Genomic DNA, 91,712 nt, shown 5'->3' on the forward strand with positions numbered 1-91,712 from the left:
GCAGGTAGGCCGGTATTTCCTCTTTGGCCGAGCTGACCCAGCCGCCGGACCCGCGATCATTAAGAAAGAAGCGGCCAGGCTTGTCAATAAATAAATCGGATTGATTTAATTATCCAGAGCAGCCATTCTCTCCCACGGTTGTCACCTCAACCTGGAGGTCTGCATGTCTCAATCGCAGTTCGGGACGGAAGACGCGGCTCCTGTCCAGAGATCGTCTTGGGCGGGGGGAGCAAACCAGGTGCGTGTGCGCGCCTACAATGAGCGGCTTGTGCTGTCTCTTGTGCGATTGCATGGGGCACTTTCGAAGGCGGACCTCACGCGGCTAAGCGGCCTGTCCGCCCAGACGGTCTCCGTGATCATGCGCTCGTTGGAGAATGACGGGCTGTTGTTGAGGGGGGAGCCGGTTCGTGGCCGTGTGGGACAACCTTCGGTTCCAATGCGCCTCAATCCGGATTCGGTCTACTCCTTCGGGGTGAAGATAGGCCGCCGAAGTGCGGATGTGGTGCTGATGGATTTCGTCGGCCAGATCCGCCTGCAGCATCACCAGACGTACGCCTATCCGCAGCCTGACGAGATCATGGAGATCATCACGGCGGGCATTGCGAGGATCGAGGGACAGCTGCAGCCGCAGCAGCGGGAGCGGATAGCCGGCGTCGGGATTGCGGCACCGTTCGAGCTATGGAACTGGGCCGAGGAAGTGGGGGCGCCGGAAGGTGCGATGGAGGTGTGGCGTGGTACCGACCTGCAGTCGGAAGTGACACGGAGCGTGGCCTACCCCATTTATCTGCAGAACGACGCAACAAGCGCTTGCGGGGCAGAGCTCGTCTTCGGAGTTGGACCATCATATCCCGATTTCATCTACTTCTTCGTAGGCTCTTTCATCGGAGGCGGCGTTGTATTGAACTCGTCCTTGTATTCAGGCCGAACGGGAACCGCCGGTGCAGTTGGGCCACTGCCGGTGAGAGGCAGCAAGGGAGAGACCCGGCAGTTGCTGGATATAGCGTCAATCTTCGTGCTGGAGAACGGTCTGCGGGAACATGGCATCGATCCGCAGCCGCTCTGGTATTCGGCAGAGGATTGGGTCGATTTTGGCGCCCCGATGGAGCGTTGGATCCGCGAGAGCGCGGCGGCGTTGGCGCAGGCGATCGTGGCTGCGGCCTCGGTTATCGACTTTGGGGCTGCCGTCATTGACGGCGGTTTTCCCGGATGGGTGCGTCAGCGGCTGGTGGCAGCCACCATCACGGCCGTCGCCGAGCTCGATCTTCAGGGCGTCATCATTCCCGATATCATCGAAGGGAAGGTCGGGTCGCAGGCGCGCGCCATCGGCGGGGCCAGCTTGCCGCTCTTCGCGCGTTACCTGATCGACCAGAACGTTCTTTTCAAGAACCTCTCAAGCGCCTGAACGCTTCATCTCGGTAACCCGAAGGGAAGTCGCATGGATTCAACTCAGCTTCGGGTGGCAACAAGCCGATATGATGATCTTGCGGTAGCGCAGCCTTGGCACAAGATCAGTCATTGCCCTGCTTCTCACCCGGGCCGTGACCATCTGAGCTGCGAGAGCGCTCATCGACTCGTTCCGCCCCCTTGGACAGGTCAGATCCCTTCTGCGTCTCGATCCGCTGCTCTTCCGAAGACGTGCTCTGCTTCAGCCCGTGCGCGGACTCCTTGCCTTTCGGCGTGGGTGCCTGTTCGCTTCCCATTGCGTCCTCCCTTGGTTATCTTCGGCATCAACTCGGCGCAACGAGGCTTGTTCCGCCTCCGGAGGAACCAGAGGCTTCATCGCACATTCTCCTTTGTCGAACTCATCCACCGAACCCAGAGGCCAAGATGGCAAGAGGCGCTGAAGACGTTTCTGATCAAGTCGAACTGCTGCGGCGTCTACGACGGCTCAACAGCGCTGCGCGCCTGATGGATACGGCCGTCCGCATACCGGGCACCGGCATTCGCCTGGGTGCAGATTCCTTGATGGGCCTGCTGCCGGTGGTGGGCGATTTCGGCGGCGCAGCCGTGGGGCTGGCGATGATTTATGAAGCGAGACGTCTCGGGGTTCCGAGTCACAAGCTCGGCAAGATGCTCGGTAATCTCGCTGTGGATGCCGCCGTGGGTAGCGTGCCCATCTTGGGCGATGTCTTCGACGTCTACTTCAAGTCCCATCGCCGCAACATCGGCCTGATCCTCGATCACTTCGGCGTGGATGCAGCGCGGCTGGACGAGACGCGGGCGCGTTGACGCCTGCGCTCTTTCTCATTCTCTCACGGAAGGAAGTCAGCCCGGTGAGGAGTGAAGCTGTCGACGAGGCGGCCTGCTTCCAGTGCCTTCACCCCATGGACCACGTTGGACGGCACGATGAACGAGTCGCCGGCGGCCAGCTTATCCACCTTGTCTCCGACAGTGACCTCAAATCGCCCCTCGGCGACGTAGCTTGCCTGCACATGGGGATGATTATGCAAGGCGCCTATCCCGCCCTTCTCGAAGGCGAACTCGACCACCATCAGTTCGTCTGTGTGTAGCAGGACCCGTCTGCGGCTGCCTTCCCCGAGTACGGTCCAGCCATCGGTGCTGTTGTGGAAGAAGATCTGCTGATCGCTCATCTGCTGCTCCTTACCACCTTCAGCGCATGCTCTCGATCGGGACCGCATCGACGTCGGTGTAGTCCACGTTGTCGCCCGCCATTGCCCAGATGAAGGTGTAGTTGGCTGTGCCGCAGCCGGAATGGATAGACCAGGGCGGCGATACGACCGCCTCCTCGTTCGCCATCACAATATGCCGGGTCTCGTCCGGCTCTCCCATGAAGTGGAAGACACGCGCTGTGTCGGGCAGGTCGAAGTACAGGTAAGCCTCCATGCGGCGATCGTGCACATGGCACGGCATCGTATTCCAGACCGATCCCGGCGCCAGCTGCGTTATGCCGACGACGAGTTGGCAGGTCTGCGCGCCCTCGGCGTGGATGAACTGGAAGATCGAACGTTCGTTGGAGGTTGCCTGGCTGCCGAGATCGAGACGTTTTGCGTCGCCGATGCGGATGAGCTTCGTCGGATAGCGCTGGTGGGCAGGCGCGCTCAGGAGATAGAACTTTGCCGGCGCGGCCGCATCATCTGAGGCAAACGTCACCTTGCTGCCCATCCCTATGTAGAGCATGTCGCGCGTGTCCAGAGCATGGCGGTTGCCGTCGACCTCGATCGAACCCTTGCCGCCGATGTTGACCGCGATCATCTCGCGCCGGTCGAGGAAATTCGCCGTGCCCGTGGGCTTGATGGTCTCGAGCTCCAGGCCAGCCGCTGTGGGCACGGCGCCACCGATAACCATTCGATCGTAGTGCGTGTAGACCAGCTTCACGCGCCCCGGGGTGAAGAGGTTGCCGATGTGGAAGTTGTCGCGGAGCTCGCTGCTGCCCATGCGGGCACCCGTTGCGGGGTCAAAGGCTTGGCGGGTGGAATAGTCCGTGTGTGCAGTCATGGCATCCTCGCTTATGCTGTCTTGCCCATCAGGGCGTTGTGACGGAGCCGAAGCGGTATTCCGCCTGCTGGTCCGTCAGTCGATCGTGATAACGTTTCTGGCTTTCCGCCAGATGGGTGCGCATCGCCGCGCGGGCCCCATCGGCATCACCTGCCGAGATGGCCCTCAGGATGGCGAGATGCTCGCGCTGGAGCATCACCTGGTACTCGCGCGTGAGCAGACTGTCGGTGCCCCAGGGCGAGGTGATGTCGCAGGGAATAGCACGCATGCCGAGCGCATCGAGAACCTCGACATAGAACGGGTTGTTCGTCGCGGCCGCGATGGCGCGATGAAACATGAAGTCGCTGCGTCCGGTTGCCTCGCCAACGGAAAGCAAGCGGTCGAACTCGAAGAAGGCTTCCTGGATCGCGGCTTCCTGCGCAGCATTCCGCCGGACCGCTGCCAGTCCGGCGCTCTCGATCTCCAGACCCATCCGAACTTCGATGACATTGAGCGCATGGGATATCTTCATCCCAATATCGGCCGTCAGCGAGGCGAAGGCCATGGCGGGTCGTTCGCAGACGAAGATGCCTGCCCCTTGGCGCGATTCCACAAGACCATCGGCAGCAAGGCTTGCCACCGCCTCCCGCACTACCGTGCGGCTGACGCCGAAGGCTTCCGAAAGCTGGCTCTCGGTCGGCAGTTTCTCACCGGAGCGGATTTCTCCTGAGACGATCTGCGACCGCAGTGATCCCGCGACGTGTTCGGATAGCTTCGGTCTGCGCTCTACCTTGCTGGCAACGGTCAAATCCGCGGGCATGGCTCGTCCTTATCTGAAGACACTCGGCAACCACAGGGAGATCGCCGGAACATAGGTCACGAGGCCGAGTACCACGATTCCAGCCAGGTAGAACGGCCAGATCGACCGCATTGCCTGCCACACGCTGATCTTCCCGACCGCACAGGCGACGAACTGCACCGCACCTACCGGTGGCGTGTTCAAGCCGATGCCGAAGTTCAGGATCATGATCACGCCGAAATGCACCGGGTCTACCCCATATGCCTGGGCGACCGGCAGGAAGATGGGCGTCGCGATGATGATCGTCGGTCCCATGTCCATGAATGTGCCCAGAAAGAGCATCAGGATGTTGAGGAGCAGGAGAATGATCAGCGGATTGTCGGAGATCGTGTTCATCCACGCGATCAGAGCGGCCGGCACTCTAAGGAAAGCCATCAGCCAGGAGAAGGCAGCCGCCATGCCGATGATCAGCAGGACCATAGCTGTTGTGCGCACTGCGCCCATCGTGGCGTGGACGAAGCCTTCCCAGGTCATCTGTCGATACACGAAGACCGTGATCAGCAGAGCGTAGAGGACGGCGATGCAGGAGCTTTCGGTTGCGGTGAAGATGCCGGAGCGAACGCCACCGAAGATGATCGCGATGAGCAGGAGGCCGGGGACCGCCACCGCGCCCAAGTGCAGGACCATCTGGAAACCGGGGAAGGTTTCGACCGGATAGCCCCGGCTTCTTGCGACGAAATAGGCCGTCGTCATGAGAGCCAAAGCCAGCAAAATTCCCGGGATCACGCCTGCCGTGAACAGGTCAGCAATGGAAATTTGTCCGCCCGCGGAAATCGAATAGATGATCATGTTATGCGAGGGCGGCAGCAGCAGCGCGATCAGAGCAGCCATTGATGTCACGTTGACAGCATAGTCGGTGCCGTAGCCACGCTCTTTCATCTGTGGGATCATCAGTCCTCCGACGGCTGCGGCCTCAGCCACTGCCGAGCCTGAGATGCCGCCGAAGAGAGTGGCCGTAACGATATTTACCTGTCCCAGGCCGCCGCGCACATGTCCGACAAGCGAGGCGGCGAAGGCGACGATCTTCTGGGCAATCCCGCCACGCACCATCAGGTCGCCGGCGTAGATGAAAAAGGGAATGGCGAGCAAGGAAAACACGCTCATGCCGGAGTTCAGCCGTTGGAAGACGACCAGCGGCGGAAGCCCGATATAAGCCGCGGTCGCGAAACTTGCGACACCCAGGCAGAAGGCGATCGGCGTGCCGATCAGCATGAGCAGCGTGAAGACGCCGAAGAGAATCCAGTATTCCATTGCTTCAGACCTTCACATTCGCAGTGTCTATATCGGCCGCCACCTCTGCGGACGGCACTTCGTCGACGGCGTCATCGACCGGCGCGCCGGACAATCTCAAGACGATGCGCTCCAACGAAAACAGTACGATCAAAACCCCACCTGCCACGAGCGGCAGGTAGTCCCAAGCACCCGAAATGCCGAGAGAGGGCAAGATCGTGCTCCAGGTCAGCGCCATGAGCTGCCAGCCATACCAGATCATGCCGATGCCAAAGGCCATGGCTACGAAATCTGAAATCATCCGCAGCCACTTCTTGCCGGTGTCCGGAAGGACGTAGAGCAGCACGTCGAAGCCGAGATGGTAGTTCTCGCGTACGCCGACGGCGGCTCCCAGGAAGATGAACCAGCTCATCAGCATGACGGCGCCCGGCTCCGTCCAGCTCGGCGAGTCGTTGAGTACGTAGCGGCAGAACACCTGCCACGCCACGAAGGCCGTCATCAGGACCAGGCCTATCCCGGCGCTCCAGAGCGCGATCGTGTTCAGGCGGCCGAGAGATCTGGCGAGGGCCTTGAGAGGGTAAGACATGGTGCACACTTGTTTTTTGCTGGTCCCCAAAGCGTGAGGAAACGTCGCTTCGGTATCTGACGGATGCGAGGGGCAGCCGAGAACCTGCTGCCCCTCGAGAGTGCGTTACTGAACGGCCTTGACGTCTTCGACCATCTTCTTGAGGACAGGATCGGTCACGTGCTTCGCATAGACCGGCTCCATCGCATCAATGAAGCCCTGCTTGTCCGGGTTGGTGATCTCGGCACCGCCGGCTTCAACATTCTTTCGCGACTCTGCCACCTTGGCGGCCCAGAGTTCGCGCTGCTTCGCAACGCTCTCTTTGGCGGCCTGCTGGAAGATTTCCTGATCTTCAGGCGACAGCTGATCGTAGGCTGCCTTGTTCATCACGAAGACCTCGGGAAGAATGGTGTGCTCGTCGAGGGAGTAGTACTTGGCAACCTCGAAGTGCTTTGCCGTGTCGTAGCTCGGGAAGTTGTTTTCCGCACCGTCGATGACGCCAGTTTCCATCGAGGAATAAACCTCCCCGTATGGCATCGGCGTTGCGTTCGCGCCAAGAGCGGCCACCATGTCGACAAAGATGTCGGACTGGATGACGCGGAACTTCATGCCCTTCAGGTCTTCGACGGAGTTGATCGGCTTCTTGCTGTTGTAGAAGGAGCGCGAGCCTGCATCGTAATAGGCCAGCACGACAAGGCCGATATCCTCGAACGCAGCCTTGATCTGATCTCCGACGGCGCCATCCATGACCTTGTGCATGTGTTCTTCCGAGCGGAAGATGTAGGGTAGGGCGGGGACGATGGTTTCCTTCACCGTACCGTTGAAGGGCGCCATCGATATGCGGTTGAGCTCGATCACCCCGGTGCGAACCTGCTCAATGGTATCCTTTTCCTCGCCCAGCTGAGCCGAGTGATAGACCTCTACCTCGTAGCGTCCATCAGTGCGCTCCTTGACGAGTTCTCCGAAGTACTTTACGCCTTCAACGGTCGGATAACCGTCTGGATGTGTGTCCGACGAGCGAAGCACGGTCTGCGCCATCGCAGTGCTTGCCAACAGTGTCGCTGCGACCGTGAAAGCGGCAGCTACCTTCCCGAAATGCATCATGATCTTCTCCTCCCTTTTACCTCGGCGCCTCACGCGCCACTCAAAGCCGATACGCGCTCTTTGCCAGCGTATAGGCAAGCTCCTTGGCCAGATCGAAGGCTTCCTCCTCCCTCAACCGGTGTTCTGCGACGAGGCGCGCCAGGAAGGCACAATCCACTCTTCGTGCAATGTCGTGACGCGCCGGGATCGACGGAAAGGCGCGGGTGTCGTCGTTGAAGCCGACCGTGTTGTAGAAGCCAGCCGTTTCCGTCGTCATCTCGCGGAAGCGCCGCATGCCCTCGGGGCTGTCATGGAACCACCAGGCGGGGCCAAGCTTCAGCGCCGGATAGACGCCGGCAAGGGGCGCAAGCTCACGGGCATAGGAGGTCTCGTCGAGCGTAAAGAGCACCACCGTCAAGTTTCTCTCCAGCCCGACTGCATCGAGTAGCGGCTTGAGGGCGCCCACATAATCCGTCCGCGTCGGGATGTCGAAGCCCATGTCGCGTCCGTGACGCGCCAGCATAGAGGGCGAGTGGTTGCGCAATGAGCCAGGGTGGATCTGCAGGACGAGCCCGTCGTCGAGGCTCATCTTCGCCATTTCGGTCAGCATCTGACCGCGGAAAAACCGGCGCTCGTTGTTGTCTGCCTTGCCGCTTCGCACCTTGTCGAAAAGCGCTGCGGCCTCCGAAGGTGACAGGTTTGCCGTGTCGGCCGTGGCGTGGCCATGATCGGAGGAAGTTGCTCCGAAAGATTTGAAGTACTCGCGGCGCTTCCGGTGGGCTGCGAGATAGCCGGACCAGGTAGCGGTGTCCTCGCCGGTGATGTCGCCGAGTGTGTCCAGGTTCGCTGCGAAGCCCTCGAAGTCCGGATCGACCACGGCATCCGGCCGATAAGCGGTCACCACACGCCCGTCCCAGCCGCTGTCGCGGATCATCTTGTGCCAGCGCAGGTCATCAAGCGCGCCCTCGGTGGTGGCGATTACTTCAATGTTGAAGCGCTTGAAGAGAGCACGCGGCCGGTACTCCGGCTGGCGCAGCTTTTCCGCGATTCTGTCGTAGCTGCTGTCGGCCGTCCTGCTGTTTAAGGGCTCTTCGATGTTAAACAGCGAGGAGAGGACATAGTCCATCCACAGTCTGGTGGGGGTGCCCCGGAAGAGGTGGTAGTTTTCGGCGAACAGGCGCCAGATGCTGCGTCCGTCCGTTTCGACCGGCGAACCGTCCAGCCTCTTCACGCCCAGATCCTCCAGCGCAATGCCTTGGCTGAAGAGCATGCGGAAGATGTAGTGGTCCGGGACGATCAGGAGCTGCGCCGGGTCCGGGAACGGTTCGTCGAGCGCGTACCAGCGCGGATCCGTATGGCCATGCGGGCTGATGATCGGAAGGTTGGCGACGGTCTGGTAGAGGGCACGTGCTATCGAGCGTAGCTGACCGTCGGCCGGAAACAGGACGTTAGGGTGTACTAATCCGCTCATGCTGGTGCCGCTCCTCCTTCGGCTTCCTATGGCTAGCATGCGGGGGAGGTATGTCAACATACAAAAATTGGCTTCTTGTATGACAAGTGTTGCCGAGGCCCAGTGGTTGCGATAGGCCTGAACGGGGAGAAGGAGATCGCGATGCGGATTGGTCTGATCGGGCTAGGGATGGCTGCGGCGCCCCATGCGCAAAGTTTGCTCGAACTGAGAAACCGCGTCGAAGTGGCTGGCGCCTACAGCCCAACGGCTACGCGTCGACAAGCTTTCCGGGAGAAGTGGGATCTCCCCGTGGTGGACGACCTGGATGTCATCTTCAACGATCCCTCCATCGAGGCAGTCGTCATCCTCACGCCACCAAACAGCCACCTTGAACTGGTGCAGCGGGCGACAGGCAGCGGCAAGCACATCCTGCTTGAGAAACCGCTCGAGGTTTCGATGAAGCGCTCAACCGCTCTCGTAGAGGTCGCTGAAGCTGCCGGGGTAAAGCTCGGGATTGTCCTGCAACATCGATTTCGGCCGATCAGGCTGGCGCTTGCCAGTATAGTGTCGGAGGGGCGGCTCGGCGAGATCGTGAGTGCCTCGGCGAGACTCTACAACTGGCGACCGCAGAGCTATTACGACCAGCCTGGACGAGGGACCAAGGCCCGCGACGGCGGCGGCGTGCTGCTAACCCAAGGGATCCACACGCTCGACCTGCTGATCTCGGTTGCAGGGATGCCGGTGGAGGTGATGGCCTATACGGCGACCACGCCGGTGCATCGGATGGAAACGGAGGATCTGGCCGCCGGCACCATTCGCTTCGCCAAAGGGGCACTCGGCACGGTCATTGCCACAACCTGCGCCTATCCCGGATTGCCGGATGCCATCGAACTCATCGGCACGAAGGGCATGGCGCGGATCGAGGGTGCGACGCTCATTGCCAACTTCCACGACGGGACGACCGTCGAACTGGATGATGGAGCGCTAGGTGGCGGCGCTGGCGCTGATCCGATGGCCTTCTCTCATGCGCATCACCGGGCCGTGCTCGAAGACTTCATCGATGCGGTCGAAGGAGATCGGGAGCCGCGCGTGAGTGGCAGACAAGCGTTGAAGGTTCACCGTCTGATCGAGGCTTTGCTTCGCTCATCGCAGACCGGTGCGCGGGAGGTAGTGTGACGCCGGAGCCTAGCTGTCTGTCCCGCTATAGGCGCGGACAAACCTCTCTCTGAAGAGATCCATCCTTACTGCCGGCAATTGGGGAGCAGGGTGCATGCCCGCGCTCCAACCCCATCCGCCGATTTGCTCAAGAGAGTCTGAAGTGCCCATGATGTGCACCGGCACATCGCGTGAGGCATCATCGCCGGTGATCACGGAGGCCGGCTGATGATCGCCGACAATGATGAAAAGCTTGTCATCCCCGTAGTGCCGGATGTAAGAGCCAAGCGTTTGTAGCACGTAATCAATGGACGCCAGGTACTGTCGCCTGATGCGTTCCGGATCCGACCACAGCACCGAGGGCGGATCGCCGCTTGTGGCCTGATCATCGAAGATATGCCCATCGCCGATCCTGTCCCACTCGACGAGCGTCGGGATGGGGGTCCAGGGAGCGTGGCTGGAGATTAATGCGATCTCGGCCATGAGGGGCGCTTCTGACGTCTCCCGCTCCAGCCGCTCGAAAGCTGAGAGCGTGTATTGGTCCGGCATTGTCACCCAGTTGAAGGGCCTGCCTTCGTATCCAAGGCTGGCGGAATCGCGAATGCTGTCATAGCCGAAATAGCCGCTTTCAGGCCAAGCCATGGTGATGGCGGGCATGATGGCGGTGGTGCGCCATCCGGCACTCCGGAACAGCGCGTTCAACGTCTTGCGGTCGCTGGCGATCATTCGGTCATAGCGCGCCTGGCTGTCCGTCCACAGGCCGGAAAGCAGCGCTCCATGAGCAAGCCAGCTGAGGCCGCCGACGGTCGGCGACGTCAACCAGCCACTGCGCGCCTCAAGCCCCACGCCTCGAAGCTCCGCCTCGAACTCCCGAAGACGCGCTGCGACTGTTGGCGCGTAGCGTCCGTCTTCCAGCGCAGTGCGCCCGTAGGACTCGACGAAGATGACGATGACATCCGTGTTGCGAAGCGATGAGAAGAGCGTAGCTGGCGGGATGTCGCTGATGGGATCGGACGCCAGTTCCTCCTCGAAGGCGGAAAGATCCTGGACCGATTTGCGGATCATCGTGATCCTGTTGTTGAGGTAAGGCGCAAGATTGAGGGAAAGAGCCGAGGCCGCCGAAGAAGAGGATAGGAGGGCGATGCAGCCGGCTGCGAACAAGATGGCGGCTGATGCCGCTGAGACCGTCCTGGCGCGCCCTCTGATCCTCCGGAAGTCTCCCAGAGACCAGAAGAACAGCAGGCAGATGGCGACCAGTAGCAAAACAGCGAGCCCGATCCACACAGCCGCTTCGCCGCGGCCCACGGATCCACTGAGCAGGTTCCAGCCGTCAACTATGATCTTTATGTCGAGGTATGGGTTGAACGGCCTTTGGAACGCGGCCCCCGTGCCGATGTCTGCCAACTTCAAGAACAGGACGATGGCGATCAGCAGCATGGCGAAGATGCAGAAGGCGGAAAAGGCAAGCCCAGGCAGCAGGACGGCGCCGAATGCGAGCAGAAGGAGCTCAAGCGGGAACTGCAATTCCGCGATCGAGGAGAGGCTTGCTGGATTGGACGGAAGCGTCAGAACGATCCAGGCGATCAAAAGAGCCGTAACTATTCTGAGATGCGTCATCCGATTCGCTACCGCAAAGATCCCGGGAGTATTATTGTGAAGCGCATGCCGAACAACCCTTGCCTGGCTTCAGCAAAGAAACAGGCCATTCGCCGCTGCCACAGAAAGTGCTTCGATGTTTCGTATTCTTGGTGCCGTCTTGGGTATTGCAGCGTTGGTGACGGTCGTCGTCATCTCTGATCCCCCAGAAATCTGGCGCCGTCTTGCAGCCATCCCTTCTGTCTATGTCTTCATAGGACTCGGGCTGGTCCAGGTGCAGATCATCTTGTCGGCCGTCAGATGGCGCTTCACGGCGCAGCGCCTGCGGCAGGGTCTGAGTCTTCGTCAGGCTGTTCGCAACTATTATCTCAGCTCCTTCCTCAATCAGACCTTGCCGGGTGGCATGGCCGGTGATGCGGTTCGGGCGCTGCGCCATCGCGGGGAATTGCCTGGGGGCTGGAAAGTGCCTGCGCTTGTCGTCGTGTTGGAGCGGGCCGTGGGGCAGGGCGTTTTTCTGCTTATCGCGGGCGTGGGCTTGGTTGCGTGGCCGCTCCTCGTGGTACGGCGCTTGCCCGATTCCCTCGAAGGGGTGTTGAGCGCGGCCTATGTGCTCGTGGGCTTGATCTTCCTCGCCGCCATCGTGTTGTTCCGATTTCCACCAAGAGCTTTCGCGGCACGCATGGCCTCGTTCAAGCAGGCTCTTTATGAGGTGTTCGTCGAGGGCGGCGCCTGGAAGGTCCAGTCGATTCTCGGCCTTTTTATCGTCGGGAGCTATATCGGCATGTACATGCTGGCGTCGGTGGCAGTCGGCGCGCCATTGCCGGCTCTGGCCAGCGTAACGGTGGTTCCGCTGTGCATGCTCATGATGCTTGTTCCTGCAACCGTTGCGGGATGGGGCGCCAGAGAAGCGGCGGCCGCCGGGCTCTGGCCACTTTTCGGCTATGCCGGGGCCGATGGCGTGGCTGCCAGCATTTTCTACGGCGTGTTGTCGCTCGCGGGTGCTGCGCCGGGTCTGGTCGTCGCGGGGCTGGCTCCTCTGCCGGGAAGGAGAGCGACGCAGGAAGATCATGATCCCTCCAGCCGCGCATAAACGTCCCCGGACTTCGCCGTAGTCTTAAGTGCCGAAAGCTCCTTCCGGATTTCGATTGGTGTCAGCCAGCGCGAATGTGCGAAATCATGGTCTTCGCCTGCGGTGCGGTTGAACACGTAATTGCCCAGCCGTTCAAGCTCGTCCACCACCTGGAATGCGACATCCATGGCGGCGGGAACGTATTCAAACGCGATGATCGGTATCGGTTGGGTGAGGCCGCGCAGGATCTCTGCCTCTGCTCCTTCAACGTCGATCTTGCAGAACTTCGGACAGCCGTGGTCGGCAATCATCTGATCAATCGTGATCCGTTCGACCTTCTCTACCCGGTCCCACGACACCTGCTCAAACCCGCTGGTTTGCGTGACGGAAGAGATCCACGATGAGGAGGTTGTGGTGACGGTCGGATGCCGAGTAGAGATATGCAGGTCGACGGTGCCGGCGACCTTCCCTACTGCCTTTCGCACCAGGGTCAGATGTGGATGATCGATCCTTCGACTGATGAAGTCGGCAAAATCCCGCTGAGGCTCCACGGCGATAACCTTGGCTCCGAGCTTCAACAGCGTTCGTGAGCGGCTGCCGACATGCGCGCCGATATCGAAGGCCAGATCGCCTGGGGTAACGAATTGCCGATAGAACGTCTGCAGCTTATGCCGGCGCCAGGGCTGGCCATAGTAGATTACGATCGAGCGCCAGAGGCCGAACGCCCGCCAGAACTCAGGCGACATGGCTAGTCGTCCCGCCTGTCCGCCAGAGATAGACAATATCCACCGCAAAAGAGAAGAGTAGCGAGAGAAGCGCCAAAGCGAGTATTATACCTGCAAATGGGGGCGTGATCGCGGGAACGAGTGCAGCGCAAAGGGCCACGCCCTGCGAAACGCAGATGGCCTTGCGGCGCATAGACTCCGGCAAGTCGCCCGAAATTCGCGTCAGGGCCCATTGCGCACCGATGAAAGCGTAGCGCATCAGGCCGATTAGCAAGACCCAGGCTCCCGCCTTGCCGAGGAGCGCTGCTCCGGCCGCCAGAAGAAGGATCAGCAGCGCATCCGTTTCCATATCGAAGCGAGCGCCGAAGCGGGAAGACGTGCCGCTTCGGCGTGCGAGATAGCCGTCGATACCATCAAGGGCGAGCGCTACTGCCGCACAGCCGGCTACCGCCCAGTGCAGGTGTTCAGCAGCAGGATCACTAAACCCGCCGGATCCAAGGATCAGGCCGCCTATGGCCGCTGTCGCCGCTGCGCGGAACGTGGTGACGACGTTGGCGGGTCCATAACGAGGGTGGGCGTGAGTAGGCAGTTTGGCGAACGCAAAGATCGAGATGCCCGCATAGATGAAAAGCGCATACCAGATCGCGTTTCCGACGTTGCCGAGCATCGTCTCGAGAGCGTGGACCAGGACTGCGATGAGGGTTGCGCCAAACAGGAACGCTATCGCGGCCTGTGCATAGAGAGCCAAAGGCGCGCCGCCGTCGGAATGTGGTCGATCCCGCGGCAGATTGAGACGGGATAAGCCCAAATGCTCAGCCATCGGAGAGTTCCTTCGCCGCGCGCGACAGCACCTCGATGTCGAGCATGTGCCCTGCGCGCAGGGTCTTGGTCCGCAGGTATTCGACGTTGTCTGCCGTGATGCGGCCGGTTACCGGAACCCTGCCGTTTACGCTGATGCCGCCCGCAAGCAGAGCCGAGACCTTGGTCGGGTTGTTGGTGAGAAGCGCGACGCTGTAGACCTTGAGACCGCGCAGCATCGCAACTGCCGCGTCGTATTTGCGCTCATCGGCCCCGAAGCCGAGCTCCGCATCCGCGTCGATCGTATCAAGGCCATCATGCTGGTAGCCATAGGCGCGCATCTTGGCACCGATTCCGGTGCCTCTTCCCTCCTGGTCGAGGTAGAGCAGCACGCCTCCTCCAAGCTCCTTCAGGCTCGTCAGGCCGTTTCGCAACTGGTCGCCGCAGTCGCACTTCAGCGATCCGCAGAGATCCCCGGTGAGGCAGGAGGAGTGGATGCGGACCGGTACAGGGTTCAACGTATCGGGATTGCCGACGATGATGGCAACCTGATCCTTCTGGGCAAGCCCGCCGCGGAAGACCACGAATTTGCAATCGCCGAAGTCACGAAGGGGCACGGGTGTGCGCACAACCACCTGGAAGTTCTGCGCCAATCTTCGGCTCTTCGGCATGTCCATGTGGTGGAGCTTGGCGCAGGCATCGAAAGTGCGGGAGTGACGTGGGATTGCGACGCACATCATCGCGGGCAGCAGAAGCGCCAGTTGCGCCACTTCTCCCGCCATCTTCATCTGTGGGCTGGCTCGACGCCAAGCGGAGGGAGCCTTCGCATCTCGGTCATAAGCGAGCGCCGAGGCCGCGGCGAAATCCAGGCCTCGCCCTGCGAAGGCCACGCCATCAGTCGAATGGAGGCCAAGACGCGAGGCGCGATGACTCGAGAGGTAGAGAACCTCTTCACCCATCGCTGCTCGCGCGAAGCGTTGGTATTCCGCCGGCGAAACAGCATCGAGTGCCAGCGCTGCCACGGCGTCGTTGGTGGCTTCAAGAATGACCGGTCGGCCGTAGCGCAGCTCGGAGACTGCTCGTTCCAAACGAGTAGCAGAATCTTCGACCTCATAGCTGGCCTGGTCGGCCACCCAGATATTGTGTGAAACATTCATGACAGTCTCCTCGACGCTGTACATGGAGCGGATCACGACGAGGTGCAGATGCTGGATCTTTTGGAAATGCGTCAATTAAACGTGATAGTTGCCCTCATACTCTTCAAAAAATCCGGACCCTTGCCGTTGACGTTATTCCTCCTAACTCCGCAACGCAAACAGGTCGGGGAGGGCGTATTGTGACAGTCGAGCAACCGGCTCCTGTGAAGTCGAGCCGGGAAGGGGCGCGATCCTTGTGGATCGAACGGGCCGGACAGGCTGCGATCCGCACCGAGACTCTCATACCACTTCAGCCGAGCCAGGTGACGGTTGAAGCTCTGTTCAGCGGGATCAGCCGAGGAACGGAATCTCTGGTTTTCCACGGACGGGTTCCGGAGACGGAATTCGAGCGCATGCGCGGCCCCCATCAGGAGGGCGAGATGTCGTTCCCGGTGAAGTACGGCTATGCGATGGTCGGGACAGTGTTGGATGGCGCTGGCGACCTGGCCGGAAGACGCATCTTTTGTCTCCACCCGCATCAGGACAGGTTCCGGATCGGGCGACAAGAGGTTCACGTCCTGCCGGACGCTCTTCCGCCGGAGCGCGCCGTGCTGGCCGCCAACATGGAGACGGCGCTGAACATCGTCTGGGATGCGGGCGTGTTGCCCGGTGACCGTGTCGTTGTTTTCGGTGCCGGCATAGTCGGGCTTCTCACTGCCTACATTGTCTCGCGCATTGGCGGAGCGGAAATAACCTTATGCGACATCTCGCCTGATAGGCGGGACATCGCCCGGGCGCTGGGCCTGCCGTTCTGCGAACCTTCGGATGTTCCTGACGACTGCGATGTCTTGATCAACGCCTCGGCCTCGCCCGCAGCGCTAGCGAACGCCCTTGCGCATGCAGGTTTCGAAGCTCGGATCATCGAGGCGAGCTGGTATGGCGAGACCATGGTGGAGATACAATTGGGACGAGCCTTTCATTCGAAGCGGCTCTCGATCGTCAGCTCCCAAGTGGGCGCCATCGCTCCTCAACGCCGGGGCCGTTGGACCTTTGGACGCCGCTTGGCGAAGGCGCTGGAGTTTCTCCGGGATGAAAGGCTCGATACGCTGATTTCGGGCGAGACGCCCTTTGCAGCCATCGCTGCAGCTTATGGGCAGATCTTGGAAAGCCCCGAAACTCTTTGCCACCGAATTCGATATTGAAGAGGAAACTGTCATGTTCGCAGTAGAAGTTCGCGACCACATCATGATCGCGCACAGTCTCCCGAGGCCTGTCTTCGGCCCGGCCCAGGGCCTTCATGGGGCGACTTTCGTTGTGGATGCCGCATTCTTCACGGAGAACCTGGATGAAAATGGTCTGGCGGTCGACATCGGATTGGCCACTGAGGTTCTCCGCGAAGCTCTGAAGCCTCTGAACTATCAGAACCTCGACGACGTCGAAGAATTTACCGACAAGGTTACGACGACCGAGTTTCTCGCAAAGTACATCTTTGACCGCCTGCGTGACGCGATCGGGGCCGGGCGGCTCGGAGAAGGGAGTCAGCGTATCCGCCGGCTGAAGGTCATGCTGCATGAGTCCCACATTGCGCGTGGGTGGTATGAGGCCGAGCTTTGAGCTCGACGCTTTACTTCGCCTACCCGGGCGATCTGCAGACGCGGACCGGCGGCTATGGTTATGACCGGCGGATCATTGGCGCCCTACGAGACGCGGGTCGGGAGGTCCATCTTCTGCCGCTGGGGGATGGCTTTCCGGATGCGCCAGATCTCACCGCCGCAGAAGCGGTGCTCGCCGAGGTGCCCGAAGGAAGTCTGCTTCTGATAGACGGCCTGGCGTTCGGCGTGCTGGATCAATGGGCCGAGCAAAGAGCAGCAAAGTTTCGGCTGTTCGCGCTCGTGCATCATCCGCTTGCACTGGAGACGGGGCTGTCACGAGCGGCCCAGGCTGATCACGCTGCTCGGGAGCAGCGTGCACTGAGCTTTACGCGGGGTGTCATCGTCACCTCAGAGGCCACTGCAAAGGAGCTGGTGGAGAACTACGGAGTCGCTGTCGGAGATGTCGTCGTTGCTTTGCCAGGAACAGATCCTGTTCCACTCGCGGTTGGGCGAGGTGCCGAGCCGCTAATCCTGAGCGTGGGATCTCTGACCCAGCGGAAGGGGCACGACGTCCTCATTGCGGCACTTTCTTCGCTGAAGGACCTGCCCTGGACCTGCCGGATCGTCGGCAGTCGAGAGCTTGATCCAGCGGTTGCCGCGAAGCTGAAGGAGCAAATCGTGGCGGCCGACTTGTGGGAGCGCGTCACTCTCGCGGGCGAGGTGGAGGATGTACGCCCCGAGTTTGCTCGTGCCGATCTCTTTGCACTCGCGAGCCGATACGAGGGATATGGCATGGTCTTCGCGGAAGCCCTGGTGCATGGCCTGCCGGTGGTGGGGTGCGCAACGGGAGCGGTTCCGGACGTGGTGCCGGAAGCTGCCGGAATCCTCGTTGAGCCAGATGATCCTGAAGCCTTTGCAGCGGCACTGGCCCGATTGTTGACGAAGCCGGACGATCGCACCGCGATGGCCGATGCTGCAGCGGTTGCCGGTGCAGCGCTACCCTCGTGGGAAGACACCGCGGCCGTGATTGCCGAATTGTTGGAGAAACATCAATGAGCGGCTTCGGCAAGGATTGGCTGGCACTGCGGGAGCCGGTTGACCGACGGTCTCGGGATGCCGCGCTGCTCGATCGCGCAGTGCACGCAGTTCAACGTCAATCGCCGGCTTCGGTGTTAGATATCGGCTGCGGCACAGGCTCCACATTTCGCACGCTGGCGCCAAAGCTGCGAGGCGCGGTCTCCTGGACACTGTTCGATTACGACGAGGATCTTCTTGCGGAGGCGGAGCGGCGTCACGCTTCCGACGACATCACGTTCGTGAATGGCGATCTTACGCAGATCTCGGCATTGCCGCTGGACAGGGTGACGCTGGTGACTGCCTCTGCTCTCTTCGATCTCTGCTCTCATGCCTTCATGAAGCAGTTCGTGGAGACGCTCGCTTGGCAACGCGCCGCGATCTACGCAGCACTGAACTATGACGGCGAGATGCACTGGTCGATGGAGCACCCCGCGGACGAAGCCGTAACGAAGGCCTTTAATGCGCACCAGCTGACAGACAAGGGTTTCGGTCCCTCCGCCGGGGCCGACGCCTGGCGCGTTCTGAAGGAGACGCTGGAGATGTGTGGCTTCTCGGTTAGCATCGCCGAAAGCCCTTGGCTGATGGGCCGCGACGATGCAGACCTTCAGCGGCAGTTTCTGGATGGCGTCGCTCGCGCCGTGTCTGAAGAAGGCAGCGTTGACGCAGCCGAGCTTCGCGACTGGCATCAGTCCCGGCTGCAATCGATTTCGCAGACCGCAAGCTTATGCCGGGTGGGTCACCAGGACGTCCTGGCCTTGATCTGAGGTCTCAAGTGACGCTGCCGGACGCCGGAAATCGCAGTCGAAGACGATGTCCGTGCCGATGTTGTAGACATTCACGGTCGGACGGCGCGCTTCCGACAGTCGATCGACGGGGGCAAGGCTGATGCCCATTGGTCCCGACCCAATGATGATCGGCGCGATGGCGACGTGAAGGCGATCGACGAGGTCCGCATCGATGAAGCGGGCAATGGTCTTTGCACCGCCCTCGATAAGCACGCTTGTGAGGCCGCGCTCGGCAAGGCAATCGAGAATGTCTTTTGGATGCAGACCTTCGCCACAGCGGGGAAGCCTGACGACCTCGTGGCCCAGCCTGCGGGCCAGGATGTCATCGGCCTGAACCACCAGCACGGGTGCGCCACCATCCGTCAGCATCTTGGACTGCTGAGGCATGCGGCCATTGCAGTCGATGACGACGCGGACAGGATTTTCGCCAGGGACTGCACGTACCGAAAGACTCGGATTGTCGGCAACGACGGTGCCGACCCCAACGACTACGGCATCAACAAGGGCGCGACAGCGGTGGAGATGCGAGATGCCGTCGCAGCCGGATACATCCTGCGCATCTCCGGTTGTCGTGGCAACCCGCCCGTCCAGAGACTGCCCGACCTGCGCCAGCACCAACGGCCTGCCGCGCCGCGCAATCGGCTCGTAGAGCGATAGGCTTGCCTTGTCATCGTTCACCGGCCGCGTGATCTGCCGCTGACCCTGCTCGCGCATTGATCTAAGATAGTCCCACGTCGCGCCCGTCATCTTTGCCGATTGCATGTCCCGCCTCGCCTATGGGAGCAACACTAAAGTCCTGACAGGCAGATGATGTTCCAGAGCGTGCTGCTGTTTCAGCATCCAAATCTGCCAGGGTGCTACAAGTCCTACGGCTTGCTTAATCCAGTGGATCTCAAACCCGCGCGTTGCCTGGGCCAGAAGGCTAGCGCAGATCCAGCAGATAAGTGTTCTCGGAACGGGATTTGTCAAAGGCGGATGGTATTATTTCAGCGAACAGAAGCGCTTCACCCTCTGCCGGTGCCTTCGCAAGAAGATTGCCGTCCGGCGCGGCGATGCGTGACAGGCCGGCATAGGCGAAGTTCTCGTCCTTGCCGCAATGGTTGACGTAGGCAACGAAAACCTGGTTCTCGAATGCACGAACGCGGATCATGTGCTCGGCGATGAACCGGCCCGACCATCCGACCGGAAGTGCGGTTGGAACAACAATCAGATCGACGCCTGCCAGCGCCAGCCGCCGAACATTTTCTGGAAATTCAACATCATAGCAGATCAACATGCCGAGCTTCACGCCATCGACATTGGCTATGACCGCTTGCGGATCTTCCGGGCAGAACCACTGCCTCTCATAGGGGCCATAGAGATGGGACTTGCGGTAGACGGTCGTTTGACCCTGGCCATCGGTAAGCAACGCGCTGTTGTAGACGGTGCTGCCTACCGCCTCCGCGAACCCTGCGACAATCGTCAGGCCGTGACGGCGAGCAATCTGCGAGAGCCGTTCCGGCCCGGCGCCCTCTGCGGGCGAGGCGAGGGAAGGAAAGCGATCACTTGCGCCATAGCCTGTGAGCGCCAGTTCCGGCGTAATAAGGAGCTTTGCGCCTTCGGCCGCGGCCTTTTCGGCGGCTGCAGCGATCCTCTCGAGGTTCGCGCCGATGTCTCCGAGCACGCACTGCATCTGGAATGCCGCAATCTTCAACGGTCCTCTCCCATGGCGCCCAGGAGCTTCGGAAGATCGCCGAACCGGGCGATGAGGCCGAACACGAGGGCCGCGATGACCAGGAAGAGCACGGTCACCGATGCCATCGTCGGCGTATAGCCGTAGCGGAGAGCATTGAAGATCTTGATCGGCAGCGTTTCCATCGTGAAGCCGACCGTCATGTACGCGACGATGTATTCGTTGAGCGACAGAACGAAGGCGAAGGCATAACCGGAAACCATGTAAGGCAGGATCAGCGGCAACACGACGGTTCGGAAGATCGTCTGATCGTCGGCGCCCATTGTGGCGGCCGCTTCAACCAAAGAGCGGTCGATTGCGGAAAACCCGAGCGAGAGGGTGACCAGCGGAAGCGTCACGAAGAAGATCGCGTGGCTGATGACGGCCGTCCAGGGCTGCCCGTAAAAGCCGCTCGTTGCCCAGAAGGTCAGGAGGCCAAGTGCGGTGATGACCGGCGGCAGCGTGAACGGCGCAATCCCTAAAAGCTGGAAGATATTTGCCCAGGGCGCAATACGCCGCCACAGGAACCAGGCGAGCGGCAGTGCCACGAGCAAGGCAAGTGCTGCAGAAAGGGCCGCCAGCGTCAGCGATGCAAAGAGGGCGTTGCGCCAATCGTCGTTCAAGAAAATTTCGCCATACCACGCCAGCGAAAATCCCTGCGGGGGAAAGGCAAGCGTTTGTTTCTCGTTTATCGACACGCCCGCGACCACGATCAGCGGTAGCGCCAGGAACAGACCAACAGCGAAGAAGAAGAGGCGGCGCAAGAGGATCATGCTGCCTCCTTCTGACGTCCGGCGTAGACGGCGAGCCCCACCAACGAGAGCGAGACCAGGACTAGGAAGACCGCCATCGCCGCTGCGAATGGCATGTTGGACTGATAGATCGCCTGGTCGGTGATCAGCACCGAGAGTGTCCAGTGTTGCGGCCGGCCCAGAAGCTGCGGCAGGAGATAGGAGCCGAGCGCGAAGATGAAGACCATGATCAAGGTCGCCAGGATGGTGTTTCGCAACGCGGGGACGATCACGGTGAAGAAGGCGCGAACCGGTGATGCGCCCAGTGTCCGTGCTGCTTCGGTCAAGGTCGGGTCGAGCCGGACCAGCGCGGGATAAAGAACCAGCACGGTGTACGGCAATGCTTGGTAGGTCATCGCCGTCATCACTGCGCCAAAGCTCGGCGTCAGGGCCTGCGCATCCATCAAGCCGAGCATCGCGAACAGGTTCGTGATGCCGGCGGTGCGTGAGAGCAGCGTCGACCAGGCAAAGCCAATCATCACTTCCGACAGGGAGAGGATCGACAGCAGGACGACCAGCCAGCGGATCTGCGTTCCTCTCGACGAGCGGGACAGGAGATAGGTGAATGGCACACCGATCGTCACGCAGGCGGCAGCTACGGCCATAGCCAGGAAAAGGGAAAAAGCAAGTACCTTGCCAAAGAAGAGGCTGAGGAAGCGGCCGTAATTGTCGAACACGAATGCCGGCTCGTAGAAGCCGCCCTGCTGCCGCTCGAAGAACGATACAGCGATCATTGTGGCGAACGGGATGACGAAGAACACGACGAGCATGGCCGCTGGGAACATCAGCGGGCCGTAATCGGGGAAGCGCTGCGGTGGCTCCCGTCTCATCGGGCCAGTACCACGCTCGTCTCCGGATCGAACCGAAGCCCGACGGTCTGTCCGATTGTGACATCCGGTCTGGCGCGGGGGGAGGCGACCGCAATGATCTGCTGTCCGCCGGCCTCGATGAAGGTCTCCACCGTGCCACCCAGGTCGCGGATGAAGGCGACGGTGCCGGTGACACTGCTTGCGTCCTCCGTCACGATCTGCACGTCTTCGGGCCTAACGGAGATCGTACCGGCTTTTGCGCCGACCAGCGAAAAGCCTTCAATGGTCGATCCGAAGATCGAGGCCTGGCCGCGATCGTCCGCCTGGAAGGGGATAAGGTTTGTCGACCCGATGAAGTCGGCGACGAAGGAATCTGCCGGTCGCCTGTAGATATCGACTGGCGCGGCGGCCTGACGAATCTCGCCGCCGTTCATCACGACAACGGTATCGGCCATTGTCATCGCCTCGCGCTGATCGTGCGTCACAACGATCGTGGTAATGCCGAGCCGCTGCTGTAATTGACGCAGTTCGACCTGCATTGCTTCACGCAGCTTTGCATCGAGCGCCGAGAGCGGCTCGTCGAGGAGAAAGAGCTTTGGCGAGATCGCAAGCGCGCGGGCAATGGCGACACGCTGCCGCTGACCCCCGGAGAGCTTGCCGACTGACCTGTCGGCAAAGCCCGGCAGGTGGATCATCGCCAGCAGCTCGTCGACGCGCTTCTTCTGCTCGGCCTTGTCGATGCCGCGGATCCGCAGGGCATAGGCAATATTCTCGCCCACCGTCAGATGCGGGAAGAGCGCGAGCGACTGAAACACCATCCCTAGATTGCGTTTGTGCGTCGGGATCTGGGTGATGTCCTCTCCACCCAGCGCGACCGATCCGGTCGTCGGCAGATCAAGGCCGGCGATCATGCGCATCAAGGTCGTCTTGCCGCAGCCGGAAGGGCCGAGAAGACAGACGAAGGTGCCGTCCGGCACCGAAAGGCTGACATCTTTGACGGCTTTGAACGTGCCGAACTGCTTCGTCACATTGCTGAGGATAAGTCCGGACATTGCTTTACGCTCGGCTCTTAGAGGCCATGGGCTTGAGGATGCAAGAGAAGCCACTCCTCCGATGGGAGGAGTCGCTTGCGCAGGTCAGCCCGCGATCATTTCCGTCCACTTCTGGTTCAGGAAGTCTGACCGTTCCTGGTACATCTCGTAGCGGGGGATGATCGGCTCGATGTCGGAGGATACGGCGTTGAACTCCTCGGCCGTAAGGTCCAGCAGGTCTCGCTTGACGGTTGGCGAAGTGCCAACCTTGCGCGACAGCACCGCCTGGATCTCCGGCTGGCACATGTAGTTGATGAAGGTATGTGCTTCTTCGACCTTCTCTGAAGCGCGGGAAAGGGCCCAACTGCCGGAATCGCGAATTCCGCCTTCCTCCGGGAAGGTGGAGCGAACGGGATGGCCATCTGCGGCGGCAAGACCGGTTACGTCGTGGTAGTACTGGCCCATCGGGATTTCGCCCGACTTCAGAGCCTGCTCGAATTGCGCTTCGTCGCGGTACCAGAGGCGGACGTTCGGTTTCACTTCCGCGAGCTTGTCGAACACCTCCAGGATGCCTTCTTCGGTGTCAAGAATATCCGTTCCGCCGAAATAGGTCCTGGCCGTTACTTCCAACAGGAAGGAGTTCGAGACGAGGGCGAGCAGGCCCAGCTTGTCGGCATTCGCCGCATCCCAAAGGGCTGACCAGGAGGTCGGCGCTTCGGGATAGACGTCGGTGTTGGTGACGAGCGTGATATACCATGACACGGCGCCGATGCCCGCGAAGCGACCGTCCGGATACTTGTTGACGAAGGTATCGATCAGGCCGGAGACGTTGGGGATCTTCGACATGTCGAGCGGAGCCCAGAGGTCGGTGCTCATGCCCTTCAGCAGGGCCACCTGCGACATCATCGACACGTCGGCGGGCGCCTGGCCAGCACGGGCTGCCTGTTCTAGCTGTACGAGCCAAGCCTCGCCAGTCGGTTCTGCGACCGATTCAACGGCAATGCCCGTCGCCTTGGTGAATTCCGGGAAAATGTTCTTGTCGAACGAGTCCTTGAAATATCCGCCATAGACACCGACCTTCAGCGACCGGTCCTGCGCCCGCAGGATCGATGGCATTGCCAGCATGGAAGCGCCTGCCAGGCCGGCGCCCAGCACCGCGCGGCGGCTGGCCGCCTTGTTCAGGATCTCACGCATCACTTTCTCCTTTGTTTGGCGGCAGGTTCTGCGCCTGCGCGGCCGGTTCCCACTCTTGTCGTTACTTTACGTCAAGCCTTAGCCGTCACGGAAGGGCTGAACACCATCAGGCTGAGGATTTCAAACAGCATCTGTGCGCCGGCCTGGGCCGTGTTGGTCGTCGAGTCGTATTGGGGCGCAACCTCAACCACATCGCCACCGATCAGGTTGATGCCCTTCAGGCCGCGGATCAGCTCAAGCACTTCGCGCGTCGTCAGTCCGCCGATCTCGGGCGTGCCCGTACCGGGTGCGAAGCTGGGGTCGAGGCTGTCGATGTCGAAGGAGAGATAGGTCGGCCCGTCCCCGACGGTCGCCTTCGCCTTCTCGATGATCGCCGACATGCCCATGCCGGACACGTCTTCGGCGTGAATGACGGTCATGCCCGAGGCGTAGGAGAACTCCCAAATGTATTCCGCCGCCCCGCGAATGCCGATCTGGATTGTCCGCGTCGGATCGAGAACGCCATCCAGGACTGCATTGCGGAACGGTCCCGCATGGTGGAACTTGCTGTGGTCGAAGGGGCCGCTCGTGTCGCAATGGGCATCGATGTGGATCATCCCGACGGGCGCCTTCTTGCCAACCGCCTTCAGGATGGATTGGCTGATCGAATGGTCACCACCGACCGCCAGGGGGATCACGCCCGCGTCGACGATCTGATTGAAACGCTTCTCGATGTCCTCGTGGCACATTTGGAGATTGTAGCGGCTGCGCAGCGGAACATCGCCGATATCTGCGACGCGGATATCGAAGACAGGGGCGGTCTTCAGCACGTGGTTATAGGGGCCGATCCGCTCGATGGCGCGAAGGGCACGGGGACCGAAGCGCGAGCCCGGCCGATTGGTGACGCCGAGATCCATCGGCACGCCCGTGATGGCGACCTGCAGATTGCCGAAGTCCGGGTCTTCTGCTTCCACAGGCATGTAAGGCGCTGACATGAAGGTCGGAACGCCGGCATATGGCGCCAGGCGAGTGCCGCTCTTGGAGAAGATCTTGTCGGCTACTTTCCTGAATTCCGGATCGTAGAGGTCGCCGCCGTGACCTGATCCGTATTTGTCACGAAGTTCGCGCAGCTTCTCGTCGTCCAGGGCCATGATCTCGCCGACGCTCCCACAATGCTCTGTATCAGTTTCCGCGGTCTTGCCGCCTTGGTTTTGGGCATTATCGGCAAAGAGAGGGTGGAAATGCAATCAACAATGTTCTAGCAGATGCTGTGAGAAATATTCACATGCCGGATCTTGAATGACGAGCCGTCTGCCGCCCCTCAATCCCCTTCGTGCCTTCGAAGCGACCGCGCGTCTGGCCTCTGTCTCAGCCGCCGCACGGGAGTTGCGAGTGACTCATGGCGCGGTGAGCCATCAACTCCGCGCACTTGAGGAATCGCTCGATACCACCCTTTTCGAGCGCGGGGGAAGACGCCTGAAGCTCACGGCCGCGGGTGCGCTGCTCTTGCCAGCCGTGACGCAGGCCTTCAACGGGATTGCGGCCGCGACCGCCCAGATGAAACGGCCGGCAACGACGGGCAATCTCTCCATCACCTGCGTTCCGGCACTGTTGTCATTCTGGATCCTGCCCCGGGTATCTTCCTTCACGGATCAGTATCCAGACGTAACGCTGACATTGGCGGCGTCCAACGATGCGGGGCATCTTCATTCGACTGATGTGGATGTCTGCATCCTCTACGGAGCCGGGAACTGGCCGGATGCGTGGACGCGCCTGTGGAGCAACCTGCAGCTCTTCCCTGTCGCAAGTCCCAGCCTTCTCAACAGCCGGCCACTTCGGTCCATGCGCGATCTCGAGGATCACGTGCTTCTGCATGGGGACGGCGACGGAAGGGAATGGAGCACATGGCTTGCCGCCGCGGAAAACGAAGCGTTCCCGAGGCGAAGGCAGCACTTCATGGGCGATGCCCGTTTTTCCACGGAGGCAGCGTTGCAGGGGCAGGGCGTGGCTCTGGGGGATACGATCACGGCGGCAAAGCTCATCGCCGAGGGAGAGCTCATCGTGCCCTTCGATCTCAGCGTCCCGGCCAACGACGCGTTCTACGTCGCGTGCCGCCATGAGATGCGTGCCGCACCCATCGTCCGGGTGTTCATCGACTGGCTGTTCGCTTCGCTGCACGAAGATCGCCTGCCAGAACCTTCAAGCCTGGCGCGGACGATATTGAGGGGGCGTAGTGCGAGGTGAAACGGAAGAAGGCGGAGCCAGCGCCCCGCCCGGTTGCCGGTTTCTGCTCAGACCTTCGCAGATTCTCCCGCCTCACGCAGGTCGATGTAACGGGTCGTGACGCTGCGAAGGTTGTCGTCGATCCATTTGGCCATGTCCTCTTCTTGCTGCAGATTCATCTGCAGCGCGGACGTGGCGAAGGAGAAGCCACCAACTTGGGCCACGGTCAGAAGCGACTTGTAGGCAGCAATTTCGAAGTGCTCGAAGGCGTAGTTGGCAAAGGAGTTCTTCAGGATCTCGTCGCCGGCGACGGTATGTCCCATCGCGGCCATGCCACCGGTCAAGGAAAGCGCCATGTCCTTCACAGACGAATGGCTTTCCTCCAATTGCTGCAGAAGTTCCTCGATACGGCTCATCTGGCCTTCCGTTTCGTGGATGTGTTCTTCCAGCCGGCGAGCGACCTCCGGATAGTTCTCGATGCGGGAAAGCTGCGGCTTCATGATCGAGAGCGCCTGGTTTTCCATGGCGTGGGCATTCTTCAGACCGGAAACAAACACTTCGCGGGTCGCACTGGTATCAGCCATCGGGGATCTCCATTGGGATGTGATTTGCTGCTGCCCGAACCCGAGCCGGTCGGAATTGTTCCCAGAACCGAAACCACCCGCCCGGTAGCAATTCCGGCGGCTCCGCGTTATCCAGTGTCAGGGCCAGCGGGAGCGGATCATCCTGCGGCGACTATTGGCGAGGACGGATTTGGATTGGTTGACACTGAGCGACGAAGAGTGGGTGGCCATTCGGCTGAGCTTGAAGGTCGCGACCGTCGCCATGTTGTGCAGCCTTCCGCTTGGCATTCTTGTCGCTCATGCTCTGGCGCGGGGCCGGTTCTGGGGCAAGTCGATCCTTAACGGGATCGTGCACCTGCCGCTCATCCTGCCTCCGGTGGTGACCGGCTTCCTGCTCCTTGTGACGTTTGGCCGGCGTGGCGTTGTCGGTGCCTTCCTCTATGACTGGTTCGGCATCAGCTTTTCTTTCCGCTGGACCGGTGCTGCACTTGCCTGCGCGATCATGGGCTTCCCGCTCATGGTGCGGTCCATCCGGCTTTCCATCGAGGCCATAGATCAAAAATTGGAAGAGGCGGCGGGGACGCTTGGGGCAGGACCGGCCTGGGTGTTCCTGTCCGTCACTTTGCCGCTCGCGCTTCCGGGCATCATTGCGGGAATGATTCTCTCGTTCGCCAAGGCGATGGGGGAATTCGGCGCCACTATCACCTTTGTCTCCAACATCCCGGGAGAGACGCAGACGCTCGCGTCTGCCATCTACACGCTCACACAGGTTCCGGGCGGAGACGCCGGGGCGATGCGGCTGACCCTGGTCTCCGTCGCTATCTCGTTCGCGGCACTTCTTGCTTCGGAAGCCATCGGCAGGGTCCTGTCCCGCAACGGCCGCGTCTCATGACCTTAATCGTCGAGGCAGGGCACGGGTTTGGTGGCTTTCGTCTGCGTGCGGGATTTTCGGCCGAGGGCGGCGTGACCGCGCTTTTTGGGCGCTCTGGCTCTGGAAAAACGTCTCTTCTGCGGATCATCGCTGGTCTGGTACGGCCGGATGAAGGAAAGGTGGTCTTCAACGATCAGGTGCTTCTCGATACGTCCGCCACGATTTTTCTGAAGCCGCACCGCCGGCGCTTCGGATATGTCTTCCAGGAGGCGCGGCTTTTCCCCCATCTCAGCGTCCGCAGCAATCTCCTCTATGGGCGCCGATTTGCCGGAAATACACCCACTGGGGACGATCTTGCCAGGGTAGTCGAGCTGTTGGGGATCTCCCAGCTTCTTGATCGTGCGCCCGATGCTCTTTCCGGCGGAGAGCAGCAGCGGGTGGCGATCGGTCGGGCGCTCCTCAGCGCGCCTCGCCTCCTGCTGATGGACGAACCGTTGGCGGCGCTCGACGAAGAGCGGAAGGCCGAGATCCTTCCCTACCTTGAACGGTTGCGGGATGAGGCGGGCGTCCCGATCATCTATGTCAGCCATTCGATTACGGAGGTGGCGCGGCTCGCCGACCAGGTGGTGCTTCTGGAAGCTGGGAAAGTGGTCGCCACCGGCGATCCCAGCCATGTCCTGTCCGGCTGCGTCGCTTCTGCCCTGGGTCGCAGGGAGGCGGGGAGCGTGCTGAGTGGCGTCGTCGAGGGTTTGGACCTAGAGTCCGGCCTGGCGCGGGTAAAGATCAAGCAGAGGTCTCTTCTCGTGCCAGGCCATGGCTTGAGCGCGGGCAAAGCCGTGCGTGTTCACGTCCTCGAGCGGGACGTCATCATCGCTGTTTCCGAGCCGCAGGGGCTGAGCGCACTCAACATCCTCCCCGGTCGCATCACATCGCTGGAGCGGGACGACGACACTGTCCTCATCACCGCGAACTGCGGGGGCGACGAAATCTTTGCCCGCGTTACAAGCTTCTCGGCCGAAAGGCTGGGGCTTTCGCTCGGACAGGAGGTCTATGCGGTGATCAAGTCGGTGGCGCTGGAGCGGTGAGCGGTGAGCGCAATGGATGCACTGGCGCAAGCGAGGCGACTATGCCAAACCAGACGCATCTGATTGGAGGATCAGGAGCTTGCACCGCGTCCGAGGGGATCGATGTGAGGAATGGTAAGAGCAGGGCGTTTTCAGCCTGCTCAAGGGGAGGAAGAACATGGCGAGCAGCATCGCGTTCATCGGTCTCGGCAACATGGGCGGCCCCATGGCTGCCAATCTCGTTCAGGCAGGGCATCAGGTGAAAGGCTACGACCTGTCGTCCCAATCCTGCGACGCTGCGGCTGAAAAGGGCGTCACGATCGCTGAAACAACCTCGGCTGCGGTAAAGGATGCGGATGTTGTCGTGACCATGCTCCCGGCAGGCAAACACGTCCTTGCCGTTTGGAGCGAGATCTCGCAGGCGCTGAAGCCCGGGACGCTGTTGATCGACTGCTCGACCATCGATGTGGAAAGCGCCCGTGAAGCGCATGTTCTGGCCAAGGAGGCGAGCTGCCTATCGCTGGATGCCCCCGTGTCCGGCGGCACCGTTGGGGCAGCGGCCGGGACGCTGACCTTCATGGTCGGCGGTGAAGAGGCAGCGTACCAACGAGGCGACGCTATCCTGCAGGCTATGGCTAAGCGGATCGTCCGTTGCGGCGGTGCCGGCGCAGGTCAGGCCGCGAAGATTTGCAATAACATGATTCTCGGCATCACCATGGCGGGGGTCTGCGAAGCCTTCGTGCTTGGCGAAAAGCTCGGCCTGTCGCATCAGGCGCTCTTCGATGTGGCCTCCACCTCCTCCGGCCAATGTTGGTCGCTCACGACCTACTGCCCGGTGCCGGGTCCCGTGCCGACTTCTCCTGCCAACAACGGCTACAAGCCGGGCTTCGCCGCGGCGTTGATGCTGAAGGACCTGAAGCTATCTCAGGAAGCGGCCGCGGCGGCAGGGGCGACAACGGAAATGGGCGCTCGTGCAGCCGCCCTCTACGAAGACTTCAGCAAGCACGGCCAGGGCGACACTGATTTCTCCGGCCTGATCAACTTCCTCCGCGAAGCCTCCGGTCGTCAGTCGTCGGAGTAACGCTCCTCGGCCCAAGGATCGCCGCGCATGTGATAGCCGTTCTTCTCCCAGAAGCCGGCTCGGTCGGCATTGAGGAACTCGATGCGGTGCAGCCATTTGGCGCTCTTCCAGAAGTAGAGATGCGGAACAACCAGCCGCACCGGTCCGCCATGCTTCTCGGCGAGCGGCTCGCCCTTCCAGCTATGGACGATGATGGCATCCTCGGCTGCAAAATCGGAAAGCAGGAGGTTGGTCGTGTAGCCGTCATAGCTTGTCAGCATGACGGCAACGGCCTCGGGCTGTGGATCGACAGCATCCAGGAAGTCGCGGGTGGTGACGCCGGACCAGTCATTGTCGTAGCGCGACCACGTCGTCACGCAGTGGATGTCGGAATGCGTCTGGGTCTGCGGGAGCGAGAGGAGGGCATTCCAGTCGAAGGTGGTGGATTTATTCACGAGTCCGCGGACGTCAAGGCGCCACTGAGCCTTGGAAATCTGCGGTTGCTGGCCAAGGTCCAGCACAGGCCAGTTCTTGACCAGGTGCTGACCGGGCGGCAGGCGGTCCGCCTCGGGTCGCGATATGCGGCCGGTGAGGAAGCGACCTTCGTCGGCCCATTTCCGTTTGGTCCGGGTGAGCTTTGTATCTTCGGTCTGAATGGGCTCGTCGGCCATCCTTCAAGTCCTTCTCGTGCGATCTCGTCCCTTGCCACTGACGATATTCTGGTAAATGAGTGGGCAAATCAATCGATCCCTCGGCCCTCGCGGCCGCCACGCTTCGGAATGCCCATGCCTCCCTTCAATCCGCTCGTTCAGAAATTGGCTCCCCCGCCTGTTCCCTCCGTCTTTGCCTGGGGACGCTCCTATGACGGATCGCGCGGACCCTTGATCGATCTGTCACAGGCCGTGCCGGGTTACCCGCCGCATCCAAAGATGCTGGAGTTGCTAAAGGAAATGGCAGGGTCGACCGCCTATTGCGGGTATGGAGCGATCGAAGGCGAAAGCCATCTCCGGCGTGTTTACGCAGAGCATGTCCGCGACGTCTATGGCGCCGATATCGATAGCCAGAACATCCACGTGACGTCCGGCTGCAACGAGGCTTTCATCAGTGCCGCGACGGCGGTCGCCGGAGCCGGCGAGACCGTGCTGATGACAAATCCCTTCTACTTCAATCATGAGACGACGCTCGCGATGATGGGGGTGACGATCAAAACGGTCGATTGCGCGGCCGATGACGGGTTCCTGCCGCGCGTTGATGCCGTTGCGGCGGCCATCACACCTGATGTCCGGGCACTGGCGCTTGTTTCGCCGAACAACCCGACGGGTGCCGTTTACCCGGCGGATCTGTTGCGGGAGATTTTTGAGGTCTGCCGTGAAAAGGACATCTGGCTGATCCTCGACGAGACCTATCGTGATTTCCTGCCTGACCCGGGACGTTCGCCGCATGGTCTTTTTGACGAGGATGAGTGGGAAGACCGCCTGATATGCCTCTACAGCTTCTCAAAATCCTTCTGCATTCCCGGCCACCGGCTGGGCGCCATCACGGCGGGCGCCAAGGCTGTGGAGCAGATTGCCAAGATCATGGATAACATCCAGATTTGTGCACCCCGTGCCGCGCAGGCAGCCGTTGCGCAGGCTATGCCAATGCTGGCGGATTGGCGGGAGGGAAACCGGCAGGAAATCGTGCGCCGGGCGAAGGCTCTTAGAATGGTGATAGCCCAGGTGCCGGCCTGGCGGATCGATGCGGTGGGCGCCTACTTCGCCTTCGTCCGTCACCCCTTTCCGTCGCTGAATTCGGCTGAGGTTGCAGAGCGGATGGCCAAGCAGGCGGGAGTGATCTGCATTCCGGGCATGTATTTCGGTCCGGGCCAGGAACAGTATCTGCGCTTCGCCTTCGCCAATGCTGACGTTCCAACCATAGAACGTCTGGCCGAAAGGCTTGAGAATTTCGCGGCCGAGTAAAATGTAAGTCATGTTTTGTTCTGCCGGTGCTACTATATGCAAAGGATCTGAAGAAGCGGTGGAACATGGCACAGAGAGCAGGCAGCGCAGATCTTCCGCTACATGGCGGTCGTGTTCCGGCGTGGCTCGGCCAACGGATGACAAGATTAGGTGCGCTGATCAGCGAAGCCATCGTGCAGCACTACGGCCGGGACGAGTTCCTGCGCCGGCTCGCCCATCCGTTCTGGTTCCAGTCGTTCGGTGCCGTGATGGGGATGGACTGGCACTCCTCGGGCATTACGACCAGCGTCATCGGAGCGCTCAAGCGAGGGCTGACGCCGCTTTCAGGTGAACTTGGCATCCATGTCTGCGGCGGCCGTGGACAGCAGTCGCGCAGGACGCCGGAAGAGCTTCTGGCCATCGGCAACCGTGTCGGGCTCGATGGTGGCCAGCTGGGCGATACCAGCCGTCTTGTTGCCAAGGTCGATAGCGCCGCCGTCCAGGACGGCTTCGATCTCTATCTCCACGGTTTCATCGTGACGGATGATGGCAAGTGGGTGGTCGTGCAGCAGGGGATGGATGGCGACCGCCGGCAGGCACGGCGGTATCACTGGTTGTCCGAAGGGCTGGAGAGCTTTTTCGACTCTCCCCACGCGGCCATCGAGGGCAGGGGACAAGGGGAGATCGTCAACCTCGCCGACCGTCGGGCGGCGGACTCCCGTCACGGCCAGTTGGACCTTCTTGGTTCGCTGGGTCCGGACAAGCTCGTGGCAGAAGTGATCGCCCTGGAAGGGCGACAAGCGGCGCAACCAGCACAGCCTCTCCTGCCGCATCTCATCATGCCCGCTCATCACGACGTGCGCGAGAAGGACGTGAACATGCGGCGTCTTCATGCTGCATTCGCGGCTGCCGCCGATCGCGGCCCGGAAGACTTTCCACAGTTGCTCCTCACACCCGGCGTCGGCGCACGCACGGTGAAGGCTTTGGCCATGGTGGCAGAGGTCGTTCATGGCGCACCCTGTCGTTTCTCCGATCCCGCCCGATTTTCCCTTGCCCATGGCGGCAAGGACCGGCACCCGTTCCCCGTTCCGCTCAAGGTCTATGACGAGACGATCAGGGTCATGAAGTCAGCGGTTGGCAAGGGGCGGCTCGGGCGGGAGGAGGAACTGCAGGCGCTGAAGCGTCTCGACGACCAGGCACGTCAGTTGGAATGCTATGTCACCGGTCCCGACCTCAAGGAGATCGTCGCCGGCGAATTTCGTGATTCCGCAGCCTTCGCCGGCCGGAGCGTGTTCGGTCGGGAGGAGGAGCTTCAGGGTGCCGAGCGACAAAAAGCCCGCCAACCCAAGTCCTAGGACCGGTAGTCGTATCCTCTTTAGACGCTGTCTGCGCCTCAGGCAGAGGCTCGCCGCTCGGACGGAGAGACAAGCCGCGAAGCCAGCGAACCGATACGCTTCATCGCAGTGACAAGAACGTCGTCGGGCACGGTGAGCGAAATGCGCAGGAAGCCAGCTGCCTGTTCACCGAAGGATGCTCCAGGCATCACTGCGACGCCTTCCTGCCGCAAGAGTTCCCAAGCGAACTGGTCGCCGGTCAGGCCAGTTGCGGCAATGTCGATCAGGATGAACATGCCGCCTTCCGGAAGCATTGGCTTCACCAGATTGTTGCCGGCCAGTGCCTGTTCTGCGATCTGTGCGCGGCGGCTGTAGTTGCTCCGCATGGTCGGTGCCATCGGGAAATCTTCTGACAGGGCCATCGCCGTCATATCCGCGATGAAGGGCTGGACGCCGAAGAGCATGGTCTCGGACACCGGCAGCACCTTGCTGCAGAATTCTGCCGGACCTGCGGCCCAGCCGCTGCGGAAACCGGGTGCCGCGTGCGACTTTGAGATCGATGACACGACGATCGTGCGTTCGGCCAGCTCCGGCAGGTCGAAAGGAGATGCGAACTCGATGGTGTCGAATACCAACTGCTCGTAAACCTCGTCGCAGACGATCCAGAGATCGTGCTTGCGGCAAACCTCGCCAATGGCCTTGATCTCGTCGGCCGTCAGCACGGCACCGGTCGGGTTATGCGGGGTGTTCAGCAGGACGACGCGGCATTCCGGCGTCACCGCACGCTCGAGATCTTCCGCCTGTATGTGGAAACGATTTTCCGGCTTAAGTGGCACGTAAACCGGATGGGCACCGGTGGAGGAAATAACGCCTTCGTATGTGGCATAAAGCGGATTACCGACCAGCACGCCGTCAGCCGCCTCCACAAGGCCCGCCATGACCGTGTAAAGCGCCGTCTGCGTGCCGGGGAAGCAGAGGAAGTTGGCTTCCGTCACATCCGCCCGACGCTTCGAATACTTCTCGACCAGAGACTTAAGGACTGAAGGCTCGCCACGGCCATTGGAATAGCGGATCCGTCCGGCATACATGGAACGGACCGCCTCATCGAGAAGCGATTTTTCGGGCGCCACGTCCGGCTCGCCGATTGTCAGCTCGATGATATCGAAACCAGCGGCTTTCATGCGGCGTGCTTCGCTGTGAACGGCCCAGCGACCGGATCCGAGATCTGCGAGACGGTCGGTGATGGAGGCATAGCGCATGAGGATTCCTTCTTTGTGATCTGGTTTCAGCACAGCTCGCCCGGAGGAAGCCTCAGCATGGCTTCCACCGAGGCGATGGCGGTCTCGGAGAGTTCTTCGTTCTTGAACAAGTCCGGGGCGAGGGTTCCCTCAAGCCACAGACCGTCAATCAATCCGTTCACCGCGATTGCGTAGGCGCGGCATTCCTGCCGACTTACAATTCGTCCTCGCTCCGCAAAGAAGGCGATCAGCAGCGTTTCGAGTTCCGCCAGAAAGGAAACATAGCTCTCGCGGTGGATTGCAGCGAAGGCAGGATCAAGCGGGATGTGACTGATGAAGGCGGCCCAAAGGGAGAGCGTTCGGCTGTCCGTCACCGGCGGGGTGACGTTCGCCACGATGAAACGCCTCAACCGCGTCTTGGGATCGGCACCTTCGGCAGCGGTCTTGGTAATCTCCGTGATGCCGTCCATCAGCTGCCGGTATGCGGCCTGCAGCATCTGGTCCTTGGTCGCGAAATAATGGCGGATCAGTCCGCCTGTTACGCCGGCCCTGGCGGCAATCTGGCGTACTGTCGCGCCCTGAATGCCAGCTTCGGCGATGCAGTCCAGCGTGGCGGCGATGAGGTCCTCGCGCCTCTCTGTCTCGGTCGCCCGGCTATAGGATCTACGTGTTACAGCCAAGGCAAGTGGTCCCGCAGAGAAGGAAGGTTACGATGCAGTCGGCAGCCCGATGCAAGCCGGCGCTGCAAAGAATGAGCGTTTGTTATACGCTTGAATAATAGGATGGCAAGGGGCTAACGGCGTCCGTTGGCGAGCTTGGCGGCAGCAGGTCGTCGGCGCAAGGCCAGCATTGCGGCTGCGCCAATGAAGGGTCCGATCGCCAGGATGGAGAAGGTCCACTGCCAACCGCCAAGCCAGTTCGCAAGCTGCGGCATCAGCCAGATCATCCCGATGGTGAGGGCAAAGCCCATACCCATCTGCAGCGAGAGAGCTGTTCCCACGTAGGCTCGGTCGGCCAGCTCGGTCACGGCGGCCGAAAACTGGGCCGAGTCGCCGATGATGGTGATCCCCCAGATCACGACCACGAGAACGAGCAGCCATTCGGGCCCGTCGAAAACGAAGCCGATCAGCAAGGCGCAGCTTCCGGAGGCGAGCATCATTCCGGCAGTCGTCGCCGTGCGGCCGAAGCGGTCGGACAGCAGCCCGCCCGCAAAGCAACCCGCGACGCCGGACGAGACAGCGGTGAAGGTCAGGAGCGAGGGGTTGGGCAGGCTTGCACCCTCCATCGCCTGCAGCGCTGCCGAGAGATAGGCCAGCAGCCAGGCCCACATCGCGTAGAGCTCCCACATGTGACCGAGATATCCAAGGTTTACCAAGGCAACGTCGCGATCGCGCAGGACCTTACCGATCTGGCGAGGATCGAAGATGGCCTTTCCGAATGGATGGGGCCCTTCGCGGGCGAACACCAGGAACAGGACCATGCTGGCGAGGGAGGCGAGGCTGGCAAGCGCCACCACCGATTGCCAATGGACAGCTGTCATTGCCCCGCGAAAGAGGTGCGGCAGGGAGGAGCCGGCCGTGATTGCGCCGATGACGCCGGCGAACGCCAGGCCGCGGCAGGTGACGAACCACGTGGAGACAAGTTTCAGTGCAGGTGGATAAACGCCGGCGAGGGCAAAGCCTGTGGCGAGGCGTGAGACAATGGCAAGCGCCGGACCGGGCTCCGCAAGCAGGGCAGCATTGGCGACCGCAGCAAGGGCGGCCGACGCCGCCATCAGACGGTTCATCCGGATGATGTCGGGGAGGTTGAACAGGCTGGCTAGCAGCGCCCCGATCACGAAACCGAGTTGCACCCCGTTGGTCAGCCAGCCAGCGGCGGCGGGAGAAAGAGCCCATTCCCGGCTGATCTCCGGGGCGATAGCGGCGGCGGAAAACCAGGTGGAGAAGGAGAGAACGACGGCGCCGCACAAGATGGCGAGAACCCGCCAGCGTTCGCTACCGGCTCTCTCTTTTCCCGTCATAGCGACGCAACCGATGCAGGGTGCCCTACCCTATGGAAGGCACGATCGAAGTAGATGAGACCTTCTTCTGCCTCTCCTGCAGACGCTGCCGTTACCCGGCAGAAGAACACGGAGTGCGTTCCCACTTCGGAGATATCGGCGATATTGCATTCCAATGACCCGGCGGCGCCTGCCAGAACAGGGCTGCCGCTTTCTCCCGACCTCCAGCGGCCTTGGGCAAACCGTTCTTCTGCCGAAAGACCACCGTTCGAAAACGTCCGCGCCAGATCCTCGTGAGCGGCTGACAAAATATTGATGCAGAGCCGACCATTGCGACGGAAGGCCGTGTTGTTGCGGCTGGAGCGATTAAGGCAGACCAGAAGGGTCGGCGGCTGATCGGTGACGCTGCAGACGGCGGACACCGTGGTTTCGGCAATCCCGGCTTCACCATCGGAGGTGACGATGGTCACGGCAGAGCCCAGCCGCGCCATGGCATCACGAAATTGCTGCCTCTCCATCGCCCACCCTATTCCGCTGCCGGTGAAAATCGCCGGTGTCCGGCGCCGATATGCCTTGCCGGCAGTCGAGGCTGTCCGAACAGCTTCTGCCGCAGCGGTCCCTCGCTATAAGCCGTCTTGTACAGGCCTCGATCCTGCAGGATCGGTATCACCGATTCAATGATGTCGTCGAAGCATTCCGGCACCACGGTCCGCGAAAGGTTGAATCCGTCAACTCCGGCTTCATTGGCCCATTTGCCCAACTCATCGGCAATTTTTTCTGCCGATCCGATCATCGGCGGCTGGCGGCTGCCGAGCACCATCTGCTCCAGGAGCTTCCGCTTCGTCCATTGCGGACCGGCGGTTCGGGTCATCGCCTCGACGTTGGACACGATTGCGGCACTCTTGCCGGTCTCGATCGGCTCGTCCAAGTCGTACTTGGCAAAGTCGATCCCCATCGATGCTGCGGCGTGAACCAGGGCTGCCTCGGAGCTCACATAGGCGCGGTAGTCTTCGTACTTCTCCTGCGCCTCCTTGTCCGTCCGCCCGGTGACGATCGTTGCGCCCATGAAGACCTTGATGTCATCGGGCTTCCTGCCCCGATCGGTGGCACGCGTGCGAATGTCGTCGATGATCGCCTTGACCCCTTCGATCTTCTGGCCGTTAACGAATACGCATTCCGCATGGGTTGCGGCGAACTGACGGCCACGCGTGGACGAGCCTGCCTGATAGAGCACCGGCGCCCGCTGCGGCGATGGTTCGCAGAGGTGGATCGCATCGAGGCTGTACTGCGGCCCCTTGTGCCTGATCTTATGGACCTTCTGAGGATCGGCATAAAGATGGCGGCTGGGATCGTTGACGATGGCGTCATCCTGCCAGCTTTCCTCCCAAAGCCTGTAGACGACATTCATATATTCGTCGGCCAGGTCGTAACGGTCGTCGTGCGCTGCTTGCGCATCCAGCCCGATCGCCTTCGCTGCGCTGTCCAGATAGCCCGTGACGATGTTCCAGCCGATTCGGCCATTGGTCAGATGGTCCAGCGTCGACATCCGGCGCGCGAAGAGGAAGGGAGCCTCGTAGGTCAGGTTGGCGGTGATGCCGAAAGCAAGATGCTTCGTGACGGCGGCCATCGCCGGCACGAGCAACATGGGGTCGTTTACGGGCACCTGCACTGCCCCGCGAAGCGCGGCCGCATTGCTGCCGCCATAGACGTCGTTTACGCCGACGACGTCGGCCATGAAGATCCCGTCGAACAACCCCGCTTCCAGCCGGCGAGCATAGTCAATCCAGTAGGAGAGATCGGTGTAACGCCCCGACTGATCGCGCGGATGTGCCCAGAGGCCCTGCTGAATGTGGCCTACGCAGTTCATGTCGAATGCGTTGAACAGGATCTTCTTCGCCATGCCGCTCTCCCGCCTCGTTGCTTCCAGAGGCCGTCTCCTATAGGATCTAGTCGTCCACTATAGAAGACGATTGACGAAAGGCAAGCAGGTGCAGGAACAAGCGAAAGATCCGGTTCATGCCATTGCTGCGCGCCTGAAACGCGAGCGGGAGGTCAGGCACTGGTCGCTTTCCGACCTCGCTCATCGTTCCGGTGTCTCAAAGGCCATGATCAGCAAGGTCGAGCGGGGGGAGGCAAGCCCGACCGCGACAGTGCTCGGTCGTCTCTCAGGTGCATTCGGATTGCCACTCTCGGTCCTGCTGGCGTTGGCGGAGCAGGCGCCAGAGCGACTCAGACCGCATGTTGAGCAGCCGGTGTGGCACGATCCTGAAACAGGCTATATGCGGCGGGCGGTATCGCCCGCGGGCTCTGCGGTGGAACTGGTGGAGGTGTCCTTGCCGCCCAAAGTGCGTGTCCCCTATCCCGCCTCAGCATTTGCGTTTCAGCAGCAGCAAATCTGGATGATCTCGGGCGAGCTGGAGTTCTTTGAGGGAGAGGTAGTGCACCATCTCGCAAAGGGAGATTGTCTGCTTCTCGGCCCGCCGGCAGACTGTGTCTTCTTCAATGCGGGCAATGAACCTACGCATTATCTGATCACTCTCACGAGACGGTGAGGCAGGAATTCCTGGAACCGCGCAGTCGGGCAGCCGTTCCGATGGCAGCCTTATCTTTCCAGGAGTGAAAGATGTCTCTTACCGCGCTCGCCCTCAATGCCACGCTCAAGTCTAGCGGCGGAGAACCCTCTTCGACCGACCGCATGCTCCGCCTCATCGAGGCTTCGATGAAGCCGATGGGTGTCGAGACCACTATCCTTCGACTGGCAGACTACAACATCAAGTCCGGTGTGCTTTCGGATGAAGGCGAGGGTGACGAATGGCCGAAGATCCGGCAGATGGTGCTTGACGCGGATATCCTGATCCTCGGGACGCCGATCTGGATGGGACAGCCTTCCAGCGTTGCCAAGCGTGCGCTGGAGCGGATGGACGCCTTTCTCAGCGAAACAGACGATCAGGGGAGGATGGTATCGTACGGACGCGTGGCTGCGGTTGCGGTTGTCGGCAACGAGGACGGTGTGCACCACGTTTCGGCCGAGCTTTACCAGGCGCTGAGCGACGTCGGCTTCACCATCCCCGCCAACGCCGTGGCCTACTGGGTCGGGGAAGCAATGAACAGCACCAACTTTAGCGATCTCGAGAAGATCCCGGAGAAGGTCACCAGCACCGTTGGCATGCTCGCCCGCAACACGGTCCATCTCGCGAAGCTGTTGAAGGACAACCAGTATCCCGGCGAGAAGTAATCAGGCGCCAAGCCAGAGCTTGATCAGCAATCCCACGGTCGCGACGCAGACCACACCGGCAAGCCAAAGTCCGATGAACCAGAGGATCCGCTTGCCGGTACCAGGGCCGGGCATCAGTGGTAGCCCTCTTCCGGATCGACCTTGCCGCGGAAAACCCAGTAGGCATAGGTCGTGTAGGCGAGGATCAGCGGAACCAGCACCGCAGCACCGACCAGGAGGAAGGCCAGGCTCTCGTCGGGCGCGGCGGCATCCCAGATCGTCACCGATGTGGGGACGATGTAGGGGTAGAAGCTGATGCCGATGCCCGCGTAGCCGAGGACGAATAGGCCGAGCGAGGCAATGAACGGGCGCGTATCATGAAGCGTGCGAAGCCCGTGAACCAGCGTCAGGAAGCACCCCGCAACAAGCAGGGGAACGATAACGCTGAACGCCGCCGTCGGCCAGCTGAACCAGCGCTCGAGATAAAGAGGTTCAAGGAACGGCGTCCATAGGCTGACGGACCCCATGGCGAGAAGCGTGGCGACGCCCGACAGGTAAGCGTAGTGGCGGGCGCGATGCGCAAGGTCGCCGGTCGTTTTCATCACGAGCCACGTCGCGCCGAGCAGCGCATAGCCGACGAGGACCGCAAAGCCGGTTGCTACGGAGAACGGCGTTAGCCAGTCCCACCAGCCGCCGGCATAGGCGCGGTTCTCGACAGGAATGCCTTGCACCAGGGCGCCGAGCGCCACGCCCTGCGCGAAAGCTGCGACGGCTGACCCGCCGGTAAAGGCCCAGTTCCAGAGTCCTTCCGCGCGGCGCGAGCGCCATCGGTACTCAAAGGCGACGCCTCGAAAGATGAGGCCGAGCAGCATCGCGATGATCGGCGCATAGAGCGCCGGCAGGATGGTCGCATAGGCAAGCGGGAAGACCGCGAGAAGGCCTCCGCCGCCCAAGACGAGCCAGGTCTCGTTGCCGTCCCAGACAGGTGCAACGCTGTTCATCATCACGTCCTTGTCGCGCTTGTCGGGAAAAAGCGGGAAGAGGATCCCAACTCCAAGGTCGAACCCGTCAAGGATCACGTAGGCGAGGACGGCGAAGGCAATGATCGCCGCCCAGATGAACGCGAGATCAATTTCCATGATGATCGTACTCCTGCTTGCGGGCGAGGTGAGGTGCCGGGGTGATGCCGGCCGTACGGATCGGGCCCTCGTCGAGATCGCCGAGCGGGTCGCGCGGCAATCTGGATATCAGGCGGAGGATGTAGAACGTGCCCGCACCGAAGACCAGGAAGTAGACGATGATGAAGGCCACCAGCGACGAGCCCACAGCGGGAGCGGAAATGGGAGAGACCGAATCCGCCGTCAGCAGGTGCCCGTAGACGGTGAACGGCTGCCGGCCCACTTCCGTCGTGACCCACCCGGCCAGGACGGCGATGAAGCCGGCCGGGCCCATGACCAGGGCGGCGCGATGCAGCCCGTCACTCTGGTAGAACGTGCCACGCCGGCGGCACCACAGGCTCCAGAGGCCGAGGCCAAGCATCGAGAAGCCGAGCAGGATCATGATGCGGAAAGACCAGAAGACAATCGGCACCGGCGGATGCAGTTCCTCGGGAACTGTGTCGAGTCCCGGAAGCGGCGCGTTGAGGTCGTGCTTCAGGATGAGGCTGGAGAGCTTAGGGATCTCGATCGCATAGTCGACACGGTTTTCGTCCGGATTGGGTATGCCGAACAGGATGAGGGGGCCCCCATCTGGATGACTTTCGTAGTGACCTTCCATCGCCATCACCTTGGTCGGCTGATGCTCGAGCGTGTTGAGGCCATGCATGTCTCCAGCCAGGATCTGCAGCGGCGCTACGATCGTCAGCATCCACATCGCCATCGAGAACATAGTGCCGGCGCGCAGCGGCGAAGTGTGGCGAAGAAGATGAAGCGCACCAACTGCCCCGACGACCAGAGCGGTCGTCAAATAGGCCGCGAGCACCATGTGCACGAGGCGGTAGGGGAAGGACGGGTTGAAGATGATCGCCCACCAGTCCTCAGGCACGAACTGGCCGGCCTCGTTCATGCCGAAGCCCTGGGGGGTCTGCATCCAAGAGTTCACGGCCAGGATCCAGGTTGCCGACATCAGCGTGCCGAAGGCGACCATCAAGGTTGCGAAGAAGTGGAGCCGCGGACCTACGCGATGCCGCCCGAACAGCATCACCCCAAGGAAGCCCGCCTCCAGAAAAAAGGCAGAAAGGACCTCGTATCCCATTAGCGGACCGATGACTGGACCTGCCTTGTCGGAGAACACGCTCCAGTTCGTGCCGAACTGGTAGGACATGACGATACCGGAGACGACGCCCATGCCGAAGGCCAAGGCGAAGATCGTCTTCCAGAAGTCAAAGAGCTCTATGTAGACTTCTTTCTTGGTCCAGAGCCACAGGCCCTGCAGCACGGCGAGGTAGCTTGCGAGGCCGATGGAGAAGGCGGGGAAGATGATGTGGAACGAGACCGTGAAAGCGAACTGGAAGCGAGCCAGAACGAGGGCATCCAGATTTTCGAACATGAGCTCCGCACCTCGGCCGTTGGACGCCGGCAGTTCCGGCTTCGCTCCCTAAGATGTTTTAATGCTCCCGAAGGTCAATACGGGCGCATCGCCGCAGCGGGGCAGTATGCCGCATCAGCCGCGATGAGGTATTTCGCCGCAGATTTCTCGGGCGGCGGATGCTTGAGCTGCCCGAGAGACCAAAGCTTACAGTTCCTTGGGCGATCCGATCGAGCGACGCCTTGCCTGGATCGCTCATAATCCTCAGGAACATAAGTCTCCGCGCATTGGTTCTGAGATTACCAACTCAAGAAGGAGGCACAGATGAGCAAATCCGTGGAGACGACCGATCACAAGGAAATCCGTGGTTGGGTTGAAGAGCGTGGAGGCCATCCGGCACGCGTCAAGACGTCCGGCGAAGGCGGGATCCTACGGGTAGACTTCGGCGAACCCGAGGACTCTCTTGAGCAGATCAGCTGGGACGACTTCTTCTCGATCTTCGATGAAAACGAGCTCTGCTTCCTCTACCAGGAAGAAACGTCAGGTGGAAAAACCAGCCGCTTCAACAAGTTCGTCTCCCGCAGCAAGCACTGACACGAGAAACAGGAGGCCAAAATGGCAACCTCAAAGCACTTCCGGCAGGACCGCCCGAGCGACGCGGATCTGCAAGGCAATCCCGGGATAGGCACATCGAAAGGCCGGCACGGGCATCTGGTCGAAGGTGACATCCAGGGCGAGAACACCGAGGAAGGCGACGTGCTGAATGACACGCTTCCGTCCGGTGGCATTGATCCGGAGCAGCGCGGCCGCGACAACAAGTAGCGAAAGCGAGACGTGACATGCAAGGCAACAAGACACATCAACAACAACGCGACATCATCGAGAAGCGCGTCAATACCTCCAATGCCGGCGAGGACTTCGATGCGCGCGCTGACCTCGAGCGCAACGAGGCTGCGCGAGAAGCCTACCGCAAAGGCGACACTCTCAGCATGAAGGCGGCGGAGCTTTCCATGAATGAAAACGATCCGGCGATCGTGCGGGGCGTCAACCAGGAAAGCGAGCACAACAAGCATTCTGGTTCCGAGTAACAAGGCGGGGGAGGGCTAATCGCCTCCTCCCCCGCAAATGCTAGATTCGGATCGTTGCCAGCAGTGGCAGATGGTCGGATGCACGGCGGGTCAGGCGCGTCGAGACAACCTGCGTTTCCACAACCTGGATCTCCTGGGAAACGAAGATGTGATCGAGGCGCATGAATGGGTAACGTGATGGAAACGTCCTGCGCAAACCGGATCCCGATGCGCGTTGCGCGTCCTTCAGATGACTGGCGAACTGCTTGTAGGCTGCCGAGCGCCCGACGGAGTTCAGGTCGCCGATCAGTATCCGCGAGGTTTCCCGGCAGGATGGATGTCCGAGCCAGGTTGGGCCGAGAAGGGACGACGCCTGTTGCATCCGGTCTCGCGCACGGAGACCGAGATGCGTGTTAAAGATCTGAAATTGCTTGTCTCCGGCTGTCACTTCCACCCAGACCGCACCGCGCTGCTCACCGGTAGACGGCAACATTCCCCCCTTTACGAACCTCATCGGAAGCGCAGTCAGGATGGCGTCGCCGTAGCGCTCTTCAGCGACATGCAGTGCAGCGTGGAAGTGAAACTCCATCTTCAGAAGCGAGGCAATGATATGAGCCTGATCTGTGCCGCCTGTGCGCCGGCGGCCGACGTCCAGTTCCTGCAGGCCAATGATATCGGGTGATAGTTCGGCTATAACTTCGGCAATACGCGCCGGATCAAGCTTTCCGTCTGTGCCGATGCAGCTGTGAACGTTATAGCTCAGGATTTTGAGGAGGCGCCCAAACAGGGGCTCGGTCTGCGGTTCTTGGGATGCCATGCAGCAGGGAACCCGTTCGTCTTGCTTTCGTTCCCTGCTAGCAGATAACGAAGGGGGAGAAATGATCACCAGGCAGCGTCTGTTAAAGTTGGCCGTTCTCGCTGCCATCATCTTCGCCGCGATAATGGTCTATCGAAGTCTCGGACGCTATACCTGGTCTGAATTCACCGCTTCCGTGCAGGCCATTCCGGCGGGTCATTTGTTGACCTCGTTCGGGTTCGTAATCGCTTCCTATTGCTGTCTCACCGGATTTGATTGGCTTGCGGTAAGATATGCAGGTCACCCTCTCCGTTATCCTCGGACGGCGGTTGCCTCTTTCACGAGCTTGTCGATCGGTCACAATGTCGGGCTGGCGGCGTTAAGCAGCGGGGCCGTCCGCTATCGTTTTTACTCGCGCTGGGGCCTGTCCCCTGAGCAGGTGGCGAAGGTAATCGTCTTCTGCGGCTTCACGGTCGCCGTAGGGCTTCAAACTCTCGCGGCAATCGCCCTCCTGTCCTCGCCCAACGGGCGAGGAGACATGCTGGGGCTTTCTTCCGAGGCATCGGTTGTTCTCGGGATCGCCATCCTTTCATTGCCGGCCGCCTACCTCCTCCTCTGCTGGCGCGTGAGGCGGTCGCTGGTCCTCGGCCGCTGGCGTTTGGAGCCACCTTCGCTTCGGCTGGCGGTGGGGCAAGTCGTCGTCGGTACCCTCAATTTCGCCTGCGTCGCCGGCGCAATCCACCAACTCCTGCTCGCTGTCGCGCAGGTGAGGTATCTGGAGGTTGCGACAGCCTATGTGACCTCGAACATCGCAGCCCTCATCAGCCATGTTCCCGGCGGACTAGGTGTGTTGGAGGCGACCATGCTTGGCCTGCTTCCGCATGCCGGTGCGATCGGAGCACTTGTTGTCTTCCGCGTGCTCTATTTCTTCGTTCCATTGATGATCGGCGTGCCTACGCTGATCATCAGCGAGGCCTATTTCCGCCGCCAGCCGCCCAGGCTACCCGAGCAGGCGACGGGATAGGCGCATCACCGATCGCTTGACAAGAACTGCCATCGGGCGGATCGGCCAGAAAGGTTGTTTGGGATCGAGAATGCCGGTGCCAACGAGCGATTCCGTATCGCCTTCGCCGGAACTGACGTCGAACGGCCTCAGGCATCGGGCATTGCCGTTCATGCGGTCGATGGCGGCAATCAACGAACCCGTATCTTCTACCGCGCGCGAGAACTCTTCAGGCGAGCAGCCGAGATGTTCAGCAAGTAGATCGTCCCTGGCAGCCGTGACGGCACGGCGTCCCTCCGGCGAACGGGTCTCGACGGCAATGTCGCATTCCGTATCCAGCCCTTCGGAACGGTTGTTGAGGTTGGAGGACCCCACCCGAACGAACCGATCATCGACAATGATCACCTTGGAGTGGATGATGATCTCTTTTTCGCCGCCTTTGCCATCGGGCGTGACTGCATAATAGACCCGCAGCCTCCCATACCGATCCGCACGCTTCAGGCGGCGGATCAACCGGGTGCGGTTCCGTCCCATCATCGCCTGCTCGATAAACCCATGGGATTCGCGTGTGACGACAACGACCACTTCCGGTCCGTTGCGCGCCTTCAGGCGCTTTGCGAGCGTGCGCGCGACGCCGAAGGAAGCGAGATACTGCGTCTCGATGTAAAGGTGGCGCTCGGCCGCACGCAACGCTTCATGGGTCAGCTTGATCGCTTCCCTGTGGCCCCTGCGCCCTTTCCAGTTCCAGGCCTCTGTCAAGGCGAGGGCAGTGTTGCAATCGGTCACTGCGGGAAGCAGGTCCTCGGGCCACGGATTGCCAGAGGTTGTCGCCTTCGTCGGCTCCAGCGCCTCACCCGTCAGCCTGCGCCACCGCTCCCGCGCCAGGTCGGCAACGAAGAGTGCCGGTGGGCCACTGACAATCATCTGGACGTCGTGGACGGGCCCATAAAGCGTTCCATCGGGCGATACACGGCGTGGATTGTCGATCCTGTGATCTCTTTCGTCCCACCGCCGCGCGGTCAGATCGATGCCACCGAGAAAGGCGGTACGATCGTCGACCGCCACGATCTTCTGGTGGTGGCTGGCGCGCAGCGGATGATCGAAATCGAACTTCAACGTGATGCGGGGATGGTCGCTCCAGTCCATGCGGCCAAAGAGCTTTAGGCTCTTGCTGGAGTAGAGGGGGCCCATGCCCCAAACCAGCAGCCGAACTTCCAGATCGGGCTGCGTCTCGACGAGATGCCGCAGAAGCTCGCCCAGTGTCTGTTCCGAAGTCTCAGGGCGAAGGCGGATATCCGGATTGAAGTCCCAGCCGATGATGAAGATCGATCGCTGCGCCTGGCGAAGAACCTGATCAAGGCGCCGGTAATAGTCGGCCCCGTCAATGAGAAACGCGACTTTCTCTGCGCGCGCGCTACGCCACGCATTGCGTCCTGGCTTGATGATGGGATTGTGCTGCGCCTGTTGCTGCGTCTTATCTACCGTTGCCGTCACGTCCACCTATGCGCCCCGATCTGCGATCGCAGGAGAACGCATTTTGTTCCAGCTTGTTCCCAGCCAGGCGGAGAAGATCAGCAACTGCGGCAACAATCCTCAGGCGTAGGCCGGAGGATTGTTCTCGTCAGGATTAGGAGTGGGCGTTTCGTCGGGCAGACGATCTGGCTCAGGCTCGTCGATAGGGGGGTCCGGTTTCCAATCGGGTGCGGGCACCGGCGGCGTTTCATAAGGTTCGCGCGGATCAGCCATCACGTTCTCCTGTCAGCTTCGAGGGTCCAACCCAAGCTGACTGGGATTGTTCCTCATCTGGGCCTTTTTGCTGTCAGACCGGCGATGCACGGAACGGCTTCCCACCTCGGTCGTTGGCGCTCATGTTCGGCAACGACAGTGGGAGGTGACGATGGCTCATATGCAGGATCACTATGCGCACTGGCTGCGTGATGCTCATGCGATGGAAGAACAGGCAATCTCCATGCTAAGCGCGCAGGCAAAGCGGATAGAAAACTATCCGCTGCTCGAGGCACGCATCGAGCAGCATCTGACGGAGACACGAGGGCAGGAACAGGCCCTTCGCACGCTGCTGGACAAGCTTCCCTCAGGGCGATCATCCGCGCTGAAAGATGCCACGGGCCGTCTAGCCGCGATGCTCCAGGGGATGACAGGCGCTCTTACTCAGGACGAAGTCGTGAAAGGTGCGATGACGAGCTATGCCTTCGAGCATTTCGAGATTGCCACCTATCGGGTTCTGATCGCGGCCGCCGATGAACTCGCAGAAACGGAAGCAAAGGCCGTTTTCGAGCAGATATTGCAGGAGGAGACAGCGATGGCGGCCTGGCTTCAGGACAATCTCGATGACACCACTCGGCTTTTTCTAATGCGCGACGAGCGGGATCTCCAGGCGAAGCGATGAGAAACCCGCCTAACCAATCTGTTTATCAGGTGTAGCTTCCTAGGGTGCCCAGCCGCGCCTGCAGATCCTTTGGATCTCGCACGCCGTGCTGATAAAGATCGAACATTTCTATCGCCAGTATCGTGGCGGCACCTGCGCTCGGCTGCAGGCCTCTTTGGGTGCAGACTTCGGCAAGGCAGCGCTCCAGAAGCGCCAGCTCGTCAGGCTCGTAGATGGTAGGTGATATCTGCGTCATATCGGTCTCCGTCAATCCGGAGCAAAGGCGCCCTGCATGATCCAGGACCCGACGCTCATCCGTTCATTGGAGAGCTGAGCCTACGCCTTCCGTCGCCCGACGCAAGGGCGACAGACAGTAATTGGCGATGCATGGTGATTGCCTCACGCCGTCTTTATCCGATCACTCGTCGTCAAGGTGATTTGCCTCGTGGTCCTGATACTGCTCCGTCTGGACCGCCTTGCTGTCGAGGCCGCGGCCGCCGGAGTGCTGGGATTTGTCGCGGTTGGACAGAACCATGTTGTCCGGCAGGATTGACTTGTCGACGTCGGTCATGGCGCCCGTCCCGCTCTGCTTGCCTTCGGTGCCTCCGGCGCCGAAATGTTTCGAGTTCGCATTGGCCATCTCTGCCTCCTTGCACTTGCTTTGCCATCGCGTCGATCGATCGACGCGTGCTACATGGACCAAACGATGCCGCAGCGAATTTGATCCAGGAAGGACAGTGTTTCTCGATTGGCGATGGGATCAGGCCGGGAGCGTATCTCCAGCCACCGTGAGTTCGCGATCGGCATCGACGCGTCCTGCGGACGTGTTTCTGGAGAAGCTCTCCAACCACAGCTGCGTGGACAAGATGCCGATAAAAGCTGCATTGTCCCGAAAACCCGTGAACGGGCGAGAACGGCACTTCTGATGAAGCCGTTCTACAGCGAGGGGATTGAACAATCCTGCCTTTGCCACCGACGAGCGAGCGAGATGTTTGCCGACATAGGCGGGTTCCGGAGCGGTGAACGCGCTGCTATCAGGTGCACGGTAAGGCTGTTTCGGACGGTGGACGATATTCTCTGGCAGAACGTCCTTCGCAATCCGGCGCAGGATGTGCTTCTCCCGAAGGCCTCTGAGCTTTGTTTCGGGATGGAGCCGGGCGGCGAACTTGACGAGCCGGTGGTCGAGGAAGGGGAAGCGTCCCTCCACCCCATGCGCCATGGCCATCCGATCGCCTTGGCTTGAGAGAATGTAGCCCGGCAACAGGTAGCGTGTTTCCAGGAACTGTGCCTGGTGCAGTGGGTGCCACCGACCAAATTCCGCCGGCAGGCGAGAGGCGAGATCTTCCGCCGCATCGTAACTCGAAAGCTGCTCCTTGAGATCATCGGAGTAAAAAATCTTCGCCGCTGCGGTGCTGCGCATGCGAGGTCGGTGGGAGAAAAGCGGATCGCCGCTATCGCCACCGCCGACGCCGAAGAACGATGCCAGATACTCCGCCGATTGTTGCTTCAGGCTTGGCAGGTACGGGTAAAGCTTGCGAAACAGGTGCGGTCGCAGCCGCGAGGCGGGTTGGCGAGCGCAGAAGCGGCGGACACGGGCTTCCCGGAATATGTCGTAACCGGCGAAAAGCTCGTCCGCGCCTTCGCCCGTGAGGACGACCTTCATTCCCGACCGGCGTACGAGCCCCGAGAGGAGGAAGAGTGGTGCGGGAGCGGTGCGCAGAACAGGCCGTTCTGCACAGCGGACAACGGCGGGAAAGGCGTCGGCGATTTCGGCAGATCCGCAAGCAATCGAGCGATGGCTGGTCCCGAATTCCTCCGCCACCTGTCGCTGATATTGGCTCTCGTCGTGTTCGGCGCTGTTGAAGCCGATGGAGAAGGTGTTTAGCCCTTGCGGCGCCATGCCCGCGGCCATCGCAACGATGAGTGACGAATCCAGACCACCAGAAAGATAGGAGCCGACCGGCACGTCGGCACGCATCCGCAGCCGGATCGCGTCTAGCAACAGCGAGCGGAGTTCTTCCTCCAACGCAGCTTGCTCCTCGCGGGGGCGCAGGTCACTGGCGTCAGGGTAAGTCGGCATCCAGTAGTGCCGGGTGCGGGCTTGACCATGCTCTATCGTCAGTGCTGTACCGGGTTCCAGCTCAAGAATGCCCTTGAACATCGTTCGCGGTGCGATCGGCGCCCAGAGGGTAAAGATCTGATCAAGCGCAATCGGATCGAGCTCCGCCTCAATTCCAGGCATTGCGAGCAGGGACTTTGCTTCGGATGCGAAGAAGATCGAGCCCCGGTGCTCCGTGTAGAACAGCGGTCTGACGCCCATGCGGTCGCGCGCGATCAGCATGCGCCGGCGTCGGCTGTCCCAGATTGCAAAGGCAAAGTCGCCGTTCAGTCGCGCCAGACATTCATCGCCATACTGCTCGTATAGCTTGAGAAGCACTTCCGTATCGCCGCCGGTGCGAAACCGGCAGCCGCGCGACTTCAGCTCTTCGCGCAATTCCACAAAATTGAAGATCTCGCCGTTAAAGGCGATGACGAAGTTGCCGTCCTCGGTCGCCATCGGCTGATGGCTGTCGCTGACGCCGACGATGGAAAGGCGCACGTGAGCGAGGCCTACCCCAGTCGCGGAGTAGATTCCTTGACCGTCCGGCCCCCGGTGCGCGATTGCCTGCGCCATCGAAGACAGCAACGATGCCGGCCCCTCCGGGACCTGGAATTCTCCGACGAAGCCTGCAAATCCGCACATTTTTGAACAACCCGATCCCGCTCCCAAGACGGTTTAATCGGGTCGCGTTCAGGAGCGGTTAAACGACACGCCATGGGGACTGCCAACGCCGAATCCAGTAAACCATCGATTAAACTGGCTCAGCGCTCTGGATGACGGTCGGCCACAGCTCAGACACCGTCGGGTGGATGGGCAATGCCCAGCGAAGGCTGTCGGCGGTGGCGCCGGCATTCATCATGTCGAGCACGCCATGGATCGCCTCATCCCCGCCGGCTCCAAGAATGGCAGCGCCGAGGATCTGTCGGCTCTCAGCGTCGATGATGATCTTCATCAGACCCTGCGTCTCGCCTTTTTCGATGGCGCGCCCGACGCGCGACATGGGGCGGGTCCCGATCAGGATCTTTCTTCCCGCCTTGGCCGCCTGCGCCTCCGTCCTGCCGACCCTGCCGAGCGGCGGGTCGATGTAGAGTGCGTAGCCGAGGAGGCGTTGCGACACCTTCCGATCCTCCCCGTCGAGCAGATTGGCCGCGACGATCTCAAAGTCGTTGTAAGCGGTATGCGTGAAGGCGCCCTTGCCGTTGCAGTCCCCGAGCGCATAGATCCCCGGGACATTGGTGGAGAGGTCGTCGTTCACCTTGATGTAGCCGCGCTCGTCCACCTCCACACCAGCGGCCTTCAGGCCTAGATCGTCCGTATTGGGACGCCGGCCGGTGGCGAGGAGGACATCTGAACCGATCACCTCCGGTGCGCCTTCGCTGCAGGACAGGCCGACAGCTATGCCCTGCGGATGACGGCTGAAGCGGATGCACTCTGCGCCTGTCCGGACCTGAACCCCCTCCTTCTCCAGGATTCCCCTGATGGCGTCGGAAATCTCGGGATCTTCGCGGCTGATCAGACGATCGCCTTTCTCGACCACCGTCACCTCCGCGCCGAACCGGCGGTACATCTGCGCGAATTCAAGCCCGATATAGCTTCCGCCGATGACCACAAGATGCTCGGGAGCGCGATGCAGCATTACGATGCTGCTGTTGGTCAGGTAGTCGATGTCGTCGATGCCAGGGAGGTCAGGGACAGCGGCCCGTCCGCCGACATTGATGAAGATCTGCGGCGCCTCCAGGACCTCCTCAACCACGCGAACCCGCGTCGGCCCCTCGAAACGGGCATGTCCGCGGATCAAGGTGCAGCCTTTCATGCCGCTCAGCCATTTTTCGTTGTTGCCACGCGCATTGAGCGTCACCTGGTGGGAACGCTGCATGACCTTGGGCATGTCGATCTGGACATGCCCATCGAGCATCACGCCGAAGTCGGCTGCGCGACGTGCAAGATGCGCGGCGTAGGCGCTGGCAACCAGCGCCTTGGTCGGCATGCAGCCGGTATTGACGCAGGTTCCGCCGACATGCTTGCGTTCGATGATCGCAACCGACTTGCCGGCTGCGGCGAGACGCCCGGCAAGCGGCGGGCCAGCTTGGCCGGTGCCGATGATGATCGCGTCGAAGCTTCTCATGATACTGCCACCAAGGTGACCGCGTTGATGATCAGCCATGCGCCAATCACCGCGACTGCATCCTCGAGAAGCGCGGCTGGGGTGTCTTTTCGAAATGCTGTGGCGAGGTTGGCGCGGATGGCTGCCCCGCCCACAGTTCCGGCGACTGCCCCGACGGTACCTGCTACCAGCGCTCCGAGCCAAATGCCGAAGCCTGCTCCCAAGGCAGCCCCTGCAAGCGCGCCGATCACAACGCGACCGGCAAACTGAACGGGTACCTTGCGACTGGGCGTTTTCGGAAGCTTGTCGGTCACCAGTTCGCCGGCGGCAAGGATCGTCAGGATGACAACCGCCCAGATGGAGGTGAGGAAGGAGAGCCATGTCCCCGTCAGCGCGAGAAAACCGAGATAGGCGCCCCAGGCGACCGCCGCGGCGGCGACCATGGTGCGAAGACCTACAATGACGCCGATCAGCAATGCGAGGAGGTAGATCATGGGATGCCTTTCCGAATGGAGCGACAGGACTGGGTGATCCAAGCATGCCGCCGCCAGGAGTCAAGCAGGTCTTCGGGAGGCTCTCTTTCGCGTCCGCACAACAAGCTATGGCAATGGCAGCAGGCTCGGCTTATGATCACGGGCAGTTTGGTGGAGGAGCCAGATCTCATTGCGTCATAGAGTCGTAATTGCGTCGATCGCCTGCCTGGTCGTCGTCGCGGCCGTCATCTTTGGCGGTGGGAGCATCGTATCCCGCAGCTACATGGAGGAGACCGCCGCTCAGGCGCAGACGACGCTGCGCCTCGCGGTTGCGGCGCTGGAGGGGCATCTGAAGCGGTACGAGGCGTTACCGGCCTTGATTGCGGATCAGGAAAACGTGAAAAACCTGGTGCAGCGGCCAGATGACAAGCGACTGCAGGCGGTCACAAACACCTACCTCAAGGAGATCAACGCACTTCTGACCTCATCGGACATCTACGTGATGACGATGGACGGCAACACCGTCGCGGCAAGCAACTACGACGAGCCGCTGAGCTTCGTCGGCGAGAACTTCAGCTACCGCCCCTATTTCCAGGAGGCGGCAAGTGGCGCGCAATCGCGGTTCTACGCGCTCGGCACCACCTCGCAGAAGCGTGGATACTACTTCGGTTCTCCCATCCGCGTCGCTGGCGAGATCCGCGGCGTGATCGTCTTCAAGGTCGACATCGACGCGATCGAGCGGTCCTGGAACGGCGGCGATAGTCGCATTTTTGTCTCGGATCCCGAGGGCATCATCTTCATGACCGGGTCGCCGGAATGGCTTTACGCAGCAATCGAGCCGCTTACGGCGGAGCGGCTGGCGCGGACGGAGACCTCCCGCCGCTACGCAGACGCCAAGCTGCGCGAATTGCCGGTCAAGCGCGGCACCTATGTTGGGCAGGCGACCATGACCATCTCCGGTGGATCGTCGGAGCGCGAATATCTCGTTGCTTCGGCGCAGATGGAAGATGCAGGGTGGAGCGTCAACGTGCTGGTCGACACAGGGACCGTGCGTGCGCAGACGAAGACCACCATTGTCGCAGTTCTGCTCTTCCTCGGTCTCGCCGGGCTTTTCCTTGCCGTCATCCTGCAACGTCGGAGCCGATCGAACGAGCGGATGCAGATGCAGGCACATGCGAAGGAGGAATTGGAGCGGAGGGTGGCTGAGCGGACGGACGACCTCGCGCGGGTCAACAGCATGATCGAGAAGGAGATCGCCGAGCGTCGCCTGACGGAGCAGCGCCTTCGTCAGACACAGGCCGATCTCATCCAGGCGGGAAAGTTGGCCGGCCTCGGCCGGATGTCTGCAGCGCTATCTCACGAGTTCAACCAGCCGCTTGCAGCCGCCAAGACCTACGCAGAAAGTGCTGCCATGTTGATCGGTCTTGGGCGGATCGACGAAGCGACCGACAATGTCCGGCGGATCTCGGCCTTGATCGACCGAATGGCGTCGATCAGCCGTCACCTCCGCAATTTTGCGCGCAAGCCGAAGGAGAAGCCCGGCACCGTTTCGCTGGAAGAGGTGATCGGCGATACGCTCGAAATCGTCGCTGCTCGTGTGGGAGCAGCAAAAGCAGAGTTGCAGGTTACGATCGAGAAGGATCTGCCGCCGGTGCAGGCGGGTGCGGTTCGACTGCAGCAGGTGCTGGTGAACGTCATCACCAATGCGGCCGATGCTGTAGAAGGTCTTGCCGATCGAACCATCGAAGTGTCGGCCTTCGTGGAGGATGAGGGTAAGGTTTCTATCGCTGTGCGAGACCGTGGTGCCGGCGTCCCCGCCGCAATACAGGAGCGCATTTTCGATCCCTTCTTCACGACGAAGGGCGTCGGCAAGGGGCTCGGGCTTGGCCTTTCAATCTCCTACAACATCGTGAAGGATTTTGGTGGCCGTCTCATCGTGCGCAATCACTCCGAAGGTGGGGCAGTCTTCAAGGTCGAACTGGACGTCGCGTCGGAGACGGCGCTTGAGGCTGCGGAATGAGCGAGCAACGAGTTCTTCTCGTCGATGACGAAGAAGAGTTGCGGCGGTCGACTGCCCAGGCTCTCGAGCTCTTTGGCCTTTCCGTCCAGGCATTCGCCACAGCGGACGACGTCATGGAACTGGCGGGCTTCAGCTTCGACGGCGTGATTGTGACGGACATCCGGATGCCCGGGACAGACGGGATGACGCTGCTGCATCGCATTCGGGAGCTTGATCCGGAGATCCCTGTCATCCTCGTCACTGGTCATGGCGATGTCCAACTCGCGGTGAAGGCGATGCGCGAGGGCGCTTACGACTTCCTCGAGAAACCCTTCACGCCACAGCACCTGGCAGACGTGATCCGGCGTGCGCTGGACCGGCGGGCGCTTGTGCTCGAGAACCGCAGGCTGAAGGCGGTCGCCGGAAAGCGGGACGATCTCGAGGCGCGGCTTCCGGGACGCACGCAGGTCATGGTCGACCTTCGCTACAGAATCCGCGCGATCGGTTCGGCGGAAGCCGATACGCTCATCATCGGAGACACGGGGGCGGGCAAGGAGGTGGTCGCCCGCGCCCTGCACGACATCAGCCCGCGCGCCAACCGGCCGTTCATCGCCATCAACTGCGCCGCGCTTCCCGACAACCTTATCGAGAGCGAGCTCTTCGGCCATGAGGCCGGCGCGTTTCCCGGGGCGCTTCGGGCCCGATACGGTAAGTTCGAGCATGGGCGGGGCGGCACCATCCTGCTCGACGAGATCGGGTCCTTACCGTTCGATCTGCAGGCGAAGTTCCTGCGGGTTCTGCAGGAGCGGGTCATCAGCCGCCTGGGATCCAATGAACTCGTGCCGCTCGATGTCCGCTTCATCGCAACCAGCAAGGTCGACCTTGAGGCGGAGGTTGCGGCCGGGCGGTTTCGCGCCGACCTGCTCTACCGCTTGAACGTTGCCACCATCCGGGTGCCGTCGCTGCAGCAGCGGCGCGCAGATATTCCGCTCCTGTTCCTGCACCTCGTCAGAGAAGCTGCTGCGCGCTATGGACGCGACGATCTGGAAGTTCCTCCTGATATCCTCTCGGCCGTTGGACAGAAGGACTGGCCAGGCAATGTCCGCGAGCTACGCAATGCCGCCGATCGGCTGGTGCTCGGGTTGGAGATTGATCCCGGCGAACATAACTCGAATGGCGCTGAAGGCGGCAGCCGGCTGGCGGAGAAGGTGGCGACCTTCGAGAAGACGATCATCGCTGGTGCCATTGCGGCCCATGGTGGAGCGCTTCGACCCGTCTACGAAGCGCTCGGCATCTCTCGCAAGACCCTTTACGACAAGATGCAGAAGTACGGGCTGGACAAGAAAATGCTTGGTCCCGACCACGCCATTTACGATGAGCGTGAGGGATGAAGCGGGCGATGGGTGGATTTCCACCCATGGATTCTGCGGTCGCGTTTCGATTTCCACCCATTACGCAGTGAAGCGGCAGACAAAGCCATTGATCCGTGAAGTTGAAGATTGCCAGCCTCGGATGGTGAACCTCTAGATCAGCGCAGGCTGGCGCGGGAGGGACTTGCGCCGGTTCAAGCATATTCATCTGGAGGAGTATGATGAAAACGTTGAACGCCATCATTGGCGCAACCGCTCTTGCGGCCGCCACCCTGTTCTCCGCCGTTGCCGGCGCGCAGACCTACCCCGATCGTACGGTCACCATGGTCGTGCCTTTCTCCGCCGGTGGCCCGACCGACACCGTCGCGCGCCTTGTGGCTGAAGCTATGTCGAAGGATCTTGGCCAGCAGGTTATCATCGAGAACGTCGGCGGTGCTGGCGGCACGCTTGGTGCTGCACGCGTCGCGAATGCTGAAGCGGATGGATACACGGTGCTTCTGCACCATATCGGCATGGCGACGAGCGACACGCTCTATCGCAAGCTGCCTTACGAGACGCTGAACGCTTTCGAATATGTCGGTCTCGTCACTGAAGTGCCGATGACGATCGTTGCGCGCAAGGACCTCGAGCCGACCGACTTGAAGGGCTTGATCGAGTACGCGAAGGCGAACAAGGACACTGTCACTGTCGCCAATGCCGGCATCGGCGCTGCCTCGCATCTTTGCGGCATGCTGTTCATGAGCGCGATCGAGACCCCGTTGGTCACTGTGCCCTACAAGGGCACTGGCCCGGCGATGACGGATCTTCTCGGCGGCCAGGTCGACATCATGTGCGACCAAACGACCAACACGACGAAGCAGATCCAGGGCGGCACCATCAAGGCCTATGCCGTGACCTCGCCCGAGCGTCTGGACGTTCTCAAGGACGTACCGACCGCTGCCGAAGGCGGTCTGTCCGACTTCCAGGTCGGGATCTGGCACGGCATCTACGCGCCGAAGGGCACGCCGGAAGAGGCCGTGAACCGCCTTTCGGAAGCCCTGAAGGTGGCGCTTGCTGATCCGAACGTTGCGGCACGGTTCGCCGAACTTGGAACGGAGCCGTCGCCGCAGTCCGACGCAACGCCGGAGGCCCTAAAGGCCAAGCTCGAAGGCGAAATCGCTCGCTGGAAGCCGGTGATCGAAGCGGCCGGCGAATACGCCGACTGATCCCTCAACGCTCGTCTTTGGTCCTCTCTCTGCGCGTCAGGGGGAGGACCATCTCTATGGCGCTCGTGCTGCGCCTCTCCATTCTTCCGGAGCGATCATGAAATCCACGACATTTGACAGAGCCAATCTGTTGTGCGGCTTGCTGTTCATTGCGCTTGGCGCGTTCTTCGCACTTCAATCGCTGACGCTCGAACTCGGCACCGCCTTCCGCATGGGGCCGGGATATTTCCCGCTGATCCTCGCTTGCGCACTGATCTTGCTGGGAGGCGTGATCCTGCTTCAATCCATCCGCATTGAAGGTGAGCCGATCGGCCACATCGCGTGGCGCGGCATGTTCTTCATCCTGCCGGCACCGATCTTCTTCGGCCTGACGGTCCGTGGCCTCGGTTTCGTGCCGGCCCTGTTCCTGACGGCGCTGATTGCGTCCTTCGCATCCGGCAAGATGAAGCCTCTGACGGCCCTGGTCCTGGCGTTCTGCCTGACGATCTTCTCGGTCCTTGTTTTCAGTTACGGTCTCGGCCTGCCCTTCCGGCGCTTTGGTCCCTGGCTCGGGTTCTAGGAGCGGCAGATGGATTTCTTGAGCAATCTCGCCCTGGGGTTTTCCACGGCGTCATCGATTGAAAACCTGTTTTTCTGCCTGATCGGTGTCCTGCTCGGCACGCTGATCGGCGTACTTCCCGGAATCGGCGCGACTGCGACGATCGCGATGCTACTGCCGATCACCTTCCAGCTCGAGCCGGTCTCGTCGCTTATCATGCTGGCAGGCATCTACTACGGTGCTCAGTACGGCGGCTCCACCACTGCGATCCTGATCAACATGCCTGGTGAATCGTCTTCGGCCGTCACTGCAATCGACGGCTACCAGATGGCGCGAAAGGGCAGGGCAGGGGCGGCACTTTCAATTGCCGCGCTCGGCTCCTTCTTCGCCGGCAGCGTTTCGACCTTCCTCGTTGCAATCTTTGCGCCACCATTGACGGCGATCGCTCTTCAGTTCGGATCGGCGGAGTACTTCTCGCTGATGATCGTTGGCCTGGTGTCCTCGATTGCGTTGGCGCATGGCTCTGTCATTAAGGCGCTGGCGATGGTTGCGCTTGGCCTGCTTCTGGGGCTCGTGGGCACGGACATCTATACCGGCACCCCGCGGTTCACTCTGGGCATCCGCGAATATTCGGACGGCTTGAACTTCGTTGCCGTCGCAGTTGGCGTGTTCGGTATCGCCGAGATCCTGCGCAACCTGGAGAACGAGAAGACACGTTCGCTGCTCATGGCGAAGGTGAGCGGCCTGCTGCCGACGCGGGACGACTTCAGGAAGATGGTGGCGCCGGTTCTGCGCGGCACGGTCATCGGATCGGCACTCGGAATTCTGCCCGGAGGCGGTGCCATTCTTGCGTCCTTTGCCTCCTATACGGTGGAGAAGCGCGTGTCGGATAAGCCGGAGGAGTTTGGCCAAGGGGCGATCGCCGGCGTGGCGGGTCCGGAATCGGCCAACAATGCCGGTGCGCAGACCTCCTTCATTCCGCTTCTGACGCTCGGGATCCCGGCCAACCCGGTCATGGCGCTAATGATCGGTGCGATGATCATCCAGGGCATCGTGCCCGGACCCAACGTCGCGACCGAGCAGCCGGCCCTCTTCTGGGGCATCATCGCCTCCATGTGGATCGGCAACCTGATGCTGGTGGTTCTGAACCTGCCGCTCATCGGGCTTTGGGTGAAGCTTCTGACGATCCCGTATTACGTGCTCTTCCCCATCATCATGGCCTTCTGCTCGATCGGGGTCTACAGCGTCAACTCGAACGTCTACGACCTCTTCGCCGTCGCCTTCTTCGGGTTGATCGGCTACGTGCTGGTCAAGCTGCGCTGCGAACCGGCACCCCTGTTGCTGGGCTTCGTACTCGGGCCGCTGCTGGAAGAGAACCTGCGGCGCGCAATGATCCTCTCACGCGGAGATCCGACGACGTTTTTCACACGTCCGATCAGCGCCACGTTGCTGCTCATTGCCCTGGCGGTTCTGGTGATCGTGTTCCTGCCAAGCGTGCGGAAGAAGCGCGATGAGGTCTTCCAGGAAGAAGACTGACGAAGAACGCAGGTGCTTCAGATCGTCTGAAGCACCTGCAGTTCCGAAACCGGCGGACGTTCCGCAATCCGCTTCAGCAGAAGGCGTCCCATCAGGGCCCCGGCTTCAGCAAGGTCCTCGTAGATAGTCTCTGTCCGTGGCCTGATCTGGTCAAAGAGGCCTGACGTTTGTTTCGCAACCAGCCGGACGTCACGACAGAGATCGAGACCACGGTCATGAGCCGCCGCCATCACAGCGAGCGCAGAAACCTCACCCCCACAGATGAAGCCATCCGGCCGGTCCGGCTGCGAAAGCCGCTGGTCAATCACACGCCGGATGTCGTCCGACTTGCTGTCCAAGGTCACTTCGTGAGGAATGTCGAATGCCATGCCTTCCTCCCGGACGGCCTTCATGAAGCCGTGGCGCATATGGTGGGCGAAGGTGAAGCGCTCCGGCGGCAGGATGATGCAGAGCTTCTTGGAGCCACCGGCGATGAGTTTGCGTGCGGCTTTGTAGGCGAAGCCGTAATTGTCGAAGTCGACGAACGGATGCGGCGTCGCAAGCTCTGTCCGCCCATGGCAGATAAAGGGGAAGTCCCGTTCCAGGAGCAGCTTCACCCGCTCGTCGGAGGGCTCGGTCCGTGTGAAGGCGATGCCGTCCGCCATCCTGTTGCGCATGATGTGCCTGACCGGATCCTGCGCGGGCGTGTCGGAAAAGTGTGGCGTGATCACCAGATGGTAGGTCGTCCCCCGCAGAGCCTCGGTCAGACCGTTAATCATCGAGGTCGCATAGCCGAGGATCTCCTCGTGGGGGTCCAGAACGAGACTGATGACGTTCGTTCGGCCGGTGCGCAGCCTCTGGGCTGCCCGATCCGGGAAGTAGCCGATCTCCTCCGCGACCCGACGCACGCGTAGCCGGGTCTCCAACGCGATCTGCGGTGCATCCGCCAGTGCGCGGGAGACGGTGGTCACCGCCAGGCCCGTCAGTTCCGCCACCGTCCGGAGCGTCGGCTTGGCGTCATCACGGAGGTACGTACCTCTTTCTGCAGGCGGGCTGCCGCGCCCACCGTTCTCGTTCCGATTTGTCACCGGACAGTCACCTCACTCCCGACCCTTCAAGGGGTCTCCTCATGGGGAACTATATCGTTATAAACTTCGCGGGCAATTCCCGTTGTGCCGGTTTGCAAAGAAAAGTTGTTTCGACAAATCAAGGCCCTATCTGTCGCTTCCGCCGCTCCGCCACGGATCGCACGGGGTTGACAGCCTTGGGTTTTATATCGTTATAAATTGACCATCCGGAGAGGAGCCCGGATCTAGAGGAGATTCTCATGAACATTAGAACATTTACCAAACTGGCTGCCGGCGCTGCTCTGATCGCGGTGACGGCCGGTGCCGCGAAGGCTCAAGAAGGCGTTGAAGTCCTCCACTGGTGGACGTCCGGCGGTGAGGCTGCGGCGCTCAACGTGCTGAAGGAAAACCTGGAGAAAGAAGGCATTTCCTGGCAGGACATGCCGGTCGCCGGTGGTTCCGGCGTGCAGGCGATGACGGCACTTCGTGCCCGCGTCACCTCCGGCGATCCGCCAACCGCTGTCCAGATGCTCGGCTTCGACATCAAAGACTGGGCCGAGATGGGCGTTCTGGGCAACCTGAACGACCTTGCGGAAGAGCAGGGCTGGGACAAGGTCATTCCGGCTGCTTTGCAGGAATTCTCGAAGTTTGACGGCGACTGGATTGCAGCGCCGGTGAACGTACACTCCACGAACTGGCTGTGGCTCAACAAGGCTGCTCTCGACAAGGCCGGTGGCGAAGCGCCGAAGAACATGGATGAGCTGTTTGCGCTTCTCGACAAGTTCAAGGAACAGGGCATCACGCCGCTCGCTCATGGCGGTCAGCCCTGGCAGGACGGCACCCTCTGGGAATCCGTCGTTCTTTCGGTTGGCGGTATGGACTTCTACAAGAAGGCCGTGATCGAGGCCGACCCGGACGCTCTCTCCAGCGAAACCATGCGTCAGGTCTTCGACGACATGAGCAAGCTGCGCACCTATTTCGACCCGAACTTCTCCGGCCGCGACTGGAACCTTTCCACCGCACTCGTCATCGAAGGCAAGGCTGGCGCCCAGCAGATGGGCGATTGGTCGAAGGGCGAATGGCTGCGCGCGGACAAGAAGCCGGGCGAAGATTTCGTCTGCATCCGCTTTCCGGGTACTCAGGGTTCCGTGCTGTTCAACTCCGACCAGTTCGTCATGTTCGACGTCGGTGAAGACAAGCGCGATGCACAGCTGAAGATGGCAGCCGCCGTTGAAGATCCGGCCTTCCAGATCGCCTTCAACACCGTAAAGGGTTCCGTGCCGGCTCGCACCGACGTTCCTGATGCCGAGTTCGACGATTGCGGCAAGAAGGGCATGAAGGACCTGGCTGAAGCTGCTGCCAGCGGCAACCTCGCCGGTTCGCTCGCCCACGGCCACGCACAGCCTTCGGCCGTCAAGGAAGCTGTCTTCGACGTGGTTACCCAGCACCTGAACGGTCAGATCACGACCGACCAGGCTCTGGAGCGCCTGCCGCAGGCCGTTGCATCCGCTCAGTAAGTGCGAAGCATCTTCAATATCTGAAAATGGCCGGGAATGACCCGGCCATTTTTTCTCACTCACAAATCTCGCTTTTCAATTCGCGGTTTCGGCCGGAGGTGATGTATGACGACGATCGAACCCGTTCCCATTGTGACGCCGGAGCGACCGCGCCGGTCCTTCACGGAGCGGCTGGGAACGCTGCTGCCGAAGATCGTGCTCGCGCCGTCCTTCGCCATTACCCTGATCTTCGTCTATGGCTTCATCTTGTGGACCGTCTACCTGTCCTTTACGCGCTCTCGCATCCTGCCGGTCTATGATCTGGTCGGTCTTGACGCCTACTACCGGCTCTGGTCGCAGCCGAATTGGTACATGGCGATCAAGAACCTCGCGATCTTCGGTGTGCTCTACATCAGCCTTTGCACCGCGATCGGTCTGTTTATCGCAATCCTGATGGACCAGCGCATCCGCGCAGAAGGCCTGCTGAGGCCGATCTTCCTTTACCCTATGGCGCTGTCCTTCGTCGTTACCGGTACCGCCTGGAAGTGGTTCCTCAACCCGGGCCTCGGCCTCGAAAAGACGATGCACAATCTTGGCTGGGAGAGCTTCAAGTTCGACTGGCTGATCAACACCGACATGGCGATTTATACCATCGTGATCGCCGGTGTCTGGCAGGCATCCGGCTTCGTCATGGCCATGTTCCTTGCCGGGCTGCGCGGCATTGATGGCGAAATCATCAAGGCTGCGCAGATCGACGGCGCACCGGTGTTTGCGATCTACCGGCGCATCATCATCCCTATGCTTCGCCCGGTATTCCTGTCGGCCTTCATCGTTCTTGCGCATATGGCGATCAAGTCATACGACCTCGTCATTGCATTGACGGGCGGCGGTCCAGGCAATGCGACCGAGCTGCCCTCCACATTTATGTATTCCTACACGTTTACGCGCAGCCAGATGGCGGTCGGCTCCGCAAGTGCGGTCATGATGCTGATGGGCATCACCGCCATCATCGTTCCCTATCTCTATTCCGAGCTTCGGGAGAAGCGTTCATGAGTGCTGCAGCCGAAACCGTCAGCGCCGGTTCTGCGCGCACAGCCCGCATCGTAATCTACTCGCTGCTGGTCGTCCTCGCCCTCGTCTACCTGCTGCCGCTCTACGTGATGCTGACGACGTCCTTCAAGTCGCTGGCGGAGATCCGCGGCGGCGACATGCTCGCCCTGCCGCGGGATCCGTCTTGGGAGGCCTGGACGAAGGCTTGGAGTCAAGCCTGCATTGGCGTGACCTGCGAAGGCATCAAGGGCTACTTCTGGAACTCCATCCGCCTGGTGGTTCCCGCGGTGCTGATCTCGACCGTCTTGGGCGCGCTCAACGGCTATGTTCTGACGAAGTGGCGTTTCCCGGGCCACAAGCTGGTCTTCGGCCTGATGCTGTTTGCCTGCTTTATACCGTTCCAGGCGGTGCTCATCCCGATGGCCCGCGTGCTCGGCATCTTCGGCCTCGCCAATTCCACCACCGGCCTCGTCTTCGTTCATGTGGTCTACGGTCTCGGCTTCACGACGCTGTTCTTCCGCAACTACTACGAAGCCTTTCCAGACGAGCTGATCAAGGCGGCGATGATCGATGGAGCAGGGTTCTTCAAGATCTTCTGGCGCATCCTCTTGCCGAGTTCGGGCCCGATCATCGTCGTGACGATCATCTATCAGTTTACGAATATCTGGAACGACTTCCTATTCGGCGTCTCCTTCTCGTCTGGTGCGGAGTCGCCGATGACGGTTGCGCTCAACAACCTCGTTTCCTCTTCCACCGGCGTCAAGGAATACAATGTCGACATGGCGGCCGCCGTGTTCGCCGCCTTGCCGACGCTCTTCGTTTACATCGTCGCCGGACGCTATTTCGTGCGTGGCCTGATGGCTGGCGCAGTCAAGGGATAACCGCAATGAGCTTTCTCGAGATCAAGAACCTCAGCAAGAAGATTGGCAACAACGAGGTTCTCAAGAACATCAGCATCGAGCTCGAAAAGGGCGGTTTCCTGGTGCTCGTCGGCCCCTCCGGCTGCGGCAAGTCCACTCTCCTGAACGCAATCGCGGGCTTGATGCCGCTGGCTTCGGGCGAGATCGTGCTGGACGGCCAGGTCATCAATGACCTGCACCCCTCCAAGCGCGATATCGCAATGGTCTTCCAGAGCTACGCGCTCTACCCGAACATGACGGTCGAGGAGAACATCGGCTTTGCGCTCGAAATGAGGGGTGTCGACAAGGCCGAGCGCGGAGAGCTGATCCGCAATGTTGCCAAGACCCTGCAGATCGAGCACCTGCTCAGCCGGCGACCGAGTCAGCTTTCCGGCGGACAGCGTCAGCGCGTTGCCATGGGGCGCGCCCTGGTGCGCCAGCCGCGCGTCTTCCTGTTCGATGAGCCGCTGTCGAACCTCGACGCCAAGCTCCGCGTGGAAATGCGGGCCGAGATCAAGTCGCTGCACCACAACACGGATGCGACCATCATCTATGTGACGCATGACCAGATCGAGGCGATGACGCTTGCGACAAAGATCGTCGTGCTGAAGGACGGTGCGATCCAGCAGGTCGGAACGCCGGCCGACATCTACAATCGCCCTGCCAACCTGTTCATAGCCGATTTCATGGGCTCGCCAGCGATGAACATGCTGATGGGCAAGACCGTCTCGACAAACGGGATCCGTCAGATCGCGATCTTCGACGGAAGTGTGACGGTTCCCATGCCCTCATCCGTCACGGTCCCACTTGCTGATGGAGCCGACGTCATTCTTGGTCTGCGGCCGGAGGGCATCACGGACGAAGGTATGGTTGATCCCACCGCCGATGTGATTGCGAAGGTTGATGCAGATGTGCGCCTGGTGGAACCGACAGGATCCGATACCTTCATTACCGCCACGCTGCAGGGAACTTCATTTACCGGACGTGTGCGGGCGGATGTGCCGATCGTTCCGCGCGAGCGGTTCACCTTCGTCTTTAACCTCGATAAGGCAGTGGTCTTCGATCCCGCCACGAGCCAACGTCTGAGCTGACGAGGAACATACGCTCTCGGTCCCTGTTGGATGGTCGCTATCGATCAGTAACAGGGAAGTGGGTGTGATGAGCAAGGATCAGTCTCCATCCGGCGGCTACAGGAACAACCGGCTGCGCAGCGAGCGCGACCCGGTGATCGACGACGGCGAGCGGCGCCGGGAAACAAGCGACGATGCGGCGCCGGCCGCTGACGAGCTGCCGGAGGTAAGTTATGGCCAGAACGAAATGTCGAAGGCTTGGGCCCGCGAATCTTATCGCGCCGATTACGGCCGAGCCTCCGAGGCTAGGCGCAACGAATTCGGCAGGAAGCGCGTTGAAGATGCTGATGAAGCGCCGGAGCGGGAGTGATCCCAGCGGCGCGAACTCCAGCAGCAGGAGCCAACGAGATGAAGTCGACAAAGAAGCCTGCCGACGGTCAGACAATTGAGAATGATGCAGCGGGTCAGTTCGCCAATGTGAAGGCCGGTTCAAAGAGTTCCGGTGTTGCCAGTGCCAAACCTACTGTGATCACCGGATCGGAGGACGCGACCGCCCACAAGGTGCCCCCGGGCGAGGATGCGCCGAAAGAATAGGTGCAGAGCCTCAGCGGGTGAAGGTCTTTTGGCCGATGCCCCTTTTGTGCAGCATTGAAACGCTTTGTCCGCTGGCGCACAGGTTACGCCCTTCTTCAGTGGAATCTTCATCCTGAGCGCTGATAGGGTTGGTGCTTTTTCCAAAAGAAGCTAGAACAGGCCCTGTGCTACATCAGCAAAGGGCGGGATATATATGAGGCCTTCTGCCGCTGCGGTTGCTCACGTGATCGCTGGGGAGACTTTCTAGTGTCGAGAGAGGAGCGGCTGCCCCGCTTTTTCCCGACCGCTTCGATCGGAGCCTATCTGGTCGCCCTTTCGGCAGTGGTTGCTATCCCGCTTGTCGTCTTCGTCGTGTTTCTGATGATAGAGCTGGAGCGGCGAGACCGCGTCCTCCTGGCAGCGAACACCGCGGAAGACGCGCAAGTGGTGGCCCGTTCCGTCGATCGGGCGCTCCAGGACATGGCGACAACCTTGCGCATCCTCGCCGGTTCCCCGGAGCTTGATCAGGGGGACTTTCAGGCATTTCACAACCGTGTCCAGAACAGCCTGCGGTCCAACTCTCTTTACGCGATCGCGGTCGACGCCTCCGGTCAGCAGCTGTTGAACACGCGCGTGCCGTTTGGCACGCCATTGGGGAGGACATCCAGCCCCGCGACGCTTCAAAAGGCGCTCGACAGCGGAGTGACACAGATCTCTGACGTCTTCTTCGGTCCCACCAGCGGCCGTTTCGTGTTCAACGTCGTCATCCCTCTGTCGCAGGAGATGGCGCAAAGCTCCGGCGCGGCCGCCCTCATCATCACCCAGAACGCCGAGGACCTGCAGAGGCTGCTTTCGATCGAGAGCCTGCCGCCTCAGTGGTCGGTCGCGATCCTTGACGCCGGTGGTGCGATAGTTACCTCTCTTGGGGAAAGCAATGCGTCGTCGATCAGCGCCTTCCCGGAAGAAACGATCAGGCTGATGTCTGGCGTCAATGGTACGATTGAGGACCTGGGTGGCGAGCCGGAGCAGATCTATGGCTATGCGCAAATCGTCGGCTCGCAGTGGAAGGCGGTCGTCTGGGGACCGATCAGCACCGCACAGGCGGCGATCCTCAGCACCTCGCGGCAGTTGATCGTCGGCAGCGTCCTGTTTCTCGCGATCGGCATGTTGTGCGGCTATCTCATTGCCCGCCAGCTTCGCATCCCGATCCGCCAGATTGCGGAGATGGCGGAGCGCATCGGCAGGGGAGAGATCGTCCCTCCGGTGGAAACCCGGATCCGGGAGGCGAACCAGATCTCGGTCGCACTGTCCAACGCCTCTTTCGACAGGAGCCAGGCCGAAGACAAGATGCACTTCATCCTGCACGAGCTCGTGCACCGGACGAAGAACATCCTGACGCTGGTTCAGGCGATGATGCGTCAGCTGGCGCGGCAAGGCGACAGCATGGAGGAGTTCCAGAAGGCGATCTCGACACGTCTGCAGGGCCTCGGCCGCTCCATCGAGGTCCTTGCGAGCGAGCAGTGGGTCGGCGTGCCGTTGAAGCGGCTGGTGACCATCCAGCTCGAGACATTCGCCGAAGCCTCCAACCGTGTGGAGCTTGATGGGGAAGATATCGCGCTGAAAGCGGAGGCGGTGCAGAATCTCGGCCTCGTCCTGCACGAGCTTGCCACCAACTCGCTCAAATACGGCGCCCTTTCCGTCCCAGAGGGCAAGGTGATCGTTTCGTGGCGACAGGACGCTCCATCGGATCTGCAATCTCTTCTCCGGCTCACGTGGAAAGAAGTGGGCGGTCCACCGGCGAAAGAACCGGAAAGGACCGGCTTCGGCACGAAGATCATCAGACGCCACGCAGAGGCTTCCTTCGGCGGTAAGGTCGACATCCGCTATGATGCGAGCGGGTTCTCGTGGATACTGGTGGCGCCGCGCGAGGCATTCGAGCGAAATTTGGTCGAAGCCATTCCAGAGCTGGTGGACTGAGGAAAAGCTCTGACAGGAACGAAGCGAGCCAGACTTCGTTCTAAGGCCCATGGATGTCACAGCTTTCTCCGCTCCAGATGAGCAATCGCTCAAGGCAATCGGTCTCACCTATGTGAGTGATACCCAACCCGGCATCCGGCGTTCGCGCGCCGGACGGGGTTTCTGCTACCGTCTGCCGGACGGCAAGCTCCTGACCGATCCGGAGGAGAAGCAGAGAATTGCGGCTCTAGGCTTGCCGCCGGCCTATGAGAATGTGTGGATCTGCATGGACCCCCAGGGGCATCTCCAGGCGACCGGCTATGACGCTCGGGGCCGCAAGCAGTACCGCTATCACACGGCGTGGCAGAGCCACCGCAGCGAGCTGAAGTACGACCAGCTGGTCCGCTTCGGCGAGGTCCTGCCGCGCATCCGCCGCCGGATCGAGCGGGATCTTGCGCTTGGGCTGGACCACCAGGAAGCCGTGCTCGCTGCGATCGTGGCCCTGATGGATACCGCTCATCTGAGGGTCGGAAACCGCGCCTACGCGAAGGAAAATCGGACCTACGGAGCAACGACGCTCCTGAAGCGCCATATGAAACTCTCTGACGAAGCGGTGGTGCTCAAGTTCACGGCCAAGGGCGGCAAGAAGGTCAGCCATACGATCAAGCACCCGCGCCTTCAGCGCATCTTCGAAGAAATCGCGGATCTTCCCGGGCGTCAGTTGTTCTCGTGGCCGGACGAGCACGGTACGGCTCACCCCGTCGATTCGGGCCGCTTGAATGCGTACCTGTCCACAATTGCCGGATTTCCCGTCTCCGCCAAGACGTTTCGGACCTGGGGCGGCACGCTGGCGGGGTTCAGTGCGGTTTGTCAGGCGGTCAAGGAGGGACAGAAGCCAAAGGTGAAGCTCATCTGCCACGCAGCGTCCGAGCGGCTGCACAACACGCCGGCGGTGTGCCGGTCGAGCTACATTCACCCGGCTATTCTCGGCCTGGTCGAGGACCATTCGCCGCTGCAGAAGATATTTACTCAGCCGGTGAATGCAGGCGGGCTTCGAGGTTTGCGGGCTGAGGAGAAGCGCCTTCTTGCGTTTCTCCGGGAGGCAGCGGGCGATGTCGTTGCGGCCGCCGCGGCAGAAGACTTGGCGACCGCAACAGAGTAGTACCTAAGCCGCCCGGCGGTCGTGGCGGCCTTCCTTCACCTCTTCGACAATCTTGGCGACAAAGGCATCCAAGTCCTTCGGCGAACGCGACGTGATGATGCCGTTGTCCACCACGACCTCCTCGTCGACCCACTGAGCACCCGCATTGCGCACATCCGTCTTGATCGAGGGGTAGGAGGTTGCGCGGCGGCCGCGCAGGGCATCGGCCTCGACCAGCAGCCAGGGTGCATGGCAGATCGCCGCTACCGGCTTTCCGCTCCTGACGAAGTCGCGAACGATGCGCATCGCATCCTCGTTCGTACGAAGCACATCCGGGTTGATCTGGCCGCCGGGCATGACAATCGCGTCGAACTCCTCGACCTTCACATCGGACGCGACGAGATCGACGTCGACGCTATCACCCCAGTCGGTTTCGTCCCAGCTCTTGATCTGGCCGCTCTTGGCCGATGCAATCTTCACTTCTGCGCCTTGTTCGCGCAATTTCTCAAGCGGCACGCGCAGCTCCGAACGCTCGTAACCGTCGGTCGCAAGAATAAGAATGGAAGCAGACTTGATGTCAGCCATTAGGTTACTCCTAAATGTCTCGATGAGGGTTTTACAGTCGACCGGTAGACAGATCCCGGCCGTTGATCGATGCAGGCACGCTGATTTCCTCCTGCGGTCGCTTCGGAAGAGGCAGTTCAACGGCCTCCGGAACGAGGACCTGAACATCCTCACCGTGCTGCTCGTGAGCTTTGCTTTCGCTGATCCGGTGGAACTTTCCGAAAAGTCGCTGAAGGAAAGTCTGCATCGCTCTCATCCTTTCTGTCGAAAGGGCCTTTGCCCGTGTCGAGAAACCCGCTTCGCCGGCATTCGTTCCCGTGGCCAAATACGTTGTTACTAAAGTTGATACTGTGTCTGGAACAAAAGACACGTCACAGCGTTTGCCCCCGGTTGTCCGTGGCGAAGCCGCGGAGGGGAGCTAGACGTGTCAGGGGGTCGTTTGTACGGCGGAGCAAGTCTGCACGACGGAATGTCTCGTATCGGCGGAGCGTATCTCAGCAGATCTGCACAACGTGGTGCAGTGCTTCGGGCGGCGCTGCTCTTCGGCTGCATCCCTCTTTCCTCTTGTTCCGGCGTCCAGTCGGCCCTGGATCCCGCGGGACCGGAAGCTGCAAATGTTGCCACCCTTTTCTACGTGATGCTCGTCGGCGGTTCCTTGATCTGGATTGGTGTCGTCGGAGTTCTCGCATATGCCTCCCGGCTCGGAAGAGAGCCGCATTCCGAGAGGATGGCCGGGTGGGTCATCCTGCTTTGCGGCGCCGTCGGCCCGGCCGTGATTCTTGGCGCTCTCCTGTCCTATGCAGTCTGGTTGATGCCCAATCTGCGGCCTTGGACCTCTTCGGGGGAACCTGGCCTCCGGCAGATCGAGGTCACGGGAGAGCAATTCTGGTGGCGGGCCCGCTACCTTGATCCATCGGGTGCGCCTCTTTTCGAGGCTGCCAACGAGATCGTGATGCCAGTTGGCGAAAGGGTGCTGTTCACGCTCAAGTCGCCGGACGTCATTCACTCGTTCTGGATCCCGTCGCTTGGCGGCAAGATGGATGCGATCCCCGGACGCATCAATGCGGTGACGCTGGAGGCTTCGAAGGCTGGCCTCTATCGCGGTGCCTGCGCTGAGTTCTGTGGTCCTTCTCACGCGCTGATGGCCTTTACCGTCAAGGCGGTGGAGCCGGCCGCTTTCGAGGAATGGTTGGACGAAAGGGCTGCCGTTGATCGGCCGTCGGATGCGGAGGGGCTCGCTGTCTTCCTCCGCCACGGTTGTGGCGCCTGCCATACCATTGCCGGGACGCAGGCTAACGGCGAGATCGGTCCCAACCTTACGGCCGTCGGCGCTCGCGAAACCATAGCAGCCGGAACGCTCCCCAACACCACAGAAGCGATCGCCCGCTTCATCAGGAACCCTGAGGAAATCAAGCCCGGCGTTCACATGCCAGCCTTCGATATGCTTCCGGACGGGGATGTGGAGATGATTGCCGCTTACTTGAAGGGACTGAAATGACCAAGGCGCTCGGCAACTTCTCTGCGGAAGAGCGCGCGGCGCAGGAAGAGCGGCTGCGCAAGGTGTGGAAGACCCCTGGCGGCTGGCGGTACTGGACCTCTGTCAACAACAGTGAAATCGGTCTCTGGTATGGCGTGGCCGCCTTCGGGTTCATGCTGTTTGCCGGCGTTCTCGCCCTGCTGATGCGGCTGCAGCTTGCCGTGCCGGACAATGATCTTTTCTCCGTAGAGTTCTTCAATCAGGCATTCACCCTGCATGGCACGGTGATGATGTTCCTGTTCGCGGTGCCCATCTTCGAAGCGATTGCCATCTACCTTTTGCCGTCGCTGCTCGGGGCCCGCGAGTTGCCGTTCCCGCGCCTTTCGGCGTTTGGCTTCTGGAGTTTCCTGCTTGGCGGCATCTTCGTCTGCGGCTCCATCTTCTTCAACTCTGCGCCGAACGCCGGCTGGTTCATGTATCCCCCGCTGGCGACGAAGGAGGAATATTCCGGCATCGGTGCAGACATCTGGCTTCTCGGGCTTTCCTTCATCGAGGTTGCCTCCATTGCTGCGGCAGTGGAGATCATCGTCGGGATCATGAAGTGCCGCGCGCCGGGGATGCGCATCAACATGATGCCGATGTTTGCCTGGTACCTGCTCATCGTCGCCGGCATGATCCTGTTTGCCTTCCCGCCGCTGATCGCAGGCGACCTCCTGTTCGAGATGGAGCGCATGTTCCACTGGCCCTTCTTCGATTCGGAGCGGGGAGGGGATCCGCTCCTGTGGCAGCACCTGTTCTGGATCTTCGGCCATCCTGAGGTCTACATCATCTTCCTGCCCGCAATCGCGCTGATGGCGATGATCGTGCCGACCTTTGCCCAGCGCCCGATCGTCGGCTATTCATGGATCGTCCTTGCGGCTGTGGGAACTGGCTTTCTCAGTTTCGGGCTGTGGGTGCACCACATGTTCGCGACGGGTTTGCCCCAGATATCGCTGGCCTTCTTTTCGGCCGCATCCGAGGCGGTCGTCATCCCCACGGGCGTGCAGATCTTCGTCTTCATCGCCACCATGCTGGCCGGACGCGTCATCTTTTCCGTCCCGATGCTCTTTGGGGCGGGCGGGCTCGTCATCTTCGTAATCGGCGGCCTTACGGGTGTCATGGTGGCGCTGGCGCCGTTCGACTGGCAGGCGCATGATACATACTTCGTCGTAGCGCATCTGCATTACGTGCTGATCGGAGGGATGCTGTTTCCGGTGGTTGCCGGCATCTATTACTACTTCCCCTTCGTGACGGGTTGGCGGTTGAGCGACGCCTGGGGGAAAGTCGCGTTCTGGCTGATGTTCACTGGTTTCAACATCGCCTTCTTCCCAATGCATTTCTCCGGCCTGCGCGGCATGCCGCGACGCGTCTTCACCTATCCGGAAGACATAGGATGGGACTGGTTCAACCTCATCTCGACGATCGGAGCTTTCATCTTCGCTTCCGGGGTCCTCACTGTGGTGGCGGATATGTTCCGTCCCAAGGTAAAGCTCGACACGCTCAACCCGTGGAAGGCAGGCACCCTCGAATGGACCAACAATCCCGATGAGAACTGGGGCATGCGCTCTGTCCCCATCATCACCAGCCGCTACCCGCTCTGGGACCAGCCCAATCTTCAGCGGGACATCGAAGAAGCGCGCTACTACCTTCCGGACGCAAAGTCCGGACGGCGGGAAACGCTGGTCACGTCGGTCCTCGATGCCGAGCCGATTCAGTGTCTGCGGGTGGGGGGGACATCTTATGTGACGATCGTCGCGGCGATGTCTCTCGGCGGCGTCTTTATCGCGCTCACGTTCCACTGGTGGCTGATCACGGCAATCTGCGGGGTGATCACCCTGGGTGCGATCCTCTACTGGCTGTGGACCGGAACCGCAGAGATACCGGAAGCGCCGGAGATGGATGTCGGCATGGGCGAGAGTCTGCCGATCTACGTGTCGGGCCCACCTTCCGTGGGCTGGTGGGCGATGTTCATCACCATGGTCGGCGACGGCACAGCTTTTGCCAGCCTTGTCTTCGGCTACTTCTTTTACTGGACTATCCATGGTGACTTCACCAACGGCATCGAAGGGCCGGGCGTCCTTTGGCCGGTGATTGCGATCAACCTGTTTGTCCTTTCCTGGCTCCTAATGCTGCGTGCCCGCCATCTGAACCGTGCCGGTCGTCTCGATGAGGCTAGAGTGGCACTTGTGGGGGCAACTTTCATCGCATTGGGTGGCTCGGCAGCCGGCCTTGCGGGCCCCTATGTCCACGGGATGGATCCAACCGCCCACGTCTACCCGGCGATCGTCTGGATCATCGCCATCTGGACTGTGGTCCATGCCGCCGCCGGCTGCATCATGCAGCTCTATTGCCTGGCAAGAAGCCTGGCCGGCAGAATGACGGCGCGTTACGATCAGGACATCATCAACGTTACGCTCTACTGGCACTTCCTGACGGTCACCGCAGTGGTCGCATTCGGTATCATAGGCCTCTTTCCGGTGGTGAGGTGAGCGATGAAACGCCTGCTACCAAAGGAAGTCGAAACGCTCTGGACGCTCTTCACCGCTCCAACTGTTTGGGCATTCCATTTCATCGTCTGCTATGTCGTCGTCGCCATCTATTGTGAGAAGGCGCTCGTGTGGAGCATCGACTTCAACGCGATCAGGATCGGTCTCGGGATCTTTACCCTGATGGCATTGGCAATGATCCTGCTGTCGGCTTACCTTGCCTGGCGGCAGTGGGGTTTTGGCTCTGGAGATCCGCCTCATTCGCAGGCGACGGATCAGGACCGCCGGCTGTTTCAGGGTTTTGCCACGCTTCTTCTCTCGGGCCTCAGCTTCGTTGCGGTTGTCTATGTGGCTATACCGCTGATCTTCATCGCGGGGTGCCAGATATGAGGCAGGTGTGCCTTTATCTCGGGCTCCTGCTGCTCGCGCTCCTGTGGGGCGGCGTTCTGGCGTTCGGGGAACGTGAGTCGTTTTCAATCCATATGATCATCCATATGGGCGTGGTCGCGGGTGCGGCCCCCCTCCTTGCCATCGGCCTAAGTGGTTCCCGGTCGGACCTTTCAATGCGCTGGCCGTGGTTCACACCGGTTGCGGCGTCGATGGTGGAACTGGCCGCCGTTTGGGGCTGGCATCTGCCGGCTGCACGGGAACTGGCCGAAAGCTCCTGGATTGTGACTGCTCTGGAGCAGGTCACGTTTCTCAGCGCCGGCCTGCTGCTCTGGCTGTCCTGTCTAGGCGGGGCTGCTGACGGACGAGAGGGAAGGCGCCTCGCTGGTATCTTCGGTCTTCTGTTTACGTCCATGCACATGACGCTGCTGGGAGCACTACTCGCACTCTCGCCGCGTCCGCTCTACGGCGATACGGAGGTATCTTGTTTCGGCGTACCGCTTTCAGCAGCGGTGGATCAGCAGGCGGGCGGGGTCGTCATGCTGCTGGTTGGTGCCGCGGCATACCTCGCCGGTGGTGTCACCCTGCTCGCCACGACGCTCGAGCCGCGCACCACAACAGGAGGCCGCCTTTGATCATCCGCTTGAAACACCTCGTCGTCGCGGTCATCGCGATTCCGTTTCTCGCGCTGCTGATCGGGTGGTCTGGGTTGATCGGTGTCGGCGCGAGCTCGGGGCATTGGGCGATCACGGACTGGTTTCTGCACTGGGTGATGCGCAATTCCACCCGCACGGCGGCACTTTCCATCGAGGCTCCGCCGCTCGAGGATTCAACAATGCTTCCGCCCGCTGCGGGACATTACGAGATGGCATGTGCAATGTGCCACGGTTCCCCGGTGACGCCGCGGCCCGAGCTCGTCAGGCACATGCTCCCCGTCCCTCCCGATCTTGGGCCGCGCATTCCCACCTGGACGGACGAGCAACTCTTTCAGATCGTCCAGCACGGTGTTCGGTTCACTGGTATGCCGGCATGGCCGACGCAAAAGCGTCCAGACGAGGTTTGGGCGATGGTCGCCTTCCTGCGTCAACTACCCGGGATGAGTGCCGACCGCTACTACGAGCTCTCCGGGCTCTACCGTCCGCCGATGGAAGGAGAGGTGGACGACCTGCCGCTGAGCTGTGAAAGCTGTCACAGCGCCCGCAAGGTCGGCCCCGGCAGCCTTGTCCCTAGCCTTGCTGGCCAATCAGAGGAATACCTGCTGGAGAGCCTTAAAGCCTATGCCAACAACGAGCGACCAAGCGGGATCATGCAGATGGCGATCAGTCTGCTGCCGAACGACTCGTTTCCCGAGCTTGCGCATTACTACGCGACGCAGACCCGACCACAAGACAGTGCTGCGCCAGTCGATGCCGATCTTGTTGAGCGCGGACGGATCCTCGCCCAGCGGGGCCGGTCAGAAGACAAGATCCCCGCCTGCCTTTCCTGCCACGAAAAGCCGGGATCAAATCCCGTCTATCCCAGGATCTCGGGTCTCAGCCAGCCTTATCTCGAGCGGCAGCTTCATCTCTTCAATGAGGGGATCCGCGGCGGCACGGAGTACAGCCACGTGATGCGGGAAGCGGCGAATTATCTGGAGGACGACGACATCGTAGCGGCTGCCGCATATTTTGCGCAGCGCCAGGAATGAGCCTGGGTACGGACCACCGTCAGATAGGTACTACAATCATATAGCAGACGGCGACGACCACAACGAACCCGGCTGCTTCTACCCAATCCTTCACCATGTGAGACTCCATCGTTGTCTTGCGCAATGAACGGGTACAAGACTGATGGTGTTCCACATATTGGACACGAATGTGACGAAATCGCCTCGAGTGTGAAGAACCTGCTAACGCGGTTCAGCCGCTGCACGAGCCCCCGCCGCTTCGAGGATTGTCCGCAACTCTCTGGCGGCAGCGTTCTCGATTGCAAAACCACCGTCAGGAAGCACGCCAGGGTCTTCTTCGTGATCCTTATAGGTCAGGTCGTCGCGCAGCTTTTTCAGGAACTGGTCGATCTGCGCCTGGCCGCCGATCATGGCCGCCAGCATGTCGATCATCAGCTCGCGGTGGGCGCTGAGGCGCCCTTCCATCTCCTCCATAGTCAGCGTACTCATTTATCTCTCCTGTTGACGTCCTTCGATAAATAGGCAGGGCCGCGAGAAGGGAACAATGGTCAGGCGACAAAGTTAACCTCGCAGAAGCACGGAGAAATTCCATGGCAGGGATAGCGGGCGAAAAGAGGCGGACAGGCGAGCGGAAGTGCTTGAAGCCATCGTGAGCGATCCAGTTCCGGCGGCGAACTTGGAAGATGTGGTAGCGGTAGAGAAGGTCGTGGCGCTGGAAGAGCGCCGCCGGTCTGCCGACGGAATAAAGAGTTGACGGAGAACATGAAGATGACGCGTATCCTCATCGCGATTTCGACGGTCCTTTTCCTTGCGGCCTGCAGCGATCAAGGGCCGAGCACTGACGACCCGATCAACAATACGCCGGAGACACGCCCCGGCACGGCGCCTACTGACGGGGATCCCACCCCCCAGAGCGGATCCGGTGGCCAGGTGCCGCTCGATGCTCCGCTGGGAGTGGAAAAGAGATAATTCAGCTGCCGCAGAAGGAACCATTATTGCGCCGCTCCATTGTTGCAGGGTTCTTCATAGGGGCGACGCATGAATACCAAAGACAATAGCTATACGGTTCTTTCGGGCAGCTGGGAGCAACTCGGCGCCAACTTCGACGGTGAAGGAACGAACTTTGCGCTTTTCTCGGCGCATGCCGAACGTGTGGAACTCTGCATCTTCGACAGCAGCGGCAAGCACGAAGTCGCCCGCCTCGATCTCCCTGAATATACGCATGAAGTCTGGCACGGCTACGTGCCGGGCCTAAAGCCGGGCACTCTTTATGGCTATCGCGTCCATGGCCCTTTCGACCCGGAAAACGGTCACCGCTTCAACCCGAACAAGCTCCTTGTCGACCCCTATGCCAAGGAACTTATGGGCGACGTCGAGTGGAATGAAGCGCACTTTGCCTACGATCTGCTGCATGAGGATAAGGACCTCACATTCGATGAGCGGGATAGCGCGCCTTACACGCCGAAGTGCCGGGTCGTAGAGCCGAACGGCTTCGACTGGCATCTCGCAGACCGGCCCAACGTTCCGTGGTCACAAGCGATCGTTTACGAAACGCACGTGAAGGGTTTTACCCAGCTTAATCCCGCGATACCGCAGGAGCTGCGCGGCACATTCGAAGGGATGGGCCACAAGGCTTCAGTGGACTACATCAAGAGCCTCGGCATCACCTCGGTCGAACTGATGCCGGTGCACTACTTCCCCGATGATCAGCATCTTCTGGAGAAGGGCCTTCACAACTTCTGGGGCTACAACACGCTCGGCTTCTTTGCACCGACGCCTCGCTACTACGGGCCGCGGGGCTATGAAGGCTTCCGCGAGATGGTGCGTAATTTCCACGATGCTGGGATCGAGGTGATCCTCGACGTGGTCTACAACCACACGGCGGAAGGCAATGAGTTGGGACCGACCCTCTCGTTCAAAGGTATCGACAACTTTTCCTACTACCGAACGCTGCCGGACCAGCACCGTTACTACATCAACGATACCGGCACTGGGAACACCGTCAACACCTCGCATCCCCGCGTTTTGCAGATGGTGATGGATTCGCTGCGATACTGGGTCCAGCATATGCAGGTCGACGGCTTCCGCTTCGACCTCGGCACCATCCTCGGGCGCGAGCCCGAAGGGTTCGACCAGCGGGGCGGCTTCTTCGATGCGATCACGCAGTGCCCGATTCTTTCGCGCACGAAGCTGATCGGCGAACCCTGGGACATCGGCCCCGGCGGCTACCAGGTCGGGGGCTTTCCGCCCGGTTGGGCAGAGTGGAACGACAAGTATCGCGACACGATCCGCGAATACTGGAAGGGCGACAATGTCGCGACCGACTTTGCAGCGCGGCTCCTCGGTTCAGGTGACATCTACGACTGGCGCGGTCGCCGGCCTTGGGCGAGCGTCAACTTCGTTGCCGCGCACGATGGCTTCACCTTGAACGACCTTGTCTCCTACAACGACAAGCACAACGAGGCGAACGGCGAGGACAACAACGACGGCCACAACCATAACCGTAGCTATAACTACGGCGAGGAGGGGCCGACCGAGGACGAAGACATCAATGCGGTGCGCGAGCGGCAGAAACGTAACTTCCTTGCAACGCTCTTCCTGTCGCATGGTACGCCGATGCTGCTCGCCGGCGACGAGTTCGGCCGTAGCCAGATGGGCAACAACAACGGTTACTGCCAGGACAGCGAGATCTCCTGGGTTCAGTGGGAAGACCTGCCCGAAAGTAACGAGGCGCTGCGCGATTTCACGAAGCATATGATCGAACTTCGCAAGAAGCAGCCGATCTTTCGCCGAGAAAGCTGGCGCGATGGCATGGTGGTCAGGTGGTTCAATGCCGGCGGCGGAGAGCAGCTTCCAGAACACTGGCAGGAGGGAACTACTCTTGGGCTCAACCTGAAGCGCGCCGATCTGAAGGGGCAGGAGGGTGTCTGGGCCAATGTCTTGGTACTCTTCAATCCATTTGAAGGCACAGTTCCGTTCCATATTCCGGTGATGAAGGAAGGAAAATGGATTCTTGAGCTCACGACTGTGGACCCGTCCTCGCGTGGCATAGAAGTGGAGGAGGGCGAGGATCTGGAGCTCGTCGGGCGCAGCCTCGTTGTTCTGAGGCGCGAGATAGACTGATGGGGCAAGTGCCCATTCAAGAAAACCGGCCAGTCGGCCGGTTTTTTGTGAGTGTCAACTCGTTCAGACGGCTACATCGGACTCGTTGCTGACTTTGAAGCCAGGCGATGTCTTGAGCAGGCTGGCGTAAACCGCAGCATATTGCTGCGCGCTGCGATCCCAGGAGAAGCGAGCCTTCATTCCCTGGTTCTGCAGACGTGCCCATTGCTTCGGATCAGCATAAGCCTGGAGAGCTCGTCTCAGTGCCATCCGGAGACCGTCCGTGGTAACGGGATGAAATTGGAAGCCGGTTGCGACACGCGCAGACATGGCGGCATCATTTGCGTCGATGATCGTTTCCGACAGACCGCCCGTACGCGAGACGACAGGCACGCAGCCGTACCGCAGAGCGTAAAGCTGGGTGAGGCCGCACGGTTCGAACCGAGACGGCTGTATGATCGCATCCGAGCCACCATGGATCAGATGCGCAGTCGGCTCATCATAGCCGATGTGGACGGCCATCCGGCCCGGGTAGCGGCTTGCCACCTCGAGCAGCTGCTGTTCGATCCCGTGGTCGCCGCGGCCGAAGACAATCAGTTTGCCACCATTCCAGATGATCTCGTCAGCCGTCTCGGCGAGCATATCCATGCCCTTCTGCCAGGTCAGGCGGCTGACAGCGGAGAAGACGGGGCCCTGGTCGTTGAGATCCAGGTCGAACTTCTTCAGAAGAAGCGCTCGGTTGGCCGTCCTTTGACGAAGGCTGGAATAGTCGTAGTTCGCCGGCAGGTGTGGATCGATCGACGGATTCCACACCTCCAGATCGATCCCGTTAACGATGCCGCGGAGGACCGCGGCGCGCTCGTTCAGGATGCCGTCCATGCCCATGCCGAACCGGGGCGTCAGGATCTCGCGGGCATAGGTAGGACTGACGGTGGTGATTGCATCTGCAGTCTGCAGGCCTCCCTTCAGCAAGCTGATGTCGCCAAAGTACTCCAGGCAGTCCATCGAATAGAGATCGGCGCGCAGGCCGAGCGACGGCAGCAAGTCCGCCGAGAACTGGCCCTGGAAGGCGATATTGTGGATCGTGATGACGCTAGGGACCGACAGCCCCATCTCGCGCATGTAAACCGACGTCAGGGCAGTCTGCCAGTCGTGCGTGTGAACCAGGTCTGGCTGCCAGCCCGGCAGCGCGCCGCCTGCAATCTCCGCCGCAGCGAGACTCAGGACCGCAAACCGCTTCCAGTTGTCGGGGTGGTCATTGCCTGCGTCATCCAGGTAAGGTCCGCCCGGCCGATCGTAGAGCGTCGGTGCGTCGAGAACCAAGAGGTTCAACCCCTCCATCCGGACGCGGAGCAGCGTTGCCCTTACACCCAGAAGATCGTCGAAAACCAAGAGCGGAAGCGGGCTGGCCAGCTGCTTCATGACGGTGGGATAGCCAGGAACTAGGGTCGTCGTTTCCACGCCGCAGCGGACCAAGGCTTTCGGCAGCGATCCCGTCACATCCGCAAGCCCGCCCGTCTTCACGAGCGGATACATCTCCGAAGCGACTGACAGGACTTTTATTGGCAAGCTGCTCGTCCTCCTTCGTGCGGCACTGACTGTCGTCTGTGTTGCCTGCCCCATGGGCGGGGTGACAAGCGGGAAGTGAGCGTTCAACATGCCGACCTCCACCGGTTCGTCGGAGCAACATGTCCAACAGAGGGCGAGCTTTCAGCGTTCCACTGTACGATAAGAAGAATGCAATTGTCGCGCACGCGTCAATGTCCAATATGAGGGGAATGCGATAAGCCGCGGCGTAACGGCCGCGGCAAATTGAAGCGTCGCTTAAAGCGTCAGCCCGGCGCGCCGGGCTTTTTCGTCCGCTTGGCGGCGGGTTTCTTCTCGGGAGCCGTCTTTTCTGCAGATTTAGACGACCGCGGTTTTTTTGTCGTCGCCGCCGGAGAAGTGAGATCAGGGGAGGATGCTGATGTTTCGGCGCGCTTGGTGTTCGACCGACGCGCAGGTGTCAGCGAAAAAGCGGAATATTCTCGCCGCGCCTGTTCCCAATGCTCGGCGTCTTTCCCGTGAGGTTTCCCCTCTTCCTCCCAAAGCGCATATGCACGTTTCTTGATCCACTCGTCCTCGGTGTCCGCCATGCTCGTCTCCATTCGCCCGACAGAAAACGGGCTTGAGGAACCGAAGTTCCATCCGCAGGAAAATAATGATGATATTTTTGATGATGGTCAGGAACCATCGGCGGTGCGCGACGTTAGAGCCGTCCAGAAGGAGGGCCCCCCCAAATGACCAAATACTGCGACATCGTCCCGCATTCCGCCGGTTGGACCTATGTCCTCAACGGAGTAGAGGCCGACTGCTCGTTCCATACATACGAACTGGCTCTCGAAGCGGCCAAGGCTCAAATTGCGCGCGACGCTCGTAGCCGGGTCTTTCGTCTGCAGAACCTGAAGGGGGAGATGCTGCCTGTAAACGCAACCTCTCTTCCGCAAGGCCCCTGTCTTGGATGAGCAGAAGGCAACTGTCCGCGACTTGGCGGTCATGGCGAGGCGCCCGGTGAGGGCGCCTCTTTCAGTTTAGGCGGCTTTCTGTGCCGCAGTGTTGACGGCCGTCTCGGCGAGCTTCGTCAGCTTTTCGTCAGTGTTGCTCTCTTCCGAGAGGGTTTCGTCGAGAAGCTTCACAGCATCCTTCAGGCCAAGCTGCTGCGCCCATGCACGAAGCGTGCCGTAACGGCTGATCTCGTAGTGCTCGACAGCCTGTGCTGCAGCCAGAAGGCCTGCGTCAAGAGCCGGCGTGCCCTTGAACTCTTCCATGATCTCTTCGCCTTCCGAGATAATGCCTTCGATGGCATCGCAGGTCTTGCCGCGTGCACGCTTGCCGATGATCTCGAAGACCTGCTTCAGGCGCTCGATCTGCCCCTCGGTCTCGTCCTTATGCTCGGTAAATGCAGTCTTGAGCTTCTCGTCCTGAGCAGCACGGGCCATTTTCGGCAGCGCCTTCAAGATTTGCCGTTCGGCGTAGTAGATATCCTTCAGCGTTTCATAGAAAAGATCGTCGAGGGTCTTGTTGGCCATCTTACTCTCCGAGGTTGATGTTGGCGGTGGTGTTTCCGCCCCAAGTAACGAGAGCTGAAGGGAAAGGTTCCCCTTCGCCCAGGGCTCTCATCGCCGGTTGAAGGTAGGTTCTCGACCGCCTTCCGGCTTGTCATAAAGACGCTCCGTCGCTTCCTTCTGTTGCACCTTCTCGCTCGTGTGGAGACGACGGCGGCGCATCAGGCTGTAAGCGACCACACAGCCTAATAGCAGCGGTCCCAAAGCGACCACGATGAACCATAACTTGTCAGCCATTGCTTTCTCCTTCTCGTCCAGGCGCCTTGCGCCTTAGGCGCTAGCCACCCTAATGTTGTTCTCACAGCTGTTGACGCCGTGGACGGACAGCGCGCATTCCTCCGCGCGTCGGCGATCGGCTTCCTTGGTGACGCTGCCTTCGAGTGTCACCTTGCCCTCGCGCACACCGACAATGATAGCGGTGGGATCCAGCATCGCATCCTGAGTCAGGGCCTCATTGACGGCAGCCTTCACGTCCTCGTCGCTACGGTCATAGCCTGCCGGGGCAACGCCGCGATGCTTCTGCTGCTCATCGCCTTCCGCGAAGATGTTGGTTTCCCCCTGCATGTAGCCGCTCGGGCGACTTTCCGCCGGCCCCTCCCAACGAGGCCACTGGGAAGTCTCGCCGGGGCGGCCCGATTTTGGCGCTTCGTGTTTCATGGCGTCTTTCCTTTTTCTTAGAACTTGTCTTGGAAAGAAAACCGCCATGCAGGCGGGAAGGTTCCGTTCTATCGCCACCAGTCTAGGACTTCGCCGCATGTTGAGATGCGGATCTGCGTCGAGAAGCGGGAGCCGAAGACCTGAAGCGAAGCGTCGTGCGTCTGGTCGGATGTGCTGCAGATGGCATCCTTCAGAAGGATGATGGAGTAGCCAAGGTCAACCGCCCCCAGAACCGCCGCCATGACGCACACGTCCGTCTCTCCACCGGAGATGACCAGGGTGGAAACGTCCTGCTGCTGCAAAAAGGTGTGCAGGCGCCCGTCGAGCCACGGGGAATAGATCGGCTTGTCGAAGACCAGCGCCGGCGGCACGAGCGCGCGGAGTTCGGGGAGGATATCCACCATCTCGTCGCCCAGGACCTGCCGTGTCATCATTGGCCACTTGCGGTAGTAGCTTTGCCAGGTCCCTTTGAGATCCTCGGCGCTTACCGGAGGGATGAACCGTGTGAAGATCGTTTCCGCCGGTCGAGCGGCGGCTAGCTTGGCGATTGGGTCGCGAACCCGGTCCATCCAAGCAACATTCCACGGCGTCTCCTCGGCGAACATGCGTTGCATGTCGACGCATAGGTGACGGCATCTTGTTGAGTCCTCCATCGAATTCTCCTGCGGTTTGCAGCCTGAACACGATCGGGGGAGCTAATGTTCCTGGTTGAGATAGGTGCGCTGAGAGGCCGCCAGTGCGGCTTTGCCTTGATCAGGCAATTATTGTTGTTGGAAGCTTCGAATGCTCAGGAAGGCTGCTTTTCCAGATTATCCGCCAGCGCCTTCTGCAACTCCATCGCAAGATCGAGGAGCCGGTCGGGAACGGGCTCTTTCTCGATCTCATTTAAAAGGACGGAAACCTCCTGGCTGACGCGCCGTCCCAGTCGGACGTCGATATCTGCGTCTTTATTATTTCGCTTCGCCATTCCGACCTCTGACGACGTACTGTAGGCCATCGTCTACCTCGTGCTACCGACCTTACTTTAGCCCCTCATACCTCAAATAACGGAACATCGGAAATCCCGAAAAAGTCACGGGTAACAAAAAACCGCGGGTCGCGCAGTTTCACGCCCGCTGTCTTTCATAATTTCGCTCCAGCATCACCGGCGAGGCGGAGGCGGCGTCCCAGTCGGAATCGAAGTGATCGAAGTGGAAACCGGGTCGCTAGCCGGGAAGGTATCTTCCAGACCTTCTTCCAGCTGATCCTCGAGCTCATGAGGATCCTGCTCCTTGCGCGCGGTCGGTTCCGTTTGGTGGTTTTCGGGTGCCTGATGCGGCGTTCGCTTGTTTTCGTCGGCCATGATGCCCTCCGTAAGTTGCTTTCAAAACGAAGCTGACAGTTCCTTTGTTCCGGACGGGGTGGAACAAAGGAACCTGCACGTCGTTGCCGCCGAAAAGCTGTGGAGGCATCATTGGCGCCGCGTGCATTCTGGAAAGGCTATCTCAAGCTGTCGCTCGTGACCTGTCGCGTGAGCATGACGCCGGCTGTTTCAGAGAGCGGGAAGGTGCACTTCCACAATCTCAACCGCGAAACCCATGCCCGGGTACTCAGCCAGTATGTGGATGCAGAGACGGGCGAGCCGGTCGAGGACGAGGATCAGGTCAAGGGATACGAAAAGGGGGAGGGGGACTACGTCCTTTTCGAGGACGAGGAGATCGAAGACGTGGGGCTGGAAAGCACCCGCACGATCGACATTGACACCTTCGTACCGGTCGAGTCTATCGCCTGGGTCTGGTACGACCGTCCGCATTATCTCGCGCCCGACGATGAGGTCAGCGCCGAAGCTTTCACCGTCATCCGCGAAGCGATGGCCCAGACCGGTACTGCGGGCATTGCACGGCTGGTCATGTACCGGCGAGAGCGCGCGGTCCTGCTTTCCCCTAAGGACAAAGGCATCGTCGTATGGACACTGCGCTACGGCGATGAGGTTCGCGAGCCGAGTGACTACTTTGCCAATGTCGGCGAGGAAAAGCCGAGCTCACAGCATCTGACCATGATGAAGAAGCTGATCGACGAGCGCACGGAAGAGTGGAAGCCGTCGATGGCTGATGATCCGGTTCAGGACCGGCTGCTGGACATCATCGCCGAGCGCAAGAAAGGTAAGAAGGCCAAGAAGCGGGCTGAGCCCAAGGCAGAAGAGCCCAGTAACGTCATCGACATCATGAGCGCGCTGAAGAAGAGCCTTGCGGCCGAGCCGAAGACCTCCCGGAAGTAAGAGCGGCGCTTACCGCTTTGACTTTCTCCCTTGAGGGAAATCGATCGGCGCCTCGGATGTTCTGAAATCCACCCACGGGTCGCGCAACAGTTGTTCAAGGCGGGCGACTGCGTTGGTGACGGTGAAGTAGGTCGGGCCAATCGCGTCGTTCAACTCGTCCCAGGAGATTGGCATCGAAACCGGCGCGCCGGCTCGTGCGCGGGAAGAGTAGGGAGCGACTGCGGTTGCTCCGCGGCCGTTCCGCAGATAGTCGATCAGAATCTTGCCCTTGCGCTTCGACTTGGTGATCGTGGAGACGTAGCGGTCCGGGTCGTCACCTGCCATGCCGTCCGCGAGCGCCTTCATCGCGGCCTTGACCTCCGGCCATTCCGCCGACGGCTTCACCGGTGCAACTACGTGCAGACCTTTGCCTCCGGAGGTCTTTACAAAGCCTGTCAGCCCCATCTGTTCGAAGCGATCCCGTACCTCATGCGCGGCGCGGATGACGTCCTGCCATGTGGTGCCTTCGCCCGGATCGAGGTCGATATTGACCATGTCCGGCTTCTCCCATTGGTCCACGGTTGAGCCCCAGGGGTGGATCTCCAGTGTGCCGCCCTGGACAAGGCCCAGCAATCCATCGAGATCGCGGATCATGATGTCTTCCTCGTCGGGGCTTGCCGGATCCTTGGCGGCGAGGATCTTCTTGTTCATGCCCTTCCAGCCGTGTTTTTGGAAGAAGAGCTGCTTACCGACGCCGTCGGGGCCGCGAACGAGCGCCAGCGGTCGGTTGACGACATACGGCGCCATGAAGCGCCAGACCTGCACGTAGTAATCCGCCAGTCCTGCCTTGGTAACGCCAGCGTCCGGCCAGTATACGCGATCGGGATGCGTCAGCCTGACGGTGCGCTTGTCCGGTTCGGCGGCATGCTCTTCGGCGGTCTTCACCGGGCCTCCCTCGCGAACGACATCTTTCGCCTGCTTGTCTTCTCGCAGCCCGCGGAAGGCGGCATGACGGATGTGGGAATCGGCTGTCCAGCCACGGAACTCCACTTCCGCCACCACCTCGGGTGTGAGAAACACGACATCCTTCTTCTCGACCGCGCTCAGCTTCTCGTCGAACGGGCTCTTGTCGATCTTGATCTTGTCCAGGTCGCGGAACAGAGACTGGGCCACCTTGTTGCTGTAGCCGGTCCCGACGCGCCCGGCATGCCGCAGCTTATCGCCTTCATAATATCCCATGACGAGCGAGCCGATCGCTGTCTTGGAAACGGAGGAGGGGACGTAGCCAGCGACAACGAATTCCTGGCGGGCGGAGCACTTCGACTTTACCCAATCGCGTCCACGCCCGCTGCGGTAGGGAGCGTCCGAAATCTTCGAGATGATGCCTTCGAGGCTAAGCCTGCAGGCGTGCTTGAGCACCAGCCCGCCTTCGTCATCGAAGTGCTCGCTATAGCGGAGCTTTCCATTACTCTTGGCGATCAGGCTTTCGAGCATCTCCTTGCGCTTGATCAAGGGAGCGCTGGTAAGGTCTAGACCATCCAGATAAAGGAGATCGAAGGCGAAGAAGACGAAGCGGTCGGTCCGCCCCTCACTCAGATCCTGTTGCAGTAATGAGAAGTCGGTGGCACCCGCTCCGCCATTTGTGACGATTTCGCCGTCGATGATGGCCTGCCGTGCCGGGAGTGCTTCAAAAGCGGCGGTAATCTCAGCTCCGAACTTCTTGGTCCAGTCGAGCCCTGTGCGCGTCAGGAGCTTGACCTTGCCGTTATCGAACCGGGCCTGAAGGCGATAGCCGTCCAGCTTGATCTCGTGCAGCCATCGCTTGCCCGTAGGAGCGCCCTTCACCAAGGTAGCAAGTTGAGGCGGAATGAATTCCGGCAGCGGCGCCTCGTTCGCGCCCTTGATTTTCTTCGTGTCCATTGGCACCGCGCCGTTCAGTTCCTGGTCTGTCATCGCCAGGTCCCGTTCCTTGGCGGCGGACTTCTTCCGAGGCTTCGGCACCTTCTTGCCCTGAAGTTCTTCGATTACCTGTCCGCTCTTCACTGATCTCGGCTGCTCCTCCAGGATATCCGCATCGCCTTCGGCGCGAGCGAATTCGTCTTCCCCCTTGATCAGCAGCCAGTTTTCCCGCTTCTCGCCGCGGCGATTGGCCATCCGGACAAGATGCCAGCGGCCTTCCAGCTTCTCGCCCTTGAGAGCAAATTCCATGTGCCCCTTTGCATAGGCCTTGTGCGGGTCGCCGATGGGCTCCCAGGTTCCTCGATCCCATAGCAGGACGGCCCCAGAGCCGTAGTTGCCCTCCGGGATCGTGCCCTCGAAGCCGCCGTAGTCGAGCGGATGATCCTCGACATGCACGGCAAGCCGTTTATCGCCCGGCACCAGGCTTGGGCCACGGGTAACCGCCCAGCTTTTCAGAACGCCATCCATTTCGATGCGGAAATCGTAGTGGAGACGGCGCGCGGCATGTTTCTGGATGACGAAGCTGTTGCCCTTCTTTTTCCCCGCTTTCCCCTTCGGCTCGGGCGAGACATCGAAATTGCGCTTCTGGTTATAGGTCTCCAGCGCCATGATCAGCCGGCCTTTCGTTGTGGAGCGGCGGTCTTGGGCTTACGCGCAGGTTTCTTGCTCGCGGATGCCTTACCACTCTTTCCGCCGTTTGCTCCCGCACTCTGGCGCAAGGCATCGAGCAGGTTCGAAACCTTCTTTGGCTCCGGCTTCGGCCGTTGCGGCAGCTTGCGGCCCTCGATCTTCGCGCGAATGAGTTCTGTGAGGGCGGCTTCGTAGCGATCATCAAACTTCGTCGGGTCGAACTCGCCGCGCTTGGTGTCGATGATGTGTTCGGCGAGATCCAGCATCTCCCCTTCGATCTTGAAATCCGGGATGTCGGAGAAGATCTCTTGCGCCGGGCGGACCTCGTAGTCGTAGTTCAGCGTACTTGCGATCAGGCCTTCCTCGTTGGGGCGGATCAACAGCGTGCGCAGCCGGCGGAACAGGACCGTCCGCGCGAGAGCCGCGACGTTCTTCTGCTCCAGGCCTTTGCGGATCAGATTATAGACATCGGCGGCGGCTTTGTCGGCTGGCGCGAGGTAATAGGGTCGATCGAGAAAGATGGTGTCGACGTCGCTGCACGGGATGAAGGTTTCCATCTCCAACGTCTTGTCGCTTTGCGGCACTGCCGCCTTCACTTCGTCCGGCTCCAGGATGACGTATTCGCCGCTCGCGACCTCGTAGCCCTTGACGATGTCATCCTTCTCCACCTCCCGTCCGGTGTCCGCATCCACCATCTGACGATGGACGCGATGGCCTGTGTCACGGTTGATGATATGGAAGCTCACGCGGTCAGAGGTCGACGCCGCAGTGTAGAGCGCCACCTGGCAGCTCAGTTCACCAACATTCAGATAACCCTTCCAGTTTGCACGCGGTGCCACGACACGAAACTCCTCGAAAGCCCTATCAACAGGGGCCGGGGGAACTTTGTTCCGCAGCCCCCGTTGGAGCCTGACTTAACGTGAACAAGTCCATTATCTTAGCGGAACCAAAGACGTGAAGCGTGCGTTTGCCACCGTCATTCCCGCCACGACTTGGAGAGGTAGGCAACGGTGTCTGAATCACAGCTGAATCGTGATCCTGCACGTGCAGACATAGTGCGGCTCATCCCCGCTCTCCGCGCGTTTGCCCGCACGTTCTGCCGCAATCCCACGGACGCCGATGATCTTGTGCAAGAAACGCTGATGAAGGCGCTCGCCAACCTCGACAAGTTCGAGCCTGGCACGAAGCTGAAGTCCTGGCTCTTCACCATCATGCGCAACACCTTCTACACCCGCTCGAAGGTGCTGGGACGCGAGGCTCCGGGCTCCGAGGAGCCGGTGTCGGGAGATACGCCGATGCCGGCGACGCAGGAAGTCAGCGCCCGGGCAAAGGAAGTGGAGCGCGCCCTGCAGAAACTACCTCCTCACTATCGCGAGGTGCTGACGCTGGTGGCCATCCTTGGCGAGAGCTACGAGGCTGCCGCCGAAATCTGCGATTGCGCCGTGGGCACCGTGAAGAGCCGTCTCAACCGCGCCCGCCATCAGATCCTGCAGGAGCTCGGCGAAGACGTCGCCTAGACCGCCCCCTCCTGTGGCCTTCAGTCCGGCTGATCCAGTTCCGGGTAGTGGCGGAAAATGCCGGACTCGTTGAACGGCAGCCGTCGATCCGATTCGAGATATCGGTTTATGTTTGGCCTGCTCTTCACCGTTCCATGGAGTGCCCTCACCAGCGGGATTCGGCTTTCAAATGAAAACATCGCCTTGGGGAACGCGTAGCGCAGCCCTTCCACCAGCTGGAAGAGCGACAGGTCGACATAGGTCAGCCTGTCTCCATAGATGTGCTGCGGCCCGGCCGGGTTGAGGCTGAGGATCTTTTCAAAATACCCCATGAACTTCGGCAAGCGCGATTCGAGAAAGGCGCGGCTGCGCGCCTTCGCTTCCGTCTTCTGGTCCTCGTAATAATCGTCGACGCCCAGCGGGTGGTGGGTGTCGTGAATTTCTGTAACGAGGTCAGTGATCGTCAGCTGGAGACCATGAACGAAGGTGCGCCCCTTTTCTTCGTCCGGCGCGAGATCGAGCCTTGGTCCGAGATGATGGAGGATGTTCGCGACATGGGAGATGACGAGATCGCCATCCTTCAGAAACGGCGGCGCGAACGGCATCTGCTGATCCTCCTTCCCCTCGAGGAATCTCGACATCCGCTGCATGCCGCCCGGCGACCGCGCTACGTCTTCATAGGGAGCGTCCGCTTCCTCAAGGGCAAGACGAACAAATTCGCCGCGTCCCTGGATACCGTCCCAGTAGTAGAGTTCATAGGCCATAGGCACCTCCGCACTGATCACCGCAGATAGTTGGTGACCTTACGAAGATCGTCAACGAAGCGGTCCCGGTCCTGCTTGGCTCCGGCCCGATCCCAAGCTCGCAGAAGGGCGGAGGGGTGGATGGTCACCAGAATCGGAAGGCCTGTCTCACTGCTCAGGATCTGCCCTCGATCCCGCGTGACCTTCGCATCCTTCCCGAGCAAGGAGAAAAGCGCCGTTGCACCCATTGCCACGACGAGCCGAGGCTGGATCAAGCGCAGTTCCGTCGCCAGCCACCAAGCACAGGCTCTGACTTCCCCGATGTTCGGTTTGGCGTGGATGCGGCGCTTGCCCTTATGCGAGAACTTGAAGTGCTTCACCGCATTGGTGACGTAGCATCTTTGCCGGTCGACGCCCGCTTCTTCCAGGGACCGATCCAGCAGCTGTCCCGCAGGGCCAACGAAGGGATGAGCCGACAGGTCCTCCTTGTCGCCGGGCTGCTCTCCCACGAGGACCACATCGGCCTGTGGCGAACCTTCGCCGAAAACCAAATGCGTGGCATCGCGATAGAGATCGCAGCGGGTGCAGCGTTCTGCGGCCCGCCTCGCTTCTTCCAGGGCCTCCGTGCTGTCGCCTGTCGTTGCGGCTGTCGGTGCTCGGGGCTGCATTGAGAGCTCCTTTTGCTCCAGCAACGGCCTGAAGGACTGCGGGTTCCTTGCGGCGATCCCTCTCATCTGGTGCTGGAACTTTCACTGCTGCCGGGCGTTCAGGCGTGGGGTGCACGGCCTGCCGTGCACTGCGACCGCAGTCGGGACAGGAATTCAGACATGGCTATATTGCTTACCGCGATCCTTTTTGCATTGATCGGGATCGCGCTCGCAGCCGGCGGCATTCAGTTGCTGATGCTCGGCGGGAGCGCTTATTACCTCATTACCGGGATCGGCTTCATCATCACCGCCATCCTGCTTTACATGCGGCGTTCTTCCGCCTTGATCCTTTACGCCATCATCGTCATCGGCTCCTTGTCCTGGGCTGTATGGGAAGTCGGCCTCGACTGGTGGCAGCTCGGGCCGCGTGGCGGCGTCGTGATCGTGCTCGGCCTCTGGCTTCTCACGCCGTGGATCCGCAAGCCGCTCGGCTTCAAGAGCCCCACAGGCGCCCGCTATGCAGCCAGCGCGACACCGCTGGCAGCAGCCGTCGTCATCTCCATCCTTGTCGCGATCATCGCAATGTTCACCAACAGCACGGATCTTGAAGGCCGCCTGCCGGAAGAGCAGGTTGTCGCGGCACCCAATCTTGGCGGCGATGTGCCACCCGGCGAATGGCACCAATATGGCCGCACTCCCTATGGCCAGCGCTATTCGCCGCTGGACCAGGTCAACGTCGAGAATGTCGATGAGCTGGAAGAGGTCTGGCGCTACCAGACAGGCGACGTGAAACTGCCGGAAGACGTCGGCGAAACCACCTACCAAGTGACACCCCTCAAGGTCGGCAACAGCCTTTACATCTGCACGCCGCACAACTGGGCCATCGCGATCAATGCGACGACCGGTGAGGAGCAGTGGAAATATGATCCGAACGCCGGGCTCAATCCGGATCGCCAGCATCAGACATGCCGCGGCGTCACCTATTATCAGGATCCCGCCGCCCAGCCTGACGCGCCTTGCGCCCAGCGAGTTTATTTGCCGACATCCGATGCGCGGTTGATCGCCTTGGATGCAACGAACGGCGAAGTCTGCACCTCGTTTGCCGATCAGGGCACACTGCAGCTTGAAGCCAAGATGCCCTACAACCCCGCGGGCTATTACTATTCAACCTCGCCACCCGTTATCGCCGCAGGCAAGATTATCATCGGCGGGGCCGTCAACGACAACTATTCAATCCGCTCTCCTTCCGGCGTGATCCGGGCCTTCGACGTAAACAACGGGGAACTGGTTTGGAACTGGGACTCCGGTAATCCGGACCAGACCGAGCCTCTGCCGCCGGGCGAGACCTATACTGCCAACTCTCCCAATAGCTGGTCGATCTTCAGCGTCGATGAGGATCTCGGCCTCGTCTACATTCCCTTGGGGAACCAGGTGCCCGACCAGTTGGGCATGGGGCGCAGCGAGCCGGTGGAAAAGTACTCCTCGTCAATCGTCGCGCTGGACATCAACACCGGTGCCGATCGCTGGGTCCAGCAGACTGTCCATCACGACCTCTGGGACATGGACGTTCCGGCCCAGCCGGTTCTCATGGACTTGTCGCAGCCGGATGGTTCAATCGTCCCGGCGCTGATCGGGCCGACGAAGCAGGGCGACATCTACGTCCTCGATCGGCGTAGCGGCGAACCTCTGCAGCCGATCCGGGAGATCCCCGCTCCAGGCGGCGCAATCCCTGAAGATTTCACGTCGCCGACGCAGCCGATCACGGCACTCACGTTCCGCCCACGCACGCTTGAGGGCCGCGACATGTGGGGCATCACCATGTTCGACCAGATGGTGTGCCGTATCCGTCTGAAGCAGCTGAAGTACGAAGGCCAGTACACGCCGCCTTCGGTGGAGGGCACGCTCGTCTATCCGGGCAACTTCGGCACCTTCAACTGGGGTTCAATCGCCGTTGATCCCGAGCGGATGGTCATGTTCGGCATGCCGACGTATCTGGCTTTCACGTCCCAGCTTATACCGCGTGCGGAAGTGCCGGAACGTCAGCCGGGACAGACCGGGTCCGAACAGGGCATCAACCAGAATGAAGGCGCCCCCTACGCGGTGAAGATGGGCCCGTTCCTCGGACCGCTGCAGATCCCTTGCCAGGCTCCGCCATGGGGCTACGTCGCGGGCGCAAACCTTCGTAACGGCGAGATCGCCTACAAGCAGAAGAACGGTACCGTTTACGACATGACGCCGCTGCCGCTGCCGTTCAAGCTAGGCGTGCCGGGCATCGGTGGCCCGATGATCACCAAGGGTGGCGTGGCCTTCCTGGGCGCCGCGGTCGACAACTACCTGCGGGCCTATAACCTGACCAACGGCGAGCAGCTCTGGGAGACGCGTCTGCCGGCGGGCGGACAGGCGACACCGATGACCTACTCGGTGGACGATGGCCGGCAGTTCGTCGTGATGGTGGCCGGCGGTCACGGCTCGATAGGCACGACGCCCGGCGACTACGTCATCGCCTACGCGCTTCCGCAAGACTAACGAAGAAGGCCCGGGTCGCGAGCAGGCTTTGTGGAAAGCCGGGCAAATCAGATATGATGGCCACCTCGGGAACGGGTGGCCATTT

Annotated in this window: 97 protein-coding genes; 46 read left to right on the top strand and 51 right to left on the bottom strand. The window is 60.9% G+C overall.

The features are described from left to right. The first annotated feature begins 163 nt into the window (after window positions 1–163). Entirely contained in the window at window positions 164–1,402 is a 1,239-nt protein-coding gene (locus MUU54_RS14730; RefSeq protein ID WP_247244768.1) for an ROK family transcriptional regulator, read from the top strand. Between the two features lie 106 nt (window positions 1,403–1,508). Here the strand turns inward: MUU54_RS14730 and MUU54_RS14735 are convergent, their stop codons facing one another. Further along, window positions 1,509–1,700, bottom strand: a complete 192-nt coding sequence (locus MUU54_RS14735) for a hypothetical protein (protein WP_247244769.1) — start codon at window positions 1,698–1,700, stop codon at window positions 1,509–1,511. A gap of 127 nt (window positions 1,701–1,827) precedes the next feature. Here MUU54_RS14735 and MUU54_RS14740 point away from each other — a divergent pair, with 127 nt between their 5' ends. Then, window positions 1,828–2,229, top strand: a complete 402-nt coding sequence (locus MUU54_RS14740; RefSeq protein ID WP_247244770.1) for a DUF4112 domain-containing protein — start codon at window positions 1,828–1,830, stop codon at window positions 2,227–2,229. 23 nt (window positions 2,230–2,252) lie between these two features. Here MUU54_RS14740 and MUU54_RS14745 read toward each other — a convergent pair whose 3' ends face one another. The 7 genes from MUU54_RS14745 to uxaC form a co-directional block, all read right to left on the bottom strand. Next, window positions 2,253–2,591 carry a cupin domain-containing protein gene (locus MUU54_RS14745; RefSeq protein ID WP_247244771.1) on the bottom strand — a complete coding sequence of 113 codons (339 nt, stop codon included), beginning with the start codon at window positions 2,589–2,591 and terminating at the stop codon, window positions 2,253–2,255. 19 nt (window positions 2,592–2,610) lie between these two features. Further along, window positions 2,611–3,456, bottom strand: coding sequence for a 5-dehydro-4-deoxy-D-glucuronate isomerase (gene kduI / locus MUU54_RS14750; RefSeq protein ID WP_247244772.1), 846 nt, complete (start codon window positions 3,454–3,456; stop codon window positions 2,611–2,613). A 28-nt stretch (window positions 3,457–3,484) separates the two neighbouring features. Beyond that, on the bottom strand, window positions 3,485–4,255 hold the full coding sequence (locus MUU54_RS14755) for a FadR/GntR family transcriptional regulator (protein ID WP_247244773.1): 771 nt from the start codon (window positions 4,253–4,255) through the stop codon (window positions 3,485–3,487). A gap of 9 nt (window positions 4,256–4,264) precedes the next feature. Then, window positions 4,265–5,545 carry a TRAP transporter large permease gene (locus MUU54_RS14760; protein ID WP_247244774.1) on the bottom strand — a complete coding sequence of 427 codons (1,281 nt, stop codon included), beginning with the start codon at window positions 5,543–5,545 and terminating at the stop codon, window positions 4,265–4,267. Window positions 5,546–5,549: 4 nt separating this feature from the next. Continuing rightward, entirely contained in the window at window positions 5,550–6,110 is a 561-nt protein-coding gene (locus MUU54_RS14765; RefSeq protein WP_247244775.1) for a TRAP transporter small permease, read from the bottom strand. A 105-nt stretch (window positions 6,111–6,215) separates the two neighbouring features. Continuing rightward, window positions 6,216–7,193, bottom strand: a complete 978-nt coding sequence (locus MUU54_RS14770; RefSeq protein ID WP_247244776.1) for a TRAP transporter substrate-binding protein — start codon at window positions 7,191–7,193, stop codon at window positions 6,216–6,218. Between the two features lie 40 nt (window positions 7,194–7,233). Then, window positions 7,234–8,643, bottom strand: coding sequence for a glucuronate isomerase (gene uxaC, locus MUU54_RS14775; protein WP_247244777.1), 1,410 nt, complete (start codon window positions 8,641–8,643; stop codon window positions 7,234–7,236). Between the two features lie 141 nt (window positions 8,644–8,784). Here uxaC and MUU54_RS14780 point away from each other — a divergent pair, with 141 nt between their 5' ends. Then, on the top strand, window positions 8,785–9,798 hold the full coding sequence (locus tag MUU54_RS14780; RefSeq protein WP_247244778.1) for a Gfo/Idh/MocA family protein: 1,014 nt from the start codon (window positions 8,785–8,787) through the stop codon (window positions 9,796–9,798). Window positions 9,799–9,807: 9 nt separating this feature from the next. Here MUU54_RS14780 and MUU54_RS14785 read toward each other — a convergent pair whose 3' ends face one another. Beyond that, a complete protein-coding gene (locus MUU54_RS14785) occupies window positions 9,808–11,394 on the bottom strand; it encodes an alkaline phosphatase family protein (RefSeq protein ID WP_247244779.1) in 1,587 nt (528 codons plus the stop codon). Between the two features lie 115 nt (window positions 11,395–11,509). Between MUU54_RS14785 and MUU54_RS14790 the strand changes: the two genes are divergently transcribed. Beyond that, window positions 11,510–12,463 carry a lysylphosphatidylglycerol synthase transmembrane domain-containing protein gene (locus MUU54_RS14790; protein WP_247244780.1) on the top strand — a complete coding sequence of 318 codons (954 nt, stop codon included), beginning with the start codon at window positions 11,510–11,512 and terminating at the stop codon, window positions 12,461–12,463. Here the strand turns inward: MUU54_RS14790 and MUU54_RS14795 are convergent. The 3 genes from MUU54_RS14795 to ribA are packed head-to-tail and all read right to left on the bottom strand — an operon-like array spanning window position 12,439 to window position 15,122. Next, complete coding sequence (locus MUU54_RS14795) at window positions 12,439–13,188, bottom strand: FkbM family methyltransferase (protein ID WP_247244781.1); 750 nt, start codon at window positions 13,186–13,188, stop codon at window positions 12,439–12,441. The two genes, MUU54_RS14790 and MUU54_RS14795, sit on opposite strands and share 25 nt — an antisense overlap. Next, complete coding sequence (locus MUU54_RS14800; RefSeq protein WP_247244782.1) at window positions 13,178–13,987, bottom strand: CDP-alcohol phosphatidyltransferase family protein; 810 nt, start codon at window positions 13,985–13,987, stop codon at window positions 13,178–13,180. The genes MUU54_RS14795 and MUU54_RS14800 overlap by 11 nt, the downstream gene beginning before the upstream one ends. Beyond that, window positions 13,980–15,122, bottom strand: a complete 1,143-nt coding sequence (gene ribA, locus MUU54_RS14805; RefSeq protein WP_247244783.1) for a GTP cyclohydrolase II RibA — start codon at window positions 15,120–15,122, stop codon at window positions 13,980–13,982. Before ribA ends, MUU54_RS14800 begins: the two co-directional genes overlap by 8 nt. 179 nt (window positions 15,123–15,301) lie before the next feature. Here ribA and MUU54_RS14810 point away from each other — a divergent pair, with 179 nt between their 5' ends. The 4 genes from MUU54_RS14810 to MUU54_RS14825 are packed head-to-tail and all read left to right on the top strand — an operon-like array spanning window position 15,302 to window position 18,534. Next, entirely contained in the window at window positions 15,302–16,303 is a 1,002-nt protein-coding gene (locus tag MUU54_RS14810; RefSeq protein WP_247244784.1) for a zinc-dependent alcohol dehydrogenase, read from the top strand. A gap of 13 nt (window positions 16,304–16,316) precedes the next feature. Further along, the gene (locus MUU54_RS14815) at window positions 16,317–16,715 is read left to right on the top strand and encodes a 6-pyruvoyl trahydropterin synthase family protein (RefSeq protein ID WP_247244785.1); all 399 of its coding nucleotides are present in this window, start codon (window positions 16,317–16,319) and stop codon (window positions 16,713–16,715) included. After that, window positions 16,712–17,749 (top strand): glycosyltransferase family 4 protein, encoded by a 1,038-nt coding sequence (locus MUU54_RS14820; RefSeq protein ID WP_247244786.1) that lies wholly within the window; start codon window positions 16,712–16,714, stop codon window positions 17,747–17,749. The genes MUU54_RS14815 and MUU54_RS14820 overlap by 4 nt, the downstream gene beginning before the upstream one ends. Further along, window positions 17,746–18,534 (top strand): class I SAM-dependent methyltransferase, encoded by a 789-nt coding sequence (locus MUU54_RS14825; RefSeq protein ID WP_247244787.1) that lies wholly within the window; start codon window positions 17,746–17,748, stop codon window positions 18,532–18,534. The genes MUU54_RS14820 and MUU54_RS14825 overlap by 4 nt, the downstream gene beginning before the upstream one ends. On the opposite strand, the gene MUU54_RS14830 is transcribed toward MUU54_RS14825, so the two are convergent. The 7 genes from MUU54_RS14830 to speB form a co-directional block, all read right to left on the bottom strand. Beyond that, window positions 18,493–19,317: a RibD family protein gene (locus tag MUU54_RS14830; RefSeq protein WP_247244788.1), complete on the bottom strand. Its 825-nt coding sequence runs from the start codon at window positions 19,315–19,317 to the stop codon at window positions 18,493–18,495. The two genes, MUU54_RS14825 and MUU54_RS14830, sit on opposite strands and share 42 nt — an antisense overlap. A 160-nt stretch (window positions 19,318–19,477) precedes the next feature. Then, window positions 19,478–20,248, bottom strand: a complete 771-nt coding sequence (locus MUU54_RS14835; protein ID WP_247244789.1) for a carbon-nitrogen hydrolase family protein — start codon at window positions 20,246–20,248, stop codon at window positions 19,478–19,480. After that, complete coding sequence (locus tag MUU54_RS14840; protein WP_247244790.1) at window positions 20,245–21,039, bottom strand: ABC transporter permease; 795 nt, start codon at window positions 21,037–21,039, stop codon at window positions 20,245–20,247. Before MUU54_RS14840 ends, MUU54_RS14835 begins: the two co-directional genes overlap by 4 nt. After that, window positions 21,036–21,887 (bottom strand): ABC transporter permease, encoded by an 852-nt coding sequence (locus MUU54_RS14845; protein WP_247244791.1) that lies wholly within the window; start codon window positions 21,885–21,887, stop codon window positions 21,036–21,038. The genes MUU54_RS14840 and MUU54_RS14845 overlap by 4 nt, the downstream gene beginning before the upstream one ends. After that, window positions 21,884–22,918, bottom strand: coding sequence for an ABC transporter ATP-binding protein (locus tag MUU54_RS14850; protein ID WP_247244792.1), 1,035 nt, complete (start codon window positions 22,916–22,918; stop codon window positions 21,884–21,886). Before MUU54_RS14850 ends, MUU54_RS14845 begins: the two co-directional genes overlap by 4 nt. Window positions 22,919–23,002: 84 nt before the next feature. Further along, entirely contained in the window at window positions 23,003–24,091 is a 1,089-nt protein-coding gene (locus MUU54_RS14855) for an ABC transporter substrate-binding protein (RefSeq protein WP_247244793.1), read from the bottom strand. A gap of 71 nt (window positions 24,092–24,162) precedes the next feature. Continuing rightward, the gene (gene speB, locus MUU54_RS14860) at window positions 24,163–25,221 is read right to left on the bottom strand and encodes an agmatinase (protein ID WP_247244794.1); all 1,059 of its coding nucleotides are present in this window, start codon (window positions 25,219–25,221) and stop codon (window positions 24,163–24,165) included. Window positions 25,222–25,369: 148 nt separating this feature from the next. Between speB and MUU54_RS14865 the strand changes: the two genes are divergently transcribed. After that, window positions 25,370–26,314 carry a LysR substrate-binding domain-containing protein gene (locus MUU54_RS14865; protein ID WP_247244795.1) on the top strand — a complete coding sequence of 315 codons (945 nt, stop codon included), beginning with the start codon at window positions 25,370–25,372 and terminating at the stop codon, window positions 26,312–26,314. Between the two features lie 47 nt (window positions 26,315–26,361). Here the strand turns inward: MUU54_RS14865 and MUU54_RS14870 are convergent, their stop codons facing one another. Then, window positions 26,362–26,877: a ferritin-like domain-containing protein gene (locus tag MUU54_RS14870; RefSeq protein WP_247244796.1), complete on the bottom strand. Its 516-nt coding sequence runs from the start codon at window positions 26,875–26,877 to the stop codon at window positions 26,362–26,364. A 169-nt stretch (window positions 26,878–27,046) separates the two neighbouring features. Between MUU54_RS14870 and modB the strand changes: the two genes are divergently transcribed. From modB to mmsB, 3 genes are all read left to right on the top strand, one after another. Beyond that, window positions 27,047–27,748, top strand: a complete 702-nt coding sequence (modB, locus tag MUU54_RS14875) for a molybdate ABC transporter permease subunit (protein ID WP_247244797.1) — start codon at window positions 27,047–27,049, stop codon at window positions 27,746–27,748. Continuing rightward, a complete protein-coding gene (modC, locus tag MUU54_RS14880; RefSeq protein WP_247244798.1) occupies window positions 27,745–28,812 on the top strand; it encodes a molybdenum ABC transporter ATP-binding protein in 1,068 nt (355 codons plus the stop codon). Before modB ends, modC begins: the two co-directional genes overlap by 4 nt. Before the next feature lie 136 nt (window positions 28,813–28,948). Continuing rightward, window positions 28,949–29,872, top strand: coding sequence for a 3-hydroxyisobutyrate dehydrogenase (gene mmsB, locus MUU54_RS14885; RefSeq protein ID WP_354532274.1), 924 nt, complete (start codon window positions 28,949–28,951; stop codon window positions 29,870–29,872). On the opposite strand, the gene MUU54_RS14890 is transcribed toward mmsB, so the two are convergent. Then, window positions 29,857–30,522 (bottom strand): sulfite oxidase-like oxidoreductase, encoded by a 666-nt coding sequence (locus MUU54_RS14890; RefSeq protein WP_247244800.1) that lies wholly within the window; start codon window positions 30,520–30,522, stop codon window positions 29,857–29,859. The genes mmsB and MUU54_RS14890 overlap by 16 nt on opposite strands. A 114-nt stretch (window positions 30,523–30,636) precedes the next feature. Here MUU54_RS14890 and MUU54_RS14895 point away from each other — a divergent pair, with 114 nt between their 5' ends. Beyond that, entirely contained in the window at window positions 30,637–31,809 is a 1,173-nt protein-coding gene (locus MUU54_RS14895; protein ID WP_247244801.1) for an aminotransferase, read from the top strand. A 65-nt stretch (window positions 31,810–31,874) separates the two neighbouring features. After that, a complete protein-coding gene (locus tag MUU54_RS14900; RefSeq protein WP_247244802.1) occupies window positions 31,875–33,143 on the top strand; it encodes a DUF763 domain-containing protein in 1,269 nt (422 codons plus the stop codon). Window positions 33,144–33,181: 38 nt separating this feature from the next. Here the strand turns inward: MUU54_RS14900 and MUU54_RS14905 are convergent, their stop codons facing one another. From MUU54_RS14905 to MUU54_RS14925, 5 genes are all read right to left on the bottom strand, one after another. Further along, window positions 33,182–34,381, bottom strand: coding sequence for a pyridoxal phosphate-dependent aminotransferase (locus MUU54_RS14905; RefSeq protein ID WP_247244803.1), 1,200 nt, complete (start codon window positions 34,379–34,381; stop codon window positions 33,182–33,184). A 26-nt stretch (window positions 34,382–34,407) separates the two neighbouring features. Next, window positions 34,408–35,040 (bottom strand): TetR family transcriptional regulator C-terminal domain-containing protein, encoded by a 633-nt coding sequence (locus MUU54_RS14910; RefSeq protein WP_247244804.1) that lies wholly within the window; start codon window positions 35,038–35,040, stop codon window positions 34,408–34,410. Window positions 35,041–35,153: 113 nt separating this feature from the next. Next, window positions 35,154–36,380, bottom strand: coding sequence for an MFS transporter (locus tag MUU54_RS14915; protein ID WP_247244805.1), 1,227 nt, complete (start codon window positions 36,378–36,380; stop codon window positions 35,154–35,156). Beyond that, a complete protein-coding gene (locus MUU54_RS14920; protein ID WP_247244806.1) occupies window positions 36,377–36,877 on the bottom strand; it encodes a flavin reductase in 501 nt (166 codons plus the stop codon). Before MUU54_RS14920 ends, MUU54_RS14915 begins: the two co-directional genes overlap by 4 nt. Before the next feature lie 8 nt (window positions 36,878–36,885). After that, window positions 36,886–38,259, bottom strand: coding sequence for an LLM class flavin-dependent oxidoreductase (locus MUU54_RS14925; protein WP_247244807.1), 1,374 nt, complete (start codon window positions 38,257–38,259; stop codon window positions 36,886–36,888). A 70-nt stretch (window positions 38,260–38,329) separates the two neighbouring features. On the opposite strand from MUU54_RS14925, the gene MUU54_RS14930 reads away from it, so the two are divergent. Both MUU54_RS14930 and MUU54_RS14935 read left to right on the top strand, forming a co-directional pair. After that, window positions 38,330–38,911 (top strand): helix-turn-helix domain-containing protein, encoded by a 582-nt coding sequence (locus tag MUU54_RS14930; RefSeq protein ID WP_247244808.1) that lies wholly within the window; start codon window positions 38,330–38,332, stop codon window positions 38,909–38,911. A 71-nt stretch (window positions 38,912–38,982) separates the two neighbouring features. After that, window positions 38,983–39,594, top strand: coding sequence for a flavodoxin family protein (locus MUU54_RS14935; protein ID WP_247244809.1), 612 nt, complete (start codon window positions 38,983–38,985; stop codon window positions 39,592–39,594). 113 nt (window positions 39,595–39,707) lie between these two features. Here MUU54_RS14935 and cydB read toward each other — a convergent pair whose 3' ends face one another. Both cydB and MUU54_RS14945 read right to left on the bottom strand, forming a co-directional pair. Next, a complete protein-coding gene (gene cydB / locus MUU54_RS14940; protein ID WP_247244810.1) occupies window positions 39,708–40,712 on the bottom strand; it encodes a cytochrome d ubiquinol oxidase subunit II in 1,005 nt (334 codons plus the stop codon). Then, window positions 40,702–42,120 carry a cytochrome ubiquinol oxidase subunit I gene (locus tag MUU54_RS14945; protein ID WP_247244811.1) on the bottom strand — a complete coding sequence of 473 codons (1,419 nt, stop codon included), beginning with the start codon at window positions 42,118–42,120 and terminating at the stop codon, window positions 40,702–40,704. Before MUU54_RS14945 ends, cydB begins: the two co-directional genes overlap by 11 nt. A gap of 303 nt (window positions 42,121–42,423) precedes the next feature. Here MUU54_RS14945 and MUU54_RS14950 point away from each other — a divergent pair, with 303 nt between their 5' ends. The 3 genes from MUU54_RS14950 to MUU54_RS14960 are packed head-to-tail and all read left to right on the top strand — an operon-like array spanning window position 42,424 to window position 43,187. Then, window positions 42,424–42,693 (top strand): hypothetical protein, encoded by a 270-nt coding sequence (locus MUU54_RS14950; protein ID WP_239997019.1) that lies wholly within the window; start codon window positions 42,424–42,426, stop codon window positions 42,691–42,693. Between the two features lie 21 nt (window positions 42,694–42,714). Then, a complete protein-coding gene (locus MUU54_RS14955) occupies window positions 42,715–42,921 on the top strand; it encodes a hypothetical protein (protein ID WP_247244812.1) in 207 nt (68 codons plus the stop codon). A 17-nt stretch (window positions 42,922–42,938) separates the two neighbouring features. Then, window positions 42,939–43,187 (top strand): hypothetical protein, encoded by a 249-nt coding sequence (locus MUU54_RS14960; protein WP_247244813.1) that lies wholly within the window; start codon window positions 42,939–42,941, stop codon window positions 43,185–43,187. A gap of 40 nt (window positions 43,188–43,227) precedes the next feature. Here the strand turns inward: MUU54_RS14960 and MUU54_RS14965 are convergent, their stop codons facing one another. Then, window positions 43,228–43,983 carry an endonuclease/exonuclease/phosphatase family protein gene (locus tag MUU54_RS14965; protein WP_376742101.1) on the bottom strand — a complete coding sequence of 252 codons (756 nt, stop codon included), beginning with the start codon at window positions 43,981–43,983 and terminating at the stop codon, window positions 43,228–43,230. A 61-nt stretch (window positions 43,984–44,044) separates the two neighbouring features. Here MUU54_RS14965 and MUU54_RS14970 point away from each other — a divergent pair, with 61 nt between their 5' ends. Further along, on the top strand, window positions 44,045–44,986 hold the full coding sequence (locus MUU54_RS14970) for a lysylphosphatidylglycerol synthase domain-containing protein (RefSeq protein ID WP_247244814.1): 942 nt from the start codon (window positions 44,045–44,047) through the stop codon (window positions 44,984–44,986). Here the strand turns inward: MUU54_RS14970 and MUU54_RS24815 are convergent. Both MUU54_RS24815 and MUU54_RS14980 read right to left on the bottom strand, forming a co-directional pair. After that, complete coding sequence (locus tag MUU54_RS24815; protein WP_247244815.1) at window positions 44,963–46,465, bottom strand: phospholipase D-like domain-containing protein; 1,503 nt, start codon at window positions 46,463–46,465, stop codon at window positions 44,963–44,965. The two genes, MUU54_RS14970 and MUU54_RS24815, sit on opposite strands and share 24 nt — an antisense overlap. Before the next feature lie 93 nt (window positions 46,466–46,558). After that, window positions 46,559–46,711, bottom strand: coding sequence for a hypothetical protein (locus tag MUU54_RS14980; RefSeq protein ID WP_247244816.1), 153 nt, complete (start codon window positions 46,709–46,711; stop codon window positions 46,559–46,561). 151 nt (window positions 46,712–46,862) lie between these two features. Here MUU54_RS14980 and MUU54_RS14985 point away from each other — a divergent pair, with 151 nt between their 5' ends. Beyond that, window positions 46,863–47,372, top strand: coding sequence for a ferritin-like domain-containing protein (locus MUU54_RS14985; RefSeq protein WP_247244817.1), 510 nt, complete (start codon window positions 46,863–46,865; stop codon window positions 47,370–47,372). Window positions 47,373–47,397: 25 nt separating this feature from the next. Here the strand turns inward: MUU54_RS14985 and MUU54_RS14990 are convergent, their stop codons facing one another. The 5 genes from MUU54_RS14990 to MUU54_RS15010 all read right to left on the bottom strand — a co-directional run bounded on the left by MUU54_RS14990 (window position 47,398) and on the right by MUU54_RS15010 (window position 52,050). Then, window positions 47,398–47,607: a hypothetical protein gene (locus MUU54_RS14990; RefSeq protein ID WP_247244818.1), complete on the bottom strand. Its 210-nt coding sequence runs from the start codon at window positions 47,605–47,607 to the stop codon at window positions 47,398–47,400. A gap of 162 nt (window positions 47,608–47,769) precedes the next feature. Then, window positions 47,770–47,991, bottom strand: a complete 222-nt coding sequence (locus tag MUU54_RS14995; RefSeq protein ID WP_247244819.1) for a hypothetical protein — start codon at window positions 47,989–47,991, stop codon at window positions 47,770–47,772. A 120-nt stretch (window positions 47,992–48,111) separates the two neighbouring features. After that, complete coding sequence (gene asnB / locus MUU54_RS15000; protein WP_247244820.1) at window positions 48,112–50,094, bottom strand: asparagine synthase (glutamine-hydrolyzing); 1,983 nt, start codon at window positions 50,092–50,094, stop codon at window positions 48,112–48,114. Between the two features lie 109 nt (window positions 50,095–50,203). Further along, window positions 50,204–51,580, bottom strand: coding sequence for an FAD-containing oxidoreductase (locus tag MUU54_RS15005; protein WP_247244869.1), 1,377 nt, complete (start codon window positions 51,578–51,580; stop codon window positions 50,204–50,206). Beyond that, window positions 51,574–52,050: a DUF4126 domain-containing protein gene (locus MUU54_RS15010; protein WP_247244821.1), complete on the bottom strand. Its 477-nt coding sequence runs from the start codon at window positions 52,048–52,050 to the stop codon at window positions 51,574–51,576. The genes MUU54_RS15005 and MUU54_RS15010 overlap by 7 nt, the downstream gene beginning before the upstream one ends. Before the next feature lie 196 nt (window positions 52,051–52,246). Here MUU54_RS15010 and MUU54_RS15015 point away from each other — a divergent pair, with 196 nt between their 5' ends. From MUU54_RS15015 to MUU54_RS15035, 5 genes are all read left to right on the top strand, one after another. After that, complete coding sequence (locus MUU54_RS15015) at window positions 52,247–54,049, top strand: sensor histidine kinase (protein ID WP_376742103.1); 1,803 nt, start codon at window positions 52,247–52,249, stop codon at window positions 54,047–54,049. Beyond that, complete coding sequence (locus tag MUU54_RS15020; protein WP_247244822.1) at window positions 54,046–55,419, top strand: sigma-54-dependent transcriptional regulator; 1,374 nt, start codon at window positions 54,046–54,048, stop codon at window positions 55,417–55,419. The genes MUU54_RS15015 and MUU54_RS15020 overlap by 4 nt, the downstream gene beginning before the upstream one ends. 200 nt (window positions 55,420–55,619) lie before the next feature. Continuing rightward, window positions 55,620–56,603 (top strand): tripartite tricarboxylate transporter substrate-binding protein, encoded by a 984-nt coding sequence (locus tag MUU54_RS15025; protein WP_247244823.1) that lies wholly within the window; start codon window positions 55,620–55,622, stop codon window positions 56,601–56,603. A gap of 97 nt (window positions 56,604–56,700) precedes the next feature. Then, window positions 56,701–57,162, top strand: a complete 462-nt coding sequence (locus MUU54_RS15030; protein ID WP_247244824.1) for a tripartite tricarboxylate transporter TctB family protein — start codon at window positions 56,701–56,703, stop codon at window positions 57,160–57,162. A 9-nt stretch (window positions 57,163–57,171) separates the two neighbouring features. Then, window positions 57,172–58,677 carry a tripartite tricarboxylate transporter permease gene (locus MUU54_RS15035; protein ID WP_247244825.1) on the top strand — a complete coding sequence of 502 codons (1,506 nt, stop codon included), beginning with the start codon at window positions 57,172–57,174 and terminating at the stop codon, window positions 58,675–58,677. 17 nt (window positions 58,678–58,694) lie between these two features. On the opposite strand, the gene MUU54_RS15040 is transcribed toward MUU54_RS15035, so the two are convergent. Continuing rightward, complete coding sequence (locus MUU54_RS15040; protein WP_247244871.1) at window positions 58,695–59,651, bottom strand: LacI family transcriptional regulator; 957 nt, start codon at window positions 59,649–59,651, stop codon at window positions 58,695–58,697. A gap of 338 nt (window positions 59,652–59,989) precedes the next feature. On the opposite strand from MUU54_RS15040, the gene MUU54_RS15045 reads away from it, so the two are divergent. The 8 genes from MUU54_RS15045 to MUU54_RS15080 all read left to right on the top strand — a co-directional run bounded on the left by MUU54_RS15045 (window position 59,990) and on the right by MUU54_RS15080 (window position 67,929). Beyond that, window positions 59,990–61,240 (top strand): ABC transporter substrate-binding protein, encoded by a 1,251-nt coding sequence (locus MUU54_RS15045; RefSeq protein WP_376742104.1) that lies wholly within the window; start codon window positions 59,990–59,992, stop codon window positions 61,238–61,240. Between the two features lie 105 nt (window positions 61,241–61,345). Further along, window positions 61,346–62,272 carry a carbohydrate ABC transporter permease gene (locus MUU54_RS15050; RefSeq protein WP_247244827.1) on the top strand — a complete coding sequence of 309 codons (927 nt, stop codon included), beginning with the start codon at window positions 61,346–61,348 and terminating at the stop codon, window positions 62,270–62,272. Beyond that, window positions 62,269–63,150 (top strand): carbohydrate ABC transporter permease, encoded by an 882-nt coding sequence (locus MUU54_RS15055; RefSeq protein ID WP_247244828.1) that lies wholly within the window; start codon window positions 62,269–62,271, stop codon window positions 63,148–63,150. The genes MUU54_RS15050 and MUU54_RS15055 overlap by 4 nt, the downstream gene beginning before the upstream one ends. A 5-nt stretch (window positions 63,151–63,155) precedes the next feature. Continuing rightward, entirely contained in the window at window positions 63,156–64,259 is a 1,104-nt protein-coding gene (locus MUU54_RS15060; RefSeq protein WP_247244829.1) for an ABC transporter ATP-binding protein, read from the top strand. Window positions 64,260–64,326: 67 nt separating this feature from the next. Further along, on the top strand, window positions 64,327–64,608 hold the full coding sequence (locus tag MUU54_RS15065) for a hypothetical protein (protein WP_247244830.1): 282 nt from the start codon (window positions 64,327–64,329) through the stop codon (window positions 64,606–64,608). Window positions 64,609–64,646: 38 nt separating this feature from the next. Next, window positions 64,647–64,832, top strand: coding sequence for a hypothetical protein (locus MUU54_RS15070; RefSeq protein WP_247244831.1), 186 nt, complete (start codon window positions 64,647–64,649; stop codon window positions 64,830–64,832). 246 nt (window positions 64,833–65,078) lie between these two features. Next, entirely contained in the window at window positions 65,079–66,788 is a 1,710-nt protein-coding gene (locus MUU54_RS15075; protein WP_247244832.1) for an HWE histidine kinase domain-containing protein, read from the top strand. A 49-nt stretch (window positions 66,789–66,837) separates the two neighbouring features. After that, window positions 66,838–67,929 (top strand): DNA topoisomerase IB, encoded by a 1,092-nt coding sequence (locus tag MUU54_RS15080; protein ID WP_247244833.1) that lies wholly within the window; start codon window positions 66,838–66,840, stop codon window positions 67,927–67,929. A gap of 3 nt (window positions 67,930–67,932) precedes the next feature. Here MUU54_RS15080 and MUU54_RS15085 read toward each other — a convergent pair whose 3' ends face one another. Together MUU54_RS15085 and MUU54_RS15090 are read right to left on the bottom strand one after the other, a co-directional pair. Further along, on the bottom strand, window positions 67,933–68,493 hold the full coding sequence (locus tag MUU54_RS15085) for a type 1 glutamine amidotransferase domain-containing protein (protein WP_247244834.1): 561 nt from the start codon (window positions 68,491–68,493) through the stop codon (window positions 67,933–67,935). Between the two features lie 31 nt (window positions 68,494–68,524). Next, the gene (locus tag MUU54_RS15090; protein WP_247244835.1) at window positions 68,525–68,719 is read right to left on the bottom strand and encodes a hypothetical protein; all 195 of its coding nucleotides are present in this window, start codon (window positions 68,717–68,719) and stop codon (window positions 68,525–68,527) included. Between the two features lie 222 nt (window positions 68,720–68,941). On the opposite strand from MUU54_RS15090, the gene MUU54_RS15095 reads away from it, so the two are divergent. From MUU54_RS15095 to MUU54_RS15115, 5 genes are read left to right on the top strand one after another with little or no spacing between them, the layout of a single operon-like run. Continuing rightward, window positions 68,942–69,970 (top strand): cytochrome c oxidase subunit II, encoded by a 1,029-nt coding sequence (locus MUU54_RS15095; protein WP_247244836.1) that lies wholly within the window; start codon window positions 68,942–68,944, stop codon window positions 69,968–69,970. Beyond that, window positions 69,967–72,477 carry a cytochrome c oxidase subunit I gene (gene ctaD, locus MUU54_RS15100; RefSeq protein WP_247244837.1) on the top strand — a complete coding sequence of 837 codons (2,511 nt, stop codon included), beginning with the start codon at window positions 69,967–69,969 and terminating at the stop codon, window positions 72,475–72,477. Before MUU54_RS15095 ends, ctaD begins: the two co-directional genes overlap by 4 nt. A 3-nt stretch (window positions 72,478–72,480) precedes the next feature. After that, entirely contained in the window at window positions 72,481–72,864 is a 384-nt protein-coding gene (locus MUU54_RS15105) for a hypothetical protein (RefSeq protein ID WP_247244838.1), read from the top strand. Continuing rightward, window positions 72,861–73,496, top strand: coding sequence for a cytochrome c oxidase assembly protein (locus MUU54_RS15110; protein WP_247244839.1), 636 nt, complete (start codon window positions 72,861–72,863; stop codon window positions 73,494–73,496). The genes MUU54_RS15105 and MUU54_RS15110 overlap by 4 nt, the downstream gene beginning before the upstream one ends. Then, complete coding sequence (locus tag MUU54_RS15115; RefSeq protein WP_247244840.1) at window positions 73,493–74,548, top strand: c-type cytochrome; 1,056 nt, start codon at window positions 73,493–73,495, stop codon at window positions 74,546–74,548. Before MUU54_RS15110 ends, MUU54_RS15115 begins: the two co-directional genes overlap by 4 nt. Window positions 74,549–74,749: 201 nt before the next feature. Here the strand turns inward: MUU54_RS15115 and MUU54_RS15120 are convergent, their stop codons facing one another. Beyond that, window positions 74,750–75,016 (bottom strand): hypothetical protein, encoded by a 267-nt coding sequence (locus MUU54_RS15120; protein ID WP_247244841.1) that lies wholly within the window; start codon window positions 75,014–75,016, stop codon window positions 74,750–74,752. A gap of 279 nt (window positions 75,017–75,295) precedes the next feature. Here MUU54_RS15120 and MUU54_RS15125 point away from each other — a divergent pair, with 279 nt between their 5' ends. Together MUU54_RS15125 and glgX are read left to right on the top strand one after the other, a co-directional pair. Next, window positions 75,296–75,496 carry a putative periplasmic lipoprotein gene (locus tag MUU54_RS15125; RefSeq protein ID WP_247244842.1) on the top strand — a complete coding sequence of 67 codons (201 nt, stop codon included), beginning with the start codon at window positions 75,296–75,298 and terminating at the stop codon, window positions 75,494–75,496. A gap of 69 nt (window positions 75,497–75,565) precedes the next feature. Beyond that, entirely contained in the window at window positions 75,566–77,650 is a 2,085-nt protein-coding gene (gene glgX, locus MUU54_RS15130) for a glycogen debranching protein GlgX (protein WP_247244843.1), read from the top strand. A 63-nt stretch (window positions 77,651–77,713) separates the two neighbouring features. Here glgX and glgA read toward each other — a convergent pair whose 3' ends face one another. Beyond that, window positions 77,714–79,192: a glycogen synthase GlgA gene (gene glgA / locus MUU54_RS15135; RefSeq protein WP_247244872.1), complete on the bottom strand. Its 1,479-nt coding sequence runs from the start codon at window positions 79,190–79,192 to the stop codon at window positions 77,714–77,716. Window positions 79,193–79,461: 269 nt separating this feature from the next. Continuing rightward, complete coding sequence (locus MUU54_RS15140; RefSeq protein ID WP_247244844.1) at window positions 79,462–79,764, bottom strand: DUF2934 domain-containing protein; 303 nt, start codon at window positions 79,762–79,764, stop codon at window positions 79,462–79,464. Here MUU54_RS15140 and MUU54_RS15145 point away from each other — a divergent pair. Together MUU54_RS15145 and MUU54_RS15150 are read left to right on the top strand one after the other, a co-directional pair. Continuing rightward, window positions 79,763–79,912 (top strand): hypothetical protein, encoded by a 150-nt coding sequence (locus tag MUU54_RS15145; protein WP_247244845.1) that lies wholly within the window; start codon window positions 79,763–79,765, stop codon window positions 79,910–79,912. The two genes, MUU54_RS15140 and MUU54_RS15145, sit on opposite strands and share 2 nt — an antisense overlap. Beyond that, a complete protein-coding gene (locus MUU54_RS15150; protein ID WP_247244846.1) occupies window positions 79,909–80,133 on the top strand; it encodes a hypothetical protein in 225 nt (74 codons plus the stop codon). The genes MUU54_RS15145 and MUU54_RS15150 overlap by 4 nt, the downstream gene beginning before the upstream one ends. Before the next feature lie 66 nt (window positions 80,134–80,199). Here MUU54_RS15150 and MUU54_RS15155 read toward each other — a convergent pair whose 3' ends face one another. The 5 genes from MUU54_RS15155 to MUU54_RS15175 form a co-directional block, all read right to left on the bottom strand. After that, window positions 80,200–80,697, bottom strand: a complete 498-nt coding sequence (locus MUU54_RS15155) for a YciE/YciF ferroxidase family protein (protein ID WP_247244847.1) — start codon at window positions 80,695–80,697, stop codon at window positions 80,200–80,202. 87 nt (window positions 80,698–80,784) lie between these two features. Further along, entirely contained in the window at window positions 80,785–80,970 is a 186-nt protein-coding gene (locus tag MUU54_RS15160) for a hypothetical protein (protein ID WP_247244848.1), read from the bottom strand. 33 nt (window positions 80,971–81,003) lie between these two features. Further along, window positions 81,004–81,390, bottom strand: a complete 387-nt coding sequence (locus MUU54_RS15165) for a BON domain-containing protein (RefSeq protein ID WP_247244849.1) — start codon at window positions 81,388–81,390, stop codon at window positions 81,004–81,006. 68 nt (window positions 81,391–81,458) lie between these two features. Next, entirely contained in the window at window positions 81,459–82,043 is a 585-nt protein-coding gene (locus MUU54_RS15170) for a cysteine hydrolase family protein (RefSeq protein WP_247244850.1), read from the bottom strand. Window positions 82,044–82,177: 134 nt separating this feature from the next. After that, the gene (locus tag MUU54_RS15175; RefSeq protein WP_247244851.1) at window positions 82,178–82,357 is read right to left on the bottom strand and encodes a hypothetical protein; all 180 of its coding nucleotides are present in this window, start codon (window positions 82,355–82,357) and stop codon (window positions 82,178–82,180) included. A 486-nt stretch (window positions 82,358–82,843) separates the two neighbouring features. Here MUU54_RS15175 and ku (MUU54_RS15180) point away from each other — a divergent pair, with 486 nt between their 5' ends. Beyond that, window positions 82,844–83,647 (top strand): non-homologous end joining protein Ku, encoded by an 804-nt coding sequence (ku, locus tag MUU54_RS15180; RefSeq protein ID WP_247244852.1) that lies wholly within the window; start codon window positions 82,844–82,846, stop codon window positions 83,645–83,647. A 9-nt stretch (window positions 83,648–83,656) separates the two neighbouring features. On the opposite strand, the gene ligD is transcribed toward ku (MUU54_RS15180), so the two are convergent. Further along, window positions 83,657–86,194, bottom strand: a complete 2,538-nt coding sequence (gene ligD / locus MUU54_RS15185) for a DNA ligase D (RefSeq protein WP_247244853.1) — start codon at window positions 86,192–86,194, stop codon at window positions 83,657–83,659. 2 nt (window positions 86,195–86,196) lie between these two features. Beyond that, window positions 86,197–87,054, bottom strand: a complete 858-nt coding sequence (gene ku / locus MUU54_RS15190) for a non-homologous end joining protein Ku (RefSeq protein WP_247244854.1) — start codon at window positions 87,052–87,054, stop codon at window positions 86,197–86,199. A gap of 171 nt (window positions 87,055–87,225) precedes the next feature. On the opposite strand from ku (MUU54_RS15190), the gene MUU54_RS15195 reads away from it, so the two are divergent. Further along, window positions 87,226–87,732 (top strand): sigma-70 family RNA polymerase sigma factor, encoded by a 507-nt coding sequence (locus MUU54_RS15195; protein WP_247244855.1) that lies wholly within the window; start codon window positions 87,226–87,228, stop codon window positions 87,730–87,732. Window positions 87,733–87,752: 20 nt separating this feature from the next. Here MUU54_RS15195 and MUU54_RS15200 read toward each other — a convergent pair whose 3' ends face one another. Together MUU54_RS15200 and MUU54_RS15205 are read right to left on the bottom strand one after the other, a co-directional pair. Next, window positions 87,753–88,475, bottom strand: a complete 723-nt coding sequence (locus MUU54_RS15200; RefSeq protein ID WP_247244856.1) for a glutathione S-transferase — start codon at window positions 88,473–88,475, stop codon at window positions 87,753–87,755. 17 nt (window positions 88,476–88,492) lie between these two features. Continuing rightward, entirely contained in the window at window positions 88,493–89,122 is a 630-nt protein-coding gene (locus tag MUU54_RS15205; RefSeq protein ID WP_247244857.1) for a UdgX family uracil-DNA binding protein, read from the bottom strand. A 159-nt stretch (window positions 89,123–89,281) separates the two neighbouring features. On the opposite strand from MUU54_RS15205, the gene MUU54_RS15210 reads away from it, so the two are divergent. Further along, the gene (locus MUU54_RS15210) at window positions 89,282–91,627 is read left to right on the top strand and encodes a glucose/quinate/shikimate family membrane-bound PQQ-dependent dehydrogenase (protein ID WP_247244858.1); all 2,346 of its coding nucleotides are present in this window, start codon (window positions 89,282–89,284) and stop codon (window positions 91,625–91,627) included. The last annotated feature ends 85 nt before the right edge of the window (window positions 91,628–91,712 follow it).

Origin of the sequence: Pseudorhizobium tarimense (assembly GCF_022968135.1) — a bacterium.
GTDB classification, from domain to species: domain Bacteria; phylum Pseudomonadota; class Alphaproteobacteria; order Rhizobiales; family Rhizobiaceae; genus Neorhizobium; species Neorhizobium tarimense.

What these genes read in the sequence shown, in the direction of transcription:
- MUU54_RS14730 (WP_247244768.1), top strand. Translation starts at nt 164, where the DNA reads ATGTCTCAATCGCAGTTCGGGACGGAAGACGCGGCTCCTGTCCAGAGA.
- MUU54_RS14735 (WP_247244769.1), bottom strand. Translation starts at nt 1,700, where the DNA reads ATGGGAAGCGAACAGGCACCCACGCCGAAAGGCAAGGAGTCCGCGCAC.
- MUU54_RS14740 (WP_247244770.1), top strand. Translation starts at nt 1,828, where the DNA reads ATGGCAAGAGGCGCTGAAGACGTTTCTGATCAAGTCGAACTGCTGCGG.
- MUU54_RS14745 (WP_247244771.1), bottom strand. Translation starts at nt 2,591, where the DNA reads ATGAGCGATCAGCAGATCTTCTTCCACAACAGCACCGATGGCTGGACC.
- kduI (WP_247244772.1), bottom strand. Translation starts at nt 3,456, where the DNA reads ATGACTGCACACACGGACTATTCCACCCGCCAAGCCTTTGACCCCGCA.
- MUU54_RS14755 (WP_247244773.1), bottom strand. Translation starts at nt 4,255, where the DNA reads ATGCCCGCGGATTTGACCGTTGCCAGCAAGGTAGAGCGCAGACCGAAG.
- MUU54_RS14760 (WP_247244774.1), bottom strand. Translation starts at nt 5,545, where the DNA reads ATGGAATACTGGATTCTCTTCGGCGTCTTCACGCTGCTCATGCTGATC.
- MUU54_RS14765 (WP_247244775.1), bottom strand. Translation starts at nt 6,110, where the DNA reads ATGTCTTACCCTCTCAAGGCCCTCGCCAGATCTCTCGGCCGCCTGAAC.
- MUU54_RS14770 (WP_247244776.1), bottom strand. Translation starts at nt 7,193, where the DNA reads ATGATGCATTTCGGGAAGGTAGCTGCCGCTTTCACGGTCGCAGCGACA.
- uxaC (WP_247244777.1), bottom strand. Translation starts at nt 8,643, where the DNA reads ATGAGCGGATTAGTACACCCTAACGTCCTGTTTCCGGCCGACGGTCAG.
- MUU54_RS14780 (WP_247244778.1), top strand. Translation starts at nt 8,785, where the DNA reads ATGCGGATTGGTCTGATCGGGCTAGGGATGGCTGCGGCGCCCCATGCG.
- MUU54_RS14785 (WP_247244779.1), bottom strand. Translation starts at nt 11,394, where the DNA reads ATGACGCATCTCAGAATAGTTACGGCTCTTTTGATCGCCTGGATCGTT.
- MUU54_RS14790 (WP_247244780.1), top strand. Translation starts at nt 11,510, where the DNA reads ATGTTTCGTATTCTTGGTGCCGTCTTGGGTATTGCAGCGTTGGTGACG.
- MUU54_RS14795 (WP_247244781.1), bottom strand. Translation starts at nt 13,188, where the DNA reads ATGTCGCCTGAGTTCTGGCGGGCGTTCGGCCTCTGGCGCTCGATCGTA.
- MUU54_RS14800 (WP_247244782.1), bottom strand. Translation starts at nt 13,987, where the DNA reads ATGGCTGAGCATTTGGGCTTATCCCGTCTCAATCTGCCGCGGGATCGA.
- ribA (WP_247244783.1), bottom strand. Translation starts at nt 15,122, where the DNA reads ATGAATGTTTCACACAATATCTGGGTGGCCGACCAGGCCAGCTATGAG.
- MUU54_RS14815 (WP_247244785.1), top strand. Translation starts at nt 16,317, where the DNA reads ATGTTCGCAGTAGAAGTTCGCGACCACATCATGATCGCGCACAGTCTC.
- MUU54_RS14825 (WP_247244787.1), top strand. Translation starts at nt 17,746, where the DNA reads ATGAGCGGCTTCGGCAAGGATTGGCTGGCACTGCGGGAGCCGGTTGAC.
- MUU54_RS14830 (WP_247244788.1), bottom strand. Translation starts at nt 19,317, where the DNA reads ATGCAATCGGCAAAGATGACGGGCGCGACGTGGGACTATCTTAGATCA.
- MUU54_RS14840 (WP_247244790.1), bottom strand. Translation starts at nt 21,039, where the DNA reads ATGATCCTCTTGCGCCGCCTCTTCTTCTTCGCTGTTGGTCTGTTCCTG.
- MUU54_RS14845 (WP_247244791.1), bottom strand. Translation starts at nt 21,887, where the DNA reads ATGAGACGGGAGCCACCGCAGCGCTTCCCCGATTACGGCCCGCTGATG.
- MUU54_RS14850 (WP_247244792.1), bottom strand. Translation starts at nt 22,918, where the DNA reads ATGTCCGGACTTATCCTCAGCAATGTGACGAAGCAGTTCGGCACGTTC.
- MUU54_RS14855 (WP_247244793.1), bottom strand. Translation starts at nt 24,091, where the DNA reads ATGCGTGAGATCCTGAACAAGGCGGCCAGCCGCCGCGCGGTGCTGGGC.
- speB (WP_247244794.1), bottom strand. Translation starts at nt 25,221, where the DNA reads ATGGCCCTGGACGACGAGAAGCTGCGCGAACTTCGTGACAAATACGGA.
- MUU54_RS14865 (WP_247244795.1), top strand. Translation starts at nt 25,370, where the DNA reads ATGACGAGCCGTCTGCCGCCCCTCAATCCCCTTCGTGCCTTCGAAGCG.
- MUU54_RS14870 (WP_247244796.1), bottom strand. Translation starts at nt 26,877, where the DNA reads ATGGCTGATACCAGTGCGACCCGCGAAGTGTTTGTTTCCGGTCTGAAG.
- modC (WP_247244798.1), top strand. Translation starts at nt 27,745, where the DNA reads ATGACCTTAATCGTCGAGGCAGGGCACGGGTTTGGTGGCTTTCGTCTG.
- MUU54_RS14890 (WP_247244800.1), bottom strand. Translation starts at nt 30,522, where the DNA reads ATGGCCGACGAGCCCATTCAGACCGAAGATACAAAGCTCACCCGGACC.
- MUU54_RS14895 (WP_247244801.1), top strand. Translation starts at nt 30,637, where the DNA reads ATGCCTCCCTTCAATCCGCTCGTTCAGAAATTGGCTCCCCCGCCTGTT.
- MUU54_RS14900 (WP_247244802.1), top strand. Translation starts at nt 31,875, where the DNA reads ATGGCACAGAGAGCAGGCAGCGCAGATCTTCCGCTACATGGCGGTCGT.
- MUU54_RS14905 (WP_247244803.1), bottom strand. Translation starts at nt 34,381, where the DNA reads ATGCGCTATGCCTCCATCACCGACCGTCTCGCAGATCTCGGATCCGGT.
- MUU54_RS14915 (WP_247244805.1), bottom strand. Translation starts at nt 36,380, where the DNA reads ATGACGGGAAAAGAGAGAGCCGGTAGCGAACGCTGGCGGGTTCTCGCC.
- MUU54_RS14920 (WP_247244806.1), bottom strand. Translation starts at nt 36,877, where the DNA reads ATGGAGAGGCAGCAATTTCGTGATGCCATGGCGCGGCTGGGCTCTGCC.
- MUU54_RS14925 (WP_247244807.1), bottom strand. Translation starts at nt 38,259, where the DNA reads ATGGCGAAGAAGATCCTGTTCAACGCATTCGACATGAACTGCGTAGGC.
- MUU54_RS14935 (WP_247244809.1), top strand. Translation starts at nt 38,983, where the DNA reads ATGTCTCTTACCGCGCTCGCCCTCAATGCCACGCTCAAGTCTAGCGGC.
- cydB (WP_247244810.1), bottom strand. Translation starts at nt 40,712, where the DNA reads ATGGAAATTGATCTCGCGTTCATCTGGGCGGCGATCATTGCCTTCGCC.
- MUU54_RS14945 (WP_247244811.1), bottom strand. Translation starts at nt 42,120, where the DNA reads ATGTTCGAAAATCTGGATGCCCTCGTTCTGGCTCGCTTCCAGTTCGCT.
- MUU54_RS14950 (WP_239997019.1), top strand. Translation starts at nt 42,424, where the DNA reads ATGAGCAAATCCGTGGAGACGACCGATCACAAGGAAATCCGTGGTTGG.
- MUU54_RS14955 (WP_247244812.1), top strand. Translation starts at nt 42,715, where the DNA reads ATGGCAACCTCAAAGCACTTCCGGCAGGACCGCCCGAGCGACGCGGAT.
- MUU54_RS14960 (WP_247244813.1), top strand. Translation starts at nt 42,939, where the DNA reads ATGCAAGGCAACAAGACACATCAACAACAACGCGACATCATCGAGAAG.
- MUU54_RS14965 (WP_376742101.1), bottom strand. Translation starts at nt 43,983, where the DNA reads ATGGCATCCCAAGAACCGCAGACCGAGCCCCTGTTTGGGCGCCTCCTC.
- MUU54_RS14970 (WP_247244814.1), top strand. Translation starts at nt 44,045, where the DNA reads ATGATCACCAGGCAGCGTCTGTTAAAGTTGGCCGTTCTCGCTGCCATC.
- MUU54_RS14980 (WP_247244816.1), bottom strand. Translation starts at nt 46,711, where the DNA reads ATGGCTGATCCGCGCGAACCTTATGAAACGCCGCCGGTGCCCGCACCC.
- MUU54_RS14985 (WP_247244817.1), top strand. Translation starts at nt 46,863, where the DNA reads ATGGCTCATATGCAGGATCACTATGCGCACTGGCTGCGTGATGCTCAT.
- MUU54_RS14990 (WP_247244818.1), bottom strand. Translation starts at nt 47,607, where the DNA reads ATGACGCAGATATCACCTACCATCTACGAGCCTGACGAGCTGGCGCTT.
- MUU54_RS14995 (WP_247244819.1), bottom strand. Translation starts at nt 47,991, where the DNA reads ATGGCCAATGCGAACTCGAAACATTTCGGCGCCGGAGGCACCGAAGGC.
- asnB (WP_247244820.1), bottom strand. Translation starts at nt 50,094, where the DNA reads ATGTGCGGATTTGCAGGCTTCGTCGGAGAATTCCAGGTCCCGGAGGGG.
- MUU54_RS15010 (WP_247244821.1), bottom strand. Translation starts at nt 52,050, where the DNA reads ATGATCTACCTCCTCGCATTGCTGATCGGCGTCATTGTAGGTCTTCGC.
- MUU54_RS15020 (WP_247244822.1), top strand. Translation starts at nt 54,046, where the DNA reads ATGAGCGAGCAACGAGTTCTTCTCGTCGATGACGAAGAAGAGTTGCGG.
- MUU54_RS15025 (WP_247244823.1), top strand. Translation starts at nt 55,620, where the DNA reads ATGAAAACGTTGAACGCCATCATTGGCGCAACCGCTCTTGCGGCCGCC.
- MUU54_RS15030 (WP_247244824.1), top strand. Translation starts at nt 56,701, where the DNA reads ATGAAATCCACGACATTTGACAGAGCCAATCTGTTGTGCGGCTTGCTG.
- MUU54_RS15035 (WP_247244825.1), top strand. Translation starts at nt 57,172, where the DNA reads ATGGATTTCTTGAGCAATCTCGCCCTGGGGTTTTCCACGGCGTCATCG.
- MUU54_RS15050 (WP_247244827.1), top strand. Translation starts at nt 61,346, where the DNA reads ATGACGACGATCGAACCCGTTCCCATTGTGACGCCGGAGCGACCGCGC.
- MUU54_RS15055 (WP_247244828.1), top strand. Translation starts at nt 62,269, where the DNA reads ATGAGTGCTGCAGCCGAAACCGTCAGCGCCGGTTCTGCGCGCACAGCC.
- MUU54_RS15060 (WP_247244829.1), top strand. Translation starts at nt 63,156, where the DNA reads ATGAGCTTTCTCGAGATCAAGAACCTCAGCAAGAAGATTGGCAACAAC.
- MUU54_RS15065 (WP_247244830.1), top strand. Translation starts at nt 64,327, where the DNA reads ATGAGCAAGGATCAGTCTCCATCCGGCGGCTACAGGAACAACCGGCTG.
- MUU54_RS15070 (WP_247244831.1), top strand. Translation starts at nt 64,647, where the DNA reads ATGAAGTCGACAAAGAAGCCTGCCGACGGTCAGACAATTGAGAATGAT.
- MUU54_RS15080 (WP_247244833.1), top strand. Translation starts at nt 66,838, where the DNA reads ATGGATGTCACAGCTTTCTCCGCTCCAGATGAGCAATCGCTCAAGGCA.
- MUU54_RS15085 (WP_247244834.1), bottom strand. Translation starts at nt 68,493, where the DNA reads ATGGCTGACATCAAGTCTGCTTCCATTCTTATTCTTGCGACCGACGGT.
- MUU54_RS15090 (WP_247244835.1), bottom strand. Translation starts at nt 68,719, where the DNA reads ATGCAGACTTTCCTTCAGCGACTTTTCGGAAAGTTCCACCGGATCAGC.
- MUU54_RS15095 (WP_247244836.1), top strand. Translation starts at nt 68,942, where the DNA reads ATGTCTCGTATCGGCGGAGCGTATCTCAGCAGATCTGCACAACGTGGT.
- ctaD (WP_247244837.1), top strand. Translation starts at nt 69,967, where the DNA reads ATGACCAAGGCGCTCGGCAACTTCTCTGCGGAAGAGCGCGCGGCGCAG.
- MUU54_RS15105 (WP_247244838.1), top strand. Translation starts at nt 72,481, where the DNA reads ATGAAACGCCTGCTACCAAAGGAAGTCGAAACGCTCTGGACGCTCTTC.
- MUU54_RS15110 (WP_247244839.1), top strand. Translation starts at nt 72,861, where the DNA reads ATGAGGCAGGTGTGCCTTTATCTCGGGCTCCTGCTGCTCGCGCTCCTG.
- MUU54_RS15120 (WP_247244841.1), bottom strand. Translation starts at nt 75,016, where the DNA reads ATGAGTACGCTGACTATGGAGGAGATGGAAGGGCGCCTCAGCGCCCAC.
- MUU54_RS15125 (WP_247244842.1), top strand. Translation starts at nt 75,296, where the DNA reads ATGACGCGTATCCTCATCGCGATTTCGACGGTCCTTTTCCTTGCGGCC.
- glgX (WP_247244843.1), top strand. Translation starts at nt 75,566, where the DNA reads ATGAATACCAAAGACAATAGCTATACGGTTCTTTCGGGCAGCTGGGAG.
- MUU54_RS15145 (WP_247244845.1), top strand. Translation starts at nt 79,763, where the DNA reads ATGCTCGTCTCCATTCGCCCGACAGAAAACGGGCTTGAGGAACCGAAG.
- MUU54_RS15140 (WP_247244844.1), bottom strand. Translation starts at nt 79,764, where the DNA reads ATGGCGGACACCGAGGACGAGTGGATCAAGAAACGTGCATATGCGCTT.
- MUU54_RS15150 (WP_247244846.1), top strand. Translation starts at nt 79,909, where the DNA reads ATGACCAAATACTGCGACATCGTCCCGCATTCCGCCGGTTGGACCTAT.
- MUU54_RS15155 (WP_247244847.1), bottom strand. Translation starts at nt 80,697, where the DNA reads ATGGCCAACAAGACCCTCGACGATCTTTTCTATGAAACGCTGAAGGAT.
- MUU54_RS15160 (WP_247244848.1), bottom strand. Translation starts at nt 80,970, where the DNA reads ATGGCTGACAAGTTATGGTTCATCGTGGTCGCTTTGGGACCGCTGCTA.
- MUU54_RS15165 (WP_247244849.1), bottom strand. Translation starts at nt 81,390, where the DNA reads ATGAAACACGAAGCGCCAAAATCGGGCCGCCCCGGCGAGACTTCCCAG.
- MUU54_RS15170 (WP_247244850.1), bottom strand. Translation starts at nt 82,043, where the DNA reads ATGGAGGACTCAACAAGATGCCGTCACCTATGCGTCGACATGCAACGC.
- MUU54_RS15175 (WP_247244851.1), bottom strand. Translation starts at nt 82,357, where the DNA reads ATGGCGAAGCGAAATAATAAAGACGCAGATATCGACGTCCGACTGGGA.
- ligD (WP_247244853.1), bottom strand. Translation starts at nt 86,194, where the DNA reads ATGGCGCTGGAGACCTATAACCAGAAGCGCAATTTCGATGTCTCGCCC.
- MUU54_RS15200 (WP_247244856.1), bottom strand. Translation starts at nt 88,475, where the DNA reads ATGGCCTATGAACTCTACTACTGGGACGGTATCCAGGGACGCGGCGAA.
- MUU54_RS15205 (WP_247244857.1), bottom strand. Translation starts at nt 89,122, where the DNA reads ATGCAGCCCCGAGCACCGACAGCCGCAACGACAGGCGACAGCACGGAG.
- MUU54_RS15210 (WP_247244858.1), top strand. Translation starts at nt 89,282, where the DNA reads ATGGCTATATTGCTTACCGCGATCCTTTTTGCATTGATCGGGATCGCG.